Genomic DNA, 115343 nt, shown 5'->3' on the forward strand with positions numbered 1-115343 from the left:
GCGTAGTTCATAGCCTGTTCAAAAGGCGTAACCATCTGGCCTTGGCGCATTTCTGCATGATCAAGATTGACGCCGATGGATTTCTGTTCGATGAGTGTTTTCGCATCCGGAATGATGGCATCGATATAGCCACGCCGGGAGGTGCCTTCCTCGTAGCGCACGCCCGTGACGGTTTGAACTTCCGGCATGCCCATGACCGAACGCAGCAGATTACCCCAGAACTGTTGGGTATCGCCCTTTTCATAGCCGCGCCCGCGCCACGTTTCCGCGAAAGTCTGCGCGTTGTGGCGCCGCTGAGTTTCGGTAAGCGTTGAACCTGTAACCTGTGCCGTCATAGCCCCCATGTTAGCTGCAGGGTCCGACACAAAATTGTGGCGCAGGGTAACGCCGTCGCGAAATCTAACACTTATTCGTGGATTGGCCGAAGTGTAACGGTATATAAAAGAGGAATACAGAGGAATACGCAGCGTAGCCCAATTGCCATAGGAGAAGGGGTCAAACGGCTTTGCGCGAAGCAGATCAGATCAGTCAACGCTCCCCTTTTCGAAAACTGCACTTTCATCTCGGAACAGCAAGCGCCCGTAGCGGTAAGCGCCTGTAGCGGTAAAACGTCAAAAGCAGGAAGCTCCAATAGCGGCAAGTGCCAGTAGTACCTTCCACATCAGCAACACCCAAACCAGTACACCCAAACCAAAACACCCGAACACCCGAACACCTGAAATAGTCCCGGGTTTCTCCCGCGTGCAGGCGCGGCTAGATAAGAGCTAAAGCGTGGCAAACTTCGAGTCCGAAGGTTTTTCCCGCGCGCAGGCTTGGCTAGATATTATGGCTGCATGGCAACACGTGAGCGTGAGAGTGGGTGTGGATAAACCATGACCGAGCACGCCAATGTAACTATCTACGACGTCGCTAAGCTTGCGGGCGTCTCGGCCTCCACGGTTTCGCGAACTTTCTCCTCGCCGGCGCGCGTGAGCGAGAAAACGGTTGCCAAGGTACATGAAGCCGCCCGCACGCTCGGCTACAAACAAACGGGATCGGTCTACTGGGAAGAATCGGAAAGTCCGCGCTTACTTGGAATCGTGATGGTAGAGATTGCGAATCCGGTTTATCGCGATATTCTCAAGGGCTTCCAAGATGCCGCGGCGGCCAAGGGCTACAGCATGGTGGTGATCAATTCCCCGGGAACTCCCGAAACCGAGAAGCGGACTCTTAATGCGGTGCTTCCGTTCCTCGATGGCATCGCTTTTCCGATTTCTTACCTGAGCCTCGCGGAGATCCGTAAGTTCGGGCGCGCAAAGCCCGTAGTGCTAATCAATAGGCACGCCACTGGGCACACGTGCGTGGTTGCTGGTGTCAAACGTGGCGTCCACGAAATGTGCGAGCACCTGCAAGAACTCGGCCATACGCGGCTCACCTATTTAGCCGGGCCGGAACAATCATGGACGAACGCGTTCCGCTGGCGTGCTCTGCAACGCGAGTGCGAACAGCGGGGACTTTACGTGCGGCAGGTGCGTGGCCTCGTAGCGATGTTTGAAGGTGGGGAGAAAGCGGCTCGCAGGTGGCGGCCGGAACATGGCACCGCGGTGGTTGCGTTTAATGACGCGATGGCGGTGGGTTTCATCCGCGAAATTCGCCGCCGGGGCATGGCAGTGCCGCAGGACGTCTCGGTAGTCGGTTTCGATAATTCGTATTTGGCTACCCTTGCCGATCCACCTCTCACCTCACTTTCCTCCGGTGGTGAAAACATCGGTCGCAAGGCGGCCGAATCGCTGATCTGGCAGAACAACAACCGCCGAATCCGGGAGCGCAAAACGTTCCTGCTTCCGGTTGAGTTCGCGGTGCGGGGTAGCACGGGCCCCGCCCCAGTGGTCCAATAGGGGTAGCGCGGGCCCCGCTCCGGCTGTACAAAAGTGGGAGAAAGGGCCCCGCCCCAGTAGTCCAATAGCGTTAGCACGGCACGCAAAAGGAGCCTGGTATTGGTCCGGGCCGGTAAAGCCAGAAACATACCAGGCTCCCCATCTGCGGGATGCGTGCAAGAGGCAGGGCGGCTCTGCGAAAAACATAAACGCAGCGGGTGAGGCCCTGCCCGCTCTGCCTCGTAACTCGGAGCTAAGCGCCTCTAGACCAGGAGCTAGGCGCCTTGTTCCTCCTTCAGCCGGAGCCAGCGTTCACGCACTTTGTAGGCATTGAGCTTGGGCTGGCGGTCGCGGGTAAACATACCCTTCTTGTTCCCCGCCACGCGCATGGTGCCCGGAACGGTCTGGAAATCGGCGAAGTTCCACATCTGTTCACCCTGGATCTGCGGGTAGTCGTCAAACACGCGGTGGAACATGGCGAGGTTATCTGCCTGGAACTCTTCGGACCACGGGCGGGCGAAGAAGTCCTTGTTGCCGTTTAGCGTATCTGGGCCGTACTCGGTAAAGATGATTGGCTTGCCGGGGAAACGTTCGATCCAGCCGTCGATTTCGCGGCGTAGCGCCGCTTCGGCGTCGTTCAGTTTGCCCGTGTTCACATACCAGCCGTAATAGCGGTTGAGCATGATGACGTCGAACAGGTCGGTAATCTTCTCAACGTCCGGGGTCGAGAGCATGACGTTCACGTAACCAACCGGGCGGGTCGGGTCAGCTTCCCGTGCCAGTTCGACGAGTGGTTTGAAGTATTCGCGGGAAGGGTCCGTGTTCGTTTCCGGTTCGTTAGCAATCGACCAGATGACGACCGACGGGTGGTTTTTGTCGCGCGCAATGAGGTTGCGAATTTCGCGAGCGTGCGCCTCTTGGGTGGTCTTGTTTACCGTTTCTTCGGAGAAGGTGGTGAAGCCCTGCGAGCCGAAGATACCGCCGCCAATGCCCATGTTCAAACCAACAGCGGGGGTTTCGTCGATTACCACCCAACCCTGTTCGTCCGCGTAGTCCATGACTTCTTCGGCATACGGGTAGTGCGAGGTGCGGAAGGAATTCGCACCCTGCCAACGCATGATGTCAAAATCGTTGATCATCGAAACGTCGTCGTGCTGCTTCCCGCGAATGTAGTTGTCTTCGTGGCGGCCGTAACCGCGGAAGTAGAACGGCTTGCCGTTGATCTTGAACACGCCGTCCTCGATCGTCACGGTGCGGATGCCGAAGCGCTGCGGGTAGACGTCGCTATCGGCCGTCACCTCGAGCGTGTATAGCGCGCCGTGGCCGGGAGCCCAGAAATCAGCGTTTGCGACTCGCAGTTCACCCGTGGCACCTTCGCCAGCGGCAACTTCCGTGCCGGTAGCGTCCAGCACGCGCACCGAAACCTGCTGCGCACCGTTGGCGACGACGTCGTACTTCACCACACCGTCCGTGCCGTCAATGTCGGTAACAATCGTGACATCTTGTACGGCAACCGCGGGGCGGGTGTAAAGCGAGACACTGCGGTGAATACCGGCGTAGTTGTAGAAATCGTGGAAATAGTGCTGCACATCGTTGCCGTCCACGTCTTGATCCACATAGCCCGGCGGGATGGAATTCCAACCGAGGCGATTATCAACCGCCACCGTAATCGTGAATTCTTCGCCTGCCTGCACCTGATCTGTAATATCGGCTTCGAAGGGCAGGTACCCGCCCACATGGCTCACTACTTCGGTGCCATTAACAAACACCGTGGCTTCGTGCGTTGCCGAGCCGAAATGCAGGATTAGACGATCTTCGCCAAACTTGGGAGCGAAGGTAGTGGTCTGGTACCACACGTAACCAACGTGGTCATGCGTGGCATTATCGATGAAGACGTCGTTGTACGACCCAGGTACTGCCATCTTGCGGTTGGTGTCGAGCGGGCCGGCGAACCATTTTTCCGCAAAGCCGGAATTGTTTGTATCGACCTTGAAATCCCAGGTGCCGTTCAGCGACTTAACCTGGCGCGAACGGGATTCTCTCACACGTAACATATTGGCTCCTTTACCAAAGATGTAGCTTGTTCCACTCCAGTATCTCGGAATATGGCACCGTAGCGGTCAAGTTGCCAAAAGTTGCAGGCGGCCGTGGCCGCCCCAGCTACTAGCCGGTGGCCGGTAGCTAGCAGTCGGTTAGCCGGGAATTAGTTGCAGGCAGCTAAAACCTGGTCACGTGTGAAAGCTAATCAACACCCCAGAGGCGGTTCAGCATCTTTTGCGAACGGCCGCCTTCGCGCAAGCCAGTCACGCGCATGGTCTTGCCCTGTTTGCGATATTTTTCGTGGATCGAATGCAAGGTGGAAACCGCGGAAGCGTCCCAAAGAACGGTTCCGGTTAGGTCCACGGTTACCGGCGAAGTGTCTTCATTGAAGGCGAAGGAGTAGAAGAGATCATTCGAGGAGGCGAAGAACAGCAACCCTCTGATCCGATACGTGGTGCCTTCCGGAGTGCTTTCCCGCTCTAGCTCCGTGAACTGGGAAACGTTATGTGTGAACACAATAATTGCCACTACCACGCCGGCAATCACGCCGATCGCCAAGTTTCCGGTAGATACCGTGAGTATCACCGTCACCAGCATGATGAAAGTTTCGGAAAATGGCATCACGCGCAACGTGGAAGGTTTGAGCGAATTCCAATCCATGGTGCTCACCACCACGGTTAGCATTACGGCCACCAGGGCTGCCATCGGAATCAGCCCGGTAATATCGCCGAGTGCCACCACCAATACGAGGAGAAATATCCCGGAAACCAGGGTGGAAAGGCGGGTACGAGCACCGGCCTGGATGCCTACTACGGTCTGCCCCACCATTCCGCAACCGCCAATGCCGCCAAATAGGCCGGCCACCAGGTTAGCAATGCCTTGCCCCCAAGTTTCTCGGGACTTAACCGAATAGGTTTGCGTCGCATCATCCACAATATTCGCGGTGAGCAGGGATTCCATCGTGGCCACCAAAGCCATCGCAAAGGCGTACGGGAAAATGATCTGCAAAGTTTCCCAGGCCAGTGGCACCTGCGGGATCAGCAAGGTAGGCCAAGAGGAAGGCAATTCGCCCATATCTCCAACCGTGGGTACGCCAATACCCGTCACGACGACGAAGATGGTGAGGACCACGATGGCCACCAAAGAGGAAGGGATCGCCTTCGTCAATTTGGGGAGCAACCAGACGATGAGCACGCCCGCAACAACTAGTGGGTAAACCTGCCACGGCACATTAATTAGATGCGGCAACTGGGCCGAGAAAATCAAAATGGCCAGCGCATTTAGGAAGCCAATATTTACGGATCGGGGAATGAAACGCATCAACCGTGCCACCCCGGCCACACCCATAATGATTTGCAGCAGGCCGCCAAGCAATACCGTGGCAATCAAATAGTCCATGCCGTAATCGCGCATTACCGGCGCAATTACAAGTGCCACCGAACCGGCAGCCCCGCTCATCATGGCCGGCCGCCCTCCGGTAAACGCGATCGTGATCGCAATCGCCGCGGAAGCAAAAAGGCCGACCTTCGGGTCTACGCCCGCCACAATCGAAAATGAGAGCGCTTCCGGAATCATTGCGAATGCCACCACCAGGCCGGCAAGTACTTCCGTAATAAACGTCCGTCCGGAAGAAAATGCGGTCTTAAACGACCCAATGGTGTCTAATGCAGTTGGCCGCGTCTTGTGAGGCATGGGCTTCTAACTCTCTTTCTTGCGGTGCGTGCAAAACAGCAGAATTGTTAGGCTATCGCATACCTGTAGCACTTGTAGTGCCGCCCTGGTCACAAAAGTTGCAATGCTAGGGCAGAATGCCAGCGGCCCGCATAGATCACGTATGGCGTTTTAGTTCCAAAGTCCTTACAGTTCAGAAAGTACGGGTCGTGGCCTAAAACTTGCCGGTTAAAAAACCGCGGGCAGGGCCCAAGCCAAGGTATAAACCCGGTTTGTGCCCCGCCCGCGGCCCTAATAATTGTATTTAGGCCTGCGCGGAAAGCAGTTTAGGCTTGCGCGGAAGCGGAGTCGCTAACGTCGTCGGGCCGGGGAATCAGGGAGGAGAAGGCCAGCGCGCACAGCACCAGCGCCGCCCCGCCAATAATCGCCCACCGGTAGCCGGCAAGCACGTCGGCACTTTGCCCCACGAAGGTGTTGATCGCGTAAAGGATCGCGAAGCTCAAACCGGCACCCAGGTTGAAGGCACCGGAATTCATGCCGGGCAGGTAACCCTGGTTATCGGCCGGGCTGAGTACCACACCCAAACCGTTGAGCATAATGTTGACGATACCCGCGTAGGTAATACCCACCGCGATGCTAATGAGCAAGAGCAGCAGGCGCGTGGGCCGATCGGCTACGAAAGCGGTGAAGAAAAGCAAGCAACTGGTGAGCAACAGACCCACCTGCAATACGCGCTTGTAACCGAAACGGGAGGCCAACTGGCCACTGATCGGACCCATGAGCAGGCCGGCAATCGCGTACGGGGAAAGCGTCCAGAAGGAAACTTCAGCGGCGCTAATTCCCGGGCCTACCGTCGCGTCTTGTGCCAAGCCTGGCACCAGCCCGTTCATCACCGCGAAAACGCCGGTCATGGTCAGCAAAGTGGTACCTAGCAGAGCCCAAGTGCGGCGTTGCTTCAAATACGTGGTGGTAACTAGCGGGTGTTCCACCCGGTTTTCCACCTGCCAGAAAATCCAGAAGGCAATAATTGCTACCACGATGAGTGCGCCGAAGAGCGCCCAGTTCGCTTCGGCCAGTTTGCCGGCCTCGTTGAAGGCAAAGTAGAGAGCGGCAAGCACGATCACCAGCGGGAACGTGCCCTTCCAGTCCATGGGTACCTGTTCTTCCGCGCGCGATTCTACGGTGCCGTGCCAGATCGCGAAGACGGCGATCAAGCACACCACGGCCATCACAAAGAACACGGACTGGAAACCCCATTTATCGGCGAGCCAGCCGCCTGCCAAGGCATCCACACCCGCAATACCGCCGTTGATTGCGGTGAGCACAGACATAAGTTTGGCGTATTGGCGATTATCGGGCACCTGTACGTGCAACATAATCAGTGCCATGGGAACCACCGGCCCGGCCACGCCCTGAATAACGCGGCCCACGGCCAATAGGGGCACTCCGCCCACATATGCGGAAAGTCCGGAGATCACGCACCCGATTCCGGTAATGGCGAGCATCCACAGCATGATGCGGCGCCGGCCAATCAGGTCGCCCCAGCGGGGGAGGAAGAGGGAGAACAGCGCGGCCGCGGCGAAGAATGCTGTTTGGGTAAGGCCAATTTGGCTGGCATCAACACCGAGCTGGTGTTCCATAGTCACCAGGGCGGGGGAGAGCATGGAAGCGTTGAGTTGGAAGGCGAAGATCGCGGCAATGAGCGCGATCATAAGCACCGGAACACTTGGTGTTTTATCCACGACTCTGCGGGAGGTAGTGGTTTTCATAGGTGGCTCCTCTTTGAGCTAGTAGGGGTTCAGACGGGCGGGCGGGCCTAGTCGAAAACTATGGTCCCGCCCGCCCGCGCAAGTTTATTACTATAGGTTGATTACTATAGGTCTGCGAGCTCATCCTCGCGTGGTTCGGTGGCACCTGGTGAGTACAACACGCGGCGGGCCAGCGCATGACCATCTTCGGTAGCGCGGATCACATCGCGATGACGCAAATATGAGGCGAGGAAACCGGCGTTGAAAGCATCGCCAGCTCCCGTCATATCGCGCGGATTCTTGGCAGGTTTCACCGGCACGGTAGCGTGCAGTTTTCCTTCGATAAATATCTTGGTGGCATTTTTACCCGCCCGGGCCAGGAGGGTAGTTTCCGGCAGTTCGGCTAGGAATTCTCCCGGCTGGTCGCCGTGCGCGAGGTCCATGTATTTTGTTTCGTCTTCATTGGCAGAAACAAAATCTGGGCGCAGTTCGCGCATTAGCTCTTTGAATTTATCGATACCGAAAAAGTCGATCATTCCCGTGGAAGAAACATCGAAGGAAAGCATTTTGCCCTGTGCTTTCACTTGCTTCGCGGCCGCAATCACGGAATCGGCGGTGGGGTTGCCTTGGAGCGAATAACCGGTGATGTGCAGCAATTCGATGCCGTCCAGCCACTCCGGGGCAATGGTTTGTAATTGCCCGGAAGCCCCGCGCGAAGGAAACATATTCCGTTCGCCATGGTCGTTGATCATAACCACGATCATTCCGGTAGCGTCCGCCACCTGGCATTTCACCTCCACTCCGTGGCTTTCCAGTTCCCGGGTGAGGGTGATCCCCGCTAGGTCATCGCCTACGCAACCGATAAAACGCGTGGGGTAGCGGCTACCCGCGAAGGCCGCCACATTTGCGGCAGAACCTCCGCGGGTCATGGTGATCTCAGACCTGGTATCAGTTGCCGGGCGCACCGGTTCCTGTAACCAGATCACGATGTCTTGAACAATATCTCCTATAACACCTAGCATGACGCATCAGTTTTTCTTAGGAGGCAAGTGCCGCGGCGATATCTGCGGCCACGCGCGCATTGTTGAAGTACAGGGCTACATTGGCGTCCAGGCTGGCATTGTTGGTTTCCTGGCGAATGAACTCGAGCAGGAAGGGCGTTACTGCTTGGCCTTCCACGTTCTGATCTTCCAGGGCCTGCCAAGCCTTTTCGATGATTACGTCCAAGCCTTCCGGATCGAGCTGTTCGGCTTCCGGAACCGGGTTGCCCACGCAGATCGCTTCCGAAAGGCCCATATCCCGCATGGTGTTGAAAATAGTGGCCACTTCTTCCGGCGATTCCACGCGGTTGGCCAGCTTGTAACCGGAATCGGCCACGTAGAAGCCCGGGTAGTTGTTCGTCTGGTAGCCCACTACCGGCACCGAAAGGGTTTCGAATCGTTCCAGGGTGGCGTGAATGTCCAGCACGGCCTTCGCACCCGAGCTCACCAGTACGATCGGATACTTGGCCAAAGCCAACAGATCGGCAGATTCGTCAAAGTTTTCGGAAGCGCCATGATGTACGCCGCCCAGACCGCCGGTGGCGAAGACCTTGATACCGGCCTTGTATGCCAAGAAAGTGGTGGCCGCGATCGTGGTGCCGCCATTCTTCTTGGTTACAGCACCGTAAGCCAGGTCCCGGATGGAGGCCTTGAAGACGTCGTCGTCCTCACTAAGTTCCTTGATCTGTTCCGGGGTGAGGCCTACCGTGGGCACGCCGTGGTATACGCCGATGGTAGCCGGAACGGCACCTTGGGCGCGGATAGCTTCTTCGCCTTCGAGCGCCACTTCGTAGTTGCGGGGGCGCGGCAACCCGTGCGTGAAAATGGTGGATTCGAGGGCAACAACCGGCTTGCCCGCCGCTACCGCGGCCACGATGGAATCAGCAATTTTAATGGAAGCCATTTTCTTTCCTTTGCATGCTAGATGGTTCTCTTAGGCCTTATCTAATGCGAAAATAGGAGCTGGAACCAGACCTATTTACCTATTCTTTGATAGGAAAGCCTTATGAAGTACACGCTACATCAGCTTCGCACCTTTGCGGTATTGGCGCAAACTGAACACTTCGGTAAGGCCGCCGAGCTTTTGGGGGTTTCCCAACCCACGGTCAGTAACGATATTCGTAATTTGGAGCGGGCGCTCGGGGTGGTCCTTTTCAAACGTTCCCGGGCCGGATCGAGGTTGACGCCGGCCGGCGCGGCGCTCGTAGAACAAGTGGACCTGGTGTTGCGGGAAGCGGAAAAGCTGGGTGAGTTAGCCCGGGCCGCGCAGGCCACACAAACCGTCCGTTTCGGGCTTTCTCCCAGTTTGGTGAACCGGTTAGCGCCGGCGGTGCTCGCGGCGCTCGACCAGGAAACAAATACCCGGAGCCCGCGCACGAGCGTGAAGCTTTTGGAAGTGGGAACCGGGGAACTAGAAGGATTGCTTATCCGGGAGCAGGCCGATTTGGTAGCCGGGCATTTTGTACAAGCCCCGCCTGGCGCGCGCGGGGCCACGATCGGCCAGGACGCCATTTGGGTGGTTTCTGGACCCGGCAAATTCCATCCCGATAAGCCCGTAGAAGTAGCGAGTTTACGTAATAAGAAGCTGTTGATCTGGCCGCGGGAAAACAGCCCGCGCTATTACGACTATTTGGTGGGGCTATTGCACGGGGCCGGGATCGAACCGGAAATATCCCATGCGGGCTTGCGCGTTTCGGGCGCGTACTCCTATATGCTCACCACCGGCCGGGCCTATTCGCTGGTCCCCGAAGATTTCGCTTTGGAAATCCCGCAAAGCCTTTCTGCCGCACCGATCAGCCCACCGGCCAGTATTCCCCTCGATGTGGCCTGGCGCCAGCCGGCCCTACCCGGCGTCGAATACCTAATCCAGCTGATCATCAAAGTACGCGAAAACTGGGCGCACGCGGGCTAGGCCCGGGCGCCGACGCCGTGGGTGGTTGTTTCAAGCCCGGTAGCGGGAAGGCGCGGGTGCGGTACGGATAGCGGAAGGCGCGGGCGCGGCGCCGGCTATTTTCCGTTTTTCTTGGCGCCGCGCCAGGCTTGGAAGAAAGCAAGGCCAATGAGCGCCAAGGTGAACCAGAGCAGGTATTTGTTGATGAGCTGCACTACCGCGAGCACTTCAGTTCCAAAGGTCCAGCCGAGTGCAATAAAGACGCCGTTCACCGCCAAAAGGGAACAAATATTGAGGAGCGCCGTTAGCCAGGCACGTTGCCGTAAGAAACCAAGCAAGCCGTTCACGATCGACGTCGGGATCGGGCCCGGGCAGTAACCCACCGGTACCAGGCAGGAGGTAAATACCTGAGCGCGCCGCGAGGCCAGCGCCCGCCGCGCCAACCGTTGCACGCGGGGCGTGTACTGGGTAGACAGGTCAATAAAGTCCATGCCCCAACGCCGGCCCATCCAATAGTAGAAAGGCATGAACTTCAGCGCGCCCACCAGCGTACACAGCCAATAACCCCACCACGGGCCATCGCCCACCGAAGCATTCGCCCCGCCCAGCACCGAAGAAGTATAGCCACCCACCAGCAAGGTGTAAGCCCACGGGTGGTTCAAAAGCCAGGTGCGCAAGGGAATAAGCACAATCCCAAACACGAATATTACGAAGAGCATGCCGATCAGAAAAATATCGGTGCGTTGCGGGTTCGCAAGAAAATCCGGAACCTGCACTTCCTCGGCTTCGGCTGCTTTCGAAAGCGCTTCCTGCGGTATTTCCGGGGATACGCCGTTTTCGTGTTCCGCCACTCGTTTCCCGCCCTTCCTTTGTCTGTTTGCCCGTTGCAGTTGCTGGTGGCTTACCGCCCCGCACTGTTATCTCCCGCAAGCCTGTGACCGCGTACCGTTTGGCCGCGCGGCGACCACGAGGCGGCAACGTTTTACCACTGCGGGGCCAGCACCTAGATAGTTAGCCGGGTGCTTACCGTTTGGAGTATATGCGGGGTGCGCGGTTGCGCGTATTTTGTTTTACCTTCGCGTGCGCATTGCCACGCGTTACTATTAACCGCATGTGTACCGATTCCGTAGCATTACACCCCGGCCTAGACGAGGTGCGCGAATACGCCGCCGCGGGCCAATACACGCGTTGCCCAGTGGCGATGCGCCTCCTTTCCGATTTTCTTACCCCGGTAGGTGCGCTCGCGATCCTCAAAAATGCTTCCGACCACGTATTCCTCCTCGAATCCGCGGGCCAAAATAACACTTGGGGTCGCTACACATTTTTGGGTCTAAATCCGAGCCTGGAAGTTACCGCCCGGGACGGCCAAGTCACCATCACTCCCGGGGAAACATTTACGGCACACCCCTCGCAAATAATCCGGGATATTCTGGCCCGCTACCGCAGCCCGAAAGTTCCGGGCATGCCTACTTTTACCGGCGGGCTGGTGGGATATTTCGCTTACGACTACGTGAAATACGCCGAACCTTCGCTGCAGCTAGCGGCCGCGAACCCGCATGGTTTCAATGATGTAGACCTCATGCTGTTTGAAACCGTGATCGCCTTCGATAATTACGCCCAAACCATCCAGCTCATAACCAATATTGATGTGCAGGCCCCAGATTTGGAAGCCGCCTACGCCCGCGCCGCCGCACATCTGCAAGAGCTCGCTCAGTTGTTGGTATCTGGCACGCCGAGCCCGCATACGCACGGCCGCCTTACCGGGCCGATTACCGCGGCGCTCAGCGAAGCCGAGTTCACGCAGTTGGTGCGCCGCGCCCAGCACTTTATTCACGAGGGCGATATTTTCCAGATCGTCCCTTCTAATGCACTTTCCGCGCCTTTCGAAGGTTCGCTTTTCGATACCTACCGGGTGTTGCGTACGATCAACCCTTCCCCATACATGTTCTATTTTTCGGGGGACGCGATCGAAATAGCGGGGGCTTCCCCCGAAACTTTGGTCAAACTTGCCGACGGCGTACTCCACACTTTCCCCTTAGCGGGTACGCGGCCGCGGGGGAAAACACCCGCGGAAGACGAAGCCTTGGCCACCGAACTTTTGGCGGACCCAAAGGAACGGGCCGAACACAATATGCTGGTAGATCTGGGCCGTAACGATATTGGCAAGATTTCCGAGTTTGGCACGGTAGAAGTGGAAAAGTACATGGAGATTTTGCGCTTCTCCCACGTAATGCATATCGGTTCGGTAGTGCGCGGGAAGATCCGCGCGGATAAGGACGCGCTAGACGCCGTCGAAGCACTACTTCCCGCCGGAACGCTTTCCGGGGCACCGAAAATCCGGGCCATGGAAATCATTAGCGAACTGGAAGGGGACCGGCGCGGCCTGTATGGCGGGGCGCTCGGCTACCTCGATTTTTCTGGCAACCTGGACGTGTGCATCGCTATCCGTTGTGCTTATAAAGCGGGCGGGCGCGTGTGGGCGCGCAGCGGGGCCGGAATCGTGCAAGATTCGGTACCGGAAACCGAATACCGCGAAACCGTCAATAAGGCTGCCGCGATGCTAGACGCCCTGCGCGTAGCTGAAGAACTCATCGGCCCTGGAAATGTGGTGTTCCCATGATCCTGCTTCTCGATAACTACGATTCTTTCACTTATAACCTCTACCAGGTGATTGGTGCTCTCAATCCGCAGGTGCGGGCCGTGCGCAATGACGCCCTGCAGGTAGCAGAAATCGCGGCCCTGCATCCGGAAGCGATCGTGATTTCGCCCGGCCCGGGTTTCCCGAAAGACGCCGGTATCAGCGAAGAGCTTATAGCTAAGCTGGGCCCGCAAGTGCCGATTCTTGGCGTGTGCCTGGGCCATCAAGCTATTTGCGAGGTGTACGGCGCAGAAATTACCTACGCCCACAAAGTGGTGCACGGGAAAAGCGACCCGGCCGCCGTCGACACTAAATCCGTACTCTTTTCCGGGCTGGAAGCCACGCAAGAAGTAGCGCGCTACCATTCTTTGGCGGTGCGGGAGGATACTTTGCCGCCGGAGTTACGGATTACCGCGCGTAGTTGCGACGACGCCGAAGTTATGGCCGTAGAGCATACGCGCTACCCGGTGTACGGGGTCCAATTCCACCCCGAATCGATTATGACTCCGCAGGGGCCGGCGATGCTGGAGCGCTTTTTAGCGGCAGCACATGCGCTATAGCGGCCACTGCCTGCCGGCGGTAAGCACGGTGGTTAAAACTATCGAAAAGTATGCTTTGAATCGCATAGCCTTCGATAAGGCCAATAAAGATCGGGGCGATACCGCACATATCGGCTTCCGGATTGCCTTGCTCGCGGGCCCAAGTTTGCATGAGGTTGAGCAACTTGGTGGAAAACTCGTTGTAGATATCTTTGAGTAGCCGGCCTAATTCGCCATCGCCTAAAGCGGCGGCGCCCAGTTGTACCAGAACTCGGGCGCGTTCGGGATCGGCGTCGAGCGCGTCAAAAGCCATGGTCAAAATATCGTGCGGGGCCAGAGCCTGTTCGGAAGCAAAATTGATAGCCCAGCGCGGGGCAGAAATAGCTTCCGCAATAATTTCTTTGAAGATCGCCGGCTTGTTTTCAAAATGGTGATAGATCGCCCCGGCAGACGTCCCCGATTCGCGCACAATATCCGAAATAGAAACTTGGGAAACGCCTTTGGTGAGAATCAGGCGGCGCGTGGCCGCCAAGATCTCCTGGCGGCAAGATTTGTGAGACGTCATACCCTCAGTCTAAGCGGCGTTGCAGGGTTTTCCGGTAAGGAAATGCCGCGCACCTGCCGTTAAGTCAAGAATGTGCCTGCCGCTAAGGCAGGAATTTAGGGTAAAACGCGGGCGAGGATTGGGAAAAATGCGTGTGTTTAGGAAAAAACATGGGCATATTTACCGAAAGTTGTGGGCAAATCTACCGCGCTGTGAATTACGCAAGATTAGCATCACGGAAATAGGCGGAAATAACATACTGACCAGAACGATCGTTATGGTTGAACAAGTACTAATTACAGAACGATCATTTTGGTAGCTTCGCGGGTTCGCGTCACCCGAGCTTGCGGGCAGTCATACATCTCATACGCTGATTCGCCTCGGAGGGGTACAGAACTATGACGGGTGCTCCCGTTCCCAATGCTCAGACTGGACCGGCAAGCGCACCGCGCGCGGAAAAGACGGCGCCGGCGGCGGCGCCAAACGCGGAAACCGCGCCGCAAACTGCCCCGCAAACTGCCCCGGAAACTGCGCCGGAAACCACGCCGCAAACCGCCCCGGAAACCTCGCTGCAAACTGCTCCGGAAACCGCGCCGGCAACCGATACCACTTTGCGGCTGGGGCTAGACGTAGGTTCCACCACGGTCAAGGCGGTGGTCACGCGCGGCACGGAAATCATTTTCTCGGCCTACCGGCGCCATAATGCGGACGTACGGCGGGAAATGTTGCGTCTGCTCACCGATGTGGCAGAGGCTTTCCCAGAAGAATCCATGTATGCGGCGATTACAGGTTCGGGCGGGCTTTCGGTTTCGCAAGGCATGGGCGTGGGCTTCGTGCAGGAGGTGGTGGCCTCCACGGAAGCAATTGAGCGGCTCAACCCGGATGTAGACGTAATGATTGAACTGGGCGGGGAGGACGCCAAGCTCACCTATCTGAAACCCACCCCGGAACAGCGAATGAACGGTACGTGCGCGGGCGGTACCGGGGCGTTTATTGACCAGATGGCGAGCCTGCTGAATACGGATGCGGCCGGGCTAAACACGCTTGCCGAAAAGTACGAGACGATTTATCCGATCGCTTCCCGCTGTGGGGTGTTCGCAAAAACTGATGTACAACCGCTTATCAACCAGGGGGCGCGGCATGAAGATATCGCCGCTTCCGTTTTCGAAGCGGTGGCCATTCAAACCGTGGGCGGGCTGGCCGCGGGCCGCCCGATTCGCGGAAACGTTATTTTCTTGGGCGGGCCTTTGCATTTCTTGCCGCAAATGCGAGAAGCGTTCCGGCGGGTACTGGGCGAGCAGGTGGAAAACTTTGTAACCCCGGAAAACGGCCAGCTCTACGTGGCTTTGGGCGCGGCCATGCTAGCTAGTGGGCCAACCCAACCGGTAAGCGCATATATTGATGCTTTGGAACATGCCCAGTCTTTGGGTTCGGCGGCGCCCACTTTGCGCCCGCTTTTTGAAAACGAGGCAGAAAAACGCGAATTTGATGAACGCCACGCCCGGGCCACCGTGCCGCAAGTAGATATTAAACAGGCGCGCGGCCCGCTCTGGCTCGGTATCGACGCCGGTTCCACCACGATTAAGACGGCCCTCATCGACGCTGATGGGCAGATCGTGCATTCCACGTACGGTTCCAATGAGGGCGAACCGGTGCAGGCCGCCGTGGAATTGGCCCGCACAATTATGGGAGCCATCCCGGAAGGGGCGTATTTGGCCCGCGCGGCCGTTACCGGCTATGGGGAAGATTTGGTCAAGGCGGCCTTGCACGTGGATGAAGGCGTGATTGAAACCATGGCCCACTACCGGGCTGCCGCCCACCTTTCCCCGAATGTCACCTCCGTGATTGATATCGGCGGGCAAGACATGAAGTACATCAAGATCCGTAATGGCGCGGTGGATTCCATTTCCGTGAACGAAGCCTGCTCGGCCGGTTGCGGTTCTTTCCTACAAACTTTCGCCGCCACTATGGGCACCGATATTATCGAGTTCGCAAAGTCCGGTTTGCAGGCTAAGGCTCCCGTTGACCTTGGTTCGCGGTGCACGGTGTTTATGAACTCGGCCGTGAAAGCCGCGCAGAAAGAAGGCGCTAACGCGGCCGATATTTGCGCCGGCCTGTCCTATTCAGTGGTGCGCAACGCCCTGTACAAGGTAATCAAGATGCGTTCGCCGGAAGAACTCGGGGAACACGTGGTGGCCCAGGGCGGTACTTTCTTGAACGACGCCGTTTTGCGTGCCTTCGAATTGCTCACCGGTAGGGAAGTAATCCGGCCCAATATTGCCGGGCTCATGGGAGCATACGGGGCGGCTTTGACGGCCCAACGCAACTGGGAAGAAGGTAGCACTTCGAGCATGTTGCGCCGGGATCTAGACGGTTTTGCTTTCGATACCGAACAGCGCGAATGCAAGATTTGCCAAAACCGGTGCAAACTCACGATCACTACTTTTGATGATGGTACCCGCCAGGTTTCCGGGAACCGGTGCGATCGGGGAGCTTCCCTGGAAAAGCGGCCGAAAAAGTCGGAAATTCCGAACTTGTACGACTACAAATACGAGCGGATTTTCGGGTACCGCCGCCCGCGCGGCCTACCCGCCCCGCGCGGGCCGATTGGAATTCCGCGCGCCTTGGGGATTTACGAAAACTATCCGCTGTGGTGGACGATTCTTACCGAGCTGGGTTTCCGGGTGCGTATTTCCGGGCGGTCTTCGCACGGGCTGTTCCAAACCGGTATGGAATCCATCGCTTCCGAAAACGTGTGCTACCCGGCCAAGCTTGCCCACGGGCATATTGAATGGTTACTTTCCAAGAAGGTCAAAACCATTTTCATGCCGTGCGTGAATTACGAATACCAACAATTCGAAGACGCCGATAACACCTTCAACTGCCCAATTGTGGCTTTCTATCCGCAAGTACTGGACCAAAACATTGAGGGCTTGGACGATCCGGAAGTCCGCTTCCTCTATCCCTTTGTGACCCTCAATGATCCGCAAAAACTGGCCGAACAATTGGCGAACTGTTTCGCCTATGCGGGCGTGACCGTGGAAGAAGCCCGCCGGGCAGTGGATGCCGGGTTTGCGGAAATGGAGAATGTGCGCCGCGATATTAAGGCGGAAGGGGATCGGGCACTCCAGTACATGCGCGAACACGATATGCGCGGAATCGTGCTGGCCGGCCGGCCTTACCATATTGATCCGGAGATCAACCATGGTATTCCCGAACTCATTCAGCGCCTGGGCATGGTAGTGCTTTCCGAAGATGCCCTTACCGGGGATATGACGGAATCGACCATTACGGACGAACTGTATGTGCGCGACCAGTGGACCTACCACAAACGGCTATACGAGGCGGCAGCCATCGTGCGGCGCACCCCGGATCTGTCTTTGGTGCAGCTCAATTCCTTCGGGTGCGGGATCGATGCGGTAACCACGGACCAGGTGCAAGAAATCCTGGAAAAGACGGGCGATATCTACACTTCCCTGAAGATTGACGAAAACTCAAATCTGGGCGCCGCTCGGATTCGTTTGCGCTCCCTGCAATCGGCGACAATCGAACGTGCCGAACAGGCTACTGCCGAACAGGCCGCTGCCGAAGAGGCCGCTGCCGAACAGGCTGCTGCCGAACAAGCTGCCGCCGAACAATCTGCTGCCGAAGAGACCGCGGCGGCGGCGTCGTTTGGGAAACTTACCGCGCCGAACGGTGAAGCCATGCGCTCGGTGGATATCGATACCACGCAAAGCGAGGAAGAAGCAGGCTACTCGATCACGCCGGCCGGAGCGCCGGTATTCGGGGAGGAAGAGGCCCGCACGCACCGGATTTATGTACCGCAAATGTCGCCGGTACATTTCCGTATGATTGAGCCGATTCTCTCCCGGGCCGGGTACGACGTCGAGGTGCTCGAACATGCTTCGCGCGAAGATGTAGAACTCGGTTTGCGTTACGTTAACAACGACGCTTGCTACCCGGCGATTATGGTGATTGGCCAGCTCGTCAATAAGTTTGTGACGGGCGGGGCCGATCCGGATCGTTCGAGTGTGGCGATTACGCAAACCGGTGGGATGTGCCGGGCCACTAACTATGTGGGCATGTTGCGGAAAGCTTTGCGGGACGCCGGTTATCCACAGGTGCCCGTGATTGCACTTTCCGCGCAGGGCATTGAAACTAACCCCGGGTTCAAACTCACGCCGCAGCTGCTACATAGGGCGGTACAAGCGGTAGTGATTGGCGATCTGCTCCAAACCGTGCTGTTGCGCGTACGCCCGTACGAAGTAGAAGAAGGCGCGGCGATGCGGCTGTACGAACGGTGGGATGCCATTACTCGCGAATTCTTCCGTTCCGGCTATTCGGAAACCGCGGGCCGGCGCGTGGGCTACACGTGGATTATCAAAAATATTGTGCGCGAATTTGATGAGCTCCCGCTACGCGATGAACCGCGCCGCCCGCGCGTAGGGTTGGTGGGCGAAATCTTGGTGAAGTTCCACCCGGATGCTAATAACGACGCCGTACGGGTCATCGAATCTGAAGGTTGCGAAGCCGTGCTCCCGGGCTTGGCCGCATTCTTCTTGCAGGGCATGTACGTGGCCGATTACAAGTGGGAACACTTCGGGCTGGGCACGAAGGCCGGGCGGAGCGCTCAAAAACTGGGGATTAAGGCTGTGGAGGTATACGAAAAGCCGATGCGGGATGCTTTGGCAGCCACCGACGGAAAATTCGACGTCCCAGCCAAGATCGACCATATTGCAGCTCAGGCCCAGAAGATTATTTCTTTGGGCACGCAAGCTGGGGAAGGCTGGCTGCTGGTCGGGGAAATGATCGAGCTGATCGAAAGTGGAGCGCCGAATATTATTTGCGCCCAGCCTTTCGCTTGTTTGCCGAACCACGTGGTGGGCCGGGGCATGTTCCGCGCCTTGCGGCATGCCTACCCGCAATCCAATGTGGTTTCGATCGATTACGACCCGGGGGCTTCGGAAACAAACCAGCTCAACCGGATCAAACTCATGGTTTCCACGGCCCATAAGGCCTGGGCCCAAGCCATGGAAAGTGGGGAACCGATCCAGCGGGCAGATGGCAAACTGATCGACCCGCACACCGGTGTGCTCGCAGACTGGTCTGGCGAAGACGAGTTTGCAGCCCAGCGCGGCTTCGGCGCATTCTCCCGGGCTCGGGCCCGAGCAGGTAGCCGGGCTGGCACCCAAACCGGCTGGCGCGCGAGCGGGGCCTCTTCCCGGCCGGGCAAGCGCCGCTCCGCCAGAGTGGAAATGCAGCGCGGGGCTGATGGCCGCATGCGAGCCGTACTCGTTCCGGCCGAAAAACAATAAACGTGCGGCATTAACGCCAGCAGCCGGGCGCCGCTTTGAAAGCGGCGCCCGGCTGCGTGCCGCACGGCTTACTCGCCTGGCGGCCGTGGCTCAGCAGCTTTGCGGCCTAGCGGTTTTTGTGCACTGGCCGCTCGGCTAAGCGATTAGCGCCGAGCGGCCGGTGGGCCTAGTTTTTCTTTTCGATCGGGCCGAGCACCATGCTCGCCCAGGCCGAATGCAAGGATTCTTGATCCGAAGGCTGGAAGAGGCCGGCCAGCACATCCCGGTACAAACGGGAAAGTTCGTGCGTTTCGTAGTAAGAGCTGCCCCCGCAGGCGCGGATGCATTCATTGACGGCCCGCAAAGAAGCTTCCGCCGCCAAATTCTTGGCCGCGGAAAAACGCGGATATTCGCCCGGGTCACTCAACTCCCCGCCATTATCCACGCTATGCGCCAATTCGCGTAGCGCCGGCCCCACGGGATACATGGTGAGTGCTGCTTCCGCGATACGCCACCGAATATCCGGATCATTGGCATACACGTCTTGATGCAATACAGACTTACGCTGCTTTACGTGCGCGGCCGCTACTTCAATCGCCCGTTCGCCAATACCCTGATAGGTAGCACCCAGCAAAATCTCAAAATTCGAGAAAATGCCATACACTACCGGTTCCTTAGAAGGCCCGGGGTTCACCAAGCCGAGCACATTTTCCGGCGCAATCCGCGCCTCCTGGAGCACCGTAGTGTTCGACTGCGTGGCCCGCATCCCCGTCACATGCCAATCGTCTTTGATCTCAAAGCCGCCGTCGTTCCGGTTTACGAGGCCAAACACATTCTGCGTGCCCGTTTCCGAAGTAACCGCCCCGAAAGTCATGAGCCAATCCCAAGCGGGTGCGAGCGAAGTGAAAACCTTGGTACCGGAAAGCAGATAGCCGCCCTGGCCATCTTCCCGGGCCTGCGTGAGGGAACCGAAAAGCACCAGGTCATTGCCCGGTTCGGAAATCCCGAAAGCGAAAAGTTTGCCCGCGGCAGCTTCCCGCAAAATCTTTTCTCCGTTGGCTACCCCTTGCCGTACCAGCCAGCGGCCCAAACCCACAATAATCTGGTGCATATTAATGCCCAGTGCCGTGGCCGGCGCGGCTTTCGCCAAACGCGTCTGCTCGGCGGCAATCTCCGCCAAACTCAAACCGGCCCCGCCGTATTCTTCCGGAACAAAGGCGGCGTAGTAGCCGGCATTGCACAAATCTTCGTAGTCATTGAAAGGGAATTCGTTAGCGGCATCGTGTGCGGCCGCCCGTGCATGGAGAGTGCTCAGTAGCTCATCCGATAGGAATGCCATGGTGCTCCTTTGTTCAACATCCAGTACGCGCTTCGCGCACTCGTTAACTTTACGCGCCCGTGGCGGGGCATGGCACACCTAAAGCACGCGAACCTTCGCCTACCGGTGCTGCGCACGCCTGGGCCTCGCGCGGGCCAATACCTACTCCCGCGCCGGTCCGTTCCCACGCTGGCCAGATCTCGGGCTCGCTAGCGTCACCCGGCACCTCACGCTGCTATTTCCGTTGCTTTCGCCTCTTCGGGCCGTATTACCGCGCCCGCGTGCCTTTCTGCTGAGAGGCGAGATAACCCACACAGGTTTTGGTTAGACGGGCCGGGCCTGTAGAATCACCGGTGACTCCCCACGCGGCGTTATCTCGCAAAACTCCCCCAGGGTCGGAAGGCAGCAAGGGTATGCGGGCTCTGACGGGTGCGTGGGGCGTCTTTTTTTTGCGCGGGCGGGCCGCGCGGCCCAGCTAGTTCGTACCGGCCCCCGCGATCTTTGGCCTATAAGCCCGATATTTGTAGCGTATAAGCTCCAGCTGGCTTGTCTCAGCTTGTGTCTGCCTGTACCGGCCCTGCGATATTTGCCCTGTTTTGCTGCGAATGTGGGTTACCCCTTGGGGAGTGGATGCAACACGAGCGCCGCGGCAACGTAGACTGGCGAGCGTGAGCATGGCACTTTATCGGAAGTATCGACCGGAGCGATTCCAAGACGTGATCGGGCAAGATCATGTGACGCGGCCCCTGATGGCCGCCTTACGGGCTAATCGCACCGTGCACGCCTACCTGTTTTCGGGTCCGCGCGGGTGCGGCAAAACTACTTCGGCGCGGATTTTGGCCCGCTGCCTGAATTGCGCGCAGGGCCCCACCGATACCCCGTGCGGGCAATGTGATTCTTGCCGCGACTTGGCCTTAGATGGCGCGGGTTCCCTCGACGTCGTCGAAATGGACGCCGCCTCCCACGGTGGGGTAGACGACGCACGTGACCTCGTGGAACGTGCCGCTTTTGCCCCGGTACGCGACCGCTACAAGATTTTCATTATTGACGAGGCGCACATGGTGACCACGCAGGGTTTCAACGCCCTGCTGAAGCTTGTGGAAGAACCGCCAGCCCACATCAAATTTGTTTTTGCTACCACGGAACCGGAAAAGGTGATTGGCACGATTCGTTCGCGCACCCACCACTATCCTTTCCGCCTGGTTGCTCCAGACACCATGGAAAAATATTTGGCGGGGATTTGCGCTCAGGAAGGTTTCACGCCCGGGCCGGGCGTGTTGGGGCTCGTTGTGCGCGCCGGGGGTGGTTCGGTACGCGATTCGATGTCTGTGCTCGACCAGCTCATGGGCGGTTCGGAATCTTCTACCCTGGAATACGAACGGGCGATCGCACTGCTCGGGTACACCGATTCGGCGATGCTGGACCGTACCGTAGCGGCGGTGGCGGCTGAAGATGGCGGCAAATTATTTGCCACCGTGGAAGAGCTGATTGGCGCCGGGCACGAACCGCGCCGCTTCGTGGCTGATTTGCTGCAGCGTTTCCGCGATCTGGTAGTGATTTCTTTGGCGGGGGAGGCCGCGCCAGACGCCCTCGGTTCCCTTCCCCAAGACCGTTACGAACAGATGGTGGCGCAAGCGCAAGCTCTGGGCGCCGCGCGTGCCACTTATAGTGCGGAACAAACCAATGAAGCACTTTCGCATATGACGGGCGCCACCTCGCCGCGCTTGCAGCTCGAGTTGCTTTGCGCGCGCCTCTTGCTTCCTGCGTATCAAAAACACGGGGGTGCGGTAAACGGTGCCGGTTTTGGTGGTGGTGGTTTTACCGACGACGCCGGAGCTCGCGCCGCGCTTTCGCAGGCCGGGGATCAACCGGGCACGGCTCCGGTCCGGCCAGCTGCGGCCGGCGGAAAATCGGCACGCGATGTCGCCCGGGAACGCGTTATGGCTGCGGCCCGCCAAGCTTCCGTGCAACAAGGCACGGCGCAACGCGGCCCTGCCGCACCTGCACCGGCTGAGTCAACAGCTGCGCCTGTCGCACCTGTACCGGCTGCTCCGGCGGCTTCACAATCCGCGGGCGTTGCCACCCCGGCTCGGGCGGGCGCGGCTCCCGCAGAGGCAGCGAACGAGCCGCACGAAGAGGTGGAGAGCAAGCCGCGCGAAGAACCGGATTTCGTGCGGGTTTTGCAGGATCAGTGGCAAGCGGTCACTACGTCGGGGGCCTTCGCGCAGGGCATTTTTGCAGAACCGGCGCGCCCGGTGAGTCAGGACGGAAATACGGTGACTATCGCTTTTGCGGGCGAGCGCGGTTTGCAATTATTGGAAAATCCGCGCAACTTGGAGCGGCTTAATAAACACCTCTCGATATTTACGAACAAGGTGGTGGGGCAAAACATTACGGCACGTCCGGTGCCGGAGGCACAGCTTGCGGAAGGTGATGATGCTCGCCCAAAAGCTGAGCCCGCGTTCGCGGGCGCGAAGAATATAGCGCAGTCACCGGCCGGTAGCGAAACGCCGCCTTTGCCGGAAGAAATTTCGGACGAGGAAGAGGAATACCCGGAAGAAGAAGTTCCCTTCTACATGCAGCGCATGCCCATGCCGCGTTTCCCGGCAGAAATGCAAGCTGCAGCCGGGCCTAGCCAAGCCGGCGCCAACGTAGCGGCAACGCCGGACGGTGCGGCAACACCGAGTCCGGCTCCAGAAGTTCCGGGAGTGCCGGAAACTCCGGAATCGCCTGCGCCCGCGCCAGCGCCGGCGCCGGGGCCGACCTTCCGGATTCCGACCATGCCCAAGACCCACCAAAACCCGCAAGGCCCGGGCTTTTCGGCAGTTCAGGCCGTGCGGGAAATGCAAAGCGGGCAGCGTGCCCCCGGGGTCGCCCCGGGCATACCTTCCGCCGCGAGCAACGCGCCGGCGCCGATGTCACCGGCCACCCCGGCACGGACCCCGGGTGCAGATCAGACCGGTGCGGGAGCCCCAAGAGCGGAAGGATCCGCAGCAGCAGGAATCTCAGCAGCGGGCACCCCGGTAGCGGGTGTCGCGGCGGCTGGCAGTCCGGTAGCGGGTGTCGCGGCGGCCGGCAGTCCGGTAACGGGTAGTTCCGCGACGGCGAAGAGTGAGCTTTCGCCCGGTAGCATGGGCAGGCCAGGTAGCCTGGGAGCGGGGCAAACGGCGTCGTCACCAAGTGGAGCCACCGGCACTTTCGCTAGCGCTGCCGCGTATGCGGGCGCTGCGGCAAACCGGGCGGGCAATAGCCTGGATCCGGCTTCGGCCACGCCGGCGCCGGGCTCGCCAAGCTGGTTGGATGAGGAATCGGTTTCGGCAGATGATCCGAAGATTTCGGAATCTTCCGTGGTCGGTGTGGACGTGGTGCTCGAAACTTTCGAGGCGCAGATTATTGAGGAAATTACGGAGAGCGAGGAGAGCGGTTACTAATGGCTGGAATTTTTGATGGTGCGGTACAAAACCTCATCGACGCCTTTAGTCGCCTGCCCAGTATCGGCCCCAAAAGTGCGCAAAGAATAGTTTTCTACCTGCTCGAACAAGACGAAGCAGAAGTAAAAGAACTGGCCGATGCGCTGCTTGCCGTAAAAGAAAAAGTGCATTTTTGCGAAATCTGCGGAAATGTTACCGAACAAAAAGTGTGCACGATATGCTCCGATCCGCGCCGCTCAGAAGAAACCATTTGCGTGGTGGAAGAAGCTAAAGACATCGTGGCCATCGAACGCACTCGCGAATATCGCGGAAAATACCACGTGCTCGGCGGGTCCATTAATCCCATCCGCGGGATCGGCCCCGAAGACCTGCGTATTCGTGAACTTCTGCAACGTCTCCAAAACGGAGCGGTCCAAGAAGTTATCCTCGCCACCGACCCAAATATCGAAGGCGAAGCTACCGCGGCCTACATTATCCGCCTCCTCAGCCCGATCGGCATCAAAATTTCCCGGCTCGCCTCCGGCCTTCCCGTGGGTGGCGATCTCGAATATGCCGATGAGATCACCCTCTCGCGTGCCTTCGAGGGCCGCACCAAGGTAGCAGGGTTCGACGCCGCCCCCGCGCAGCCAGCCACACCGGAAGCCGCAACCGACCCGGCTACGCCCCCGAACCCGCCGGCCGCGCCGGCCGCTGAAACTGGGCCTACCGCGAATACAAATCCGCCTGCCACGCCGGACGGTGAAACCAGCCGCGCCGCGCATCCAAACCCGCCGGCCGCGCCGAAAAACTGAGCAAGACTCATCACACATTGGGGTATGGCGTGAGATAACCGCGCATCCCGCGTGAAAGTCTCGTTAGAATTACGCCAGCAAAGCCGCAAAAGGAGTGGGCTGTTTTGGCGCTAATAGTTCAAAAATTCGGAGGATCATCCGTCGCGGAAGCGGCGGGGATAAAACGTGTTGCCGCGCGGATCGCGGAAACAGCACGGCAAGGCAACCAGGTGATCGCGGTGGTCTCAGCAATGGGCGATACTACTGACGATCTGCTTGACCTGGCGCACTCAGTGACGGATAACCCGCCGGCGCGGGAACTCGATATTTTGCTCACCGCGGGGGAACGCATTTCGATGGCCCTCCTATCTATGGCCGTCAACGGACTGGGCGTGAAAGCGCGTGCCTTTACCGGGCAGCAGGCCGGAGTGCGTACCGATCAAGAATACGGGTCAGCCTCGATTATTGGGATCGTCCCGGAAAGAATCGTGCGCACCTTGCAAGATAATTGCGTGGCGATTATCGCCGGCTTCCAGGGTGTGAACGAAGATAATGATGTGACCACTTTGGGGCGGGGCGGTTCGGATACGACGGCGGTGGCATTTGCCGCTGCCCTGGGTGCGGACGCCTGTGAAATCTATACGGACGTGGACGGCGTATTTACTGCCGATCCGCGGATTGTTCCGGCTGCTTCGCCGCTGCCCTTTATGACCTATGAAGAAACTTTGGAACTGGCCGCACACGGTGCGAAAGTTTTGCATTTGCGGGCGGTGGAATTTGCGCGCAAGTTCGGCGTGCCTTTGCATGTGCGCTCGTCGTTCTCTAACAAAGAAGGAACGTGGATAGTGGAAGATACCAGCCAACAACTCACATCGGGTGGAATTGAAGAACCAACGGTTACCGGAGTTGCAGCAGATCGCAACCAGGGGAAGATTTCCGTGGTGGGAGTGCCGGATAAACCCGGAGTGGCGGCCCGGATCTTCGCCGCCGTTGCCGAAAAAGACGGCAATATTGACATGATCGTGCAAAACACGTCGCTTTCGCGGAAAGGGTTCTCTAATATTTCCTTCACCGTGCCACGCGCAGACGTAGATAGCGTGGTGGGGGCGCTCAACGCCCGCAAACGCGAACTTGGATTTGAAGACATTAAGGTAGAACCTTCGATCGGGATTCTTTCTATCGTGGGTGCCGGAATGCGTTCCCACAGCGGGGTTTCCGCGAAATTCTTTGGCGCTCTGGGAGACCTGGGCATAAACGTAGATATGATTACCACTTCGGAGATTCGTATTTCCGTAGTGGTAGATGAAGAAGTATTAGGAGAGGCTGCCCGCGCGGTACACACCGTGTTCGGTTTGGATGCGGCGCACGCGGCCGTGGTGTACGGAGGAACAGGACGATGAGTTTGACTCTTGCGGTGGTTGGCGCAACCGGCCAGGTAGGGCGGGTAATGCGCGAGCTGTTGGAAGCACGTGGCTTCCCCGCGGATCGCGTACGCTTTTTTGCTTCGGCACGCAGTGCGGGTACGAAGCTGAGCTACGCCGGCCACGAAGTGACCGTAGAGGACGTAGACGGTGCCGACTATTCGGGTATCGATATTGCAATTTTCTCTGCCGGTGGGTCTACCTCCAAAAAGTATGCACCCCTCTTTGCGCAAGCCGGGGCTACCGTGGTCGATAATTCTTCGGCCTGGCGCAATGATCCGGAAGTGCCGCTCGTAGTGGCGGAAGTAAATCCGGAAGCCCTCGCGCATCGCCCCAAGGGGATTATTGCGAACCCGAATTGCACCACTATGGCGGCCATGCCGATTTTGAAACCGCTCCATGATGCGTATGGTTTGGAGCGGCTCACGGTAGCCAGCTACCAGGCCGTATCGGGTTCCGGGGTGGCTGGCGTAAAAGAACTATCCGAGCAGATTGAAGCGGCCGTAACGCAAGATTATCGCCATCTAGCTTTGGATGGCACGGCCGTGGATTTCCCGGAATCGCATGTTTATAAGGCGCCGATTGCTTTCAACGCGGTAGCTTTTGCCGGCAATTTGGCAGACGACGGTTCGCTAGAAACCGACGAAGAACAAAAGCTGCGCTATGAATCGCGCAAGATCTTGGGTATCCCAGATTTGCGGGTGGCGGGCACGTGCGTGCGTATCCCGGTCTTCACCGCGCACGGCTTGGCCGTGAATGCCGAGTTCAGCGCAGAAGTAGACGTAGCGCAGGCTACCGAGCTAGTGCGTGCAGCCCCCGGCGTGCACGTAGTGGACCTGCCGAATCCGTTGCAGGCAGCCGGCAAGGATGGTTGCTTCGTGGGCCGGATTCGCCGCGATCAGGCCGCCCCGGAAGGCCGCGGCCTCGCCTTCTTCTGCGTGGCCGATAACCTGCGTAAGGGCGCGGCGCTCAACGCCATCCAAATCGCCGAGCTACTCGCCGCGGCCTAAAGTAAGCCGCGGCCTGAGGTACGCAGTTTAAACAAGCCGCGGCCTGAGGTAAGCGCCTAAGGCAAGTGCGCACTACCGCGAGGCTACTCACGTGCTTCTTCCCCGGCTGGGGTGGGCGAAGTATCGTCCGCACCGGCCGGGGTTTCGTTTGCTTCCGGCAGGATTTCCGGTTCGGTAGCGTCCAGGAAAGCCTTTTCGTCCCGGCGGTGCTGGAGCACTTCGGTAATGAAAGACTGCACGGCTTCCGCCTGCGGTACGTCCCGGCCCTGCCGTTCGGAAATGAACCAGCGGTGTTCCAAAATTTCGTGGAAAATCTCTGCCGGTTCAAGCTTTCCGGAAAGCTCAGGTGGGATCGCGGCGATGGTGGGCTCGTACACATCCCGAAGCCAGGCGTGTGCCACAGTGCTTTCCGGCTGGCCTTCTAAATCGTTAGTAGCCGCGTATTCGCCAATATCGTTGAGGATGCGCCGCGCCTGATTTTCTTCCACGTTCAGCCCGGCAAGCCGTTCCACCTTGCGCGCATAATGCCCAGCTTCCACCACCTTCGGCTGAATATTTAGCTGGCTGGCCCCCGGATGGGTAGTAATAGAAAGCTCATCGACGTCGAACCCGAGCCGGTTGAGCCGTTGCACGCGGTCCGTCACTTTCCACTTTTCACCGTGGCCAATCGTGGTTACGGCAGTAACTTCGTCCCACAGTTCGTGGTAGCGCTTCTCAAAATAGTCACCTACGGAAATCGCGTCGAAATCTTCGGGCAAAATACCGCCGGCAATCAGATCCATGAGCTCGCCAATAATATTCGTGCGGGCCACATCCGTATCGTAGTGGCGTTTGCCGTCCGTGATCGGATCGAAAAGCTCCCCGGTTTCGGCGTCTACCAAATACGCGGCGAAAGAGCCGGCGTCGCGCCGAAACAGCGTATTGGAAAGAGAAACGTCACCCCAAAAGAACCCGGCTAAATGCAAACGGACCATGAGCACGGCCAAAGCATCAATGAGGCGATTAATCGCTTCGCGCCGGTGGTCGTGCCCGATCACCGCGCGGTACGGCAAAGAGTAGGGGAGGTGGTCGGTAATGAGGCACGCGTTGAGCGGTTCCCCGTTTTGTTGTACCCGGCCCGTGACGACGGCGGTTGGCGTGACCGTGGGCAAATTGAGTTTGACCAGGCTCCGCAGCAGTTCGTATTCCCGGAAGGCGACCGGTTCAGAAATCTCCTTTACGGCGATCGTCTTCTTTCCGCCCAGCCGCACGAAGCGCACCACATGGCGGGAAATGCCCCGCGGTAAGGCGGCAATAAGTCTTTTCGGCCAGGTTTCGAGTGGGTAAGACCAAGGCAGGTCAATCAGATCGGGTTCGACCTGGGCTGCAGTAATGCTGAGCTCGGCTTTCACACCCCTAGGGTAAAACACTTACGGGGCTTATGCGATCGCTAAAAATAGATAGTGAGGCAGAGCAAATTCGGCGCCGCGTGGGGATGGATTGCCAAGTTTTCGAAGGTTGCCGGGGTGCTAAGTTGCTGGACGGTCGGGGTGTTAGGTTGCCGGATGGTCGGCTTTGCCGGATGGCGAGTTGCCTGGTTGCCGGGGTGTTAGGTTACCGGGTGGCGAGTTGCCTGGTTGCCGGGCGGCCGGTGAGATAAACCACGACGCCGGAGCTACTGGCCCTGTTCTAGGAAGCGCTGCACGAAATTATTTTCGGGATGTTCTGCCAGTTCTGCGGGCGTGCCGATCTGCACCATCCGCCCCTCGTTCATTATCCCAATCCGGGTTCCCAAGGCTAGGGCTTCCTGCGGGTCGGCAGTGAGATAAACGGTGGTCACCTGATTGTGCTGCTGGAGCAAAAGAATCAGTTCGCGAGTGTGAGCGCGCAGGTCCATATCCAAATTGATGAGCGGTTCGTCCATCAAGAAAACCTTCGGGGTACGCACCAGCGCGCGCCCAATAGCCACTTTTTGCCGCTCGGCGCGGGTGAGATCGCCCGGTTTGAGTTCCAGCTTCCCGGAAAGTTCCAAGGCCTCGGCGGCGTCTTCCACGCGTTCCGCAATAATTTCGAGAGGCGTTCCGGCAATTTTTAGTGCGAAACCCATATTTTCGCGGACGGTCATATGCGGATAGAGCGCATAGTTTTGGAAAGCGATAGCTACGTCGCGTAGTTTTGGCGGCAAGTCAGTTACGTCTTCCGAACCGACGTAGATGCGCCCAGAATCCACGCTTTCCAGCCCCGCCAACATGCGCATGGCCGTGGATTTGCCGCAACGCGGCGGGCCCGCGAGTACAAAGAATTCGCCGTCGTTAATAAAAAGATCAAGGTTATCAACGGCGGGTGCAACCGCGTTGGGATAACGGCGGGTTGCGCCGTCGAAGGTAACGGATGCCATGGCCGTCCTTCCTCGGAATAGCCAGATGCGTTAAAAATAAAAACAGAATAGTGGTGGCTCCGCTGGCGAGCAGGCCCATCCCTGAATGCCTGGCGGTGCGAACACTTACATTATTACAGTGCCAAGAGCGGTACGCGCAATTAGCAAGAACACATCACGCGGCGGGTCGCCGCATGCGTAAAATTTACCTGCTGACCTGCTGGGACTTATCTCCCGAAGAGATGTTTATGGAAGGCCCCGAGACCGGTAAGGGGCTGGTTTGGCGCTGGCGTTTTGCGGCGGCGTTACATAGCTCTACCGGAGAGCGAAAACTAAGGTGGCGGGATAGCCAATTATCCTCGGGTACCTTTGGGGTATGCATAGCGACATCGGAGGGTACCGCCTGGTGCGGTCGATCGGCCAGGGCGGAATGTCTACGGTTTACGAGGCGATTGATGGTGGCGGTACGCGTGTTGCCTTGAAGCTGCTACACCCGGCGGCGGTGGCAGACCCGGCCGGGCGGACGCGTTTGCGCCGTGAAGTGGACATGTTGCAACGGGTGAAGGGTCCGTATGTGGCAGAGGTGTTAGATGCCGAGATCGAGGACGAAACTGCCTTTATCGTTACCGAACTGGTTGATGGCCCTACCTTGGCGGAAGACGTGCGCACCGACGGCCCCTATGACCGGCATGACCTCGTAGAACTTGCCACACGGCTGGGGCACGCCGTACATTCCGTGCACGAGATAGGGGTGCTACATCGCGATCTGAAACCTTCTAATGTGATGATTTCTTCGGCCGGCCCGATTCTGATCGACTTCGGTATCGCCCAAACGGGTAGCGATACGCGGCTCACCCAACGCGGTTCGATCACCCACACGCCCGGTTACCTAGACCCGCGCGTGCTCATGGGCGCCCAACCTGATGAAGCTGCCGATTTTTGGGCGCTCGCCGCCGTGATCGCTTTTGCCGCCACCGGCCACGATCCTTACGGAGGAGATAGCGCGCCCGTAATCATGCGTAAAGTGCTCGACGGCGAGGCCGATCTTTCTGGTGTCCCGCCCGCAATCGCCCAGGCTTTCGCGCAAGCCCTGGCCGGCCGGCTGGAAGAACGCTTGCCGTATGCGCAACTCATCGAGTGTTTGCGCGATCCGCAAGCTTGGCAGGGTGCTCCGGTTCCGCCGCCTGCTCCCAACCAGGCCACCCGTGCCTATATGCCGCCGATAGCGGGAGACGGAGAAGGATCTACAGGGGCAGCTGGGCAAAAACCCGGCCTGGGCCGTGCCGCTGGAATGGGCGCTGCCGCCGGCCTGGGTGCTGCGGCCGGCGCGGCCCTCGGCGCTAGCATTGCTTCCGGCGCGGAAATTGGAGCTCGAGCTGGAGATGGCGCCGGCGGCGGCCTTGGAGCGGGCGCTGGCGGCGTTGCTGGAGCGGGCACTGGCGACGTTGCCGGAGCAGGCGTTGGAACTAACGATCCGGATGCTACGCGGCCCTATTCCGGCATTCCACACGATTCAGGCCTAGCCCTAGCTTCTTCGGAATTGTCGGAGGCGGGATCTGGTTACCACGGCGCTGCGCAAGCAGGTTTACAGCCGGGCAGTACCGCACCGGATAGTGACCGCACGCAGGTGCTTAGCGCGGGGCTGGATACTGACCGCACGCAAGTGCTTAGTGCCGGGCCGGTTTTTAACGCGGGGGCGGATAGTGACCGCACGCAGGTGCTCAGCGCTGGGCCGAATAGTGATCGCACGCAGATGCTGCCGGGCGGGCAGGAATCGGCCATGCATGCGGGAACGCCAACTTTGGCCTATCCGGTAGCCCCCAAATATCAGTTAGCGCCCGAGTATTTTGAGGCCGATAACGAATACGAGCCCGCGGCTGGTTATGCGTCGCCGGCGGCAACACCGGCCCCGGCGGTAGCGCCGCAAGCAGCTTCGTATCCGCAAGCGGCGCCGCCGGTCGATATCGCGGTACCAGTGGCGAATAATAATGGCGCCCCGGGCTGGCCGGGTGGCGAACCGCCCGCCGGAGCCGGCCCGAACGTGGGCGTACCGGGCGGGCAAGCCCAGCCCGGCGGCGCCTGGCAAGGCGAACAGGTTGGTGCCTGGCAAGGTGAGCAGGGCGCGGGCTGGCCGGGCGCTCCGGCAGGAATGGCCGCACCTGCACCCACACCCCGCTGGGCGCGGCCTGCTGCCAACGCACCGTTTCTGACTTTGCTGGCCGGATGCATCCTGGTGCAACTATTGTGGCGCTGGCCGATACCCACCGGCCTGGCCTACGTGCTGGGATGTTTCGTTTTGGCCGCGCTCGCGATCACCCGCGGGGCTTTGCAAAAACGGCGTTTTGCGGCGGGCGGAACACATAGTGGCGATTTGCTGTGGGCCGTGGGCAGATTTCCACTGGCTTGCGCGCAAGCCCTGGTAAACGGGATAGGCATGGTGATTACCGGGGCCGCTGGCGGGCTCGCCCTGGCCTGGGTGCTTTATCTTTTTGAGCTGGTAACGGTTGATTTTGCGTTCCTGGCGGGAGCTACCGGTGCAGTGCTAATGTCGTGGTTTGGCCCGGGCGGTGCGTGGACGCGGGAAGGTTCCCGGATCGTGTTTTCCGTGCTCGCCCCTTCGCCCGGTTACCGGCGTTTTTGGGGAGTGCTACTCGCTTTGGGCGCGGTGGCTTTACTGGCCGTCACGCTAAGCACGCCAACCAAATGGGCGCCGCTACCGGACGCACCTTTCTTTATTCCCGGCGCACCCGACGTCGATTTGGAATCCATTTTTGGCTAAATCAAAGGGAATACTGTGGCCGGGTCCGCCTTTGCGGGCTGAGAAAGGCGATACGCTATAAATGATGCTAATGCGCGACGGCGTAGCAAGCGTTCGGCGTCGTCGAAACACTGAAGGAAGAGAATGGCGAAAAACGAAACGAAGGCACAACGCCGTGAGCGCGCCCGCGAGGCGGCCGCGAAACTTCGTGAGGAAGAAAAGAAACGCACCCAACGCAACCGCCTAATCGCGATAATCGTGGGGATCGTGGTGGTGGCTCTGGTGGGAGCAGCGATCTGGTACATCGTTTCCGGCAATAAGAAGTCGGCGATCTCGGATGCGGGTGAACAGTCGAGCACGGAGATCACCACCAAACTGCCGCAGGAAATTAACGAATTCGGCGGAATCAGTATCGGTAAGGAACTGGCTGCCGGTACCTCTAATAGTGGAGTGCCGCGGGTTTCGATTTACTTCGATTACCTGTGCTCACACTGCACGGTTTTGGACGATGAATACGCCGAAACTCTACGGCAGATGGCTCAGGACGGGAAGATTACTCTCGAGTACTATCCCACCTCGATTTACCCGAATATTCCCTTCTCTGCAGACGGGCAGCGCATCGAATTCTGGATCGCGGAGCACGCTCCCGATAAGTATCTGGACTTCCACAATAAGGTGTTCGCGGATATCACCATTCCGCTCTTTGCCCAGCCCACCGAAGGGGGCGTGCAACCGCCAGATGTTTCCGCCCTGTATGACGAAGCTAAACTCGTGGGGCTCAGTGACGAGCAAGTGGCGCAGATGAAGCAAGATATCGACGGCGGTGCTTATAAGGAACTGTCTGAGCAGGCCCTCAAGCAGTTCACCAAGAACGGTTTCACCGGCACGCCGACGATCCTGATCAACGGCAAACAGTACAATGAAAACTGGGCGAATGGCGCCCTGCTCAAGGCCATTGAAAACGCTAAGTAGCAAGGTTTGCTAGCCGTGCTTTGCTAGCCGAGCTTTGCTAGCCACGTTTGGCTCCGCTAGGCGCGCTTGGTTCCGCTAGGCGCACTTAGTGGCAAGCTCGGGCGTAGAACAACCCGGTAGCAGAGCAACCCGGCGGCAAGGCAACCGAGCAACAAAGCAACCGAGCAACAAAACAGCCTGGCGGCAGAGCAACCCGGCGGTGGGGAACCCCGGCGGCAAAACAGCCCGGCGGCGCCGTAATGCGAAGCAAATTACATAACAAAAAGGTCCCAGTGCTGGTCCGTGGCTTATATCTCGGCCTGGCACTGGGACTTTTCCTTAGAAACCGGTACACTTCTTCAGTGCCCGCCTAGCGGGCCACGCCCTTGTAGCTCAGTTGGTAGAGCACCTGTCTTGTAAACAGGGGGTCGCAGGTTCGAGTCCTGTCGGGGGCTCCAGTTTTATTTGCTGATTACCGCCAGCTTCTTACTGTCTGCTCGGCGCTTCTTACTGTCTGTTCGGTCTCCGGTAGTGCTCGCTATTTGTTTGATCGCGCCCGCTGACATTTGCGCGCAAACGCCAGTTTACTGATGTGCAACCATCCGTTAACCTCCTATTCATATTACTTTCTCGGCGTAATCAATTTGGGCTTCCGGGTGTTTTTATCTCTTTCGCGCCGTGTTAGCTTTTTTCTAAGCCACAACCGATGGCCAAAATAGACAGTTGGCGGAATGCAGGATGTACACCCGCGGGCAAGGAGGCCCTGGCATGGAAAACGCACAGCAAAAAACGCACAGAAAAAAAGCAGTCGGCGTCGTTATCGCAGTAATCTGCGTGGCCCTTTGTGCGGCTGTAGTTTATGGTCTCATGCGCTCTGCACGCAGCACCGCGGAGCCGCCCGCATCGGTATCGCGCGAGGCCGCCGTCGCCAAGATGCGGGAATGTACGGACGCGTATGCGAACACGAAAACCTACACCCTCGAATCTGGCCGTACGCTGGTAGCGCCGGTCACTTTTCTCGATCCGGAGGATGTGGCTACGTGTTGGCGGGAAAATAACCCGGAAGAAGTGGCCTTTTTGGAAAAGCAGGATTGTTTCCCGGCGCAGGTTACTGAACAAAACTGGGATAACGCGTGGGCGTGCGCCATGGAATGGGACGCAAACCTTCCGGGTACAACGTGGTACCTGAGCAAAGTGAAAAACAGCTTTGGGGTGATGCCAGATAGCGTGGCGGAAGCGATAAAAGCTTACAAAAAGACGCCGAACGCAAAAACTCTGCAAGAAATAGCAGAACTGGTACCAAGCACCAGCTCCAACCAAGAAACCCTTGCTGCCGAAGCTGCCGCGCACGGGGTTACGCTGGAAGTTGCACCCTAGCCATTCGCTACCGGTAAAGACCAGTCAATAGGCGCCCCTCCCTGCGCAACCAGGAGTTCGTTTGTGCGGGAGAAGGGTCGGGATCCGAAGAATCCGCGCGAAGCGGAGAGCGGGGAGGGGTGCGGGCTTTCAATCGCCGGGATCGAACCGAGTAGCGGACGTAATTCTTGTGCCTGCCGGCCCCATAGAATGGCCACCAGTGGGCCGCCGCGCCGGGCAAGGGCGCGAATCGCGTGGTCGGTGATTTTTTCCCAGCCGTGCCCGCGATGCGAGGCAGGTTTCCCGGGTTGCACGGTAAGCACACGGTTTAGGAGCATTACACCGCGTTGGCACCACGGTGTAAGGTCTCCGGTGGCTGGGGTGCCAACTCCGACGTCGGCCTGCAATTCTTGAAAAATGTTACGCAGGGAACGCGGAATTGGTTTTACTTCCGGAGCTACCGAGAAACTCAGTCCAACTGGGTGGCCGGGGGTAGGATACGGATCTTGGCCAACGATAAGCACGCGCACATCCGCCAGCGGATAAGTGAAAGCGCGCAATACGTTCTGGCCGGCCGGGAGATAACCACGCTGTGCGGCGTTTTCGGCGCGCAGGAAATCTCCCATGCGGTGAATATCTGGTTCTACGCTGGAAAGTGCGGCAGCCCAATCGGGGGCAATGATCTCGGAAAGCGGTTGCATAAACCCCAGGGTAGTAGCCACACCGCCAAAACGGGCAAAGCTTTCCGAAAGGTATGGGGTTTCCCGAAGGTGTGGGGCTTCCCGAAGGGCGTCCGCCGGGGTGGGGTTACCCGAAAGAGCGCCGGGGAAAAGCGCCGGGGGAACACTAGGGAACAAGAACAAAGAAGGAAGGCGAATCGGGTACGTGAGTGCTGCAGAAGAACGCAAGGCGAAGGCGGCTGCGCGCGAGGCGCCTACCCAGGAACAGCCGGCCGCTACCCAAGGACAGCCCGCTACTCAAGAACAGCCTGCGCGCGAGGTGCCTAACACACTTGCCACCGAGCCCCTTACTGCCGCGGAGCAGAAAGTCTTGCATAATGAGAAAACCTGGCGTTCGCGGTTTCGGCGCAAAGCGGCATCGATCACCGCTTTGGGGATGACAGAAACCGAGTACTACCTGCTGGTGGCGAGTGCCGTGGAAAAGCCCGCGGCGGAGTTAGCGGATCCGGAACTAGTACGCCGGATCCGGAATTTACGCGCAGAGCGGGCTAGGGAGCGCGGCACATTCGGGCGTGGGGAATCGTTCCCGCAGAGGTGAAAGGTTAGGCTAGAGCTGTGGCTAAGAAGTATCCGGAGGACGAATTCGATATCGCGGCACGCCAGCGAGTAACCCAAGGCGCGCACCGCAAACAGAAATCGAATGCGAAATGGTGGATCGCCCTGGTGGCGGTCTTGATTTTGGCGCCCCTCGTGGGAATTGGGCTGATAAAGCTCAATAATGTAAACGTAGATTCCTTGGTGAAGGAATCTCCTACCCCGGCCGTGGTAGAAACGGCCACGCCAGAACCGGATCCCTCGGCTTCTTTGCCGGTGTATGGCGAAGGCGAACAGCCCGGTGAAAGCCCGATACCGGAACCCGGCCAACCGGTGGAACCGGGTGCGAACGGGGCAGAAGATGGAACCGAGGCAAATGCGGACGCGGCGGAAGCAGAACCAACCGAAAATCCCACGCCCCAGGCCGATACTTCGAAGTCTATTTCCTTGCTCAACGCTTCCGGAATTAATGGCTACGCGGCAAAGAACCAGAACCTTCTCCTAGAAGCCGGATATACGAATGTGGCGATTGGTAATTACCGCCACGCCGCCCCGGCCCATAGCCAGATCTTCTACCCGGCCGCAGCCGATCTACCTACCGTGCAAGCAATTGGTGCGGCATTAGGGATCACCGATTTCGTGGAAAACGCACAAGCCACGGGTGGCAACCAGATCGTCGTCGTACTCGTGGACTAGGCGAAACCCACCGCGCGCGAACGCGCCGAATATGAGGACCCGGCGGGCGTGCTTGCCGCGAAAGCCCACCGCGCGCGGACGCGCCAGCCACCGGATCAGTGAGAGCACTGCCTGGGCGGTACTTGTGATGGGCGAGGCTCCCGGTGAGGTGTGCTAACCCGTGGCCGCAGCGCGTGACACCCGTGCGGCAAACCCTGTTTGGTATTGAAAAACCGCCGGTATTTCTTCCCACTCTCGCCAGGCGCGAAAAGTTGAGTTCCAAAGACTCAAGTTTGCGGCGCGCAGTTTTCCGTAAAAGGGCGGAAAATCGCGGGTTTGTGCCGTATTTGCGGCGAGCGTGAAGCGTGGCTCAATATTTTCTAAAACTTGCACTCTCCGGGTTCGAGTGCCAAAATTCTAACTGGCACTCGAAGTGACAGAGTGATAATTCGTTCGGCCGATGAGGAGCTTCCAGCCGCTATGGAAAACGGTTGGCGCTTCGTCCGTCGCGGGCATCAGCCGGAAACATCCCTAGGGGAGGAAAATCCGTTATGGCAAAGACCATTCTTTTCGATGAGGATGCTCGCCGCTCTATGGAACGCGGCTTGAATCTTCTCGCCGATACCGTCAAGGTGACTCTTGGGCCCAAGGGCCGCAATGTTGTTCTGGACAAGAAGTGGGGCGCCCCCACGATCACGAACGACGGCGTTTCCATTGCTAAGGAAATCGAGCTGGAAGATCCGTACGAACGCATCGGTGCGGAACTGGTCAAGGAAGTAGCGAAGAAGACCGACGACGTGGCCGGTGACGGTACCACGACCGCTACGGTTCTGGCGCAGGCGCTGGTTGAGGAAGGCTTGCGCAATGTGGCAGCAGGCGCGAACCCGATCGCGTTGAAGAAGGGTATCGATAAGGCAGTCAAGGCGGTTTGCGCCAAGCTGCTCGAAGACGCCACCGAAGTTGATACGCCGGATCAGATTGCTTCTACCGCCGCCATTTCCGCGGGCGATCCGGAAATCGGCAAGGTCATTGCCGAAGCTATGGATAAGGCCGGCAAAGAAGGCGTTATTACGGTGGAAGAATCCACCGGGCTGGAGCTCGAACTGGAGCTCACCGAAGGTATGAACTTCGACCGCGGCTACCTTTCGCCGTACTTCGTAACCGATTCCGAACGTCAGGAAGCGGTACTCGAAGATCCGTACATCCTGCTCGTAGACAGCAAGATTTCCAATATGAAGGATCTGCTCCCGGTGCTGGAGAAGGTCATGCAGGCGGGCAAGCCGCTCTTCATCGTGGCAGAAGATGTAGAAGGCGAAGCGCTGGCCACCCTCGTGGTCAACAAGATTCGTGGCGTCTTCAAGTCGGTAGCCGTGAAGGCTCCGGGCTTCGGCGATCGCCGCAAGGAAATGCTGCAGGATATGGCAGTGCTGACCGGCGGCCAGGTAATTTCCGAATCCGTGGGTCTGAAGCTGGAGAACACGGACCTCTCCATGCTCGGCAAGGCCCGCAAGGTTGTTGTTACCAAGGATTCGACCACTATCGTGGACGGCGCGGGCACGGCTGAAGATATTGAAGGCCGCACCTCGCAGATCCGCAAGCAGATCGAAAACTCCACCTCCGAATATGACACGGAGAAGCTGCAGGAGCGTTTGGCGAAGCTTGCCGGTGGCGTGGCCGTAATCAAGGCCGGCGCGGCTACCGAAGTGGAACTGAAGGAACGCAAGCACCGCATCGAAGATGCCGTGCGGAACGCGAAGGCCGCGGTTGAGGAAGGCATCGTCGCCGGTGGTGGCGTGGCCCTCATCCAGGCCGGTGCGGAAGCATTCGATTCGCTCACCTTCGATGATAAGGACGAAGAAACCGGTGCGGAGATCGTACGCGTAGCCATCCAGGCGCCGCTCAAGCAGATCGCGATCAACGCCGGTATGGAAGGCGGAGTCGTAGCCGAAAAGGTCAAGGGCCTGGGCAAGGGCGAAGGCCTGAACGCGGCTACCGGCGAATACGAAGACCTGCTCAAGGCTGGGGTTATGGACCCCGTCAAGGTGACCCGTTCTGCACTCCAGAACGCGGGCTCCATCGCGGGTCTGTTCCTCACCACGGAAGCGGTTGTGGCCGATAAGCCGGAACCGGAAACCAATAACCAGGGTGGCGAACAGGGCGGCGGCATGTACTAAAGCGCCCCGCGCGTGAGCGCGGCCGTGAATACACATACGCGCTCTAAATAACGACGCCGAACGGGCGGGCAACTTTACGTTGCCCGCCCGTTTTGTGCTAGCTACGTGCCGCTTCCGCAATCCGACTTTTTGGCCGCGCTCGATATTTTTCTTGGGGTTGGCGGTGCTAGGGGTTTGCGGCGCTGTGAGAAGGCGGTGCTAGGGGTTGGCGGCGCTATTCTTCCGGTTCGCGCTCCACTCCGTGCGTGGGCGCGGGCGGCAAATCCGGATTAGCTTGGGCCCTAATATCAGACAAGAGTTCAGGATCGAGGCGCGGAAGCTTCCCGGTTTCAGAGGCCAGAGTTTTATCACGCAAAGGCGAATCGGCCTTGGCCTCCAAAGCTTCCCGCACTTCCCGTTCCAAAGCTGCAGCATGTTGGGATTCCTCAATCCGCCGCAAGATTTTCTCCGAAACTTCTTCCCGGCGCCGCTTACCCTCCCGAGCTGCGCCCGCGGCTGCCGGTACAGCTGGAACCGGAGCGGCAGGAACTTTAACGGAAGCCGCCGTAGCGGATGCCGGTTTAACCGGGGGAGCTGTAGCGGAAGCAGCCGTAGCGGAAGTAGCTGTAGCGGAAGCAGCCGTAGCGGGTGCCTCGGCGTGTGGGGCAGCGGCCGGCTCCGCCTCTGCCTCCGCGAGCGGTTCGGCCGCCGGTTCCGGGGTGGGGAAGCCGGGTGTGGGCAAATATTCTTTACCGCGCGGGGCCGGACTGTCCGTGCTCCGCAATTCCGGATAAGCCGCCAAGATGCGGTCAAGTTCGGCGGTGAGGTTCTGCCGTGCCGAGTTTTCCCATTGCCGGGCGGTAGGCGTGAAATACAAGTATTTGCGGGAAAGTAATTTCTGGATCACGCTACTGCGGCCGCGGTAGTAGGAAGAATCGTCATAGAACGAGTATTCGCGGCGCAAGCAGTCCAAATAGGAACGGTAGTGTTGCGGTGGTTCTGCCAAAACTGCCAAATGTGCATCACGCAAAACCATGAGGTCAATATCGCGCGGATCTACCGGTCCGCTCGTCGAACCGCCAATCACTGCCCACTTTTCGGGATGTTTACTGGCCATTCCACGAATCAATTCCGCTACGCGTTGGGAAGCTTCTTCGGGCACGTCTAATTCTCGCAAAGCCGATTGCGCGGCCAAAGCCGAAGCGAACTCGTTTTCGCCCGGGTTGCGCCGGGTGCCGGCGTCTTTCGGCGTCGTAAATTCGACGCCGTGGTACCACGCGGCTAAACGCACTACATCGGGTGAGTGGGTTTCGGTGATCAGTGCCTCTAAATCTTTGAGCATCGCTACCACGTGCGAAAGGCCGTGGAAAGTGCGGGCGGGGTCGCTCCAGCGAGCAATCAACTCCGCACTGGCGGCTTCGATTTGTTCACGCGGGGCCGGGGAACCGAGCCCTCGCACCGAACGGTAGTAGCTTGCAGGCAACCACGCAGGTATTTCACCCATGAGACCTCCCCGCGGGCTGTTCCCGCGCATCGCTGCCGCCCCCGTGGTGGGCGCTAACGTAGTGGCAGTCTAGTCGGCAAAAACATGGGCGGAGCAATAACAAGGCCTAGGCGGTGTGAAACCGCAAACGTCCGCTCACAAAACCTTCCCTTATGCCCCGCCCTGGTTTGGACAGGAAGCGGAAGCGGGCGCGCCGCCACGCGGCAGGCCACCCGATCAACTAACGTAGAAACGTGACCACTATAAACCCGAGTTTTACCGCTCCCGCCGGTAAACCTATCGCTTTAATAACGGGCGGCACTTCCGGTATTGGCCGGGCTTTCGCGCGGCTGCTCGCCCAACGCGGCTACAACCTGGTGATCGTAGCCCGGGGAACTACCGGGCTGGCTGAAACCGCTGCCGAATTGCAAGCTAGCGGCGTTGCGTGCGAACAAATCCGGGCTGATTTGGCCGATCCGGAAACGGTCACTGCCCTATGCGAATGGGTTGCGAGTCGGAATTTTGCTTTCGACGTTTTTGTCAATAATGCGGGGACGGGCCTTTACCAACCATTAGCCACCACAGACTTCGCGGAGGCGGAAACGGCCCTCACGGTAATGGGCCGGGCCCCGGTAAAACTTGGGGGAGCGGTAGCCCAAAAAATGCGGGAAGCCGGTTCGGGGCAGATTATCAATATTTCTTCGGTGCAAGGTTTTGTGCCGATGGGCATGTATGCGGCCATCAAAGCTTTTATTCGGGTGTGGTCTGAATCCTTAGCCTTGGAACTGGCCGGAACGGGCGTGACGGTGACGGCCGTGTTACCCGGGTGGGTGCGCTCCGGTTTTCACCGTGCCTCTGGCGGGCGGCGTAGCGGCGTCCCCGATTTCCTGTGGCTCGACCCCCAGCAAGTGGCGGCGGCAGGGTTACGCGCAGCTGAGCGCGGCAAGATCCGGTGTACGCCGAGCCGGCGCTACCAGGTGATTACTTTCTTAGCGGAGAAAGGGCCACGCCGCGTCGTGAACCGGGTAGCCCGTGCCCTGCGTTCCGCCAAATCTAGCGCTTCTAGCAAACCGAGCGCTTCTGCCAAACTTAGCGCATCCACCAAACCAAGCGCTTCTACCAAACCGAGTGCTGCTGTACCTGCGAGCACGCCGGCTGAGAGCCCCGCAGCAAGTTCCGGTTCTTCCACAGGTACCGTTGCAGGTACGTTTAACGACGGCGTCGGCACGAACCACGATATAATTCAGGCCACGAATGCAGAACTTGGCGAGCACGGGGTGAGGTGATCGGTAGTGGAGGAACTCGAACCGATTGATCCCTATCTCGACGACGGCAAAGCCAAGCGCCGGCATCGGGTGCGCAAATTCCTCACCAAACCGGTACTAAACACGGTTCTGAAAAGTACCGTGCTGGGGGAAGAAAACATTGAGGATTTAGACGGGGCTTTCGTGTTGGTGCCGAACCATTCTTCGCACCTGGATGCACCCATGATTTTCTCCCTCCTGCCCGATAAGCTCACGGAACGGCTGGCCACCGGGGCAGCCGCCGATTATTTTTATCGCAACCCGGGGATTTCTGGCCTCACCTCGCTGTTTTTCAACACTTATCCGATTGAAAGAAAGAAGAACACGCCTTCGAAACACGGACGGGGTTTGAAACCGGGCCGCGCGAAGGGAATGACGGGCCGCCTCTTGCGGGCCGGAGTGCCGATCCTGATTTTCCCGGAAGGTACACGTTCCCGCACCGGCGAACTTGGCACCCCCAAAGCCGGGGCCGCCGCGCTCGCCCAAAGATTCGAAGTACCGATCGTGCCAATCGCAATGGCGGGCGGGCACGAAGCCATGCCGGTAGGCGCGGTACTGCCCAAACCGCGCAGCGAAGTATTCCTCTTTATTGGCAAACCCATGTACGGCCAAGAAGGGGAAGACGCCGATTCCTATATGAAACGCGTATTCCGCGCCATCGAGCTCATGCTCGAACAAAAAACCGCCCACCCGGTGGAAACCGACGGTACTAGCGCCTTCGACCCCAAATAGGGCAGTTTTTCTTTTCCCGTGCTGTCGGGCGCTCGCGGCGCGTTTATTTTAGTGTCAGTGCTCTGCGGATTGTGCGGGTGCCGGTGATTCTTCGGGAGAGAGTAGGCCGGCCGCGCGCATGGCAATCTCATCGCTGGAAGCACCCGGGAAAGCAAGTTGGACGGTGAGGCCGCCGCCCGGAGTTTCGAAAGCGTGCGCGCTGCCGCCATGGGCGCCCATAATCGCGGCCACGATCGCCAGGCCTAGGCCCGAGCCGCCAGAGGCACGGGAGCGGGAAGTATCTGTACGGTAGAACCGCTGGAAGATCTTTTCGGAATCTTCCGGGGAAATACCCGGCCCGTGGTCGCGTACTTCAATAATGCCCCAACCGTTATCAATGCCTACCGCGAGCTCTACCGGGGTTTCTTCCGGAGTATGTGCCAAAACATTACTGAGCAGATTGGCGATCACCTGGGTGACCTTATTGTGGTCGGCCGTGATTATGACATTGGGTGGTTCGGGGCTTTGCAAACCAATTAGCTGCGAATGCCGCTGGGGTGCCCGGGCTTCCAGATCGTAGAGGGAATCTTCCGCGACATCTGTGAGGGAGAGAGATTCCAATTCGAGGGGCCGGCCCTCATCCATCCGAGTTAGTTGCAAAAGGTCTTCTACCAGTTCGGACATGCGAGATGCTTCCGATTCGATGCGACCCATACAGTCGGCCACTTTATCTTCGGGTACCCCGTTCATCCGGTACAGCTCGGTGTAGCCCTTCACGGTAGCGAGGGGAGTGCGTAGCTCATGCGAAGCATCGGAAGCAAATTGCCGCATTTGGGCTTCGCTGCGTTCCTTATCCGCAAAGGCATCTTCAATTTGGGTGAGCATCGTATTAATGGAAGTGGCCAGAGAACCCACTTCATCGGCGTCGTCATCGTGGGGAACGCGTTTCGTAAGATCGCCGGCCGCAATTGCTTGCGTGGCCCGTTCAATATCGCGCAAGGAACGCAAAGTGCGGGAAATTGTGGCGCTCACGGCAAGTGTGCCAGCCAGCATCGTGGCTACCCCGAGCAGCCCGAAGATCAAAGCGAGCCTGGTTACGGTGAACATAATCGGGGCGAGGGGCTGAGCAATAATCGCGTAGCCGAGCACTTGCCCGCCTTCATCTTTAACGTCCAGCACGAGGGCACGCCATTTTTGCCGCCCATTTTCGCCAGCCACCGTGAAAGGATCACGGTTGACCTTGGCGTCTTCGCCGCCCCGCAAAGCCTGCTTGATAATTCCTTCCGGGTTACCCGGGATGCCATAACGCAAAGAAGTGGAGGGGCGGATTTCGATCGGCTCTACAGCAACGTCCGGGGAAGCCCCGAAAGACAGGTAAATGTAGTAGTTGGAAAAACTGTAAGGAGTTTGGCCTTCGATCTGCCGTTGGTTTTCGATGTCATTGAGCAGGCGGTCAGCCACGCTATAGCCAGAATTGCGCAGGTCGGCATCGGTAGAACTGAGCATGTATTGCCGCATTAGCGTGGTGGTGGCTATCCCTAAGAAGAGAATTGCGGCACCGATAATTACCACGAAAACCGCCACTAGCTGTTTCGTGAGTGAACGGTGAGGAATGGTAGACGCCGCCTTTTGCCGCCGGTTTTCCCGCCCGCGGCGTTGCTTCGTGCCGGCTTGTGGGGAAGTGCGGAAAGTGTGTGCCTGTTGCTGGGGCGTTTCTTGGGTTGCAGATTGCCGCATCGCCGGGCTTCACCTACTTCGAGGTTTTGTTACCGCGGAGGACGTAGCCGATACCACGCCGCGTGTGAATTAGCGGGACGATTTTTTTCGCTTCTTCCGGATCAGTGATCCCCAGGTTTTCCGGAGAATCGATCTTGCGCCGCAAATAGGAAATATAGGATTCGACGATGGAGATTTCACCCTGCCAGTTGTAATCCCAAACGTGATCCAGAATCTGGCTCTTGGAGACCACACGTTCGGCGTTGATCATGAGGTAGCGCAAAAGTTTGAACTCGGTGGGGGAAAGTTCCACTTCCCGCCCGGCACGCCGCACCTCGTAAGAATCTTCGTTCAGTTCCAGATCTAGATAGCGTAACACCGGCGAATCCGCTTCTTCCGGGTTGGAGCGGCGCAATACCGCCCGGATCCGCGCTACCACTTCTTCCAAAGAGAAAGGCTTGGTGATGTAATCATCGCCGCCGATTGTGAGGCCCTGTACTTTATCCTTCACGTCATCACGCGCGGTCAGGAAAAGTACGGGCAGGTCCGAATCGCGTTCCCGCATGCGGCGCAGTACTTCAAAGCCGTCCATGCCGGGCATCATAATGTCAAGAACTACCAGGTCAATTGACTGGTTTTGCTGGTGGGCCAGGGCTTCTTGCCCGTCTGCCGCCGTGAGTACCTCAAATCCGGCGAAATGCAGGGAGGCGGAAAGCAGTTCGCGCAAGGATGGTTCATCGTCGACGACGAGGATCGTGGCTTCCGGTTCTTTTTCTTCGTTTCTAATATTGCTCTGAGCACTCATACTTAGACATTGAACGCGTGAATTCTGGGAGTTTTCTGGACGTTTACTGGGAAAGGGATTGCCCCGGTGCGGGCCGGAAAATCGGCGCGAACCGGGGCGAATCTGTAAGTTAGCAGTTCCTTAGTAGTGCTTTAGCGCGCTTTAGTAAGAGGTGAAATCTTTGCCTTCGATTTGTTCGGGTGCACTGCCGCTTTTGAGGGCGGCCAAACGCGCTTCGATTTCGGCGTCGTTGGAATGATCTTCCAACTCGGCAAACTGATCGGCCAGGGAAAGGCTAGCCACTTCCGCCTTACCCGCGGCCAGGGCTTCGTCTCGGCGCACGCGTTCTTCGAAGCGGGAGAGTTCCGAGGTTGGATCGAGCACGTTGATCGAGCTGATCGCGTCTTGTACACGTGCCTGGGCAGCAGCGCTCTTTTGGCGCGCCACCAGGGAATCACGCTTGTTCTTCAGCTCGTTGAGCTTCTCCTTCATCTGGATGAGCCCGCTCTTGAGCTGTTCTACTACTTGTTGCTGGCTGGTAATAAGCGGTTCGGCCTCTTTGGCTTCTTTTTCAAACTCGATCTGCTTGCCCAAAGCAACCTTGGCGAGGTTATCCCAATGGGCCGCGCCTTCCGCATCCCCGCGCCCGCGCATCTCATTGGCCTTGGCTACCGAAGCGGCTGCCTTGTTACCCCAGTCTTGGGCAGTGCGTAGGTCTTCCTTATAGTCAGCTTCGGATAGCCGCAGATTGCCAATGGTTACGGCCACGGCGTCTTCGGCTTCCGCAATCGAGTTGGTGTAGTCCCGCACCATTTGATCCAACATCTTTTGGGGATCTTCCGCCCGGTCGAGCAAAGCGTTGATATTCGCTTTGGCGAGCTGGCTAATCCGCCCCAAAATCGTTTGCTTCTCCGCCATTATTGTCCTTCCTTCCGCGCCCACGCGCCGAAAAACTATTTTGCGCCGGAGCGCCGGAAATATACTTGCGCCGGAGCGCCGCGTTTCTATGTTCTTACGTTACTGAAAACCGGGGTGGTCTTGCATCCTTATGCAGGGCTTTTAGTTGTTTTTTGCCTGCCGGCGAGAGCTGTAGCGCAGCCGGGTGTAACCCAGCTTGGCACCGGCCGTCGCCCAAAACTTTAGAAGGAGAAACCTCCTCCCTTTGCGCCGCTGGAACTACCGCCAGAACTCCCACCGGAACTTCCGCCGGAACCGCCGCTCCAGCCGCCCCAGCTACCGCCCCAGCCGCCGCGGTTGCCTGAAGTTAGGCCGCCAATAATCACGCCGGCCAAGAAATTGCCCCAGTCTCCGCCGCCGCTGTGCCCGCCGCGCCGGTCTTGATAGTCATCCCAACCGGAATTGACGTCGGTTTGGGCGCGATGCAAAGCCTGTTGCGCTAAAGAATCAGCTTTCCGGTATCGGGAAACCGCCGTTTCGGGGTCACTGCCTTCGCAGGCCTGCCCGTGCGCTAATTCCCGCTGGGCAGAGTTGAGAGCAGTGCGGGCAGGGCTACTAACCAGCCGCCGGTACTGGTTTATATAGTCTTCCGCTGCGGCCACCGCAGCCCCCGCCTTTTCCCGCAAACGGCCGGCCGTGGCCACCATACGATGCCGGTTTTCTTCTTCGGTGCGCACTTGCACTAGCGCCTCATCCAAAGCGGCTTCCGCCTCGGTGAGCGCCGCAATTCCCGCGAAAGGATCGGCCCCGTGCCGGTTATAAGTGCCGACGACTTGCTGGGCGGCCTCTTTTTCGGCCTGGATATGGGCGTCGTCGCTACCCAAACGATCCGCATCCGCAATATCGGCATAAATCGATTTCAGCCGTTCCACCAGTTCGTTTTCGGCTTGCGTGAAGGAATCTTGGGCGTGCGAAATCTTCTGATACTTTTCCTGCGCCGGCGTCAAAGCTTCTTCCGCGATCCGCGCAAACGGCACCGCCTGGTTACGTTTCCCGGCCTGCACGTGCTCTTGCCCTTCCCGGATCGCTTTTTCGCAAGCTTCGAGTAGCCCGGGAATTTCGGTTTGCAAGGTTCGCAAAGTCTGCATCGCTTCCGGACCGTAACGCTGCGTGAGGGTATCTAATTGTTGCCCCGCAGCCGGCAAACCTGCGCGCAAGTCCTGGCAGGAAGCAGCCAATTTGCTAAGCCGCCGCTCCACGTTTTGTGCCAGATCGCGCAGCTCGCGCAGTCGCGCGTTTTGTTGGTCTACCAACTGTTGGGCTTGCCCGCTCAAAGCGAGGATCTGGTTGTGCATGTCCCGAGCTTGCGCGGGAGTTTCCGGTTCGTCATCATCTAATTGCCGGCGAATCTCAAAAGCTTGCGCCAGCAAAGCCCGTGCCTGTTGGAATGCCTCCGCAAACTGGGCGGCCTGCGCCTCCCCAAATTCGGCCTTCGCAAACTCTGCTTCCGCGCTGGCATCGCGTACGGCGTCGTCGGCCGCTAAAAGTTGCCCGGAAGCCCGCTTGGCAAGCGCATCCAGCTGCTCACTTTCCTGGTGTTTACGTTTCCGGTAAATAACGACGCCGACCACCGCGCCAGCGCCCACCAGCAAGAACACAATAATCCACGGGGCCGGGTTGAAATCGTGTTGATTGGCGTATTCGGCTTCCAGATTTTGGATGGCCCGCTCGGCCGCTTCCGCCCAGTTACCTTCCCGCAAAGCGTTCATGGCCGAGGAGTCAAAAGCATCCCGCACTTCCTCGGCAGTGAAAGACTGAGGCCCGTAGCCCACCGAAACCTGGCCGGCCTGGGTAGCAACCGCAATCACCGTGGCATCTTTTGCTTGGCCGGAAAGATCATGGGTTTTGCGGGCCCAATCCTCCGCACCGGCACCATCAAAAACATCCACAAAAACAAAGCGCACGGTTTGGCCGGTATTTGCCGCCAGCTCATTGAGCTGGGTGCGCAGATCCGCCGCTTCGTTCTTGGTAAGTACCTGCGCGGTATCGGTGACCGCAGAAATTTGTTTTAGCGGTTCTTCAGCCCGGGCAGGGCCGGCCGGAAATAAGGTAGCTACGCCCGCACACAGCGTGGCCAGAGCTAACCCGATGGCCCGCCTACCGCGCGGATGCCACACTCTGGTGTTCTTTTGCCGCGCGACTTTTTCGGGGTGGCGCGCTGCCTTCTGCGTTTCTTTCCGGCGTCGGAATCTCATGCCTCAAAACTACCGGAAGTGGCAAGCCCAGGGTAGCCGCAAACCAGGTAGCGGTAAGCCCAAGGCAGCGGTAATCTCCAGGCGGCAGCAACCCAAGGCAGCGGCAACAAGTGCGCCGCGCGCGTAGCGAAAGGTATGTCAGCGGGGCAACTGTAGCCTACGCAGGGCTCGCGCTATACTAGGGCGGTGCTTCCGCGCGGCCGCCGGCCGGGCGGTTTTTCCTAGAAAGCGAGTGTAAATTGCCAACCGGTAAGGTCAAGTTCTTCGACGAGAAGAAGGGGTTCGGGTTCATCGACGGTGATGACGGTGTGTCAGTGTATCTGCCTGCCGATGCTCTCCCCGCGGGGGTGAAGCGCATCAAGCGCGGCACACGAGTTGACTATTCGGTGGCTGATACGCGGCGCGGCCCGGAGGCCCTCACGGTAGAAATAGTGGAACCGGTGGAATCCCTCGCGCATATTAATAGGCGTCCCCCAGAAGACATGGTGCCGGTAGTAGAAGATCTGATTCGTCTGCTCGATTCGGTATCTGGGCAGCTGCGGCGCGGACGCTACCCGGAAGGAGGCCGGCGGCTGGCCCGCGCACTGCGTGCCCTCGCCGATGAATTTGATGGCTGATCTCAAACTAGAAGCCGTGGCACAAGCGGCAGTTATAACTCCGGAACAACCAGACCGCGTTTACCCGCAAGCAGACTGCGAGGGGGAGCGGTTGCTCGTACGCGCGAGTGAAACTGCGCAAGAATTCCTCAAAAATGAGATCCCGGAACGGTATGTGGGCGCCCACGCCGGCCTGATTCTGGAAGAAGAACGCGTACTCACGCACTATTTCAAATGCGAACACCCCGGCTACCAGGGCTGGTATTGGGCAGTCACCCTAGCCCGGGCCCCGCGCTCGCGGCGCGTGACCATTAGTGAATACGAAATGGTGCCGGGCGAAAAGGCCATGCTGGCCCCGCGCTGGGTTCCCTGGGCAGACCGTATGGAAGCCATCGAAGCTGAAAAGCGCAACCAGGAAGAAGCCGCAGCAGAATACGAACGCCGCGAACGTGAAGCGCGGCGGGAGCGGCGCGCCCAGCAAGCCCGCGCTGCCGAAGCCGCGCCGGCGGACAGCACCGAGCCGGCAAAAGAAAAGACGCGCAGGCGGGAGCGCATCTCGCGCCGGGACTCGGCGCGCACGGACTCGGTGCGCACGGAATCAGGGCGTACAGAATCAGCACGCGCGGAATCGGGGCGCACAGACTCGGCACGGCAGGGTTCTTCTCGGAAGGATATTGCGCGGAAAGTTTCTGCACGCGAGGAATCTACGCGGAAGGGTTCTGCGCGCGAGGAATCGCGCGGCAGGAAAACGCGCGGCACGAAAACTCGCGAAGCAGGGGCCGCGGGCACGGATTCGCCGCGGGCAACGCGCGCTGCACATCCCGAACTGTTCCCAAGTTTGGCAAGTTCGCGGCGGCGAGTGGTGCGGCGCGGTTCACGCGGGCGCCGCTATCTGGCCGGGCAAGAATCGGAGGACTGACGCGTGTTACGGCTGCAGGGCCGTGCGCGTGCCTATGACTGGGGTGGCACGCAGGCAATTCCGGCTTTATTTGGCTATGCGCCCGCGCAAATCCCAGTTGCGGAACTCTGGTTTGGGGCCCACCCAGACGATTCGGCCACGGTAGGTGGCAGCGCGGATACCCCGCTATTTGATCCAGCCCAGCTCTACCCAAAATCTCCGCAGGCCGATCACCGTTTGGAAGCTAACACACAGCGCCGCCGCCGGCGGCTAACCCACTGGAGAAACCGCGGCCGCGATGCGCGCAACGAACGCGAAGCGAGTAACAATAGCGCCACCGCGCCTACAGATTTATCCTTGCGGGAATACATTGCCCGCGATCCAGTAGCCGCGCTGGGCCCGGAAGTAGCCCGGCACAGCAACGAATTGCCGTACCTGCTCAAAATTATTGCGCCCGAACAGCCTCTTTCTTTGCAAGTGCATCCTTCTTTAGAACAGGCACGCTTCGGTTTTGCCCGAGAAGATGCCGCCGGTATTCCGCGCAATGCCCCGGAAAGAAACTATCGGGATGCAAACCATAAACCGGAACTGGCCTACGCCCTCACGCCTTTTGAAGCGCTCGCCGGATTTCGCACTAGCCGGCGCATTGCCGGCGTACTTTCCGGCCTGAATACCGAACTTTCTGCGCGCATGTTAGAGCTCATGGAAGAAGGTATAGGCACGGTTTTCTCGTGGCTACTTTCAGCCGAAACTCGGCCCAATAGTGAGCAAATCCAAGCGGTAGTTGAGGCTTGCGCGGCCCGGCTTGCCCGGGGAGAAAGCCCCAGCCCCCGTGCCGACCGCATCGTGGGCATGCTCGCCGAGCGTTACCCAGAAGACCCCGGCGTAATCGCCTCCCTCCTGCTCAACCCGCTCAGCTTGCGGCCCGGCGAATCCGTGTTCGTACCCGCCGGAACCGTGCACGCATATCTATCTGGCACAGCGATAGAAATTATGGCCTCCTCCGATAACGTGTTGCGCGCCGGGCTCACCCACAAACACGTGGACGTGCCCGAGCTACTGCGCATTATGGACACCGTTGCTGCCCCGCCCATCCGGATCGCCCCGGAACGAATGTCTGCTGCGGTATCAACCTTCTATGCCCCGGTAGACGATTTCGAACTTTCTGTTGTCCGTTTACGTGACGCCACCGCCACCGAAGCGTTACGTGCCCGCGGCCCACGTACCGTCCTTTGCCTCGAAGGCGCGGCGCAACTAACTACCGACGCCGGAAGCGAAATGCTCAACACCGGTCAAGCAATTTTTGTGCCCGACGCCGAAGGCCAACTCCGCGTGCGCGGGTTTGGCGAACTCGTGGTAGCCAGCGTGCCCTAAGCGCGAGCATTGGCAGCTGCCGCACCGACCGCCGCATCCGACCCTCGCATCCGTTCTCCGCAGGCGGGGCGACCAGCAGGGCGGGACCCTAAAAATGGGCGGCCGGGCAACCAGCAGGGCGGAACCCTAAAAATGGGTGGCCGGGCGACCAGCAGGGCGGAACCCTAAAAATGGGTGGCCGGGCGACCAGCAGGGCGGAACCCTAAAACTGGCAGGCCGGGAGGAAACTCACAGTGGAGGCAAAACCGCGAAATGTCGCGGAAAACCGCAGGCGCGTCTCGAATGGCGAGACGGATCTCGCTCCAAATGCCCAAATGGCGAGATTTGCGTTGCTTCTGCGCGGGCAGACGGAGAGAATTAGTCCAGTCAGAGGCAATTTCTCGTACCGGCGTTGGCTTTCGCCGTCGTTCGTGAGGCGCAAGCAGCACCTCAGCCGGTACGGGGCCGGGCCCGCGGCGCGCAACCACGCCACGTACGGCCGGGCCAGGCGCCTAGGCGCTCCGCGTTAGAAACGCGTATAAGGAGAATACATTGACTGCTAAAACGCAGGTTGAAAACACGTCCGCGCCCGATGCATCATCCGCACCTACCAAATCGAGCGGGATTCTCGGCTATTTCAAAGTGAAGGAGCGCGGCTCAACCGTAGCGCGTGAACTTCGTGGCGGCCTCGTAACTTTCGTCGCCATGGTTTATATCCTCGTCCTCAACCCGATTATTCTTTCCGGGCCGGATTCCACCGGCATGTACCTGGGTGGAGGCACAGAACCGAATATGCCGGCAATTGCGGCCGGCACCGCCCTCGTTGCCGGAGTAATGACAATCCTCATGGGGGCGGTGGCGAACTTCCCCATGGCCATGGCTGCCGGGCTGGGATTGAATACTTTGGTGGGCGCCGTAATCGTGCAGATTCCGGGTATGACCTGGGCAGACGGCATGGGCATTATCGTCCTCGAAGGTATTGTGATCACTCTGCTCGTGCTCACCGGCCTGCGGGAAGCTATTTTCCGGGCGGTTCCCAAGTTCTTGCGCACCGCCATTTCGGTGGGCCTGGGCCTGTTCATTACGCTCGTTGGCCTCACCAATGCCGGCATCGTTTCCGGAAACGCAGAAGGCGGCACCATCCTCAACTTCGGAATTAACGGTTCCGTATCTTCCTGGCCCTTCCTCGTATTCGTAATCGGCCTGCTCGTAACCTTCGTGTGCATTGCGCGGAAAATTTCCGGGGCCTTGCTGATCGGCATCGTAACTTCTACCGTGCTCGCCGTTATCGTGGAACAGGTGTCCCGCCCGGGATTGCGTGCCGACGGCGTAGTGACCGGCTGGTCGGGTAGCGCTCCGGTACTTTCTGGAAGCCCGATACAAATCCCCGACTTTGCGACCCTTGGCGAATTCTCCATCGTGGGCCCGTTCCAAAAGATCGGGGTTATCGCCGTCGTCGTCCTCACCTTCTCCGTAATGCTCGCCGACTTCTTCGACACCATGGGAACCATGGTGGCAGTGGGCCGGGAAGGTAACCTCTTGGACGAAGAAGGGCAACCCGAAGGTACCTCGCGCGTGCTCCTCATTGACTCGCTTTCCGCCCTGGCCGGCGGTATGGGCGGCGTCTCCTCGAACACATCCTTCGTGGAATCCACCACCGGCGTGGCTGATGGTGCGCGTACCGGCCTCGCCTCGATCACTACGGGCGTGCTCTTCCTTCTCTCCATGTTCTTCGCCCCGTTGGTCACCTTGGTGCCCTCCGAAGCGGCGGCACCTTCCCTGGTCGCGGTGGGTCTGCTCATGCTCGACGGCGTAATCGAAATCAACTGGGAAGATCGCCTAGAAGCCGTACCGGCCTTCATGACCATCGTGTTCATGCCCTTTGCCTACTCGGTTACTGTGGGCATTGGCGTGGGCTTCATCTTCTACGTGCTCATGGCAGTATTCATGGGTAAAGCACGGCAGATTAAGCCGCTCATGTGGGTTTCCGCGGTACTCTTCGTGATCTACTTCCTGCTAGATCCGCTGCAAAGATTGCTCGGAATCTAAATGCTTGTTTGGAAGCTGTAGAACAAGCTAAATCCGGGCGCGTGCCGGCTGGCGGCGCACACATAATTCCATAGGTAACTCCCGCGGGGAGGTACGGTTACGTGCCCTTGCTGTTAGCAAATAACAAGTAGCTAATAAGCAAGGAAAGGCGGCGGCCGTGCCTTCCCGCAATCTATTTTGCCCGGCGCGGCAGACTGCGGCAGGGCAAAGCAGCCAGCTGCGAACCGGCGTCGCTGCGAACCGGCGTCACTGCGAACCGGCGCCGCTGCAAACAGGCGTCGCTACTGCACCCCGCCGGTATTGCCGCTGCTGATTCGGCACGTTCGCAGCGAAGGGTAGCGATCAATAAGACAGAGACAGGTGTCCCAGAACTGTCGTACAATATAAAACCGTTCTGTCGCAAGACGGCGCCAGAAGGCAATATTTATTACTGATAATCGCGGGGAGCTGAGCACTCTTGGGGCGTACATTCGCCAGCCTGAAATTCTACAATTATCGAGTTTGGTTCTTTGCGGCTTTGATTGCAAACACGGGTACGTGGATGCAAAGAATTGCGCAAAACTGGCTTGTTATCAACGATCTCACCGATAATAGCGCCTCCGCAGTAGGTCTTATTACCGCCCTGCAGTTCGTGCCCGTTATTTTTGTGATGCCGGTGGCCGGTTCTTTGGCAGACCGGTTCGATAAACGCAAAATAGTGTTCGTTACCCAGCTGGGCCAAATGCTTTCCGCTTTCGGTTTGGCGGCCCTGATACTTACCGGCACGGCCAATCTGGGAAATGTGTGCCTTTTCGCCTTCATTTTGGGGATCGTGGCAGCTTTTGATTCACCGCCGCGCCTCACCTTTATTTCGGAGTTGGTACCGCCGCGTTCGCTCCCGAACGCTATCGGGCTGAATTCGATGTCCTTCAATATTGCCCGCCTGATTGGCCCGGCCCTGGCCGGCGCGCTCATTGCCGCGGTTGGCACCGGGTGGGTTTTCGTTATCAATGGCGCCATGTTCTTGGCCACGCTAGTAGCTCTTTTGCTCATGCGGCCCAAGGAATTCCATCCGGCTCCGCAGTCCGAACAGAAGGAAGGGACCGTGGAAGGGATCGTGCACGGGCTCAAATATTTGCGGCGCCGTTCCGATCTCATGCTGATTTTCGTGGTGGTGGGTATCGCTTCCTGCACTGCCATGAACAACAATTTGACGACGGCGGCTATGTCTACCTCCGTTTTCGATAAGGGCGCCGGCGAATTTGGGGTAGTGGGATCCGTCCTCGCCATCGGTTCGCTCAGCGGTGCACTACACGGAGCTCGGCGCACCGCCCAGCCACGCGTGCGCTCGGTCGTTGGCGCGGGGTGCGGCCTGGCCATAGCCATGGCGATTAATGCCATAGCGCCTAGCTTCTGGCTCTACACGGTCACACTGATTCCCGTTGGGTACTTCATGATCGTGATGCTCACGGCGGCTAATACCGCCGTGCAGATGTCTACCGCTCCGGATATGCGCGGCCGCGTGGTTTCCCTGTACCAGACCGTCGTGCAAGGCGTAGTCCCGGTAGGGGCTCTGCTCACCGGGTGGATTTCGGATGGCTTTGGCGCCCGCTGGGGCGTGGGCATGGGTGCTATTGGGTGCGCCGTTGCTGTTGTGGGCGCACTCATCTGGGGCCGCCACAAGTGGGACGTGGAAATCCACTACCGCATCCGCGAACCCCTGCACCTTGAAATCCTTGGCCCGCTAGAACACGAACAAGAGCAAGCAGAAGAAGAGGCAGCCACCACGGCGTCGGCCCCGGCTGAAGAAGCAGCCCCGGTAGAAAAGGCCGGGCCAGAACTGGGGCGCGAAAGGGCTGCGAGCCAGCAAGCAGAACACGCGGCAGAAAAAGCATCGAAAAAGAAAACTGTAGAAATTCCAGAAAACATGGATAATGTGAACGGGATGGGCATCACGGAGGAAAGTGCCGCGGCAGGTACCTGCGATGCCGGAAGCGCAAGCGAAGAAGCAGCGCCAAAATCCCGGAAAACGGAGGGTGAAATAGATGAGTAGTCGGCCAGAAGGGGAAGGTCTCGTCGATACCCGCGAGATGTACCTCAAGTGCATCTACGAGTTAGAAGAAGAGGGGATCGTCCCCATACGGGCACGGCTTGTGGAAAGGCTCAACCAGTCCAAACCTACGGTTTCGGAAACCACTGCCCGCCTGGAGCGGGATGGTTTCCTGGTTGTAGATAAACAGCGGGTTATACGGCTCACCGCGCGGGGGCGTGCCCGGGCTACTTCCGTGATGCGCAAGCACCGCTTAGCAGAACGGCTATTGGTAGACGTGATCGGCCTGCCCTGGGAGCATGTGCATCTGGAAGCATGCCGCTGGGAGCACGTAATGAGTGAAGAACTGGAAGCCCGGATCGCGCAGATTGTGAAAGACGCCAGTCGAGATCCCTTCGGCAACCCCATCCCGGCAGCAGATGTACTGGGCCCAGGCGAAAATGCGGCCCGCCCGGCCGGCCTGGTCTCGGTAGAAAAATATCTCGCCGACCGCCGCGCCGCGCAGGCAGCAAACCAAAGCAGTGGTGCGTCAGAAGGTGGAAAGACGCCGGCGCACGGTCCCGCAGACCGCAGCGAAACCTCGGTTGGCGCCGGCCAGGCCGCTAAGGCACCGCACCCGGATAGCACCGCGAGTACGGAGTGTGCGCAAAGCGATACGGTAACGCTGGCCCGGATTGGCGAAACCCTGCAAACTGAGCCGGAGGTTTTGTTGGCTTTGCGCGAAGCCGGAGTAATGCCCGGGCAGCAAATCCGCATTATTGACGCCGCCACCGCAGCCGAATGCGCCCACTGCGGGGAACTGAGCACAGCACCCCAAGCAAGTGCGGGAGTAACAGAAGCTGCCGGCGCAGATGGCCACGTTATTGCGCAGAGTGCCAAAGGGTCGTTAGAGCTTACAGAGTGGATGCAAAAGCACCTGCAGTTACAGGTCTAGGCTCGCGGGGCATGCGGCTGCGCGGTGAGCAGACTAACAGGCCGCGCCAGAAATTGGGGCGCGCAGCGGCGGACTTTCGGGTAATGTATACGCGGCGCTTAAAGAGGCATAGCGGCCGGAAAGCTCACTGTTTCTGGCAGCTGCCGCAAACTGCGAACTGTATGCCCCCAGTCACAAAAAAACGTAACCAGATCGTAACTTCTCGTGAACTTTGTGATTTGCGGACCAGTGCGATAACGGCGGTGTTGCGCCTCGGAAACTGGCGGAATCTCGCCAGTTCTAGGGATTGATTTAATAGTTTGCGAAGAAAGTGGCGTAGCGCTCTGTTATCGAAACGTGACATTTCGGAGAAAGCTAGGTACTCTCTTCTTATATCCGGAGAGCGCGCTCTCTCTGGTTTCGAGTTTTGAAGGTTCACCAAGGAGTTCTTTTATGTCGGGAAGCCATGCGTATCGCGAGGCTAAGACTGGGATTCTCAATTCTTCTGCAGGGCGCGGTGTTATTGCCGCTCTCGCTTTCGGCACTGTCACCGGTTCCTTGATTCCGGCTGCCACTGCGGATACCCAGGATGCAAAGGCAACCCCTCTAAAGGCGGTATCTAACCCGCACGCGAATAACGAGGCAGTTGCTACGGAAGCAGTAACGGCCCCGGCAGATGCACAGTGGAAGATCGAACAGATCGAAGTAGGCGATACGCAAGCGATTGCGGACGCCTTCAGCGTGGAAGCGGCCCCCGAGGTTGAAGTAGCGGCGCCAGCTGCAGAAGCACAAACCACCACGGCAACGGCAACGCGTGGTACTTCCACGCAGGCAGCTACCGCCGCTGACGAAGAAGATGTAACGCCGCGCGCGGCGGTCAGCGGCTCGGGCTCTTCCGTTACCGGAACGGCTCTGGCCTACGCTGGCTCTCCCTACCGTTGGGGTGGCACCACTCCTTCGGGTTGGGACTGCATTGGCTTCGTGCGTTGGGTATATGCCCAGCACGGAGTTTCCATCGGAAGCACTCCGGCCTCCGTACTGTCGGCGGGTCGGCAGGTTGCCTACTCGGATGTACAGCCGGGAGACATTCTCTACTGGCCGGGCCACGTAGCGATTTCGCTCGGCAATGGCAAGAACGTAGCCGCCTGGAACCCGTCCATGGGAACCACGGTCGGTCCGGATTCTTGGGTAGGTACGCCCACCGTTATCCGCGTGTTCTAAACAACACGAAATAAAAACTTTTTCTCCACTCCGGGAATTTCAATACTCCTCGCGCTAGCGCGAAAAATATTTCGGTGCCGGGCATCCGCCTAGCACTCAAACAGCAGGTGAGCTTGCGGGCTCACCTGCTGTTTTTCTATGCCCGGGCGCGGTTCGGCAATGCTTTGTCACCAGGTAATTCTCGGGACGGTAAAATATTGGCGCGTTAATATTTGGGGCTAGCTTTGCAAAGTGGAAGAATAGCGGCATGTACGTGCACGAAAATCTCGTAGTCGTGGGAGTCGATGGATCGGAATCGGCGCTGGCCGCATTGCGGTGGGCAGCAGCGGTAGCGCGCAATCGCGGTGCCGAACTGCGCGCAGTGACCTGCTACCAGCCCGGCCCGGATCCAGAAGCTTCCCGCGTGGGTGCCGAATCAATCGCCCACGAAGCCCTGGCAAAAACTGATACTACTGGCCTGAAAATAAGTGTTCATGTGGAAGCCGGCTCCGCGGGAGAGGTGCTCGTTGAACAGTCGAAAATTGCTTCCCGCGTCGTCGTCGGATATTTGGGTGCAGACACCACGGGAGGTGCTGAACCCGGACCGGTAGCCACCTACGTGACCACCCGTGCCTACTGCGCCACCGTAGTAGTACCGCGCACCGAAAGCACCCGCCTGCCCATCCGCCACATCGTAGTAGGCGTAGACGGCTCCACCGCCTCCCGCTACGCAGTAGAACTAGCCGTGCGCATGGCCGGCCGCTGGGGCGCCAAACTTTCCGCCATCAACAGCGTGCACGTGGAATCCCAGGCGGGGATGCTCGTGAGCCCCGAACTAGCTAAGGAAGTTCTGGAAGATACCCGGGTGGGGCTGGAAGAAACTGTGCAGGAAATCATGACCGGCAAGGAAGAAATCGAGGTCAAATGCTACGCCGTGGAAGGTTCGGCGGCGCGCTTACTCGGCGAACTCTCCTCCTCGGTAGACCTCGTGGTGGTCGGTACGCGCGGCCGTAGCGGCGTGGCGCAGTTTATTTTCGGGTCGACGGCGCAAGGCGTGCTCCGCAATGCGAAATCTCCCGTGGTGGTAGTACCAGCCCGCGCGGCCGAAAACGTGCACGCCCCGAATACGAACGTGCCCTGGGAAGCCGGGTTCTAAACCCAGCGACGGCGAAAACCCGGCGGCAGCGTAACTTTGGTGCGGCGGCAGCATAACTTTGGCGCCGCGGGAGGCTGTGCCGGGCATGGCGTGGGCCATGGCGCGCGGATACGGCGCCGGCCGCCTGCCAGGCCCGCAAATTCCGCGCCGCAAAACATCTAATCTCGCCCTACCGCAAACCCGCACCTTAAGACAACCGAGAAGCGGCTAACAAGCACTCGGAATTAGATGCGGGGCGCGGTAGACTAAGCGGGTTGCCCTCGTAGCTCAGGGGAAGAGCGACCGCCTCCTAAGCGGTAGGTCGAAGGTTCGAATCCTTTCGGGGGCACGAAAAGGTCGGGGCGCCTGATTGGCCCGGTGAGCAGGTGAATTGGCACCGCCGCGGGTATGTAATGCGCGCGCGTGCCGCTACGCTCGCGCCGTGTTTTATTGCCGAAGGAAAATGCCCGGAGAGGAAGCGATGGGTAAGCAAACCGAGGAAGAAAAGCCAGCCCTGCGCATTGTAATGCCCGTAGTGCATACCTCTCCGCTGGCAACCCCCGGTTCGGCAGATGCGGGCGGGCTAAATGTTACCGTCACCAAAGTGGCCGGCGCGCTCGCTGCTCGCGGCCACCGCGTAGATATTGTGACCAGGCATTTTGCTCCGAATATGCCCTACGTGGAAGAAGTCAGCCCGGGAATTCGGGTTTTCTACCTGCCGGCCGGCCCGGCCTGTATGGTCGCTAAATCGGCGGCGGAATGCCTGATTGCGCCTTTCACACGCGAGTTCCAAAACTGGTGGGAAAACTATGGGGAAGGCGTGAATATTGTCCACGCCCACCACTGGTTTGCGGGCGTGGCCGCCGCGCCAGTAGCTCGGCGGGCCGGGGTGCCGTTAGTTGCTTCCTACCATTCGGTAGCCGCGCCGGAAGGAGCGGGCCTGGAACTGGGGGAACCGGCCGAATCTCCGGGGCGGGCGGCTGGGGAAGCTGAAATTGCCCGCACTGCTGATCTGATCGTGGCGGTTTCGCAGGCCGAAGCACAGATGATTACCGACCATTACGGGCAGCCGCGCGGCCCGGTAAAAGTGGTGCATCCCGGGGTCGATACAAAGCTGTTCCATCCGGCTACCGGCACGGAAATCCCGGCGCAAGTAATGCAGGTTACGGAGGGGCGGCCCTATATTTTCTTCGCGGCGCGCCTGCAACCTTTGAAAGCACCAGAATTGGCGATTCGCGCTCTGGCAGAAATTCCGGTTGCCGCCCGGCCGTTGCTCGTGCTTGCGGGAGAAGCGTCCAGTGATTTTGCGGGCTATGAACAAGACCTGCAAGACTTAGCAGCCGCGGTGGGCGTGGCCGGGGATACGCGCATGATTAGCCCGCTTTCCCGGCAAAACCTGGCGGTCATGCTCGCTCATGCCAAGTTGCTTATTAGCCCTTCCTATTCAGAAACGTTTGGGATCATCAATCTGGAGGCCTCCGCTTCCGGGATACCCGTGGTAGCTTGGCGCAGTTCCGGGATTCCCGAATCCGTGCGCGACGGCGTCACGGGAACCTTGTGCCGCACGCGCGAACCTGCTGAATGGGCGCAAGCGGTAGTGCGTTATTTGGAAGATCCAGAACTATGGGCCCAGCATGCGGCCGGAGGCCGCCAGTTCGCCCTCGCCCACACTTGGGATAAGGTCGCGCGTGAATATATTGCTGCCTACGAATCGGTGGTTTCATAAAACATGCCCGTACACGCAAAGAATAATCCGGCAAATAACCCGGCCCGGCCGGTCCCGGAAAATAGCTCGCAGCAACCGGCCCCGGCAAGTTTCCAAACCCCGGGAAGTAGCCCCGCCCACCCGCTCGACCTTGCAAGTTTTTTGGATTCTCCGGCTCGGCAAGTAGTTATGGGGCACGTGCTTTTCATTCATGCCCACCCGGACGACGAAGCCGTGCAAACCGGTGCCCTTGTGGCCGCGTTGGCCGCCCGCACCCAAGTTTCGATTCTTACCTGCACGCGCGGCGAAATGGGGGAGGCAATTCCCGGGGTGCTCCCGGAAAATGCCACCGCGCAGGATTTTATTGCGCAACGTTTGCGGGAAACTGCGCGCGGCCGGGAAATCCTGGGTGCCCAGGCAGGATATTTCTTGGGCATTCCGCCGGCTTTGGCCCCCGGTGCTCACGCGCGCCACTATTCGGATTCGGGGATGCGGTGGATTCGGGAAGGCCTGGCTGGTCCGGCGCCGCAGGCTCCCGCAAATGCGCTGGCTTTGCTTCCCCTGGCCCAAGAGGTTGACGACGCCGTTACCCTGGCTACGGCCATCGGTGCCACGGTGCTAATTGGCTACGACGCGGAAGGTTCCTACGGGCACCCGGATCATTTACGGGCCCATGAAATCGCACTTGGCGTGGCCCGGCGCACCGGCCTGCCGCTTTTCGAAATTGCCTCCAGCGGCGTTGCCTCCGGCAGCAGCGTTGCCTCCGCCGATACCTCCGGCGATACCTTCGGCAGCGCACCCGGTATTACGCCCGGCGGTGCGGCTGTTGCCCCGCCTGCCGAGGGCGCTTTTACGTGGGTAGATGTGAGCGGCTATGTGGATACGGCGGCCCGCGCGTTGGCGGAGTATCGAACTCAATTGTCACTGGTTGAAAAACAGGGACGCCTAATGATCCGGCATGTGGGTGGGCAATACCAGGAGATTTACGCGCAGGCCGGGTTGCGTGCCCGATCTTTGCCCTGAGAAATACGGGTAACGTGCGAAAAATATCGCGGCGAGGATCAAGATTTTTTATGCGCGCGCGGCTACGGTATTGGTGTGAGTCCTTTCTTCAAGCGCAATCGCAATAAAAATAATGCCTCCCGCGAGGGCGTGGAGGAAGTACAAGCCGGGGAATTCTCCACACCGAGCGCAGAAAGCCCCGCACCGAGTGCTGCCAGTTCCGAGGTCGCCAACTCGGAGGCTGCCAGCTTCACGGAACCCGGTTCCGTGCCGAGCGCGGATAGTACCGCGGGCTTCTCACTAACGCCCGGCGAAACCACAAGCGCAGCGGAGGGCACCACCGGTGCCAGCGTCGCCTCTGCCAACAGTGCCGCAGATAACGCGGCAGAATCTCCCGCTGATTTAGAACTACCACTTCACCGGGATGTAACCGCGCGCAGCGAAACCCAACTTACGAGTAGAACATTGGCCCCGAGTGTGGAATCACGGCCCTCCGCTGGGCCGGGCCGGGCGGCGGGAACTCCACCGGCACGGCACGCAGCCTTGGGTGGCGGTTGGTCGCGCCGTAGCGCCTTACGTTCGGGCCGTCGGTACCGGGCTGCCGGCACTTCTTCCCGTACTGATTCGCGTGACGCAGAAGCGCGGAACACCGGCCTTAGCGGTGAAAGCTTTTGGGGCGGGGGCGGTGCCACCGCGATGACCAGCGCGGAAGAAGCTGCCGAACCTGCGGTGCAACTACCGGAACCTAGCCGGGAAGAGCTTTTGGCCACAGCGCTAGATGAATGGCGCCAAGAACTTACCGCCGCGGTCGCTGAAAACGAATCTAAGGGCACCAATCCGGTAATTGATCTCACCCATCCGCATCCAACCGGTGCCGCGCAAATCGCTTCCGGCTCTCCCGCCCTGCTTACGTCTTTGATCCGGGAACCGTACGCGCAAAACGAAGCGCTCAGCACGCTGGTCCAACTGCGCCAAAAAATCGCGGAAAACCGGGAAAAGTACGGATATGCGGTAGTCCATTTCGCGATCGGGGAGATCACCTGGACGGAACTACCTCCTCGCAAAGATGGCGACCAGCTCGAAAACTTTTATGAACAAACCGGGGAACTCAAACTTGATCCGCTAGAGATTCGCCGGCGCGAAGCCGCTGCCGAAGCGGGCCTGGGCCTGGCCTCCGCTAACCTTTCCGGAACCGGTACCTCTAGCACTTCCAGCACTGCCGGCACGGCCAGCACCTCCGGCGCCGCCACCCACGCATTCGCAGCAGGCAACTCTACCGCGAACTCTGCCGCGAGCAGTTCTGCTTACAGCGGCGGCCCGGTAGATGACAATGCGCAAGCCGAAGCCCTCGCCCGCCCTAATTCTTCGTATTTGGAAACAAGCACAGCAGTCCGGGAAGTCCAAGAAGTCACCCACGCGGTGCTTTTACGCACGGTCCGTTTGGAAGACGAAGGCAAAGATTGCCGCATCGTCCCCACGCGGGATATTTCCGTGAACCCGAAGATTATTGCGGCGCTGCGCGCCCACGGCACTCCCACCCGGGAGATTCGCAAGCTTTCTTCCCTGGGATCCATGAGCGAAGACGAAGCGCTCAACCAGGTGCGCCAACTCGCGCAAATATATTTGCCGGGCGCGAGCTATACACCGGCCCGCAAACTCGGAATTTTCATCGATCCGAACCGGGAAATCCTCGAAGACGTCAACCAAGCCCGGCCCTATATTCGCCGCTCGGGAGTGTTGGCCGCAGTTGCGGGCCATACCGAAACCCGTAAACTCACCACGGTTCCCTTAGCCCCGGCCGATAGAGAAGACCGCAGTCCGGAAGGTGAACGCGGGGTAGGCGATCAGGACGTAGCCGAACTGGCGGCGGTGGAAGCCGTAGCCACGGGCCGCGACGTCGTTATTGACACCCCGCCCGGATCTAACGACTTCGGGGCGAAAGTATCCGTGGCAGCCGACGCTGCCGGTTCGGGCCGTTCGGTTTTGTACGTGCCCGGAAGCGCGAACGAAGCGCGCGCTTTCGTGGAAGAAATGAACCGGCTCGGCGTGGGCAACCTCGTCGTCGACTTTACGGATTTGGACGGGGCACCTTTGCGGTTGCGTACCGGCCTGCGCCAACGGATACCGGAGGTGGACGACGCCGCTACCCTAGAATTGCGGGCGCGGCTCAAGGAAACCCGGCGGGCCCTCAAAAACTATGTGGCGGCTCTGCACGAAACCGATCCGGCGTGGGGAATGTCTGTACACGACGTCTTACAAAAACTCACCCAACTCACGCACGGGCAGCACGCTCCGGCTACGGAAGTCCGCCTAGCTGCGGATGTGGCACGCGACGTTTACGAACACTGGGATGAAGTGCTCGAACAGCTGGTGGAAGCGGCCCGGGCCGGCGCTTTTGAAGGGACGGACGGTTCGCCGTGGGCAACCTCCACGGTCCGTACCGAAGCGGAAGCGGAACGTGCCTATTCGGTAGCATCGCGAATGGCGAGCGAAACCGTGCCCTTGGCGATGGAACAGTCGCAACGGATCGCTTCCGAAACTGGTTTGGACCGGCCGGCCACGGTGGCCGCGTGGATCGAACAAACCAAGATGCTCGACGGCGTTTCCGCCACGCTCGACGTTTTCAAGCCGGATATTTATGCCCGCTCGGTGGAAGATATGGTGATTGCGACCGCGACCGATGAATGGCGCGCCCAGCACGGGGAAAGCATGAAGCGGAGTCAACGCCGGGCACTGCGCAAACAAGCCAAGGACTATGTGCGGCCCGGAGTTTCGGTGCACGACATGCATCATGCTTTGCTGGAGGTCAAAAAACAGCGGGAAGTGTGGCGGCGGTATTCTTCGGATTCTTCCTGGCCCACTTTGCCGGAAGGTATGCCGATGATTCGCGCTACCGCGCGGGAAGTGGAAGAACGCGTAGCCGAACTGGAAAGCTTCCTGCCCGGCATTGGCAAACTTGACCAGATGCCGATCGAAGAACTTGTGGCTTTGACCCGCAAGCTCGCGGCCGGCCAATCGGTGATTGCCAGCCAGCCGCGGCGCAATGAGTTGCTCTCCGGTTTGCACCGGCGCGGGCTGGGCGCACTGGTGGAAGACTGCGCGCAACGCGAAGTTCCGGTACAAAAAATTGCGAGCGAACTCGAATTGGCCCTCACCAATTCGATTTTCGAACAGCTCATTGCTCGCAATACGGTGCTTGCCGATTTGGGGCCGGCCGAACTTACCGAACTGCTCACCCAGTTCCGCACGCTCGATAAACAGCACACGGAAACTTTGCCGGGGCCGATTATGCGGGCCGCGGTAACAAATATGCGCAATATTGCGCGTAAATACCGGGAAGATACCCTCACGTTGGATGCGCGTTTGGGCACGGGCGGGGTAGCGGCTCTCCCGGAAGTTACCCGCGATTATTCGGCGCTGGTCCAAGCTTCCCGCCCGGTGTGGGTAATGCCGGCCGCCGTGGTAGCACATATTTTGCCGCCCGCCCCCTGGGCAGACGTAGTGCTCCTAGATGGCATTGGTAGCACCCCGCTTTCGCGTGTTTTGGGGGTGATGGTGCGCGGCGGGCAGATCGCCGCTTTTGGGGATGTGCGCGGGGCAGAACCCGGCAGCGCCCTGGCGGATTTGGCCGAAGTGTTACCGCACGTAGAACTACCTGCCTTCCGCACCCAACATGACGGCCTGGCCACCGAGTTCCTATCCGAACTCGGATATGGAGACGTACTCGTCCCCATGCCAAGCACGCGCGAAAATGACCCCCACCTGCTTACCGTGGTAGATGGGCGCGGCGTGCCTGCCCCTTCCACCGGCATGGTGGAAGCTACCCCAGCCGAGGTCGACGCCGTAGTAGATGCGGTAGTCAACCACGCGCTGAGCCGGCCGCAAGAATCCTTGGCAGTGGTATCAATATCGGAAAGCCACACCGAACAGGTACGGCAAGCAATCGACCGGGCCGTGGCCGAAAACCCGGCCCTCGCCAATGGCTTGCGCGAATCCGGGCCCGAACCTTTCGCCGTGCTCAACGTGGTAGAAGCGGAAGGTTTGCGCCGCGATTCTATTATTCTCACGGTCGGCTTCGGAAAAACCGTACACGGCCGGGTACTCCACTCCTTTGGCCCCCTGCTCCGGCCGGAAGGCGTTTCCGGTTTGGTGGCAGCAGTTTGTGCGGCGCGGCGCGATACGCGAATCATTTCCGCGATCGGCCCGGGAGAAATCGACATCGACGATCTGAGCGGGAAAGGCCCGCGCCTGCTCGCATACCTGCTCGATATAGCGGGTGGGCGGGGCGCTAACCACGCCGAACCGAGCATGGTGGGCTTCACCGCTCTGGAATCAGACCTGGTAAGCCGCCTCCAAGCCGCCGGCCTTTCCGTGGCCACCCACTACGGATATGACTCGGGGATGCGGATCCCCATCGTCGTCACCGAAAGTGACGAAGACGAAACTAAACCCGCGGAAAGCCCCGCCGGTACGTCAGCTGCTATTGCTCCGCTTTCCGGAGCGTCTACCGAAACTTCCGCTCCGACTGTAAACCCCACCGCCCCGAGTGCGGGCGCGCCCAGTGCGGTCTCCGGCGGCGGTGCCGCCTTGCCGGCTAGTACGGAACTGTCTAGTACCGGTACGAGCGAAGCGGCGGTGGCGCCTAGTATGAGCGGCGCCCACAACGCTAGTTGCAGTGCCGACGCCGCCGTACGCACCGCGGTGGAAGCGGGCGTGAAACCGGGGCACAAGGTTGCGGTGCTGCTCGACGTCGATGACTACGTGGCCGAGCCTTCGCTACGCCGCCGGGACCGCTATACGGCCGAGGTTTTGGAAGAGCTGGGGTGGCGCGTGTATCAGACTTTCACGGCTTCCTTGTTCTTGGATCCAGCTGGGGAAACAGAGCGGATTATTGAGCTTTTGCGCCGGCCGGGTGCAGATGCAGAACCAGCCCCGAGCGGGCCGGAACCGGTGGAAGTGCCGAGCACGGTGGAAAGTGCAGCCTGGGCGGCTTTCGGTACCGAAGATGACCATGCGGAAGTAGAACGGGAACTCGCGCAGGCCGCCGCCCAAACGGAACGGGAAGAGGCACGCAAACAGCGCGGCCCGCGCCCGGAGATAACCCCGGGTTTGCCGCTCGCCGCATATTCGGACGATCAGCTCGATGCCATGGTGGCCTGGATCGGTTCGGACGGCGTGGAACGAAGCGAACTGGACTTCATGAAGGCATTGCGCGCAGAACTGGATATTAAGCGCCGCGGCGCCCAAATCGACGCGATTTTGCGCAACGTGGTACGCCGTTCCGGTCTGCTTTCTCCCCAGAACTCGAAACCGGGTTCTTCCCAAAACTCCCAGCCGGGCCGCTAAATCATGCAGGCAAAGAAACCCTCCGAAGGCAGTACTGGCCGGCGGCGGCACCGGCCCGCGATCCAGCTTTCCACGGTGGACCAAGCACGGCTCGCGCGCGGAGAAATTGCTAGCGCAGAAGAAGCACTGGTACAAGCCCTGCAAAACCCGGTGACCGCCGTGCCCCCAGCGGGCGCGGCACGTCCGGCACGCAGCCATGCCCCCGCGCCGCAGCCGCAGAGCGCGGCTACGGGCGCGGCTACGGGCGCGGCTACGGGCGCGGCGAAGCAAGCGGCCAAGCGCACGGCAGCAGGAGCGGCAAAGAAACACACAACAGGCGCGGCAACGAGCGCGGCTACGCCTCGCGCCAAGTCCGGTGCTAAACAGCGCCCTGGCAGGCTTACGGGCAAAAATACGATTATCGCGCGGAATGCGGAAGAACAGCGCTTGCTAGATGAAAGGCCGCCGCATTTCGGTAAAATCTAGAAACCGAAATGCGGCGGCCGGCAAGCGCCAAAAGTCGCGCGGTAGCGGGCTAGGCTCGAAGTGGCGCGGTAGCGGGCTAGGCCCGGAGTAGCGCGGTAGCGGGCTAGGCTCGAAGTGGCGCGGTGGCGGGCTAGGCCCGGCGGGCGGCCAGCATGAGGCCGGCCAATTCCCACGGCTCAATGATTTCGGGCCAGTTCGGGATATTGCCGGAAGGAGCCCATGCCACTACCCAAGATTCGCGTTCACGCGGGGAATCTCCGCCATGGCCGCCTTCATCACGGTGGCCATGATCGGTAGTGAGCACCACCAGCCAGTCTTCATCCCGTGCCGAAATCACCTCGATGAGGTGCCCCACATGGGCGTCAACTCGGCGGATTGCCGCGCGGTATTCTTCGCCTTGCAGTCCGTATACATGGCCGGCGTCGTCCACGTCGCAAAAGTACACGAAACCCACGTCAAAAGCCTCCGGGGAACGTAACTTCGCTGCGGCAATATCTGCGATTTCGGCGTCGATGCGCTGGTAGCCATAAGTTTCGCCGTCGCGCACGATCACGTTATGCAAACCGGCATATTGCTGTTCCATACGCGGATGAATGATCGGGCCTAAACCGCTTGGATCTACCAAAACCGGCCAACCGGCAGCGGCGAAAGTGGTAGTGCGCTGATCTTCGTAAAATGCCTGGCTAAGGAAATCTGGGCAGTTCCACGTGCGGCCACCCACGCAGGAATTGTCACGCAAACCGTGTTCCGCATGGGTAGTACCCGTGAGAATAGAACCCCATCCGGGCGCAGAAATCGTGGGCACTTCCATCGTCATCTGATGCCAGGAACCCTCCCGGGCCAGGCGTTGCAGATTCGTACCCACTCCCGGTTCGGCCGCAATCGACCAGCGAGTACCATCCAGGCCCAAAAGTAACAGCGGGCGCGGCCGGACCGCGGGCGAAGTAGAAGAAACCTGCATAGCCTGCGCCGGGGTGGCTTGCGGCCCTGGTGCAGCTACGGTTTGCGAAGCTTGCGAGGCCTGCGAGGGCTGCGAAGCTTGCGAGAGCTGCGAGGGTTGCGAAGCTTGCGAGAGCTGCGAGAGCTGCGAGGGCTGCGAAGCTTGCGAGGGCTGTGAACCTCGCGAAGCTTGCGAGGGAGTGACATGCGCGGCGGAAGCCGCATTACGGGCAAATGAGTTCACAGGGCGCTCCAGGCTTTTTCGAGGCGGCGGTAGATAGCAATCTCATCCTCGGAGGGGGTATCCACCACGGTGTCGGTGCGGGCTACGCGTAGGGAAACACGGTCGCCCAAAGCAAACTTGCTAGCTTCGCGGGCGAGCATATCGACCCGCAAAAGGCCTTGCCCCAAATCTCCTTGCACCGTGAGCGAGGAAGACATTCCGCGCAACTGGGCGTCGATAACCTTATAGCGCGCCTCCGGATCCTTTTCCATAATGAGCTGTTCAGGCCGAATCAAAGCGGTTGCCAGTTCACCTTGCGCGGCCGGCGCATCCCGGTTCACGATCCGCAAGTCAGTATCCAAAACGCGCAAATCATCTCCCATAACCTTGCCGATCACCCGGTTGGCTACACCCACAAACTGGGAAATAAAAGGCGATTGCGGATGCAGATACAGATCTTCTGGGGTACCAATCTGTTCAATACGGCCATTACTCATTACGCCTACGCGGTCGGCCATGGTGATCGCTTCTTCCTGATCGTGCGTCACCATGAGAGTGGCAATCCCCGCGTTTTGCTGAATACGGCGAATCTCATCGCGCAACTGTACGCGTACCTGCGCATCCAAAGCCGAAAGCGGTTCGTCCAAAAGCAAAACGCTCGGTTCGATTGCCAAAGCCCGCGCCAAAGCCACGCGTTGCTGCTGCCCGCCAGACATTTGCGCCGGGAATTTCTCCATTTGGTCGGCCAAGCCCACCATCTCCAAGAGTTCCTGGGCGCGCCCGCGCCGCTTAGCCTTCGCTTGCCCGCGAATTTTCAGACCGTATTCCACGTTTTCTTGGGCGGTCAGATGCGGGAACAAAGAATAGGCCTGGAAAACGATACCCATATTGCGCTCGCGGGTAGGCGTATTAGCAATATCCTTCCCGTCAATGAGTACCTCGCCCGCATCCGCGGTTTCCAACCCGGCTAATACGCGCAGGCAGGTTGATTTGCCCGAACCGGAAGGGCCGAGCAAAGCTACGAGCTCACCCTGCTTTATTTCTAGTTCGAGATCTTTAAGTACGGTGACGTCCCCGAAGGACTTCACAATATTTCGCATATGTACAAAAGAATGAGACACGTTTAAATCCTTTACTTGCGGCGGGTGCGGCGCTGGTCATGATTGGCGAGGGAAGAAATCGCCTGGAGTAAGAACCAGCTAATGATCGTGACAATAAATGACAGTGCCGCAACACCCTTGGGGGAGGAGGAAGAAACTTCCACCATGTACACCGGGAAGGTGTAGTGGCCGAGCAAGGAAGCCATTGCGTATTCGCCCAACACTCCGGAAATACAAAGCAGCGAAGCAGAAAGCATTGCCACGCGTAGATTGGGAATGATTACCCGAGCCAGGGTTTGCGCCGTCGAAGCACCTAAAGAAGCGGAGGCAGCAAACATGGTTTGCAAATCGAGAGATTTCACGCCCGCATCGATCGCCCGATAACACAGCGGCATTACGATCACCACGTAGAGCGGCACCAGAGACCAAATCGAGGTAACGAAAGCCGGGATAATGGCCCGATACAGCTCCGAAACCCCTGAAACGAGGGCTACGGCCGGCACCACCATAGGCAAAATAGAAAGTGTTTCCGCGGCTTTCGCCAGTTGCGGGGCCCGCAAATTGAGAAACACGATGGTGGGTACCAAAAGCACCAGCATGAGTAGCGTGGTGGCAATAGTAAGCAAAACTGTGTTCACCAGCGCTTCGCCGGCCCGCCCCAAACCGAATACTTCGAGGAGTGGGTCGAACGTAAAGGGCTTGCCCGGGCGCGAAAAACCGTAAACGGCAGCCGCCAGCCAAGGGAGTAACAACCCTGCCAAAGCCACGCCAAGAATCGCGACCGTACCCCAGTTGTAATCGGCCGAAGCACGCAAGCCCCGGGCTTGCGGCGAAGCTGATTTTGCGGGCCGCACCCGCTCGGAAGCGGGCCGCACCCGCTGGGAGGCGGGCCGCACCCGCTCGGAAGCGGGCCGCACCCGCTGGGAGGCGGGCCGGGCCTGCCGGGTTGCGATTAGTTCTTCAGCCATTGGTCACTCTTTCGGGTTAGGTAGAAACGGATACCCATGGCAGCCAAAATAATGACCATCATCCAGGTCACCAGGCCGGCCGCGAGTCCAGGGTTGAGCAGCACATTGCCGGAAATGTAGAAACCAATGAGGATCGGCACGAGGTTGAGCGAACCTCCGGCAAGCGCGAATGCTGTGGCATAGGCAGCGAAAGAATTCGCGAACAACAGGAGGAAAGAACCCAGCAAGGTCGGCCACAAAACGGGGATAACGACGTCGCGCAGGTACTGTGCTCGCGTGGCACCCAGTGAGGCGGCCGCCTCGTACCATTGTTTCTTGATGCCGCCGAGGGCGGGAAGCATGAGCACCGCCATGAGGGGAATCTGGAAATACAGGTAAACGAGGGTTACCCCGGTGAAACTCGTAATCGAAAAACCGTCTAGCATCCCGGGGAACAGCTTGTTCAAAATCCCGGTGAGTAAGCCTTGTACGCCGAGCAGAGCAATAAAAGCGTAAGCCAAGTTCACGCCTCCGGATTGGGAGGCGAGAGCCGAAAAGCTGCGTACCAAAGAGTTTAGCCAGGCGGGTTTGCGGGCGCTTTGTAGCGCCCAAGCCAGGACCGTGCCGAGGATCGCGCCAATAAAAGCGGTGAGCACGGAAAGCTTGGTCGTGAGCACAAAAGCTTCCCGGTGCGTGCTGTCCATCGCTTCCGCCATCGTTTCGAAGGAGAAACTGCCATCGGGGGCGCGGAAGGCCGTAACCAGATTGGCCAGCAACGGGAAAATAAGGAAGAAGGCCATGAAGGCGAAGAAAGGCAGGGCGCCTGCCCAGGTGCCGGCACGAACCGAACTCCAGGGCAGGCGCCGGCGCTTCTCACCTGCGGCCTTTTCCTGTTCAACAGGATGGGCTACAGAAGTCATGGGTCTACATCTTCACTTTCTTAGCCCATTCGGAAGCAATAACCTTATTAGCCTTATCGCCTTGTTCTGCGGAGGGTAGTTTCACCTGGGCCACGATCTCGGGATCAGGCAAAGAAGCCAGGGCTTCATCGGAAAGCTTTCCGGCTTCGGCAAGTTCCGTGAAACGCGCCGGGATGGCCCCACCTAGCGCATACTGTTCCGCACCTTCATCGGAGGTCAACCAGTCCACCCAAAGGCGGGCCGCATTCGGTTGCGGAGAATTCACGGTTACTGGCTGGGCGTAATAGTTCCCGAAAACGCCGTCTTCCAGCACGAAGTACTGGAAGTTCACGCCGTCTGCCCGGAGCTGTTCTTCCCGGCCCAACCAGTTGTAATTCCAGTCGAAGATAATATCTGCTTCACCTTGGGTCAATCCGGCCGCGGCGGAAGAAACCGTTACGAGGTTGCCAGAATCAGCCAGTTCCGCAAAGAAATCAATTCCCGGCTGAATGTCATCGAGCGAACCACCATTGGCTAGGGAAGCCGCAAATACGGTAGCGATAGAGGAAGCTCCCTGGCGCGGATCACCCGGGATCGCGATCTGGCCCTTATACTGCGGGTCTTTCAGATCGGCGAAAGTCTTCGGTACTTCTTTCACCTTGTCCATATTTACCCCGATGGCGATGACGCCGTAGTAGGCGCCAACCCAGTTCCCATCCGGGTCTTTCAAATGGTCCGGGATCGAATCCCAATTTGAAGGCTTATAGGGGTCAATCAGGCCGCGGTCAATGGCCGCATTGGTAAAGGAATAGCCGATATCCAGCACATCTGGCTGAGTTGCCTGCCCCTTGAGGTTCTCCACCGCTTGCAACTCTTCTGCCGAAGAAGCATCCGGAGAATCGACCTTCACCTTCACGCCGTACTTTTCTTCAAAACCGGCGAAATGGCCCTTGTAGTTAGCCCAGGTTTCCGGGTAGGCAATGAGGCGAACTTCGCCTTCTTCTTTCGCCTTCGCGGCGATCTCTTCCAAATTGCTGCCAACAGATTCCGATTTGGCAGCTGAATTTCCATTCCCGCCACCGCAAGCTACTAGAGCTAGCGTGGAAACAACAGCGGTAAGGGCGCGCAGGGCGCGAGTGAAGCCACGACGATTAGCTGTGGACGACATGTTTTTCCTTTCGTAGTCGTAGCAGTTAAACTGCGCTACCGGGGAAGCATGTCACCGTAAATTTACGTGGCGGCATCGCCCGGGTGAACACTTGCGCAACAAATGGCGAAGAGTTCGTGCCCGAGCACGCGGAGATTTTCGTATGCCAACGTGCTTAGCTGTGTAGGAACCGGCGTGCTAGCTGTGTAGGAGCTGGGTACTTACCAGTGCAAGATCTGGAGTAATTAGCCGTGGCAGAAGCCGGCTTGATTAGACGTGCAGGAGAGGTGCGAGTCGCGTGAGCGGGGTGGCGACGACGTCGACCACATGGCTTCCGCTCGCCCGGGCTGCCGCTAGCCCTTGGAAGGAATCTTCGAAGATAAGGCACTCGGAAATATTCACGCCTAGCCGGCGGGCTGCTTCCAGGTAGGGGGCCGGATCTGGTTTGGCAGCCACAGGGTCACTGCCGGTTACTACGGTATCGAAATATTTTTCGCTAAGTGATTCTAAAGCTAAGGTGACCAGATGGCCCGAAGTGGCGGTAACCAACGCTTGGGGGATAGCGGCCGTGCGGAAAGCGCGCAATAATTCGGCGGCGCCGGTAACCAGCTGGCACCGCGAATAAGCCCGTTCGCCCAGTAGTTCTTCTACTTCATCCAGGAGGGCACTGCCGTCTGCAGTTTTTTGTGGCCCGCGGGCCACGGCTTCCTGCAGGCGGGCAGCGTGATCGGCCACGGAAGCCCCCAGCACATAAGCTCCATCTGCCGCAGTCCAAGTACCGCCATGGGCGATCACAATTTCACGGGAGCATTCAGAAAGGGCATCTTCGGTATCAATAATCGTGCCGTCCATATCCCAGAGTACGGCTGCGGGAATATCGGCAAGGCCAAGACCGGTAAGCACGGCATGCAAGCTCATGGGAAAACCGTATCAAAATCCAGCCTCGGGCTAGCACTGCCGGTGCCGTGGCGAGAAAACTGACGTTAGAGGTCGCGGCGGGAAAAACTGGCTCCACGGCTGCCGCGGCGGGAAAACCCCCGAAGGTTGGCACTGCCCGCTGCGGCAAGCCGGGCACTGCCGGCCGCGGCAAAAACAAAAACTGGCCGCTTGCCACACGTGGGTGCGGCAAGCGGCCAGCGGCCAGATAGTAATTCCTTAGCGGGAAACTGCTACCCCGATGCCATTGCCAAAGTTGGCAATCGATGCGGCATCACTGGGCGCCCCGTAAACGAAAGCAGAGTCTGCGGTGCCGGAGGTGAGGCTGTTCTTCACGTAGAAGGTGTTGCCTCGCTTGACTGCCACAGTGTCCTTGCCGTCGCCGTCGAAGTCGCCGGTGAGGGCGGCGTCGTTCGGGTTGCCGTAGGCGAAGTCGAGGTCTGCGGTGCCGGAGGTGAGGCTGTTCTTCACGTAGAAGGTGTTGCCTCGCTTCACTGCCACAGTGTCCTTGCCGTCGCCGTCGAAGTCGCCGGTGAGGGCGGCGTCGTTCGGGTTGCCGTAGGCGAAGTCGAGGTCTGCGGTGCCGGAGGTGAGGCTGTTCTTCACGTAGAAGGTGTTGCCCCGTTTCACTGCCACAGTGTCCTTACCATCGCCGTCGAAATCACCAATCAGGAACTCGTCATTCGGGTTCCCGTAAGCGAAGACCACATCGGCAACCCCGCTAGTGTTCGAGTTACGCAGGTAGAAGGTATTACCGCGGCGCACACCCGGGGTGGCAACGCCGTCGCCATCCCAATCGCCGAAGAACACGACTTCTCCATTATTGCCGTACTGGAACTGCTGATCGGCCACCCCGGAGCTCAAAGAGTCCCGCAGGTACACATTGCCGGTGGCCGGTTTGGCCGGTGCGGGCTCGCTGGGTGCGGGCTCGCTCGGCGCGGGCTCGCTCGGCGCAGGTTGCGCAGGTTCGCCGGTGCCTGGCTGTTCGCCCGTGCCCGGTTGTTCGCCCGTGCCCGGTTGTTCGCCGGTGCCCGGTTGTTCGCCGGTGCCCGGTTGTTCGCCGGTGCCCGGTTGTTCGCCCGTGCCCGGCTGCGGTTCTACAACTTCCGGCTTGGTGACGTTGAGCGTCACCTTTACCGTGCGGATTACGGAAATCCCGGCCGCATCGGTGGCCACGAGGTTTACCGTGTTCTCACCGGGAACGAGCACCGTGCCCGGCACCACCGCGAGGCTGGTATCGCCTTCCACGCCAGCAGCGCCGTCGTCTTCCACCTGGTAGTTCGCCAGCACCTGGGCCGCCAAAGCAGCCTGGTCACCAGCTTGTTCCTGGGCCACGGTGAGCTCCACCGTATCCGGACCGGAAATAACCGGTGCCAGATCCTTGGTGAAGGTCACGGACTGCGCGGTTACGTTACCTGCCAAATCGGTGGACTCCACGCGAATCGTGTGGGTACCGGCCGGCAGGGTGGAAGCGTCGAAGGCATAACCCAAATCGGTTTGCTCCGGGCGGGTAGCCGTCACCTGCGTGGAGACCGTCTGGGTTTCAGAAACATTCTGGAAGCTTTCTTCCACCGACTGCACTTCACCCACGAGGCTCGTTTCCTGCATATCCACTTGCTCGCCATCAACGAGCACCCGCAAAGACGCCAAGTTCGGATCCTGGACCGAAATCTGTGCCTGTGCGGCTTCGCGCAGCAGCTGATTCTCGCTTACTCCCGCGATCGTGACCTGCGGAGCGTCCTTATCAACCACCACCGGAATCACCGATCCCAGCACCTGGGTGTGCGAATCGCTTGCGAACATGAGGATTCGATCCCCGTCCGCAACCGGCACATCGTAGCTGAACTCTTGCCGGTTCTTACCCCCGGCCCAGTTATCGTCACCGAAGAAGTCCGCAACCTTATTACGGTTGATGGTGAGGCTGTAGCCCCAGCCGTCATCTTCGATCGAACCGGCGAAACGCACCTGATCCTGGTTAGTGAACAGGGTGCCGTTCAGCAGATGCGGTTCGGTGAATTCCACCGTGGGCGGCGTGGCATCGAAGAAGATATTCATGGCTTGGTCGGCGCGGGTAACGCCGTCTGCGTCCACGATCTTCACATGCACGTTATTGATGCCCGTGGTGAGCGGCAAGGCCACAGTGAAGGTCTTATCCGCAGCGATCTGGGCCGCTACCGGTTCCGGATTGGCCATGGTGCCATCATCTTGGGCCCGGTTTTGCGGGGTGATCTCGAAAACAGAAACGTCCGAGCCGAGTTTACCGGTGAGGGTGACGACGCCGTCTACCGGCTTTGCGCTCGCCCCCACGAAGCACATATTCAGGCCCCGGCAGTCCATGTTTGTGAACGAGGGGTTCACAAACTTTGCCGGCGCCGGCTTATCGCGGCCCGCAATCAGCACCGATTCGGTGGCCGTGTTCACGCCATCAGAGGCGGAAATCGAGACCGCATAATCGGCGGGCTTAACCTTAATAGTTGCCGTGAAGGTGCCATCGGAAGCCACTTGTGCCGGGGTGGAATTCACCCGCACGCTCAACTGTGCGCCTTCCCGTTCATCAGTAACCTTGCCGGTAACAGTTGCCGAGCCGTCTTCCGCCACAGCCAAGCGGCCAGCGGCGTCGAGCCCCGAAACTTGCAAGACCGGCGGGGTGGCATCATACGTAAAGTTCAGCTCCGTGGAGGAAACTTGCGTACCGGTGCTATCGAAGCCAGCCACCGTTACCTTATTCGCGCCCTCCGTGATGGGGACGAGGGAAGCAAAGGTACCATTTTCGAAGATCTTGGCATCTTCGCCGTTGAGCGTCACCTTGGTGATGTCACCGGAGACCACGCCCTGCACGAACACGGAAGGATCCTTCGGGGAAACCACCTTCGAGCTGGCGCCCAAAAGCTGGCCATCTACCGCAGCCGCATTGGTAACCACCAGGTTTTGCGGAGCAAATACCTTCGCCGCAGTGCCGGTATTCAAACCGTGATCGACCGCGGTTACCGTTACGTAGGCCAAACCGTTTTCTACCGGGAACTCCCACGTATCGTTATCCAGCTTGGTGAGCGGCAGTGGCTTGCCTTGCGGATCGTTGACGGTGGGATCCCCGGTAACCCCGGAGGTAGCGTCCGTTACCGTCACCTTGGCCTTGCCGGCCACCGGATTCGAAATCTCGATTACCGGCGCCGTGTTATCGACCCCAAACTGCATATCGGTTTGCTGCCATTCGAAGCCTTCACCCAAGCGGGCCTGGATCCGGTAGGTGTAAACCCCATCCGGTACCGGATCTTCCTTAGCCGTTTGCGGGTTGTAAACCGTTCCATCGAAAGCCGCGAAGCTGGGTGAAACGCTAGCGTTCTTCCCCTTCTTCTCATACGTGCGCGCAATATAGCGGCGCAGACCTTGCTGCTGGGAAAGGTCGCGCACTACCTGGCCATTGGCGTCGAGCACTTCGTAGCGGAAATCTCCCGCGTTACGCAAAAGCAGGTAGGAGGGGATCACAGAATCCAGGTAGCCGTCTCCGTTCGGGGAGATCCAGTACTTCAGGCCATCGGCCGGCAGGTACACCTGGTATACGCCCCACAGCATGGCAGGGGCTACCAGCCCCGTCTTTGCGCCGATCCCGAGCGTATCTTCACCCGGCTTAGCCACGATCGGTTCCGCATTCCAGTTCCCCACAAAACCGAGGTACGGGACGGAAAGATCCGGAACACCCGCGGTGGCAGAAGCGAAGCGCGCCCAACCTTCAATGAAATGATCGCCACTCTTCGTATCCGGCTTCAAAGTGAAGGTGACCTGGGCGGTGCCATTAGCCGGCACTTCCACCGTGGAAACATTCGGCGTCAAAGATTCCTTGGAAAGGAAGGTAGTGGTTGCTTCCCCGGCCGCATTGGTCTCATTGACCACTTGCTGGGCCGGCAAAGTGTAGCCCACGGAAACATCCGAATGGTTTTCCAAAGTAACGGTGAAGCTCACCGGTCCTTTGACTTCCCGCAAAGCCACCCACGGGTTGCCATCTACCGTTGCGGTGATGGGCGTTTGGGCCGCCTGATCCACGCGGATCAAACCCGCACCAATCTGGCGCGGGGCGAAAGGCACCCCGGCGGTAGAGGTCGGAATCTGGGCGGTATTTGCCAAAGCTTGCTGGATACGCGTATTCGTTTCGACCGCGTTCAGCTGCGGGTAACGCTGAACGTAGAGTTCCCGCATCACGGCCACGGCGCCCGCCACATTCGGGGAAGCCATGGACGTACCGTTTTCGGTAGCGTAACGATTGTTGTTTTGCAGGGAGTACACCTGCCCACCAACGCCCGCAATCTGCGGTTTGAAATCGAGGGTGGGCGTGGGGCCCCACGAAGTGAAGCTAGAAGGTTCGCCGGGTGCCGAATTCGGCAAGACGATCGTATCCTTCGTGGCGCGCAAGGTTACTTCCTTGCCGGCCGTGAGATCGTCAATGATCGCCAGGCCGTCGGAACGCTTGAGGGAACCGCCGAGCACATTGAAAGAATCAAGGCCGGCCATGCCCACAAATTCGTCCCCGCCTTCCGCGTGGTTGTAAACGAAGACGCCCGCCGCGCCGTGGTTCACGGCATTGCGGAACTTATCTTCGAAGGTGTTTCCACCGCGTTCAATTAGCGCAATCTTGCCGGAAAGGTCTGCGGCCTCGCCCTTAAAATCTTCGGGTTTGCCGGTACCGGCGTTGACTACCGGGTAGTCCTTATTATCAGCTTCCCCGCGTTGGATCGAAATCGCTACGTCCCGTTCGGTGCCGTTCGCGGTGACTACGCCCTTGGGTTGCGTGGAATGCGTGTTATTGATCGAAGCTACAGAGAAAGCTTCATCGACCGTGGAGGGGCTACCTACCGTGCCATCATCGAGGAAACCGAAAGCATCGGTATTCTCCCCGGCTGGGGAGAAGTTCTGGCCGTCATTACCAGCGGCGACGACGGTCATAACCCCGGCTTCCTTCGCCTTTTGGATCGCCACGGCGGTACCGGAAGATTCTTCGTAGTTACCGTTTGGCGAACCGAGAGACATATTAATGACGTCGGCACCGAGCTTCACCGAGTCTTCAATCGCGGCGATAATATCGCCATCGGCAGCGCCTCCGCCGCCGCCGTTGGAGAAGACTTTCATCGCCAACAGCTGGGCATTGGGTGCAATGCCTTCTACCCGGCCGGTCTGCTCAAAGGTTTCCCCGGGTTGCAGGCCGTTCGCGCCCACGATGCCGGCCACGTGCTGACCGTGTTCGGAACCGGTGGTGTCAATAATTTCGTAGGTCTGATCGGCGTAGTTGAAGCCATTGGGCACCTTCTCCGTGAAGGTACCGGAAGTGCTCACGGCTTTGATCTTGGCCTTGCTCGGATCGTCGAGGCGCAGATCCCGGTGGCTGGTATCGATACCGGTATCCACAATAGCGACGACGGTACCGGTGCCATCAGATCCAGCAACCCGGTAGGCCTCCGAAGCTCCCTGCTGATCCCGGGCCGAATGTTCGGTGGGATAAGACTTATCGCCTTCCGGCAGTGCGTCTTCCGTTGGGTAGTAGCGCCGTTCGATCTTCACCGATTCGACTTCCGGCTCCAAGCCGAGGGCCGTCATCTGGCCGGCCGGCATGGAAGCAGAAAAACCGTTGAAGAGGAAGCCGAACTGGCGATCCACTTGCAGGCCGTATTTATCCGTCCAGCGGGCGAGCAGATCATTTTGTGCCGCTACGTTCGCGTTTTCAGTAGCGCTAGAAGGCGTGGCCGGCTGATTTTTCAGCGTCACGATTACATTTACTAGTGTTGCATCATCCAGGCGGATAATATCTGCCGGGTTAATGCCGAGCTTTTGCAAGCTTTCCGGATCGAGATCATCGGTGGCTGCCGCGGTAGCGGCTGCCGCCTCACGCTGAGCCTGGGCTTGCGCTTCGAGATCTGCGGCTACCGCGGGCACTTGCGCGAGCGGATCATTTGCCTTGGCGGTGGCTTCATCGCCAGCGGGCGGAGTGGTGGCAGCGGCTTCCTCCTTGGCCGCTATCTCCGCTTCAGCCTTGGCTTGCACCTGGGCTTTCGCCTCCGGATCGCCACGGCGGATACCACCAATTTCGGCCGGAGATGCCGTAGCCGCACTTTGCGAGTTTTCGGCTCCACCTCCCGGCTCTGCTACAGCCGCCGGCAAGGAAGCCGGCGTGAGGAGCGCGGCCAACGCAAAAATTGCACCGACCCGCAACCATGGTTGTTTTCGCATATAAATTCCATTCCATCAGGTGAGAAATGAATGCAGTCGCCACGCGCGTGGATGAGGTGGCGAGCAGCCCGTATCTGTTGATATGGGTGTACTAAACCCTAGGTGGAATCTGTTGAAACTCGGACTGGCGGTTCAACAGGTGGACCCCCTTAGTAGAATTCCTGAAAGCGTGCCAGGTGCGCGAAAAGTGTCTGAAAGAAGGCTGGATGAATTCTTAAGCTGAGAGGAAAGTCACCAAAAGTGCGTCAGTTGCGGTAATCTTAAACGAAGATGCGTGGGAATCACCTGTTATTCCGCGCATCGACAACAGTGAAAGTCTTGAAAACCGCAGGTTGTAGCACAAGGGAGTGGGAACAATGGCCTATAAGACCACGAATCCTTATACAGAAGAAGTGGAAAAAGAATTTGACACCTTCACGGACGATCAGGTGCGTGAAGCTATTGGGAAGGCCGATGCTGCTTTCCAGGAGTGGAAGGAAACTTCTTACGCGCAGCGGCGTGAAGTACTCCAACGGGCGGCCGATATCCTCAAGGCCGAAAAAGAAGATTATGCCAAGGTAATAACCACCGAAATGGGGAAGACCCTGGCCGAGGCCAAGGCAGAAGTGGATATCTGCATCGGCATGTTTGAGGACTATGTGAAGAACGGGGAGAAATATCTGGCTCCCCGCGTACTGGAATCCACGAAGTACGGGGAAGGTAGCGCCACCCTGTACTACGAACCGCAGGGCGTAATTTACATGGTCGAACCCTGGAACTTCCCGTACTACCAGCTGGCCCGGGTGGCGGCCCCGCAGCTCATGGCCGGCAATACGCTGCTCTACAAGCACGCTTCGAACGTGCCGCAGTGCGCTCTCAAGTTCGAAGGTTTGATGCGGGAAGCTGGCCTGCCCGAAGGTGGCTTCATCAACGTCTTCGCTTCACACGGCCAATCGGATCTAATCTTGGCTGATCCGCGGGTGCGCGGAGTGGCCCTCACCGGTTCCGAAGTGGCGGGCTCCGCGGTTGCGGCCACGGCAGGCAAGTATCTGAAGAAGTCCACGATGGAACTGGGCGGCACTGATGCCTTCATCGTGCTCGAAGATGCCGATATTGATAAGACGGTTGCCTGGGCGGTGACCGGCCGGCACTGGAATGCTGGGCAGGTGTGCTGCTCTTCTAAGCGCATGATCGTGGTAGACGCCGTTTATGACGAGTTCCTGGAAAAGTACCGGGCCGGGGTGAAGCAGCTCGTGGCCGGTGATCCGATGGACCCGAACACGCAGCTGGCTCCGCTTTCTTCCGCGCAGGCCGTAAAGGACCTGCAAGAACAGCTTGATAAGGCGGTGGCCGAAGGAGCTAAGGCCGAAGAAGCTGGGATTGAACTGCCCGAGAATGGCTTCTTCTTCCAGCCCACTATTTTGACGGATATCCCGGAGGATGCCGAAGCTCGCTACGTTGAGTTCTTCGGCCCGGTATCGCAAATCTACCGGGTAAAGGATGAAGAAGAAGCGATCCGCTTGGCCAATGACTCCCCCTATGGCCTGGGAGGTTCGGTATTCACCGAAGATATCGAACGGGGCAAGCGAGTAGCTCGCAAGCTCGATACCGGCATGGTTTACCTGAACCATCCGACGGCGGTAGCCGCCGATATTCCCTTCGGCGGGGTAAAGCGTTCCGGCTATGGCCACGAACTGATTGACCTAGGCATTCACGAATTCGTGAATATCAAGGTGGTTGTAGATTCGCCGATCGATAGCGATTTCTAAGCCCAATCGCCCCGCGCGCGGCGCCGGGCGCGGGAAATAGAAAAACATAGTAGTACCGGGCCGGTACCAGAAATGGTGCCGGCCCAGTGCTTTGCCTGGTTCCGGCTCGTTGCAGCCGTTCGTTGCGGCCGTTCGTTGCAGCGCGCTGGTAAACCGGGCAAGTACGGTAGTGGTTTTTACGCGAGGGCGCAGATTTTAGGCGATGGCGCAGGTTTTAGGCGACGGCGCAGGTAATGGCCCCGCTTTGCGCCGTCGAAACATTGACGCGTTTGGCAAGCTCTAGCAGTGCTTCCGAACTTGTGGCTTCGGCCAGGAAATGGCGGAGTAGGGAAGCGGTGGCGCGGGCATTTTTGAGTGTGGAGTGGGCGCTGGGAAAACCGATGCTGAGCGCTTTGCAGCAATCGGAAAGATTATTTGTGCGCTGCCCGAAAGGATACCGGTGGGCTAGGGCGAGCGTATCGATTACCTGGATATCTTGGTTGATACCCAGGCCGGCCCGGCCGAACTCAGCGGCGAGGAAGGAAAGATCGAATTGTGCGTTATGCGCAACGATAATGCGCGAGCAAATAGTTTCTAGCAACCAGGGGGCCAGGGCCGAAAAAGAAGGCGCCCCGGCCACATCTTCCGGTGCAATACCATGCGTGACGGCCTGGCCAAGCGGACGGTGGGGATCGAACATCGAGTGAAAACAGCTCACTTCGGTAGCGTGCTCATCGAGGAGCACTAATCCCACTTCGACTATCCGGTCCGCACGTTGGGGAGCAAACCCGGTTGTCTCAACATCTATTACCGCAAAACCACGCATAGTGGAATTATCTACGGAGAGATCGTTCAAAAAGTGGGATTGTGACTAGGAAGCGCTGTGAATCCCCGCTCATGTCAGACAACTGACAAATTTAAAGGTGCACAAAGTTAAATTGCTGTTCACGATAGTTCGAAAATATGCATCTTTAATGCAGCACCTCAGTGCAACCGGTGATCTGCGCCCGCGGATCGGGGTAAACGGATTTTAATTTCATAGGCGATAAATAGTATTAGTAGCCATAAAGGTCCGATAAATGCAGCGATGCGATATTGCGGTAGGTAAACCATTAGCCCTGCACAAAGGGCGAGCATAATGAGCACAAAAACGCTGCTCACGCGGCCTCCCGGCAAGGGGAAGCGCAATTTAGCAACGCCCTCCGGGCCAATTTTCGAGCGGAATTTCCATTCGGTAATAATCACCATGGCCCAATTAATTAGTGCCGCAATGAGGGCAATGGAAAGTAAATAGGTGAAGGCAAAGTCTGGGAAAAGGAAGACTACGAATACCGCGATCACGGTAATGGCCGAGCTTACGAGCACTCCCACATACGGGGTGCCGCGGGAGGACAATTTGAGTAGCACGCGTGGCGCATTGCCTTGTTCGGCGAGGGCATAGAGCATCCGGCCGTTGGAGTACAGCCCGGAATTGTAGACGGAAAGCGCGGCGGTGAGTACCACGAAATTAAGGATATGGGCCGCGAATTTCACGCCGACGGAATCGAAAATCTGCACGAAGGGGCTCGTTTCGCCGTCGATCTGGTCCCACGGCACCACGGCCATAATGATTGTCAAAGACCCTACGTAGAACAGTAAGATCCGCCAAATCACCGCGTTGATTGCCCGCGGAATTGAGCGCTGTGGATTATGTGCTTCCCCGGCCGTAATTCCAATTAGTTCGATCCCGCCAAAGCTGAACATAACCACCGCGAAAGCAGCGGCTGCGCCACCGAGCCCGTTCGGGAAGAAACCGCCGTGGTCTACCAGGTGGGCGAAGGAAGGAGCCTCCCCGGTCGGGCCGGTAACACCCAGGAAAATAACGACGAGACCGAGCCCGATCATGCCAATAATTGCCACCACTTTGATTAGGGCGAACCAGAATTCGAACTCCCCGAAAATTCGCACGCCCGCCAGGTTTATTACGGTGATCACCAGCAGGCAGAAAACGGCGGTAAGCCAGCGTGGCACCTGCGGGAACCAATATTCGACGTACAAGCCCACCACGGAAAGTTCCGCCATGGCCACAAAAATATAGTTGAACCAGTAGTTCCACCCGGAAATGAAACCGGCCCGCGGGCTCCAATGCTGGTAGGCATAGTGGCTGAAAGCCCCGCTCACCGGTTCTTCCACGCTCATTTCTCCCAGCGCGCGCATAACCAGATATATAACGAATCCGCCCACCAAATAGGTAAGAAGAATGGCTGGCCCGGCCAGGGAAATCGATTCATGAGAGCCGTAGAACAGGCCGGTGCCGATAGCCCCTCCCAGGGCGATCATCTGAATATGCCGGTTTTGTAGGTCACGGCGCAGATGCGCGGAAGTTTCATTGCGAGCAGTCACCGGGCCATTCTAGGGCTTAGTTGGATTGCATGTGGGGTTTGTACCATTTGGTGCAACGCGGAGGGAGACTGCACGGTGCAGAAACTGCGCCGTGAAGAAAATGCCCAGCGAAGAAAATGCCCAGCGAAGAAAATGCCCAGCGAAGAAACTGCACGGCAAAGAAACTGCACGGCGAAGAAACTGCACGGCAAAGAAACTGCACGGCAAAGAACCACGCGGGGAAGTAACATGCCGGGCGAGTTTCCGGGCGCCGCGCCCGTTTCTTGAGATGGCGCGCCCAATCTGGTTACTTCCACTAATGTGTACTTACGCCGTACGGGTACAAATATCCCGGTAGCGGCACGAAAGTAGCTTCGTGGCAAACAATAAAACCGCACCGCGGAGGGTGGCACGCGAAGTGAAAATCGGCAGTAACCGAAGTGAAACTCGGTAGTACATAAACCGATTGTTTCGAGTTTAGAAAGTAAAAACAGCGAAAGGAAAGCGAATGAGTCGGATCCTGACTACGCACGTGGGTTCCCTACCCCGCCCGGATTCCCTCCGGGAGGCCAACGCGAAGATGGCTGCCGGCGAGATGTCGCGCGAAGATTTCCAGGCCCAACTGGACGCCGCGGTGGCCGACGTCGTAAAGAAGCAGCATGATATTGGCATCGATATCCTCAACGACGGCGAATACGGGCACATGATGAAGGACTTCCAGGACTACGGTTCTTGGTGGACGTATTCTTTCACCCGGATGAGCGGGTTGGAGTACACCGATGAAGGTTTACATGAGGGGCAGACCACGGGCGGGGGAGCAGTAGAGCTCACTACCTTTAATAACCGGCGGGATTGGGTGCGTTTCAAGGACGCCTACACGAATCCAGAATCCGGTATTTACCAGGCGCAGGGCAAGGAAGCGCAGATGCCTACGATTACCGGGCCGGTGAAATATACCGGGCATGATGATGTGAAGCGCGATGTGGAATTTACTTTGCAGGCGCTCCGGGCAAATGGGCTTTCCGCTGCTGACGGTTTTATTGCGGCACTTTCTCCCGGTTCGGCCGCGCGGATTTCCAACACCTACTACAAGACGGAAAATGACATTCTCTTCGCCATGGCGGATGCCCTGCACGAAGAGTACAAGATCATTACCGACGCCGGCCTTACCGTACAGATTGATGATCCTTCCCTCGCGGAAGGTTGGGATCAAATCAATCCGGAACCGCCGGTGGAGGACTACCGCAAATGGGTAGAAGTGCGGATTGAAGCTATTAATGCGGCCCTGGAAGGAATTAATCCGGAACAGGTGCGTTTGCACGTGTGCTGGGGATCTTGGCACGGCCCGCACACCACCGATATTCCGTTTATTGACATTGTGGATAAGGTGCTCAAGGTGAATGCACGCGGCATTTCCTTCGAAGCAGCGAATGTGCGCCACGCCCACGAATGGAAGATCTGGCGGGAAGTGGAATTGCCGGAAGATAAGGTACTTATTCCCGGCATGGTTTCGCACTCCACCAACGTGGTGGAACATCCGGAACTGGTAGCCGACCGCATCCAAAACTTCACGGATATTGTGGGCCCGGACCGGGTTATCGCCTCCACCGACTGCGGTCTTGGCGGGCGTATCTTCCCCTCGATCGCGTGGGCAAAGCTCGAAGCGTTGACGGAAGGTGCCCAGATCGCTTCCAAACGTCTGCGCTAAGCACCGCTAAAAGCGCTAAGCCGCTAAAGATCTAAGCCGCGCTAAAAGCACTAAGCACCGCGAAAGGCGCTTAACACCGCGAAAGCGCTAGCTCTTACCAAAAAAACGAGCATAGCGTGCGGCGCGGCCGGGAAGTATAAATATGCGGCGCGGCTGGGAATAATTCCAGCCGCGCCGCACATTTTTATCTTATTTCCCGCGTTTTTTGTTTTGGTTTCCCGCTGGTTTTAGTTTTCCTCTGCGGTTTAGTTCCCCGCGGGCCCCTGGCGCACCGGGTTTTAGCTCCCGCGGGTCCTAGTGCCCCGCGGTTTTAGTTCACCGGGGATTCGGTGAGCGTGACCTGTACGGTTTCTTGCTTATTCGTATTGCCCCGGATGAGGGAAACCTCGATCGTATCTCCCACCTTCTTGCCGCGAATATACTTGGCAACATCCGAAGCATTGGTGAGCTGCTTGCCGTCAACCGCGGTAATCACATCGCCGCGTTCAATACCGGCAGCTTCGGCGCCCGAACCGGCCGTTACCGACTGTACTGCCGCCCCGTTTTGCGTTCCCACAATGGTCACGCCTAGGGCCGCATTCCGGCCGATCTGCACGGTGCCAGATTCATCGCCCGCGCGGATCTGCTCCACCACCTTCGTAACGTCCCCGATTGGAATCGCCCAACCGAAAGCCGTTTCGGAAGTCTTCCCCAGATTGCCGGCAGTATTCATGCCGACGATTTCGCCGTCGGAATTGAAAAGCGGCCCACCCGAGTAGCCGGGCACAATATCAGCAGAAGTACGAATCATGCCGGTGAGCTGTTCGTTCGTACCGCCACCTTCATCTTGTACTTCCACGTTTTCGTCGATGCCGGTTACCTTGCCGGCCAGCGCCGTTAAGTAGCCTTGCCCGTTTCCGTTCCCCACGGCAACGACGTCGTCTCCCAAACGCACCTGCGAATCGGAAATTTTCACGGTGGGCAGGTCGTGTGCGTCCTGGAGTTGCAGTAGCGCAATATCGCGCTTTTCGTCGTGCCCGATCACTTCCGCTTCATAGGTTTTCTGGGTGGTGGGTACCGTTACGCGCACCGAATTTGAACCCATCACCACGTGGTAGTTCGTGAGCACCTGGCCGTCCGCCGTCAAAATCGAACCGGTACCGGCACCTAGCCCCGCGCTCAAAGTGGTGTTAATGAGTACGACGCCGGGCGTTTCCACCCGCGTGCCCTGATCGATCGGCGTGCCCCCATTGCGAGTTTCGGGCTCATAGTTAGGCACCGGCATGTACGGATCTACCGGGTTGCCATTGGAAGGGCCCCACTGGTGCCCGTCGATGCCGGAATCAGGTAGCTGGTGGCCAGAACCGTCCGAAGGGTTGAGCCAGCCTTGGGAAGAATCTTGGCGTGAGTTACCCAACCCGAAATAGCCGAGCCCGGTGCCGGCCAGCAAAGCTAACACCATGCCAATCACAATGAGCAGCGCCGTAACGCCCTTCGAAGGTCGTTTCTTTTGCGCCGCCGGTGCACCCATACCCGCATAATCTGGATAGCCATAACCGTACGGAGTGCCCTGCTGTCCCCAGGTGGAATTCGGGTTTTGCCACTGCGGGCCGCCGCTCCACGGATAAGAACCGCGGTAATCAGCTCCGGAATTGGTGCTGTGGTAATAGGCACCGGGCTGGCCGTAACCGGAACCTTGGCCATAACCAGAGCCTTGGCCATAACTGGAACCTTGGCCGTAACCGGAACCTTGGCCGTAACCTGAACCTTGGCCATAACCGGAACCCTGGCCGTAACCGGAACCGTAGCCTTGCCCATAGCCGCTGCCGTAACCGTAAGTAGAGCTGTGGCCGTAGCTAGTTCCCGGCTGGGTGCTGCTGGCGTTGGCAGGAGATGAAGCAGAACCGCCAGTGTTGCCGCTACCACCTTCCTGTGGGCGCTGGTTACCTGAGTTGTTCCAGCCGGCATCGGATGGGTTCGATGTGCTCATTCCTTCCTCCTTGCCTTCGGGCAAATTATGCTAATCAACCTGCTAAAACTGCGCGCGGCGGTATTACGAGCGTAATCGCCGGCGCCAACGAGATACAGTGTTTTCCTCCTAACTGAAAGTTATCTGGAAGGAAACCAGAAATATACAAAGTGAGATAATAATATTTAAATCCAGCTGGAAAGCCACATATGTGCCTGCCAGAACCAGCGCGGCACCGTCATTCCCGTCCAAATTGGATACCAGAAAGCCGCGAAAAGCACAATAACTACTGAGGTCGCGGCGAAGATACGGCGCCCGCGCGGAGTAATGGTAACGGGCGCGGTCACTTCCCGTGCGGGAAGAGAACCAGTGAGGAACGCTATTCCGTAGGTGAGGGCGAGTACCGTAAAGGGGAGAAGCGCGACGGCGTAGAACTGGAAAATTGTGCGATTGGCGTACAAGAACCAGGGCAACCAGGTAGCCGCATAGCCGGCGAGGATCGTCCACGCCCGCCAGTCGCGCCGCCAGAAAGCGCCGAAAAGCACGACGCCGAGTGCCAGGACGGCTGGCCACCACACCGCAATATTTCCGATAGAAGTAATTGCTTCCACGCATTCATGGCCTTGCTGGCACACTTGCCGCATACGTTCGTCGTCGCTCCCTACCCAATAGAAAGAAACTGGGCGCAACTGGAGTGGCCACTCCCAGGCTTGCGACATATACGTATGCTCTGAAGAAAGATGGGTGTGGAACTCCATCATCTTCGCGTGGTAGGCGAGCCAGTTATTGAAAGCTTGGGGCAGGAAGGAAAACTGCGGGGCGTGATAAGCCTGCATATCGGCCGCTACCTGCGCGGGCGTCCAGGAACGCATAAATCCGTGGGGGTTGGTAAACCAGGGCAACCAGGCCGCCAAGTAGGTGAGCAGGGTGGTGGGGACGAGCCACAAAAAAGCGGGGAGACCTTCCCGGAAAATGCCGGCACTGAACCAGCGGCGCACGCCAACGCTACGCCGGGCCTCGCAACCCCACGCGAAAACGAGGATGCCGCCTACCGCTACCGCATAAAAACCGGACCATTTCACGCCGCAAGCCATCCCGAACAGCAGGCCGGCAACCAGCAACCAAGGGCGGCAGAAAACCGCCGGGCCCCAGGCACTAGCCGGAGAAAACTGTTCCGAATCGGGCCCTAATTCCGCGGTTTTAGCGGCAGGCACTAATTCCGCGGTTTCGGTGGAAACAGAACTATTATGCGCGGGCGCGGCGGCGCGCGGTGCCGGGCAGCTGGTTCGTTCTTGTTTCCCCGCATCAGAAGCCGGGGCAAGCGGTACCGAAAGCGGTTTGCGGCGCAGGGGTGAGCGGGCCACACGCTGGGCCAGGGTGGCGCGCGTGGCCTCACGATCGCGCAGAATCGCCCAGAAACCGGCGAGAATAAAGAAGGCCAAGATGTTATCTAGTAGCCCGGTGCGGGAAAGCACAATCCCCATACCATCTAGGGCCATCGCTAGGCCCGCAAAACCGGCGAGGGTAGGGGAGCGGAAGAGCCGCAAAGCTACCCGCACCAGCAACATCACGGCAAAAACCCCGATGAGCGCGGTAGCAAACCGCCACCCGAAAGCACTCTGCTGTCCAAACAGGGCTTGCCCGGCTGCCATTATCCATTTCCCGAGCGGAGGATGTACTACATAGTCGCCGCCGGTTTGCTGCATGGAATAATCACCGGCGGCAAAGAGCGCATCATTTTCGGTGCCGCCCTCCCAATCGGCTTCGTAGCCGAGCCGCAACAAAGAATTCGCGCCCTTCACATAGTAGGTTTCGTCGAAAATAAGTTGGTGCGGGTGGGCCAGGCCCACAAATCTGACTAACGCGGCCACCAGGCCGGTGGCGAGCGTCACCAACCAGCCGGCCCGCGCTTGCGCCCGGGGTAACAGGCGCTGCCCCGCCCCCGCGATTCCCAAGCGACCGCGCAGACTGTTCTCAAAGTGACCGGCGGTAATGTGTGGCAACTGCACAGTTTGCGGTTGGGGTACGGATGAATCCGGTGTACTTGCGGTGGGTGTACTTGCGGGCATGTTCGCGCTAGGAGCAGTACTTGCGGCGGGCGCGTTTGCACTGGACGCGTTTGCACTGGGCGCGTTCGCGTTGGATGCGTTCGCGTTGGAGGCGTTCGCGTTGGAGGCGTTTGCGTTGGGCGTGCCGGCGCCGGTGTTAGATACGCCCGTGCGCGGCATGCCTGCACCGGGCACGGAAGCAGGGTTTTGCTCTTGGTGGCTCACGTCAGGATTCTATCGAGCTACGCCAGGTTAGGGGTGAACCGCACCCGGCGCTTGCCCAACCACAGTGTGCGCATGGCGCCAGTTCTGGCCCGCTTAAAGCGTGTGGTTAGTACCGGTTCTGCTGTGCTTCGTATTGTGCATGGCAAGCAGGCAATCCCTTTGACCCAGTGTCAACAAAGCAAGGGTAGTCCCGTACCCGTTTACACTGGGGGGCATGGATATGCGCGAAACCGGAAAACTTGTGGTGGCGGGAACTCCTATAGGTAACGACGCCGATGCCAGCCCGCGGCTTTTGGCAGCTATGGCCGAGGCGGATGTGATCGCGGCGGAAGATACGCGGCGGTTCATGAATCTCGCGGGTCGCTTGGGGGTGCAACCATCCGGCCGTGTGCTTTCCTATTTTGAGCACAATGAATCCGAGCGCGGGCCGCAACTCATTGCGGATATTGAGCAAGGTGCTACCGTCCTGCAAGTTTCTGATGCGGGAATGCCCGCGGTTTCCGATCCGGGCTACCGTTTGGTAGCGCGCGCTCGGCAAGCAGACCTTCCCGTGGAAGTAATACCGGGCCCTTCCGCGGTACTCACCGCACTGGTAGCGAGCGGGCTTATGAGTGACAGGTTTACTTTCGAAGGTTTCTTGCCGCGCAAAGATGGCGAACGCCAAGCCGTATTACAAAGGCTACAGGGCGAGGAACGCACCATGATCTTCTTTGAATCACCGCGCCGCCTGCCCGCCACTTTGCAAACCCTGGCAACAGTTTTCGGAGAAAGCCGGCAGGCCGCGGTATGCCGCGAACTAACGAAAACCCATGAAGAAGTAGTGCCGGGAGAGCTGGGCTTTTTGGCCGAAAAGTTCGCGGGGGAAGTGCGGGGAGAAATTGCGCTGGTAGTAGCTGGTGCAGACCCGGCCGAAAAAGCCGCACAATTACAGCCGGCCGCAGTGGCCGAAGTGCAAGAACTAGCCGCGCTCGGGGTGCGGCTAAAAGACGCTGCCGCCTTTATTGCCCGGCACACAGGCCTGCGGAAAAACGAACTTTACCGGGCCGCGCTCGCGGAGAAATAACGCGAAATAACGCCCGGCCACGGAGAGAAAACGCCCGTCCGCGAAAAAATAACGCCCGCATACATGAAAACCCGGGCCGGAAACGCGGGTGCGCGTTTCCGGCCCGGGATGCGGGTAAAACTAGGCCATGCTATTTCTTGCCGTCGCCATCCGGGTTGAGCGGATCTACCTCAATATCGGAGAAGTCGAAATCGGCTTCGGAGGCCTCGGCGGAAAAGTCGGCATCGAGGTCGATGCCTGCTAAGGCTTCGTCGAACTCATCGCCCAAGAGGGCTTCGAGTTCATCATCAAATTCCTCTACCGCGCCGCTATTAATAGAGATAGGGGCCTCGGCATCGTCACCAGTTTCTGCGGCGGTTGCGGCCGCGCCGGCGGCCACAGAATCTGCAGCTGGCTTAGCCCTAGCCGCAGTATCCGTAGCTGCCGCGCTCTTAGCCTCAGGATCCGTAGCCTCCGTGCTATTAGCCCGGGAATCTCCCGCCGGGTGGGCGGTTTCTACCGGATCATCAATGCTGGGCAGATTGCGGGCGGATTTTTCAAGCTCGGCAAGGATTTCGTCATCCTTATTCCGCTCTGTTTTCTGGTAGTCCAGCTGGAAGTCCTCGTTGAAATCGTCGAAATCATCGTCGTCGTACACTTCGTATTCATCACCAGCGTGAATCGGCATCCGTAACCCGCCAGCGCTGGAACGAATTGGGAAACGCGAGGAAAACTCGAAGTCTTCATCCTCATCCTCGGGAAGAAGGCGATCTTCCGGTTCTACATAGAAATCAAAGGCGTGGGAAGAATCAATTTGTTCCACCCCTCCTTCATCCATTTCGAAGCGGGCCAGCACGCCGAGCTCTTCGGAGGTAGGAACCGTCAGGTCGGAAAAGACCCGAGTTTCAAAGCCGCGCCGCCGCGCATCCAAAGCCGTGGCCTTCACGCAATGAGATTCCGCAATGCCCACGATGTCTACATACTTGGTATCCAGATCGCGCAGGATTTCTTCCAGGGAATCACCCACGGAATCTTTCCCATCGAAACCGGAATATCCGGCCGAATACTGGCCTTTCTTCACGTACACGTCGATGGGCAAAGAAGCAATGGCATCATGCAACTCCGCCTCTTCCGTGCCGGCCACGCCATGCGGCGGCCAGGAATCTACATAGTCCGGATTATCGGAAAAATGTTTTCCGGGGTTAATATGCCAATCCTGCGTGGTGAGGATGAGATCATATTTATAGGCATTGTTCGTTACGAAGTCAGCAATTCTTTCCGCTACCGCGTTTCCACCTTCGACGCCGAGGGCGCCGCCTTCGCAAAAGGTTTTCTGCACGTCCACGATGACGAGTACTCGAGAATCCTCAATCATTATTCTCTCTCCCTGAATAGCGGGGTGCGGCCCTCTCACCAATAACTTACCTAATACGAATCAGGGCCGGCGCCGTGATTCTATCGTGAAGCTCCGCCCGGGGCCAAGGGGCGATAAAGCCAAACATACGCAAAACCATGCCAGTATGCACGCGCCGAGGCAAATTCGTAGCGGTAGCCGCTGGCTGTTAGCGGTAGCCCCTAGTTGCGCGGGCAGCTGCTTAGCGGTGGCCGCTAGTTGTTGGCGGTAGCCGCTAGATGCGGCGGGGGCGCCGCGGGAAAGGTGGGCGCCGTTCGTCGGAGGGGCGCAAACCAAGGAGGCCTTCTCCGGCGGCTTTGAGTTGCGCGGAAGTTTCTTCCGGATCGCCATGTACCACGACGACGTCCCGCGGGTACGCCTGCCCTCCTGCCTGCACGTGGCGAAGCCGGCGTTGTTGCGCTGCCGCTTCCGCCGCGCGTTCTGCGGCCGCCAATTGGGCCGGATCAGGCCCCGGGGAAACCCAATGCGGCCGCGCGCGGCGCGGCAAATGTAAAGAGGAATTAGCAGGCATGGCCTCATTCTAAAGAACCGCCATCAAAAGACCCTGGGACGCCCAAACTCCGAATGTGATTTAGCTTGCGCGTTTGGTGGAGCTTTACTCTGCTGGGAATACTAGTGCCCCGAGCCGAGTAGGCTTAGGGGTATGACGCATATTCTTTCCGCGGTTGCATGGCCGTACGCGAACGGCCCCCGCCATATCGGCCACGTAGCAGGTTTCGGTGTTCCCTCCGATGTTTTCTCCCGCTATATGCGAATGCGAGGGGAAAACGTGCTCATGGTTTCCGGTACCGATGAACACGGCACGCCCATCATGGTGGCGGCGGATAAAGAAGGCGTAACCGCGGAAGAAATTGCGGACCGTAATAACCGCATCATTGTGGAAGACCTCGTAGCCCTCGGCCTTTCCTACGATCTGTTTACACGTACCACCACCGTTAATCACGAGCGTGTGGTGCAGCAAATGTTCGAAACTTGCCGGGATAACGGCTACATGGTGATCCAAAAAACGCCGGTGGCGATCGACCCGGATACCGGCAACACCCTGCCCGATCGCTATATTGAAGGCACCTGCCCGCTGTGCGGCAACGCGGGAGCCCGCGGGGATCAATGCGATAACTGTGGCAACCAGCTTGACCCGCAAGATCTCATCGATCCGGTATCGAAGATTTCCGGGAAAACCCCACTTTTCCAAGAAACTGACCACTACTTCCTGGATCTTCCCGCACTGGCGGAGAGCCTGAGTACGTGGTTAGACGGCGTCGAAAAAACTGGAGAATGGCGGCCTAACGTTATTTCCTTCTCCCAGCATTTACTGGAAGACGTTCGCCCGCGCGCAATGACTCGCGATATTACCTGGGGGATTCCGGTACCCGGGTGGGAAGATCAGCCCAATAAGCGGCTATATGTATGGTTCGACGCCGTTATCGGATACCTTTCCGCCTCGGTCGAATGGGCGCGGCGGCGGGAAAAGGCCGGCCAGGGGAGCGCTGCGGATTGGCGCCAGTGGTGGAATGATCCGCAGGCCCGCTCTTATTACTTTATGGGTAAGGATAATATTGTGTTCCATTCCCAGATTTGGCCGGCGGAAATCCTGGCCTATAACGGGGAAGGGAAACGCGGCGGCGAACCGGGCGAACTGGGCCGTTTGAACCTGCCCACCCAAGTGGTGGCATCCGAGTTCTTGACGATGGAAGGGAAGAAGTTTTCGTCGTCGAAAAATGTGGTGATTTATGTGCGTGACGTGCTGGAACGCTACCAGCCGGACGCCTTGCGCTACTTTATTTCGATTGCCGGCCCGGAAACTTCGGATGCTGATTTTACGTGGGCCGAATTTGTGCGGCGCAATAATTCGGAACTGGTGGCCGGTTGGGGAAACCTCGTCAATCGGACGGCGGCGATGATCGCGAAGAATTTCGGGGAAATCCCGGAACCGAGCGAACTTGCCGATATTGATCGGGAACTGCTCGATAAGATCGAAGCCGGTTTCGAAGCCGTGGGGCAAAATATTGCGGCACACCACCAGCGTGCCGCCCTCACGCAGATTATGCGGCTGGTGGGAGAAGCCAATGCGTATGTTTCCGCTACGGAGCCTTTCAAGATGAAAGATCCGGCGCAGCGCCCGCGCCTGGCCACGGTACTGCATACTCTTGCCCAAGCGGTTTCGGATCTGAACACCATGATGAGCGTATTCCTACCGCATTCTTCGAATACGATTGACGCAGTAATGGGCGGGGCAGGCGATATCGCGCCCATGCCGCAACTGGTAGAAACCACGGATTTGGATTCGGGGAAGGCGTATCCGATCATTACTGGCGATTACACCAATCCGCGGCCGTGGAAGCGGCAACCGGTACAGGTAGGCACCCCAATTTCCAAACCGAAACCGGTGTTCCAAAAGCTGGATCCGGCCGTGGTAGAAGAAGAACTGGAAAGGCTGGGCCTGGGCGAAGAGGATGAGTAAAAAGAAATCCAAGCGGCATATTTTTCCGGATATTCCGGAACCACTTCCATACCCGGTGGTAGATAACCACACGCATATTACGGTGACCGGTGATCCCAACCGGGAAGACGGCACCGGGGAAGACGGCACCGGGGAAGACGGCCGGCCCCTAAGCGGGGCAGAACAAGTGCGGCGCATGGAAGCTGCCGGGGTGCGGCACGCGATTAGTTCCGGGTGCGAGATCGGCACGCTTCGCGGCACCGTGGAATTGGCCCGTGCTTTCCCGCAGTACATTAGCGCCGCGCTGGCAATCCATCCGAATGATGCGGCCTTGCATGCGGGAGTAACCGAACCGGGCCCGGATGGAATCGTCCACGGCCAGAATGCGGATCACTTAGCCTACAGTTTGGAAGAATCTGTGGCCGCGGTTGCCGAACTTGCCCGCACGGAAGAATGCGTGGTGAGCATTGGCGAAACCGGGTTGGACTATTACCGTACCGCGGAGGCCGGGAAGGCCGCCCAGCAGGAATCCTTCCGCATGCATATTGCCTTGGCAAAGGAACTGGATTTGCCGATGCAGATCCATGACCGGGAAGCCCACGCGGATGTGATCGATATTCTGCGCCGGGATGGTGCTCCTGCTCGCACGGTTTTCCACTGCTATTCGGGAGATGTAGAAATGGCTCGCATCCTGGCCGAACAAGGCTGGTATGCGAGTTTTGCCGGCAATGTTACCTACCCGGCAAACACGGATTTTCGGGCGGCTTTGCAGGAACTACCTGCTCACCTCGTGCTTGTAGAAACCGACGCCCCATATCTGACGCCGCTTCCTTGGCGCGGGCACCCGAACGCCCCCTACGCGGTGGCCTACACCGTGCGTGCCACCGCAGAATATCGCGGCTTGGCACTAGATGTGTGGTGCCGCCAGCTCGATGCTAATACCCGCGAGGTATACGGCATCTAAAGCTCGCGCGGTACTAACGCGCGGTACTAACGCGCCGCGGATTGCAGCTTTGCGGCGCGGGCCAGGGCCACGATTTGCGCGAACCCGGTAACTATGAGTACGCCGGCACCTACCACGTAGACCCAAAAGCCCCACCCGTAAGCCGCACCGAAATCAATGGTGAGGCGTACGGCGTCGGCTCGGCAGAAAGCAAGGAGCGCCCCTGCCAGCACCGCGCCACCCAGCGGTACCAGTACCGCCGCAAGCGTGCTAAGCCTGCCGCGATAGAAAGCGAAAACGGCACCGATTATGGCCGCCACTATGCCGGCGAGCGCGAGGAGGAAGGGGAGATCGGCGTCCGTATATATAAGGGTGGAGAGAAGGGTTTCTTCCGCGGTGCTACCCGCGTCTACTTGCCCGGTGAGTACCGGGAAGGTAAACAGCCCTATCGCTAACAACACGCCAAAGCACAGGTTGAAGACGCCGATACCGCGGGCCACGCGCGCGGTTTTGTTTTGCACCGGTGGGGTGGGTATGGAACCGTAAGGTGGGTAGGCTGGATAGCCTTGCGCGGGGAAAGCTTGGTTTGTACCGGGATAGGCCGGGCTCGGATAGGCCTGCGGGCCCGGGTAGGCCTGTGTGCCCGGGTAAGACTGTGGACCTTGATAGGACTGTGGGCCTGGATAGGTGGTCTGGCGCGGATGCGCCGGGTTAGCGTAAGCCTGAGCCTGAGGGGCTGAGGTCGGGCTGGTTGGCGTGGCACTTTGCCCGGATTCGTGCGGCTGGGACTCCGAATTGCTCATAGGAATAAATCTAGAACACTCCGCTTCCAAAATGCCGGAAGTTCGCTTGTTGATCAGCTCGCTTGTTGGACTCACCACGGGCAGTAGCCAGAAGGTCACGATTTGATTACAATCGATCTCGATTCGTTATAAATCCGAGATATTTCGGGTGGATCCGGCCGGGACCTAGTGGCAAAAACCGCTCCTAGAAACGGCGATTCATAGCTCGCAGAGCCCTAATATCTAGCATCTACGCAGTTAGATAGCCCAGAATGAACGGATTTGTAGAAGGTTCGAGAAGGGGAAAGCTTTGGGACGTCACGGCGGGGAAAACTCCAGTATTTCCGAACGGGTGGCTCGGTCGATGGCCGATGCTCCGAAGCCTGGCACGCGGCGTGCGCTGATTCTGGCCGAACGGGAAGCGCAGGAAGCGGCAGCTATCGCGGCTACGCAGATTGCGAAAAACACCTCCACTTTCGCGCGGGTAGGAACCACGGCTACCAATGTTCCCAGCTCGCTCCTGGCGCGCTCTACCGCAGCATTGGCTTCCGTCTTGATTGCGGCCCCTACCGTGGCTTTCGCCGCCGGTACCATGGGTAATACCGCGCAGGCGGCTACCGATAATCAGCCTGATCCGGCCCAAAAAGCCCATCTTTTGGCCGCAAATAACGCTGCCAAAACTGTTACTTTCGTGTTTGATGGCACCTCTAAGACCATCACCACTACGGCCCCTACTTTGCATGATGCCTTGCAGGAAGCGGGTATCCAGGTAGATGGGGACGACGTCGTCTCGCAGGAACTGGCGGCGCCCGTTACCGATGGTTCCACCGTGAATATCACCCGCGTGGAATACAAGATGGTGACAGAAGAAGTAGTGGACGCCCACGAAACCAGCGAGGTAGAAGACGCAGCCTTGCCGCAAGGCGAACGGGATGTGGAAACCGCCGGGCAGGATGGCGTTTCTGCTAACACCTACCAAATTCGGGTGGAAAACGGGAAGGAAGTTTCCCGTACCTTGCATTTCACCGCGCAAAAGCAACAGCGCGTGGACGAAGTGGTGAAGGTAGGCACGGCCGCGCCGAGTGCCCGCGAGAATACGGGTGGCAACGGTGGGGGTGCACCGAGCGGGGCAGTAGCCGTACCGGCCGGTTCGGCCCAAGAAATTGCTGCCGGCATGCTTTCTTCCTACGGCTGGGGTGGAGACCAGTTCTCCTGCCTCGTTACTTTATGGAACCGGGAATCTGGGTGGAACCACCTGGCGCAAAATCCTTCTTCGAGCGCGTATGGGATTCCGCAGGCACTACCAGGATCGAAGATGGCTTCTGCGGGAGCGGATTGGCGTACCAACCCGGCCACGCAAATCAAGTGGGGCCTGGGCTATATTCAGGGCCGTTACGGCACCCCGTGCGGCGCCCTAGCGCACTCCAATTCCGTGGGTTGGTACTAGAAACTAGCCGTTCAAAACCGGTTATAAAACTCGCTCTGAAAACTCGACGCGGAAAACTTAGTGCTGGATTGCAGTGGCAGGCCAGTGAGTGTTCTAGACTCGAGGGCGATGACTGATATCCAAGCTAAGAACGGGCAGTTGCCCGAACTCGATCTGTTAACGGCACGGGACGTGCGCGGCCTGGCACAAGTGCTCGGCTTGCGGCCCACGAAAAGCCGCGGCCAAAACTTTGTGATCGATCCGGGAACCGTCCGGAAAATCGCGCGGGAAGCCGAAGTACAAGCGGGCGAGTTTATTCTTGAAGTAGGCCCGGGCCTCGGCTCCCTTACCTTGGCGTTACTGGAACGCGGCGCCCAGGTAGCCGCCGTCGAAATTGACGAAAAACTGGCCGGCGCACTGCCGCAAACCCTCACGGTACACGGGGCCGCTCCCGATAATTTCGCGGTCACCAAAGGCGATGCACTACATTTGGCCGGCCCGCAGTCTCTCACGCTTCCCGCGGCCTGCGCGCGGGCCGGGCGGCACGAACCGGAAAAGCTCGTGGCAAATCTGCCCTATAACGTGGCAGTGCCAGTACTATTGCAGATTTTGGAACGGTTCCCCACGATTCACACCGCCGTGGTGATGGTGCAATTAGAAGTGGCAGAACGGTTGGCAGCTACGCCCGGTTCGAAAGTTTATGGTGCTCCTTCGGCGAAAGCGGCTTGGTATGCGCGGGTGCGGCGCGGGTCGAAAATCTCGCGGAGCGTGTTTTGGCCGGTACCGCGCGTAGATTCTGCCCTCGTAATCGCGGAGCGGCGCCAGCCCGGAGAACTGCAGCACCAGCTTGGTGCGGCGGAGCGTCCCGGTGCGGCGGAACATTCCGGTGCGGCGGAGTCTCCCGGTGTGGCAGAGCAACCCGGTGCGGCGGAGCGTCCTGGTGCGGCAGAGCGCCAGCTTGGAGAAACTTTGGCTGGGGAGGAAAACCTGGAGAACGCAAAACTGCGGGAAGCAACTTTTGCGGTAATCGATGCGGCCTTCGCACAGCGGCGGAAAACCTTGCGCGCGGCACTCGCAACCTGGGCGGGTAGCCGCGAAAAGGCAGAAGAAATTTTAGTGGCGGCCGGTATTGATCCGGGTGCGCGGGGCGAAACTCTTAGCATCACCGATTTCTTGCGCATCGCCCGCACCGCCGGTATCGCCCGTACCGCCGGCAAATAAAGGAGTTTTATAGATGGCAACGCCACTGATTACCGCGCATGAACTACGCCTTGAATACGCTACGAAAACTGTCTTTGATTCTTTGACGATCGGCGTGGCCGAGGGGGACCGCATCGGAATTGTGGGCCGTAATGGGGACGGCAAATCCAGTTTGTTAGGAATGCTCGCCGGCACCGTGAAATATCAGGCGGGCCGGGTTACCCGGCGCACCGGCCTAAAAATTGGCCTGCTCGCACAAGGCGATAACCTAGACCCAGAGAACAGTGCCGGGCAGGCGGTGGTAGGAGGCCGTGCGGAACATGAGTGGGCCGGCAACCCGAAAATTCGCGATATTATAACCGGGCTCATGGCTGATATTCCGTGGGATGCGAAGGTTGGTGAGCTTTCCGGTGGGCAACGCCGCCGGGTAGCTTTAGCCGCCGTGCTTATCGGAGATTGGGATGTTATCGCCCTAGACGAACCTACGAACCATTTGGATTTGGAAGGTATCACCTGGTTGGCCGGGCATTTGCGCCGCCGCTGGCCGCAAAACCAAGGCGCTTTACTCGTGGTCACGCACGACCGTTGGTTCCTGGACGAAGTATGTACCCAAACCTGGGAGGTCCACGATTCTATCGTTGAACCCTTCGAAGGCGGGTATGCCGCCTACGTATTACAAAGGGTGGAACGGGACCGCATGCGTGCAGTGGCAGAACAAAAACGGCAAAACCTCATGCGGAAAGAACTTGCCTGGTTGCGGCGCGGTGCTCCGGCACGCACCTCGAAACCAAAGTTCCGGATCGAAGCTGCCAATGAGCTGATTGCGGACGTGCCGCCGCTACGCGATTCGGTGCAGTTGCAGCATGTGGCCATGGCCCGCTTGGGCAAACAAGTAGTGGATCTGGAAAATGTGTCCGTGAGTTTCGGGGCACAGGAAGTGCTTCGCAATATTACCTGGAAAATCGGGCCGGGTGATCGCCTGGGTATTCTCGGTGCTAACGGGGCCGGCAAGTCCACCCTCTTAGCGCTTATTGCCGGGGAGCTGGAACCTACCAGTGGGCAGGTAAAACGCGGAAAAACGGTGAAACTGGGTGTGCTTGACCAGCGCTTTTCGCAGCTGCAAGAAATTGGTGGGTACCGCGTGCGGGAGGTACTTGCCCGCCATAAAACGAGTTTCCAAATTGATGGGAAAGAGTATTCGCCTGCCCAGCTTTTGGAGCGGCTCGGTTTTCGGCGCGAAGCGCTTTCCCAGCGGGTAGCTGAGCTTTCCGGCGGGCAAAAACGGCGGTTGCAGATTCTTATGCTACTGCTGGCGGAGCCCAACGTGATCGCGCTTGACGAGCCCACCAATGACGTAGATTCCGATACGTTGGCCGCTTTGGAGGAGATGCTCGATTCCTGGCCGGGCACCCTTATCGTCGTCTCCCATGATCGCTACCTGCTAGAACGCGTTACCGACCAGCAATATGCGATACTCGCGGGCACGTTGCGGCACCTACCCGGCGGGGTGGAAGAGTACGTGCGTTTGCAGGCGCAAAGCGAGAAACGTTTGCCGGCGGTTTTCGCCGCGAAAACCGGAACGACGCCGGACGGTACTGCCCCGAGCGTGCCCGGCTCGGAAACCGGGCCTGCTACCGAACCGCAACTAACCGGGGCACAAAGGCACGCCCTGGCAAAAGAAGTAGCAGCGATTGAACGTAAGCTAAATAAAACCAACCAGCAGATTGGCCGCATCGAAGAAAAGATGCTCGCCCATGACCAAAGCGACTACCAAGGCCTAGCCGAACTCACCCAGAACATGAAGGAACTCGAAGCCGAAGCCACACAATTGGAAGAACAATGGTTGGAGGCTGCCGGGAAACTAGAGTAGCGAGCGAGGAACTGTAGCCCTGAACTTCGGCAGTTCTAGAAGCACGGGGACATATTTCCGGCGCGGAGAACCCGCAGGCGGAGAACCCGGCGGCGAGGAACCCGGATACCCCAGGCGCGAGGAAGTTAATTGAAGAGGTATCTATCTGGTGAAAATTGCCTACACGTGCGGGATAAGGATTCTCCTTCTTCTGTTTCGGTGCTTACCAAATTTTGGTTCTTCTGGTTTTCCGGCCATTCGAAAATCGGGTGCCAAAGCGCTCCCTCGCTGAGGGCGTTTTCCACATAGCTTTTTTCGCTGGGTATGGCGCTGTGGTCTACTACTACGCCGAAGGATTCCACGCAGGGGATGTAAAAACCGGTGAGGTATTCGTACTGGATGCGCCACTGCTCTTCACCCCATTTTTGCGTGTATTTCGCTGCAATCGGGTATTGTGCAACACAGTTAGCTTCAGCTTTGGCCTCGGCCGATCGTTGCTCTTCCGGCGCTTCCGTGGTGAGCAACCCGCCTTCATTTTTGGCGGGAAATCCGGCTTCAGTGAGGCACGTGACCATAACGTCAGTCCACTCTTCTGAGCTGACTTCACGGATGACCGGTGGAAGCTCGCTTTCAGTCATTGCCGGTAGCGGTGGGTTTGCTGTGGATAGCGCCTGATTGACTTGGTCGAGGCGTGATTGTTTGGCGAATTCTGCGCTTACCGGGCGCGGTGCGGGAGTGAAGCTCGGTTTCCAGGTGTTGATATCACGCGGTGAAAAACTCGATGTGGTGCTGGGGCTCGAATCCGGTGGAGAGCTTTGAGCATCGCAGGCGGAGAGCGCCAAGGTGCACCCCACCATAGCGAGTATTGCGGCGCGAAGTACCCGTTGCTGCGTCATCTTGACCTCCGTATAAGGCGATGGAACCCTCTTTCGAACCGCGTTGATCGAAATAGTGAGATTAATGTAACCTGATAGTGTGCGTTCGTCAAGGTCTTCTTTTGACTAAGTATTGGTTTCGCAACGCATTAATGATGACGCTCAGAGTGGAGGTCGGATATGAAGCGAAAAATCGCTGGGATTCTTATTATCCTGGTGCTCGTTGCGGGTGGAGCTTACTGGGCCGGAGCTACTCTGAGTCGCAAAACGTTCACACCAGAACCATCTTCTACTCCCGCTTTGGTAAAGGTTTCCGAACAAACCGTGGGGCGGACGCTAGATTTGGCTGCGAGTATAGAAAGCCAGCTGGCGCCGGTGGCAGCAAACCAACTGGCGGGAGTAATTACTTGGGTCTCAGATGCCCGAGAATTTGGGCAAGGCGATCCGGTGTACGCGGTAGCCGGGGTGCCCGTCCGGGTAGTCAGCGGAGATACTCCTTTTTACCGCGAGCTAGCTCCCGGAACCCGCGGCTCTGACGTTCATCAGCTCACCCAGTTGCTGACCGATCTGGGATATCTGCGCCGGGCTGATAGCGAATTTGGTCCCGTCACCGAAAAAGCAGTGAAGGCCTGGCAAAAATCACAGGGGAGAGAAGAAACTGGCACGATACAACTGGGTGAACTCGTAGCCATTCCAAGTATTCCTACCACCCTGGTTCTTGATCGCAAGATCGCTAAACCCGGCCTAGATCTCCAGGGTGGAGAGAATATTATCTCCGCTACTACCGGTGATCCGAATGTATATCTCATGGTCAGCGAACAGCAAAGAAATCTAATCCCCGCCGGAGCTGCTGTTACTTTGCAAAATGGAGAGCAAAAGTGGCGTGTAGCAATATCAGATATGAACCAGCGGACGGAGGATGGCTTCTATAAAATCTCCCTAAAAGGCGAAGACGGCGGGCCTGCTTGCGGAGCCGAATGCGAAGGCCTTGGCGGTGGTGAAGGAGTATCTTTGCCAGCTGCGGTAGAAGTAATCCCGGCCGTAACCGGCCCCGCCGTGCCGCGCGCCGCAATTATGACCAACGCTAAAGGTGAATCTTATGTGGTGGATGAAGCTGGAAATCACATAGCGATCACGATGAAAGGGGCGGCGGAAGGCATCGCCGTCGTAGAAGGGGTGGAACCTGGTACCACTATCCGCGTGTTCGGGGAGGCTGGCGCATGAGTGAGCCCCTGAGCATGGCCTGCCAAGGCTTAAGATTTCGCTACGAAAAACACTCTCCGGAATTATTTGGTGGACTCAACCAACGTTTTGCGACCGGTACGATGACGGCGCTAACCGGTGCTTCCGGGGCTGGTAAATCTACCTTGCTGTATTTGCTAGGTCTTATGCTTACACCGATAGCCGGTGCTATTACATATCGCGGCCGAGAACTTAGTTCCTTACCGGATTCAAGCCGTTCAGAATTTCGGGCGAAACATATCGGTTTCGTTTTTCAAGATTCGGAGCTAGACGCCTTTCGCACCATCCTCGATTCAGTGCTCGAACCTGGCCTTTATGCGGGCCAAACCCGCAAAAACTTAGAAGGAAAAGCGCTCGAGCTGCTCGAAAAAGTCGGTTTGGCGCAGATCGCCGGGCAGCGGCCCACCCAGATTTCTGGAGGCCAAGGGCAAAGAGTTGCGGTATGCCGGGCCTTGGTGAACAATCCGGAGATTATTTTGGCAGATGAACCCACCGGGAACCTTGATCGGGATAATTCCAGTACCGTGCTCGACCTTTTGCGGGCAGCCAGCGAAGAGGGACGGATAGTTATTATTGCTACCCACGATCCGTTTGTAATGGCAAATTGCTCAGCAGTTCTCAATATTACGGAGGCGGTGGAAAATGCGGTGGCGTGAACTAATCCGGGAAGCGTGGAAAGACGCGCAAACCCAAAAAAATCCCCTCCCTCTTGCTTTTATTGGTTACCCTCGGTGCTTGCCTGGCAGCATTGTTGACGGCCGGGCAACAGGAAGCACAAAAAACCGTACTGGCGCAAAAACTGCAGGATCCCGCCTCACGGATGCTCGTAATCCGCGAAAAGAAAGGCCTGATCACGCCGGAGGTTTTAGCATTAGCCCAAGCAACGCGCGGCGTAGAAATAGCCGTCGGGGTAGTAAAAGTAGACGATGTTGAGCCAACGGTTCCCGGTCTGCGAGTTCCTGCTTGGACGGTCTCAAATGTGGAAGCAATCTATGCGTCAAGTCTCGGCCGCGCCCCGGAAACAGGGGAGGCCTTAATCCAAACCGGGGAAGCTGCAGAATACGGTTGGGAGGTTCCCGCCGGCGTCTTTACCGATCGCGACGGCCAAGAATTTCCCGTGGTAGGTGAGGGTGCTCCTCGCCCGGGATTTGCTTCCTTCGCGAACGGGGTGCTTATTCAGGCAGATCCGCACCCGGCGGCGTATCAAAGCTTGCATGTGCTCGCGAGTTCTTTGGAGGTGCTGCCAGATGTGCAGACAGCCTTGCTTTCCTATATTTCGGCGCAGGGCGGAGCCGAAATTTCGGTGGAGAATGCGGGCATGCAAATAGTAAGTGAGTTGACCGGTGGGGAATATGCCCGGTACGGGCAGTCGATTCTATTGACGGTTCTGGTGGCGGGCGGATTCCTCACCGCCGTCGTTACTCTCACCTACGTATTACTGTATCGGCGGATTTTGGGCCGGCGCCGCGCCCTCGGAATTACTCGTTTTGATCTCGCTTTACTCACCCTGCTACGAGTTGCGATCCCAATCAGTATCGGGGCCGCGATAGGCGCGCTGGTGGCATACACCTACGCGGCTACCCGATTGGCCACGATTCCGCTCGATTACACCGTGGCGAGCGCGCTCATCTTGGTGATTATCTCGGTGCTGGCCGCGATCGCACCAATTGCATGGGCCGTAAACCGCGACCCGGCACGAATCATGCGAACGCCCTAGAAACGCCTCCCTTAGGAGCTTTCTTCCGAGCTCCCCTCCCCGGAACGCTGCGGCTACGCCGCGTTTCCTTTCGGCTACGCCGCTTCCGTCCGGCTTACGCCGCCTGGTTTCCCTCCGGCTTACGCCCCTGGTTTCTCCGGCTTACGCCGCCTTGCGGAAGATCTGGGAGAGCTTCACGCGTTCTCCGATGCGCAAGATAGAGCGTTCGTAGATAACGGCGCCCAAGCGGCTGAGCAGAATCACGGCCAGCCCCGCCAGCGTATAGGCAATAAGCTGTTCCGACCAGCCGGATTGATTAGCACCGAACCGGATTGGCATGAAGTACTGCGAAAAGCCGGGCACGAAGGAAAGCACTTTATACCAGGTGGCATCAATGGATGATTGCAGGCCGAAAACAGCCGCGTAGAAGGGAATTAAAGCGGCGAAAATCAGGGCGGAAAGCGGGCCGGAAAGGTCTTCTTGCCGTGAAACCATGGACGCAATCCCGCCGGCAAATGCCGCCATGATGAAGTATCCGAAAACTACCCAAATGAGAATATTGAGCAGAATCGGCCAGATCCCAACTTCAGTGATTAGGCCTAAACTTGGCATAATTCCGGAAATATAAACCGCGGCCAGCGCGCCCACAATATAGGTCAGGTTAGTCACCAAAACGGCTCCGCCCACGCCGAGGACTTTTCCTAGCAACAAGGTAGAGGGTTTGACGGTAGTTAAAATAATTTCCACCACGCGGCTCGATTTTTCTTCTACCACACGTACCGGAATGCCATTCACTCCGCTCATGGTTACGAAGAGAATAATTGATGCGCCTATAACTCCTGCCGCCACGCCGAAAAAGTTTGTGTCCGCAAAAGCGGCTTTTTCGGTCAAATCGGTACTGCTCAGGCTTTCCGCGGCGAGCAGTTTGCTTTGTATGTCCGGAGAAATATTGCTTTGCCGGAGCAAGCTGCCCACGGTTGCCGCTTTCGTTATTTCAACATACTGACTGCTCGGCGCACCGCGGCTGTTGGTATACACATGAGGCACTTCCGCAGTGCCGCCGATCACCGCATCGGGAGCGTCCTCCCGCGCGAACACTTCTTCCGGGGTGGCCTCTCCCACGTTTTCCACTTCCACGCCTTGTTCGCGCAGGAGAGGTTCTAGCGGCGCGGTTTGCGTGGTTACGGCGAATTTCGTGACTTCCGGTGTATCGGCGTCGTTGAGGAGGAAGCGCCCTACCACCCCTGCGCCGAGGAAAATCGCCACCACTACGGCGATGCTAATTATGTTCGCCCGCGAAAATAAGAGGGTTCGAAATTCGCGATCGATAATAACGCGGAGCATTAGGCGGCCTCACTTTCCGGGGCGGGAGTTTCCTGTTCGATAGCGTCTTTGAAAAGTTCGGTGAGGTGGGGGCGGCGCGGCCCAAACTCGTGCAGGGTTCCTATCTGGGTAAGTGCTCGCAAAACCGCCTGGTCACTCACATTGGCGGGGAGGTTGAAAATAACGCGCGTGAGGCCCGGGCGTGCAGGTGCATCTCCGGTGCCTTCCAAAGGGTCAGGTTGGGCGGTAATTCCGAGGGTAGCCAGGGTGCTTTGTACCGTTTCTGGTGGGGCGGCGACGGCGACGGCGAGGGGCGCCGGCGCATTTCCGCGCAATTCGCTAATCGAGCCGTGTGCGAGCAACCGCCCTTGGGCCATGATTCCGACCGAATCGCACAGTCTTTCCACCAGGTCTAATTGGTGAGAAGAAAACATAACCGGTGCGCCAGCATCCGCCATGAGCCGCAACACTTCACTCATTGCGGTTACGGCTACGGGATCTAACCCGGAAAACGGTTCATCCAAAATCAAAAGTTTCGGTTCATGCACCAGGGCGGCCGCCAATTGCACGCGCTGCTGGTTCCCTAAAGAAAGTTTTTGCACCGGATCGTCTAGCCGTTCATAAACACCAAGAGTACGAGCCCATTTTTCGGCATTCTTAGCGGCCTGCGTGGTAGAAAAACCGTGTAAACGCGCAAAGTAAATGAGCTGTTCCCGAGCCTTCATTTTCGGATATAAACCGCGTTCTTCAGGCATATAGCCGATCTTTTGGCGGCGGGTAAAAGTAATTTCTTCCCCATCCCAGAGCACTTCACCGCTATCCTTCGATAGCAGGTTTAAAATAATGCGCATGGCCGTGGTTTTGCCGGCGCCATTAGCTCCTACAAAGCCAAAAATCTCGCCGGGCCGAACGTCAAAACTCAGCTCGTTGAGAACCTGATGTGAGCCGAAGCTTTTATTGATCTTGCGGAGACTTAGCACCCTTGCTCCTTGCTGTCTGGCGCCCGGTAAGGCCCTCATAGATACCGGCTAATTATAACTGAGATAAGTGCGCCATGCCACTATCTTTCATTCGTGTAGGGGTTCGATCGCATCGCTCTCTGGAGTTTTCGGAAACCGGGATTGCTTATCACGGTGCGGGGTGATGGGGTGTGGGGGTGGAGCCGCGCAGTTTTGGTTCGGTTTCCAGGCCGCGCAATCCGTCCCACACGAAATTGACTACGTGGGCAGCCAGATTTTCCTTATCTGGCACCTTCTCATCTACCCACCACTGGCCTACCTGGCCGATTCCGCCGGCGAGCATTTGCCCATAAATCGGCGCGGTACGCGGATCGATCCCGGAAGCTTCCAACATGGGAGCAATGAGTTCCGACACGATATCGGCAATGTCGGCGAGCACCGTGGAGAAAGAATCTCCCTCCAAAGTGGAAGGGGAGCGTTGCACGAGGAGCCGGAAGCCCGCCTCATTAGTTTCGATGTATTCGAAAACAGCGACGACGATCGCCTCCAGGGTTTCCCGCGCGCGTGCGTCCTTGTACATCTTCGAAAAAATGAGCTCCGAAAGAGTGGTAAGTTCCCGATCTACCACCACGTTGTAAATACCCTCTTTCCCGCCAAAATGTTCATAAACGACGGGTTTGGAAACTCCGGCCTGGGCCGCAATTTCTTCGATTGAAACGGCGTCGTACCCCTTGCGGGCAAATAGATCGCGCGCCACTTGCGCCAGTTGGACGCGCCGTTCGTTGCGCGTCATGCGGACGCGTTTATAGGGGCGGTTCGGCGCACTTTTGCCCTGATTATCCGACGTCGATTCAATTCGTGACATAGCTCTATTATGCCTAACGGGGGATTATTCGCTAGACTATGGCGGTGCGCTTCGGAACGGAAACGTAACGGAAGCGATCCGCCCTGGTGTAACGGCAGCACAGCGGTCTTTGGAACCGTATGTCTAGGTTCGAATCCTAGGGGCGGAACAAAATTTGGGTTTTGCGGAAAATCAACCCTGTCATCAATCTTGCCATCAAATCTGCACTGCCATCCGCGCCCGCGGCAGATAACATGGTGCCGGAAGAAGCGAATGCTACTAGTAGATCTCGAAAGGGAAATGAGCGATGGCAGCTCCCGCAGCAGTTATTATCCTGGCCGCCGGCCAAGGCACCCGCATGAAATCAGCGCTACCGAAAGTGCTCCACGAAATGTGTGGGCGCACCTTGCTCGGGCACGCGATCGTGGCGGCGCGCGGCCTGGAACCGCAAAACGTGGTGGTAGTGGTACGCCATGAACGTGCCCAGGTAGCTAGCCATGCGCTCGCGGTTGACCCGGAGGTCATTATTGCCGACCAAGACGAAGTGAAAGGTACCGGGCGCGCGGTATGGTGCGGTTTAGCCGGGCTGCCGGAAAACATTTCGGGGCCGGTACTCGTAATGGCCGGAGATACCCCGCTACTCACTTCCGATATTTTGGCGGAGCTGTTCGCGCGCCACGGGGAAAACGCGGTTACCGTCCTCACCGCGCAAGTACCGGAAGCTACCGGATATGGGCGGATTGTGCGGGATGCGCAGGGCAAAATATCCGGAATCGTGGAAGAAGTAGATGCAACGCCGCAGCAGCGCACTATCCGCGAGATCAATACCTCTACTTATGTTTTCGACGCCGCTTTCCTGCGCCGCAGTCTCGCCCGCCTCGGCACCGACAACGCCCAGGGGGAGATGTACCTCACGGATGTGGTGGCGCAGGCTTACCGGGAAGGCGCGGGCATTGGTTCGTATATGGCGCCCGATTATCGCACCGTAGAAGGGGCGAACGACCTGGTGCAATTAGCGGCTCTGCGGGCAGATATGCGGCGGCGCATCTTGGAAAAGTGGATGCGGGCCGGGGTGAGCATTATTGACCCGGCAACCACCTGGATTGATGTGCAAGCAGAGCTGGAACCTGATGCGGTGGTGGAGCCCTTCACGATTTTGCGCGGAAATGTACATATCGAGCGGGGGCAACGCGTAGGGCCGGGCGAATACGGGACGCGCGCCAACTAACTGCTAACTGCGGATGCGGTGCGCATTGTGGTGGGGCGGCCAGGCGGATGAATAGTGGCGATGGGCCACGCGGATGAGTAGTAGGCGATGGCACGCGGATGAGCAGGATGAGAAGTAGGCACGCTCCGATTGGCCTGGTATGCGCGGGGCCTGAGCCTAGGTATTATGTTTCGGGTAAGTCCAGGTACGCTCCGGTAAGCTTTAGCGGCGCCCATATAGGTTCGCGGCAAAACTGCTTATTGTAGGGCAAGGTGGGCGCCGCCTGGGTGAAAGTCTTGAAAACTCATAGCTTGAGATTTTCATAGCTTGAAATGCATAAAGCGGGTACCGTTAGAGGGCGCTGGTTTTCGCGTGCCGCGTGAAGAGTTAACCCTACGTTTCGGCTGGTGAGGCCCGGGGTTAACGCAGCTGACATAAAAGTATGCGGGGAAAGGTAAACGGATTCATGGCCACTGGGATACGGATATCGAACGACAAAAGGCTCGTTTTAGTTTCGGGCAGAGCGTTTCCGGAACTAGCGGAGGAGGTAGCTAAAGGTTTAGGGATCAGTCTCCTTCCCACTATCGCGTACGATTTTGCGAACTCGGAAATTTACGTGCGATATGAAGAATCGCTACGCGGCTCTGATGTATTTATTTTGCAGTCCTTCACCGACCCGATTAACAAGTGGTTGATGGAGGCTCTTCTTTTAGTGGACGCGGCGAAGCGCGCCTCGGCCAAACGTATTACCGCGGTCATGCCTTACTATCCGTATGCCCGGCAAGATAAGAAACATAAGGGGCGCGAACCGATTTCGGCGCGCCTCGTGGCCGATATGTTCAAGACGGCCGGTGCGGATCGGATTATGAGCGTGGATCTGCACGCCGCCCAGTCGCAAGGCTTCTTTGATGGTCCGGTAGACCACCTGTGGGCAATGCCGACCTTGGTAAAGTACGTGCGCACGCGGATTGATCCAGAAAACTCGGTTATGGTTTCCCCGGACGCGGGCCGCATCAAGGTGGCAGAACAGTGGGCTGCCCGCCTGGGTGGAGTGCCGCTGGCCTTCGTGCACAAAACCCGGGATATTAGCCGGGCTAATGTGGCGGTGGCTAACCGCGTGGTGGGTGATGTGGCGGGGAAGACGGCGATCATCGTGGACGATATGATCGACACCGCGGGTACCTTGGTCGGCGCAATTAATGTGGTCAAAGAAGCCGGGGCAAAAGAAGTTATTGTGGCTGCTACGCACGGTCTGCTTTCCGGCCCGGCAGTGGAAAGGCTGCAAGCAGCCGGATGCCGTGAAATCATCATTACCAACACGCTTCCGGTTCCGGAAGAAAAACGTTTCGAGGGTTTGACAGTACTTTCAATCGCACCGGTACTAGCCCGGGCGATCGACGAAGTATTCGAGGATGGTTCGGTAACCTCGCTATTCGACGGTGCTTATTAGTAGGTGCTTATTAATAGGTGCTTATTAATAGGTGCTTAATAAGGCGCTTATTAAGCAGCGCCTATTAGGCGGCGCTTATTAAACTGTGCCCGCTGGCAGAGCGGGCCAAGGTAACACGTGCGGTAGGCGCGGCACGGCAGGCTCTTAGATATGATGAGGCAGTGCTACTCGTAAGCGTTTTCGGTATTGGACTTATTGGTGCAATCATTGGTTATCTTTCGGGCGCAGCCTCGGTATTTACCTACCCGGCCCTGCTTATGCTCGGATTTCCGCCGGTGATCGCTAACACTACAAATGTTATTTCAAACATTGGTGGCAGTACCGGAACCACAATTGCGGCTTTTCGGCAAATCCGGCAAGTACGTAGCTACCCGCGGTGGCCCCAATACCTGATTGGGGCAGCGGGAGGCGCGCTCGGAGGCTACCTGCTACTGGTTGCAGACCCGGGCGTTTTTGAAGCTGTTGTACCTTGGCTCGTCCTTTTCTCCGTACTGTCAGTTGTCATCGCCCCGATCTTGCACCGCCTCGGCCGCCGGGTAAATATTGGCACCGGCGCCTTTATGGTGCTCGTCTTTATTGTTGGTATCTACTCGGGATATTTTGGCGCCGCCTCCGCCATCTTGTACATGGCGATGGCCCGGCTCCTTACCAATATGACCACGCGGGAAGCCCTCGTTATGAAAGCACCCGTTACCCTCGGCGCCAACCTGGTTGCTGGGATCTACTACGCCGCGATGGGTGCGGTGGACTACCCGGCCGCCCTAAGCATGATGGCCGGCGGTATCGTGGGCGGATGGATAGGCCCGAAACTCGGCCGGTTCTTCTCCGACCGCGTGATCAATATCCTCATCCTCATTTTCGGCCTAGCCCTCTTCTTCTGGCTACTTTTGCGCTAGGCCGCTCTTACGCTGAGCCGCTCTTACGCTAAGCTGCTCTTGCGCTAAGCCGCTCTTGCACTAAGCCGTTCTTGCACTGAGCCGCTTTTGTGCTGAGCCACCTTTGTACTAAGCCGCTTTTGCGCAGAATTCTGTGCCGCATTCCGTGCGTTTTCTGGTTATGGGTTTTGCCGGGGCATTTCCCGCGAGCCTCGGCCCTGGCGTGGCAGGGCGAAGCCGTCTATAATAGCGGGGTTGCTTCGGCGAGGGAGCGGGAAATCCCGATACTCCGTTATCGACGTAGCAGGCACATTCCTTCGGGCTGGCCTGCGTATGTAAAACGAGGTCAACACGGTAAAAGTATTTCGGTGCCAGCGGGCGGCAAACGCTTTATCGCAGCTTTTTGCCCGGGCACCTGAAACCGAAAGAAGGAATATTTATGGCAATGGAACAGAAGAGCCTCACGGCTCAAGAACGCCAGGAATTTGGTAAGGGCGCTTCCCGCCGGTTGCGCCGCGATGGCCAAACCCCCGCGGTACTTTACGGACACGGTGCCGCTCCGGCCCACCTGACCGTTGATGCACACGATCTCTTCCTCATTGTTAAGGACAACCCGAACGCCCTGCTGAGCGTAACGGTAGAAGGATCCGAATCCGGCAATCTCCTGGCACTGGTCAAGGACATTCAGCGCAACCCGGTTACCCGCCGCATTATTCACGTTGACCTGCAGCGCGTGACGCGCGACGAAAAGGTGGAAGTGGAAGTTCCGGTGGAAGTTGTGGGCGAATCGGCTCCGGGCACGATCCACACCATCGAATTCCTCAACGTGCAGGTTTCAGCTCCGGCTATCGACATTCCGGATTCCGTGATTGCCAACGTGGAAGGCATGGAAGACGGCTCGCAGATCACCGCTGCCGACCTGCAGCACGCAGACGACGTCGAAGTACTGCTCGATCCGGAAGAAGTTGTGGTTTCCGTTATGCGTCCGGAAGTTGATCTGGCGCTTGAAGAAGCCGACGCCGCCGTGGCCGAAGCCCAGGCGGAAGAAGCTCGTGAAGAATCCGAAGAACACGGAGCAACGAACGGCGAGTAAACACTTCGCCACCTGCCCAAGCTTTGCTTCGGCAGGCATAAGGTTATTGTTCGCAGGCCCGCAGAGTTCCCGAATCCGCGTGATCTTGGGGCTCTGCGGGCTTGCCCGCACTGGAAGGTAGGCCAGTATGTACGTCGTCGTTGGGCTCGGAAACCCTGGGCCACGGTACGTAGGCACCCGCCACAATATTGGGCACGACGTCGTGGAATGCTTGGCGCAACGCGCTAGCGGCACGCTTAGCGCGCACCGGCAGACGCGTACCCACCAACTTTCCGTACGTGCCGGGTATGGGCCGGAAGCGCAGCGGGTTATTCTCGCTACTTTAGACACGTATATGAATACTTCGGGCGGGCCCACGGCCGCGCTTTTGCGCTACTATGACTGCTCGCCGGAAAACCTCATCGTTATCCACGATGAACTTGATTTACCGCACGGTACCCTCAAACTGAAGCGCGGCGGGGGCGAAGGCGGGCATAACGGCCTGAAGTCGATTTCTCAAGCTCTGGGCACCAAAAACTATATTCGGTTGCGGTTCGGAATCGGCCGGCCGCCGGGCCGGCAAGACCCTGCCGATTATGTACTCGGCCGCTTTTCGGGCGCGGAGAAAAAGGACCTGGGCACGCTTATTGAGGAAGCGGCGGATGCCGCGGAGGAAGTGGTGCGAAACGGCCTGGAAACGGCCACACTCCACTTGCATACTAAACACCGGTAGCACTAACCCGCCGCCGCTAGGCACCGGCGTTAGCAAGACGCCGATAGCACCCGGAACTCGCAAACCCGGTAACCCTTTAGAAACTCAGTAATCACTGAGGAACCTGGTAAACCTCAGAAAATCTGCAAGCCCCAAAGAACCTGGCAAGGCTCAAGAAACTTAGTAATTCCTAAGGAACCTGGCAAGGCTCAAGAAACTCGGTAAGCACTAGCAAGAAAAACTTAGCAAGCACCTGCTCAGCGAAGGAGAAAAATGGATCTGCGCCCACTGCTCGCGATCCTGGCACAGGATCCGGTGGTCAGCGAGGCAATCAGCTCGCGCGCCAAACAGAAAAATGTGCCCATGCCCCGCGGGGTGATTGCACCGCTGGTGGCTTTGCTTACCGAAACGCCAGATACTACCAAGCTGGGCGCGCGCAAACGGCGCGACGAGCAAAACCAGCACGGCGCGCAAAGCCAGCACGGCGAGCAAAGCCAGCACGGCGAGCGAACTCAAAGTGGCGGCCCGCAAAGCCAAGGTGGCAGCCCGCAAGGCCAAAGTGGCGGCTCGCAAAGCCAAGGTGGCGGCGCGCAAGGGCCAGAAAACTCGCAGCTACAGGTCGTAGTCACGCCCACCGGGCGGGGAGCGGAAGAATTGGCGGGCGCGTTACGGGCTTATTTGCCCGAAGATGCGGTCGAAGTTTTCCCTTCTTGGGAAACCCTCCCGCATGAACGGCTCTCTCCGCGCGCAGATACGGTAGCGCGCCGGATCCTCGTGCAACGCCGCCTCGCCCACCCGGAAGAATTTGCACCTTTGCGGGTATTGCTTATGCCGGTGCGGGCGCTGTTGCAACCGCTTACGGCGGGCCTTGGCGAGCTCGCTCCCGTGCGGGTGCGCCTGGGCGAACAGGTTCGCATGGAAGACATTGAGGCCGGGTTGGCTGCCGCGGCCTACACGCGGGTGGACATGGTGGAGCGGCGCGGCGAGTTCGCGGTGCGGGGCGGCATCCTGGATGTTTTCCCGCCTACCGAAGCCCACCCGTTACGGGTGGAGTTTTTTGGGGACGACGTCGAAGAAATCCGCAGCTTTTCGGTTGCCGATCAGCGATCCATCGCGGAAAAAGGGAGCCTGTATGCCCCGCCCTGCCGGGAAATTTTGCTCACGGACGCAGTGCGCGAACGCGCTAAGCAGCTCCAGGCGGAGCTACCGGGAGCCGTGGATATGCTCGAGAAGATTAGCGAGGGTATCCCGGTAGAAGGCATGGAATCTTTGGCGCCGGCACTGGTAGAAAAAATGGTGCCGGTGGTAGAAACTTTGCCGCCCGATGCCCGCATAATCGTGGCCGAACCGGAAACGGCGGCGCAACGGGCCGAATCGCTACTGCAAACTACCGAAGAATTTATGGAGGCGGCATGGTCGGCCGCAGCGTCCGGCGGCCCGGTACCGGTAGCCGCCCAAGCCGCTAATTTTGCAACCCTGGAAGAAACTGAAGCACAAGCCCGAAAACGCGGCCAGGCCTGGTGGACGGTAGCTGGTTTTACGGCGCCCGAAAATGGGGGAGTGCAGGCCCGCCAGCCACGCAAATTCCTTGGCAAAGTAGATGAGGCCATCGCCGAAATTCGCCGGCTGAGCAAAGCCGGGTGGCGTACCGTGCTGGTGACGCAAGGGGCGGGCCTGGGCCGGCGACTCACCGAACAGCTCGGAGAGGCCGGCGCCCCGGCAAGCTTTAGTGAAGATTTGCCAGCGCGCCTGGAAACCGGGGTGACGCATGTGGCCACGGCGCCCATTGGCGAAGGCTTCATACTTACCGAGCAGCATTTCGCGCTCTTGGCGGCCGCCGATATTACTTCCCGCGGGGGTTCTTCCACGCGGGCCGTGCGCAAGCTGCCCAAACGCCGCAAAACTACCGTGGACCCGCTTTCCTTGCGGCCCGGCGATTTTGTGGTCCATGAACGCCACGGCGTCGGCAAATTTGTGCGCATGGAAAAACGCGCTATCGGAGCCGGGCGTGGCAACCAACGCGAATATTTAGTACTCGAATACGCGCCTTCAAAACGCGGCCAACCCGGCGACCAACTGTGGGTACCCACCGACCAGCTGGACCAGATTAGCCGCTACGCGGGCGGAGAATCGCCAAAACTCAACAAAATGGGAGGTGCGGACTGGGCAAAAACCAAGCAAAAAGCGCGGGCCGCCACCCGGCAGATTGCTTCGGAACTTACCCGTTTGTACGCCCAACGTTTAGCCACCCCCGGGCATGCTTTTTCGCCGGATACGCCGTGGCAACGCGAACTGGAAGACGCATTCGAATACGTAGAAACGCCCGACCAGTTGCACACCATCGAAGAAGTGAAACGGGATATGGAACGGCCCGCGCCGATGGACCGGCTAATTTCCGGGGATGTGGGATACGGAAAAACCGAAATTGCGGTGCGCGCGGCCTTCAAAGCCGTTATGGATAATAAACAGGTCGCGGTTTTGGTGCCAACCACTTTGCTGGTCGATCAGCATCGGGAAACATTCGAAGAACGCTATTCGGGTTTCCCGGTGAAAGTGGCCGCGCTTTCGCGTTTCCAATCGGAGAAAGAATCCGCGCAGGTAATTGCGGGGTTGCGGGACGGCACGATCGACGTCGTAATTGGTACCCACCGCCTGCTTACCGGGAACGTGCGTTTCAAAGATTTGGGTTTGGTGGTTATTGATGAAGAACAACGTTTCGGGGTGGAGCATAAGGAAACCCTGAAACAAATGTATCCGAATGTGGATGTGCTTTCGATGTCTGCCACCCCAATTCCGCGCACGCTGGAAATGGCAGTAACCGGCGTGCGGGAAATGTCTACTTTGGCTACTCCGCCCGAAGAACGCCACCCGATTTTGACGTACGTGGGCGTTTTTGAAAACAAACAGGTGAGCGCCGCGATTCGCCGCGAGTTGCTACGCGATGGCCAGGTTTTCTTTGTGCATAACCGGGTGCAGGATTTGCCGCGGGTGGC

The 115343-nt window shown here is 58.6% G+C and carries 80 protein-coding genes, 3 tRNA genes, 1 other RNA gene and 1 pseudogene (1 of these 85 running past the window's edge); 50 read left to right on the top strand and 35 right to left on the bottom strand.

Going from position 1 to position 115343, the window contains the following annotated elements; translation table 11 throughout:
• Positions 1-335 (bottom strand): type IIL restriction-modification enzyme MmeI (locus BLT47_RS03040; protein ID WP_338070725.1); only part of this gene is annotated, 335 nt, incomplete at its 3' end.
• 537 nt (positions 336-872) lie between these two features.
• Here BLT47_RS03040 and BLT47_RS03045 point away from each other — a divergent pair.
• Complete coding sequence (locus tag BLT47_RS03045; protein ID WP_074661485.1) at positions 873-1877, top strand: LacI family DNA-binding transcriptional regulator; 1005 nt, start codon at positions 873-875, stop codon at positions 1875-1877.
• Between the two features lie 254 nt (positions 1878-2131).
• Here BLT47_RS03045 and uidA read toward each other — a convergent pair whose 3' ends face one another.
• From uidA to BLT47_RS03070, 5 genes are all read right to left on the bottom strand, one after another.
• The gene (gene uidA / locus BLT47_RS03050) at positions 2132-3910 is read right to left on the bottom strand and encodes a beta-glucuronidase (protein WP_074661489.1); all 1779 of its coding nucleotides are present in this window, start codon (positions 3908-3910) and stop codon (positions 2132-2134) included.
• Between the two features lie 187 nt (positions 3911-4097).
• Complete coding sequence (locus BLT47_RS03055; RefSeq protein ID WP_049619116.1) at positions 4098-5588, bottom strand: SulP family inorganic anion transporter; 1491 nt, start codon at positions 5586-5588, stop codon at positions 4098-4100.
• A gap of 305 nt (positions 5589-5893) precedes the next feature.
• On the bottom strand, positions 5894-7336 hold the full coding sequence (gene uriT / locus BLT47_RS03060; RefSeq protein ID WP_074661493.1) for a uridine transporter UriT: 1443 nt from the start codon (positions 7334-7336) through the stop codon (positions 5894-5896).
• A gap of 104 nt (positions 7337-7440) precedes the next feature.
• Positions 7441-8337 (bottom strand): carbohydrate kinase family protein, encoded by an 897-nt coding sequence (locus BLT47_RS03065; RefSeq protein WP_049619118.1) that lies wholly within the window; start codon positions 8335-8337, stop codon positions 7441-7443.
• Between the two features lie 16 nt (positions 8338-8353).
• Positions 8354-9259: a pseudouridine-5'-phosphate glycosidase gene (locus BLT47_RS03070; RefSeq protein ID WP_049619119.1), complete on the bottom strand. Its 906-nt coding sequence runs from the start codon at positions 9257-9259 to the stop codon at positions 8354-8356.
• Positions 9260-9361: 102 nt separating this feature from the next.
• On the opposite strand from BLT47_RS03070, the gene BLT47_RS03075 reads away from it, so the two are divergent.
• Positions 9362-10267, top strand: a complete 906-nt coding sequence (locus BLT47_RS03075) for a LysR family transcriptional regulator (protein WP_074661496.1) — start codon at positions 9362-9364, stop codon at positions 10265-10267.
• A 95-nt stretch (positions 10268-10362) separates the two neighbouring features.
• Here the strand turns inward: BLT47_RS03075 and BLT47_RS03080 are convergent, their stop codons facing one another.
• On the bottom strand, positions 10363-11097 hold the full coding sequence (locus BLT47_RS03080; RefSeq protein ID WP_218122534.1) for a hypothetical protein: 735 nt from the start codon (positions 11095-11097) through the stop codon (positions 10363-10365).
• Positions 11098-11357: 260 nt separating this feature from the next.
• Here BLT47_RS03080 and BLT47_RS03085 point away from each other — a divergent pair, with 260 nt between their 5' ends.
• Both BLT47_RS03085 and BLT47_RS03090 read left to right on the top strand, forming a co-directional pair.
• Positions 11358-12866: an anthranilate synthase component I family protein gene (locus BLT47_RS03085; RefSeq protein ID WP_074661708.1), complete on the top strand. Its 1509-nt coding sequence runs from the start codon at positions 11358-11360 to the stop codon at positions 12864-12866.
• Complete coding sequence (locus BLT47_RS03090) at positions 12863-13444, top strand: anthranilate synthase component II (RefSeq protein ID WP_065415614.1); 582 nt, start codon at positions 12863-12865, stop codon at positions 13442-13444. The genes BLT47_RS03085 and BLT47_RS03090 overlap by 4 nt, the downstream gene beginning before the upstream one ends.
• Here the strand turns inward: BLT47_RS03090 and BLT47_RS03095 are convergent.
• Positions 13383-13988, bottom strand: a complete 606-nt coding sequence (locus BLT47_RS03095; protein ID WP_074661500.1) for a TetR/AcrR family transcriptional regulator — start codon at positions 13986-13988, stop codon at positions 13383-13385. The genes BLT47_RS03090 and BLT47_RS03095 overlap by 62 nt on opposite strands.
• Before the next feature lie 377 nt (positions 13989-14365).
• Between BLT47_RS03095 and BLT47_RS08900 the strand changes: the two genes are divergently transcribed.
• On the top strand, positions 14366-19282 hold the full coding sequence (locus tag BLT47_RS08900) for an acyl-CoA dehydratase activase-related protein (protein WP_083330026.1): 4917 nt from the start codon (positions 14366-14368) through the stop codon (positions 19280-19282).
• Between the two features lie 166 nt (positions 19283-19448).
• Here BLT47_RS08900 and BLT47_RS03110 read toward each other — a convergent pair whose 3' ends face one another.
• A complete protein-coding gene (locus BLT47_RS03110; protein ID WP_074661503.1) occupies positions 19449-20600 on the bottom strand; it encodes an acyl-CoA dehydrogenase family protein in 1152 nt (383 codons plus the stop codon).
• A 331-nt stretch (positions 20601-20931) separates the two neighbouring features.
• On the opposite strand from BLT47_RS03110, the gene ffs reads away from it, so the two are divergent.
• The 5 genes and pseudogenes from ffs to BLT47_RS03135 all read left to right on the top strand — a co-directional run bounded on the left by ffs (position 20932) and on the right by BLT47_RS03135 (position 27211).
• Positions 20932-21028: signal recognition particle sRNA small type (ffs, locus tag BLT47_RS03115), an RNA gene on the top strand.
• Between the two features lie 225 nt (positions 21029-21253).
• Positions 21254-24010, top strand: coding sequence for a DNA polymerase III subunit gamma and tau (locus tag BLT47_RS03120; RefSeq protein WP_256332512.1), 2757 nt, complete (start codon positions 21254-21256; stop codon positions 24008-24010).
• A pseudogene (gene recR, locus BLT47_RS03125) lies at positions 24010-24609 on the top strand (recombination mediator RecR); the annotation flags it as partial. The gene BLT47_RS03120 and the pseudogene recR, both read left to right, overlap by 1 nt.
• A 296-nt stretch (positions 24610-24905) precedes the next feature.
• Positions 24906-26180, top strand: coding sequence for an aspartate kinase (locus BLT47_RS03130; RefSeq protein WP_049619126.1), 1275 nt, complete (start codon positions 24906-24908; stop codon positions 26178-26180).
• Positions 26177-27211 carry an aspartate-semialdehyde dehydrogenase gene (locus BLT47_RS03135; protein WP_074661510.1) on the top strand — a complete coding sequence of 345 codons (1035 nt, stop codon included), beginning with the start codon at positions 26177-26179 and terminating at the stop codon, positions 27209-27211. The genes BLT47_RS03130 and BLT47_RS03135 overlap by 4 nt, the downstream gene beginning before the upstream one ends.
• 83 nt (positions 27212-27294) lie before the next feature.
• Here BLT47_RS03135 and BLT47_RS03140 read toward each other — a convergent pair whose 3' ends face one another.
• Entirely contained in the window at positions 27295-28602 is a 1308-nt protein-coding gene (locus BLT47_RS03140) for a DUF4032 domain-containing protein (protein ID WP_065415619.1), read from the bottom strand.
• 263 nt (positions 28603-28865) lie between these two features.
• A complete protein-coding gene (locus BLT47_RS03145) occupies positions 28866-29588 on the bottom strand; it encodes an ABC transporter ATP-binding protein (protein ID WP_053093590.1) in 723 nt (240 codons plus the stop codon).
• A gap of 355 nt (positions 29589-29943) precedes the next feature.
• On the opposite strand from BLT47_RS03145, the gene BLT47_RS03150 reads away from it, so the two are divergent.
• From BLT47_RS03150 to BLT47_RS03165, 4 genes are all read left to right on the top strand, one after another.
• Positions 29944-32346, top strand: coding sequence for a serine/threonine protein kinase (locus tag BLT47_RS03150; RefSeq protein ID WP_074661514.1), 2403 nt, complete (start codon positions 29944-29946; stop codon positions 32344-32346).
• Positions 32347-32469: 123 nt separating this feature from the next.
• Positions 32470-33297: a DsbA family protein gene (locus tag BLT47_RS03155; RefSeq protein ID WP_049619129.1), complete on the top strand. Its 828-nt coding sequence runs from the start codon at positions 32470-32472 to the stop codon at positions 33295-33297.
• Positions 33298-33658: 361 nt separating this feature from the next.
• Positions 33659-33734, top strand: a tRNA-Thr gene (locus BLT47_RS03160).
• A gap of 409 nt (positions 33735-34143) precedes the next feature.
• Positions 34144-34653, top strand: coding sequence for a hypothetical protein (locus BLT47_RS03165; RefSeq protein ID WP_143021755.1), 510 nt, complete (start codon positions 34144-34146; stop codon positions 34651-34653).
• Here the strand turns inward: BLT47_RS03165 and BLT47_RS03170 are convergent.
• The gene (locus tag BLT47_RS03170) at positions 34650-35333 is read right to left on the bottom strand and encodes a uracil-DNA glycosylase (protein ID WP_074661716.1); all 684 of its coding nucleotides are present in this window, start codon (positions 35331-35333) and stop codon (positions 34650-34652) included. The genes BLT47_RS03165 and BLT47_RS03170 overlap by 4 nt on opposite strands.
• A gap of 184 nt (positions 35334-35517) precedes the next feature.
• Here BLT47_RS03170 and BLT47_RS03175 point away from each other — a divergent pair, with 184 nt between their 5' ends.
• From BLT47_RS03175 to groL, 3 genes are all read left to right on the top strand, one after another.
• Complete coding sequence (locus tag BLT47_RS03175) at positions 35518-35910, top strand: DUF3263 domain-containing protein (protein ID WP_065415621.1); 393 nt, start codon at positions 35518-35520, stop codon at positions 35908-35910.
• A gap of 17 nt (positions 35911-35927) precedes the next feature.
• The gene (locus tag BLT47_RS03180) at positions 35928-36602 is read left to right on the top strand and encodes a LytR C-terminal domain-containing protein (protein ID WP_074661521.1); all 675 of its coding nucleotides are present in this window, start codon (positions 35928-35930) and stop codon (positions 36600-36602) included.
• A gap of 530 nt (positions 36603-37132) precedes the next feature.
• Positions 37133-38755 carry a chaperonin GroEL gene (gene groL / locus BLT47_RS03190; RefSeq protein WP_049619134.1) on the top strand — a complete coding sequence of 541 codons (1623 nt, stop codon included), beginning with the start codon at positions 37133-37135 and terminating at the stop codon, positions 38753-38755.
• A 214-nt stretch (positions 38756-38969) separates the two neighbouring features.
• On the opposite strand, the gene BLT47_RS03195 is transcribed toward groL, so the two are convergent.
• Complete coding sequence (locus tag BLT47_RS03195; protein WP_074661525.1) at positions 38970-40238, bottom strand: HD domain-containing protein; 1269 nt, start codon at positions 40236-40238, stop codon at positions 38970-38972.
• Between the two features lie 233 nt (positions 40239-40471).
• Between BLT47_RS03195 and BLT47_RS03200 the strand changes: the two genes are divergently transcribed.
• Together BLT47_RS03200 and BLT47_RS03205 are read left to right on the top strand one after the other, a co-directional pair.
• A complete protein-coding gene (locus BLT47_RS03200) occupies positions 40472-41503 on the top strand; it encodes an SDR family NAD(P)-dependent oxidoreductase (RefSeq protein WP_256332509.1) in 1032 nt (343 codons plus the stop codon).
• A gap of 6 nt (positions 41504-41509) precedes the next feature.
• Positions 41510-42253, top strand: coding sequence for a lysophospholipid acyltransferase family protein (locus BLT47_RS03205; RefSeq protein ID WP_065415625.1), 744 nt, complete (start codon positions 41510-41512; stop codon positions 42251-42253).
• Between the two features lie 54 nt (positions 42254-42307).
• Here BLT47_RS03205 and BLT47_RS03210 read toward each other — a convergent pair whose 3' ends face one another.
• From BLT47_RS03210 to BLT47_RS03225, 4 genes are all read right to left on the bottom strand, one after another.
• The gene (locus tag BLT47_RS03210) at positions 42308-43969 is read right to left on the bottom strand and encodes a sensor histidine kinase (RefSeq protein WP_083330027.1); all 1662 of its coding nucleotides are present in this window, start codon (positions 43967-43969) and stop codon (positions 42308-42310) included.
• Positions 43970-43982: 13 nt separating this feature from the next.
• On the bottom strand, positions 43983-44753 hold the full coding sequence (locus tag BLT47_RS03215) for a response regulator transcription factor (RefSeq protein ID WP_049619137.1): 771 nt from the start codon (positions 44751-44753) through the stop codon (positions 43983-43985).
• Between the two features lie 141 nt (positions 44754-44894).
• Positions 44895-45650, bottom strand: a complete 756-nt coding sequence (locus tag BLT47_RS03220; RefSeq protein ID WP_074661529.1) for a PspA/IM30 family protein — start codon at positions 45648-45650, stop codon at positions 44895-44897.
• 221 nt (positions 45651-45871) lie between these two features.
• A complete protein-coding gene (locus BLT47_RS03225; RefSeq protein WP_074661534.1) occupies positions 45872-47884 on the bottom strand; it encodes a TPM domain-containing protein in 2013 nt (670 codons plus the stop codon).
• A gap of 239 nt (positions 47885-48123) precedes the next feature.
• On the opposite strand from BLT47_RS03225, the gene BLT47_RS03230 reads away from it, so the two are divergent.
• The 13 genes from BLT47_RS03230 to BLT47_RS03295 all read left to right on the top strand — a co-directional run bounded on the left by BLT47_RS03230 (position 48124) and on the right by BLT47_RS03295 (position 66575).
• Positions 48124-48501, top strand: a complete 378-nt coding sequence (locus BLT47_RS03230; RefSeq protein ID WP_049619140.1) for a cold-shock protein — start codon at positions 48124-48126, stop codon at positions 48499-48501.
• The gene (locus BLT47_RS03235) at positions 48494-49399 is read left to right on the top strand and encodes a DUF3027 domain-containing protein (protein WP_074661538.1); all 906 of its coding nucleotides are present in this window, start codon (positions 48494-48496) and stop codon (positions 49397-49399) included. Before BLT47_RS03230 ends, BLT47_RS03235 begins: the two co-directional genes overlap by 8 nt.
• 3 nt (positions 49400-49402) lie before the next feature.
• On the top strand, positions 49403-50752 hold the full coding sequence (gene manA / locus BLT47_RS03240; RefSeq protein WP_074661542.1) for a mannose-6-phosphate isomerase, class I: 1350 nt from the start codon (positions 49403-49405) through the stop codon (positions 50750-50752).
• Positions 50753-51283: 531 nt separating this feature from the next.
• On the top strand, positions 51284-52780 hold the full coding sequence (locus BLT47_RS03250) for an NCS2 family permease (RefSeq protein ID WP_053093593.1): 1497 nt from the start codon (positions 51284-51286) through the stop codon (positions 52778-52780).
• A 457-nt stretch (positions 52781-53237) separates the two neighbouring features.
• Positions 53238-54812 (top strand): MFS transporter, encoded by a 1575-nt coding sequence (locus BLT47_RS03255; protein WP_083330029.1) that lies wholly within the window; start codon positions 53238-53240, stop codon positions 54810-54812.
• Positions 54805-55743 carry a metal-dependent transcriptional regulator gene (locus BLT47_RS09765; protein ID WP_083330030.1) on the top strand — a complete coding sequence of 313 codons (939 nt, stop codon included), beginning with the start codon at positions 54805-54807 and terminating at the stop codon, positions 55741-55743. The genes BLT47_RS03255 and BLT47_RS09765 overlap by 8 nt, the downstream gene beginning before the upstream one ends.
• 432 nt (positions 55744-56175) lie before the next feature.
• The gene (locus BLT47_RS03265) at positions 56176-56943 is read left to right on the top strand and encodes a C40 family peptidase (RefSeq protein WP_065415631.1); all 768 of its coding nucleotides are present in this window, start codon (positions 56176-56178) and stop codon (positions 56941-56943) included.
• Between the two features lie 247 nt (positions 56944-57190).
• Complete coding sequence (locus BLT47_RS03270) at positions 57191-58078, top strand: universal stress protein (protein WP_049619143.1); 888 nt, start codon at positions 57191-57193, stop codon at positions 58076-58078.
• Between the two features lie 256 nt (positions 58079-58334).
• A tRNA-Arg gene (locus BLT47_RS03275) sits at positions 58335-58406 on the top strand.
• A 132-nt stretch (positions 58407-58538) separates the two neighbouring features.
• Positions 58539-59783: a glycosyltransferase gene (locus BLT47_RS03280; protein WP_074661722.1), complete on the top strand. Its 1245-nt coding sequence runs from the start codon at positions 58539-58541 to the stop codon at positions 59781-59783.
• 3 nt (positions 59784-59786) lie between these two features.
• Entirely contained in the window at positions 59787-60785 is a 999-nt protein-coding gene (locus tag BLT47_RS03285; RefSeq protein ID WP_218122536.1) for a PIG-L deacetylase family protein, read from the top strand.
• A 75-nt stretch (positions 60786-60860) separates the two neighbouring features.
• A complete protein-coding gene (locus BLT47_RS03290) occupies positions 60861-66110 on the top strand; it encodes a hypothetical protein (RefSeq protein ID WP_074661551.1) in 5250 nt (1749 codons plus the stop codon).
• A 3-nt stretch (positions 66111-66113) separates the two neighbouring features.
• The gene (locus BLT47_RS03295) at positions 66114-66575 is read left to right on the top strand and encodes a hypothetical protein (protein WP_074661554.1); all 462 of its coding nucleotides are present in this window, start codon (positions 66114-66116) and stop codon (positions 66573-66575) included.
• Positions 66576-66705: 130 nt separating this feature from the next.
• On the opposite strand, the gene BLT47_RS03300 is transcribed toward BLT47_RS03295, so the two are convergent.
• The 7 genes from BLT47_RS03300 to BLT47_RS03330 form a co-directional block, all read right to left on the bottom strand.
• Complete coding sequence (locus BLT47_RS03300; protein WP_218122537.1) at positions 66706-67758, bottom strand: alkaline phosphatase family protein; 1053 nt, start codon at positions 67756-67758, stop codon at positions 66706-66708.
• Entirely contained in the window at positions 67755-68858 is a 1104-nt protein-coding gene (locus BLT47_RS03305; protein WP_049620186.1) for an ABC transporter ATP-binding protein, read from the bottom strand. The genes BLT47_RS03300 and BLT47_RS03305 overlap by 4 nt, the downstream gene beginning before the upstream one ends.
• 11 nt (positions 68859-68869) lie before the next feature.
• Positions 68870-69805 (bottom strand): ABC transporter permease, encoded by a 936-nt coding sequence (locus BLT47_RS03310; RefSeq protein WP_083330031.1) that lies wholly within the window; start codon positions 69803-69805, stop codon positions 68870-68872.
• Positions 69790-70704 (bottom strand): ABC transporter permease, encoded by a 915-nt coding sequence (locus BLT47_RS03315; RefSeq protein WP_049620188.1) that lies wholly within the window; start codon positions 70702-70704, stop codon positions 69790-69792. The genes BLT47_RS03310 and BLT47_RS03315 overlap by 16 nt, the downstream gene beginning before the upstream one ends.
• 4 nt (positions 70705-70708) lie before the next feature.
• Positions 70709-71851, bottom strand: coding sequence for an ABC transporter substrate-binding protein (locus BLT47_RS03320; RefSeq protein ID WP_074661557.1), 1143 nt, complete (start codon positions 71849-71851; stop codon positions 70709-70711).
• A gap of 249 nt (positions 71852-72100) precedes the next feature.
• Positions 72101-72748 (bottom strand): HAD family hydrolase, encoded by a 648-nt coding sequence (locus BLT47_RS03325; protein WP_074661561.1) that lies wholly within the window; start codon positions 72746-72748, stop codon positions 72101-72103.
• 237 nt (positions 72749-72985) lie between these two features.
• Entirely contained in the window at positions 72986-78982 is a 5997-nt protein-coding gene (locus tag BLT47_RS03330) for a S8 family serine peptidase (RefSeq protein WP_074661566.1), read from the bottom strand.
• 356 nt (positions 78983-79338) lie between these two features.
• Here BLT47_RS03330 and BLT47_RS03335 point away from each other — a divergent pair, with 356 nt between their 5' ends.
• Entirely contained in the window at positions 79339-80730 is a 1392-nt protein-coding gene (locus BLT47_RS03335) for an NAD-dependent succinate-semialdehyde dehydrogenase (RefSeq protein ID WP_074661571.1), read from the top strand.
• Between the two features lie 214 nt (positions 80731-80944).
• Here the strand turns inward: BLT47_RS03335 and BLT47_RS03340 are convergent, their stop codons facing one another.
• Both BLT47_RS03340 and BLT47_RS03345 read right to left on the bottom strand, forming a co-directional pair.
• A complete protein-coding gene (locus BLT47_RS03340; protein ID WP_141670197.1) occupies positions 80945-81565 on the bottom strand; it encodes a 3'-5' exonuclease in 621 nt (206 codons plus the stop codon).
• A gap of 128 nt (positions 81566-81693) precedes the next feature.
• Complete coding sequence (locus tag BLT47_RS03345; protein ID WP_244924500.1) at positions 81694-83091, bottom strand: amino acid permease; 1398 nt, start codon at positions 83089-83091, stop codon at positions 81694-81696.
• Positions 83092-83578: 487 nt separating this feature from the next.
• On the opposite strand from BLT47_RS03345, the gene BLT47_RS03355 reads away from it, so the two are divergent.
• Complete coding sequence (locus BLT47_RS03355; protein WP_074661579.1) at positions 83579-84778, top strand: cobalamin-independent methionine synthase II family protein; 1200 nt, start codon at positions 83579-83581, stop codon at positions 84776-84778.
• Positions 84779-85088: 310 nt separating this feature from the next.
• Here the strand turns inward: BLT47_RS03355 and BLT47_RS03360 are convergent, their stop codons facing one another.
• Positions 85089-86747 carry a S1C family serine protease gene (locus BLT47_RS03360; RefSeq protein ID WP_074661583.1) on the bottom strand — a complete coding sequence of 553 codons (1659 nt, stop codon included), beginning with the start codon at positions 86745-86747 and terminating at the stop codon, positions 85089-85091.
• Between the two features lie 164 nt (positions 86748-86911).
• On the bottom strand, positions 86912-88999 hold the full coding sequence (locus tag BLT47_RS09530) for a dolichyl-phosphate-mannose--protein mannosyltransferase (RefSeq protein WP_256332510.1): 2088 nt from the start codon (positions 88997-88999) through the stop codon (positions 86912-86914).
• Between the two features lie 214 nt (positions 89000-89213).
• Here BLT47_RS09530 and rsmI point away from each other — a divergent pair, with 214 nt between their 5' ends.
• The gene (gene rsmI, locus BLT47_RS03375; protein ID WP_049620197.1) at positions 89214-90062 is read left to right on the top strand and encodes a 16S rRNA (cytidine(1402)-2'-O)-methyltransferase; all 849 of its coding nucleotides are present in this window, start codon (positions 89214-89216) and stop codon (positions 90060-90062) included.
• Positions 90063-90192: 130 nt separating this feature from the next.
• Here the strand turns inward: rsmI and BLT47_RS09535 are convergent, their stop codons facing one another.
• Positions 90193-91416 (bottom strand): isochorismatase family protein, encoded by a 1224-nt coding sequence (locus tag BLT47_RS09535; protein WP_074661586.1) that lies wholly within the window; start codon positions 91414-91416, stop codon positions 90193-90195.
• A 253-nt stretch (positions 91417-91669) separates the two neighbouring features.
• The gene (locus tag BLT47_RS03385; RefSeq protein WP_049620198.1) at positions 91670-91966 is read right to left on the bottom strand and encodes a hypothetical protein; all 297 of its coding nucleotides are present in this window, start codon (positions 91964-91966) and stop codon (positions 91670-91672) included.
• A 132-nt stretch (positions 91967-92098) separates the two neighbouring features.
• Between BLT47_RS03385 and metG the strand changes: the two genes are divergently transcribed.
• Both metG and BLT47_RS03395 read left to right on the top strand, forming a co-directional pair.
• Complete coding sequence (metG, locus tag BLT47_RS03390; protein ID WP_074661590.1) at positions 92099-93916, top strand: methionine--tRNA ligase; 1818 nt, start codon at positions 92099-92101, stop codon at positions 93914-93916.
• Complete coding sequence (locus tag BLT47_RS03395) at positions 93909-94859, top strand: TatD family hydrolase (RefSeq protein ID WP_074661593.1); 951 nt, start codon at positions 93909-93911, stop codon at positions 94857-94859. The genes metG and BLT47_RS03395 overlap by 8 nt, the downstream gene beginning before the upstream one ends.
• Positions 94860-94885: 26 nt before the next feature.
• Here BLT47_RS03395 and BLT47_RS03400 read toward each other — a convergent pair whose 3' ends face one another.
• Positions 94886-95641, bottom strand: coding sequence for a hypothetical protein (locus BLT47_RS03400; RefSeq protein ID WP_074661597.1), 756 nt, complete (start codon positions 95639-95641; stop codon positions 94886-94888).
• A gap of 289 nt (positions 95642-95930) precedes the next feature.
• Between BLT47_RS03400 and BLT47_RS03405 the strand changes: the two genes are divergently transcribed.
• From BLT47_RS03405 to BLT47_RS03415, 3 genes are all read left to right on the top strand, one after another.
• The gene (locus BLT47_RS03405) at positions 95931-97067 is read left to right on the top strand and encodes an aggregation-promoting factor C-terminal-like domain-containing protein (protein WP_049620202.1); all 1137 of its coding nucleotides are present in this window, start codon (positions 95931-95933) and stop codon (positions 97065-97067) included.
• Between the two features lie 108 nt (positions 97068-97175).
• Positions 97176-98267, top strand: coding sequence for a 16S rRNA (adenine(1518)-N(6)/adenine(1519)-N(6))-dimethyltransferase RsmA (gene rsmA, locus BLT47_RS03410; RefSeq protein WP_074661601.1), 1092 nt, complete (start codon positions 97176-97178; stop codon positions 98265-98267).
• A 13-nt stretch (positions 98268-98280) separates the two neighbouring features.
• Positions 98281-100116 carry an ABC-F family ATP-binding cassette domain-containing protein gene (locus tag BLT47_RS03415; RefSeq protein WP_074661604.1) on the top strand — a complete coding sequence of 612 codons (1836 nt, stop codon included), beginning with the start codon at positions 98281-98283 and terminating at the stop codon, positions 100114-100116.
• A 125-nt stretch (positions 100117-100241) separates the two neighbouring features.
• Here the strand turns inward: BLT47_RS03415 and BLT47_RS03420 are convergent, their stop codons facing one another.
• Positions 100242-100991: a hypothetical protein gene (locus BLT47_RS03420; protein WP_074661608.1), complete on the bottom strand. Its 750-nt coding sequence runs from the start codon at positions 100989-100991 to the stop codon at positions 100242-100244.
• Positions 100992-101150: 159 nt separating this feature from the next.
• Here BLT47_RS03420 and BLT47_RS03425 point away from each other — a divergent pair, with 159 nt between their 5' ends.
• The 3 genes from BLT47_RS03425 to BLT47_RS03435 are packed head-to-tail and all read left to right on the top strand — an operon-like array spanning position 101151 to position 103929.
• Positions 101151-102194 carry a peptidoglycan-binding domain-containing protein gene (locus tag BLT47_RS03425; RefSeq protein ID WP_074661611.1) on the top strand — a complete coding sequence of 348 codons (1044 nt, stop codon included), beginning with the start codon at positions 101151-101153 and terminating at the stop codon, positions 102192-102194.
• Entirely contained in the window at positions 102191-102868 is a 678-nt protein-coding gene (locus BLT47_RS03430) for an ABC transporter ATP-binding protein (RefSeq protein WP_074661615.1), read from the top strand. Before BLT47_RS03425 ends, BLT47_RS03430 begins: the two co-directional genes overlap by 4 nt.
• Positions 102869-102921: 53 nt before the next feature.
• A complete protein-coding gene (locus tag BLT47_RS03435; RefSeq protein WP_074661618.1) occupies positions 102922-103929 on the top strand; it encodes an ABC transporter permease in 1008 nt (335 codons plus the stop codon).
• Between the two features lie 141 nt (positions 103930-104070).
• On the opposite strand, the gene BLT47_RS03440 is transcribed toward BLT47_RS03435, so the two are convergent.
• The 3 genes from BLT47_RS03440 to BLT47_RS03450 form a co-directional block, all read right to left on the bottom strand.
• On the bottom strand, positions 104071-105252 hold the full coding sequence (locus BLT47_RS03440) for an ABC transporter permease (protein ID WP_074661622.1): 1182 nt from the start codon (positions 105250-105252) through the stop codon (positions 104071-104073).
• Positions 105252-106211 carry an ABC transporter ATP-binding protein gene (locus BLT47_RS03445; RefSeq protein ID WP_218122538.1) on the bottom strand — a complete coding sequence of 320 codons (960 nt, stop codon included), beginning with the start codon at positions 106209-106211 and terminating at the stop codon, positions 105252-105254. The genes BLT47_RS03440 and BLT47_RS03445 overlap by 1 nt, the downstream gene beginning before the upstream one ends.
• 148 nt (positions 106212-106359) lie before the next feature.
• Positions 106360-107055 (bottom strand): TetR/AcrR family transcriptional regulator, encoded by a 696-nt coding sequence (locus tag BLT47_RS03450; RefSeq protein ID WP_074661629.1) that lies wholly within the window; start codon positions 107053-107055, stop codon positions 106360-106362.
• Positions 107056-107132: 77 nt separating this feature from the next.
• Between BLT47_RS03450 and BLT47_RS03455 the strand changes: the two genes are divergently transcribed.
• The 7 genes from BLT47_RS03455 to mfd all read left to right on the top strand — a co-directional run.
• A tRNA-Gln gene (locus BLT47_RS03455) sits at positions 107133-107203 on the top strand.
• A gap of 138 nt (positions 107204-107341) precedes the next feature.
• Positions 107342-108262, top strand: a complete 921-nt coding sequence (locus BLT47_RS03460) for a bifunctional UDP-N-acetylglucosamine diphosphorylase/glucosamine-1-phosphate N-acetyltransferase GlmU (RefSeq protein WP_074661634.1) — start codon at positions 107342-107344, stop codon at positions 108260-108262.
• A 445-nt stretch (positions 108263-108707) separates the two neighbouring features.
• On the top strand, positions 108708-109691 hold the full coding sequence (locus tag BLT47_RS03465; RefSeq protein ID WP_074661637.1) for a ribose-phosphate diphosphokinase: 984 nt from the start codon (positions 108708-108710) through the stop codon (positions 109689-109691).
• Between the two features lie 161 nt (positions 109692-109852).
• Positions 109853-110587 carry a sulfite exporter TauE/SafE family protein gene (locus tag BLT47_RS03470; protein ID WP_049618988.1) on the top strand — a complete coding sequence of 245 codons (735 nt, stop codon included), beginning with the start codon at positions 109853-109855 and terminating at the stop codon, positions 110585-110587.
• A gap of 418 nt (positions 110588-111005) precedes the next feature.
• Positions 111006-111659 carry a 50S ribosomal protein L25/general stress protein Ctc gene (locus BLT47_RS03475; protein ID WP_049618987.1) on the top strand — a complete coding sequence of 218 codons (654 nt, stop codon included), beginning with the start codon at positions 111006-111008 and terminating at the stop codon, positions 111657-111659.
• Positions 111660-111786: 127 nt separating this feature from the next.
• Complete coding sequence (pth, locus tag BLT47_RS03480; protein ID WP_074661640.1) at positions 111787-112371, top strand: aminoacyl-tRNA hydrolase; 585 nt, start codon at positions 111787-111789, stop codon at positions 112369-112371.
• Between the two features lie 252 nt (positions 112372-112623).
• Positions 112624-115343, top strand: the 5' portion of a protein-coding gene (mfd, locus tag BLT47_RS03485) for a transcription-repair coupling factor (RefSeq protein ID WP_074661643.1). It continues 1009 nt past the right edge of the window; 2720 of the gene's 3729 nt are visible here — the first part of the coding sequence; it begins with the start codon at positions 112624-112626; its stop codon lies off the right edge, out of view.

Origin of the sequence: Actinobaculum suis (genome assembly GCF_900102025.1) — a bacterium.
Lineage (GTDB): Bacteria > Actinomycetota > Actinomycetes > Actinomycetales > Actinomycetaceae > Actinobaculum > Actinobaculum suis.

What these genes read in the sequence shown, in the direction of transcription:
- BLT47_RS03045 (WP_074661485.1), top strand. Translation starts at nt 873, where the DNA reads ATGACCGAGCACGCCAATGTAACTATCTACGACGTCGCTAAGCTTGCG.
- uidA (WP_074661489.1), bottom strand. Translation starts at nt 3,910, where the DNA reads ATGTTACGTGTGAGAGAATCCCGTTCGCGCCAGGTTAAGTCGCTGAAC.
- BLT47_RS03055 (WP_049619116.1), bottom strand. Translation starts at nt 5,588, where the DNA reads ATGCCTCACAAGACGCGGCCAACTGCATTAGACACCATTGGGTCGTTT.
- uriT (WP_074661493.1), bottom strand. Translation starts at nt 7,336, where the DNA reads ATGAAAACCACTACCTCCCGCAGAGTCGTGGATAAAACACCAAGTGTT.
- BLT47_RS03065 (WP_049619118.1), bottom strand. Translation starts at nt 8,337, where the DNA reads ATGCTAGGTGTTATAGGAGATATTGTTCAAGACATCGTGATCTGGTTA.
- BLT47_RS03070 (WP_049619119.1), bottom strand. Translation starts at nt 9,259, where the DNA reads ATGGCTTCCATTAAAATTGCTGATTCCATCGTGGCCGCGGTAGCGGCG.
- BLT47_RS03075 (WP_074661496.1), top strand. Translation starts at nt 9,362, where the DNA reads ATGAAGTACACGCTACATCAGCTTCGCACCTTTGCGGTATTGGCGCAA.
- BLT47_RS03085 (WP_074661708.1), top strand. Translation starts at nt 11,358, where the DNA reads ATGTGTACCGATTCCGTAGCATTACACCCCGGCCTAGACGAGGTGCGC.
- BLT47_RS03090 (WP_065415614.1), top strand. Translation starts at nt 12,863, where the DNA reads ATGATCCTGCTTCTCGATAACTACGATTCTTTCACTTATAACCTCTAC.
- BLT47_RS03095 (WP_074661500.1), bottom strand. Translation starts at nt 13,988, where the DNA reads ATGACGTCTCACAAATCTTGCCGCCAGGAGATCTTGGCGGCCACGCGC.
- BLT47_RS08900 (WP_083330026.1), top strand. Translation starts at nt 14,366, where the DNA reads ATGACGGGTGCTCCCGTTCCCAATGCTCAGACTGGACCGGCAAGCGCA.
- BLT47_RS03110 (WP_074661503.1), bottom strand. Translation starts at nt 20,600, where the DNA reads ATGGCATTCCTATCGGATGAGCTACTGAGCACTCTCCATGCACGGGCG.
- BLT47_RS03120 (WP_256332512.1), top strand. Translation starts at nt 21,254, where the DNA reads ATGGCACTTTATCGGAAGTATCGACCGGAGCGATTCCAAGACGTGATC.
- BLT47_RS03135 (WP_074661510.1), top strand. Translation starts at nt 26,177, where the DNA reads ATGAGTTTGACTCTTGCGGTGGTTGGCGCAACCGGCCAGGTAGGGCGG.
- BLT47_RS03145 (WP_053093590.1), bottom strand. Translation starts at nt 29,588, where the DNA reads ATGGCATCCGTTACCTTCGACGGCGCAACCCGCCGTTATCCCAACGCG.
- BLT47_RS03150 (WP_074661514.1), top strand. Translation starts at nt 29,944, where the DNA reads ATGCATAGCGACATCGGAGGGTACCGCCTGGTGCGGTCGATCGGCCAG.
- BLT47_RS03155 (WP_049619129.1), top strand. Translation starts at nt 32,470, where the DNA reads ATGGCGAAAAACGAAACGAAGGCACAACGCCGTGAGCGCGCCCGCGAG.
- BLT47_RS03165 (WP_143021755.1), top strand. Translation starts at nt 34,144, where the DNA reads ATGCGCTCTGCACGCAGCACCGCGGAGCCGCCCGCATCGGTATCGCGC.
- BLT47_RS03170 (WP_074661716.1), bottom strand. Translation starts at nt 35,333, where the DNA reads ATGCAACCGCTTTCCGAGATCATTGCCCCCGATTGGGCTGCCGCACTT.
- groL (WP_049619134.1), top strand. Translation starts at nt 37,133, where the DNA reads ATGGCAAAGACCATTCTTTTCGATGAGGATGCTCGCCGCTCTATGGAA.
- BLT47_RS03195 (WP_074661525.1), bottom strand. Translation starts at nt 40,238, where the DNA reads ATGGGTGAAATACCTGCGTGGTTGCCTGCAAGCTACTACCGTTCGGTG.
- BLT47_RS03210 (WP_083330027.1), bottom strand. Translation starts at nt 43,969, where the DNA reads ATGCGGCAATCTGCAACCCAAGAAACGCCCCAGCAACAGGCACACACT.
- BLT47_RS03215 (WP_049619137.1), bottom strand. Translation starts at nt 44,753, where the DNA reads ATGAGTGCTCAGAGCAATATTAGAAACGAAGAAAAAGAACCGGAAGCC.
- BLT47_RS03220 (WP_074661529.1), bottom strand. Translation starts at nt 45,650, where the DNA reads ATGGCGGAGAAGCAAACGATTTTGGGGCGGATTAGCCAGCTCGCCAAA.
- BLT47_RS03225 (WP_074661534.1), bottom strand. Translation starts at nt 47,884, where the DNA reads ATGAGATTCCGACGCCGGAAAGAAACGCAGAAGGCAGCGCGCCACCCC.
- BLT47_RS03235 (WP_074661538.1), top strand. Translation starts at nt 48,494, where the DNA reads ATGGCTGATCTCAAACTAGAAGCCGTGGCACAAGCGGCAGTTATAACT.
- BLT47_RS09765 (WP_083330030.1), top strand. Translation starts at nt 54,805, where the DNA reads ATGAGTAGTCGGCCAGAAGGGGAAGGTCTCGTCGATACCCGCGAGATG.
- BLT47_RS03265 (WP_065415631.1), top strand. Translation starts at nt 56,176, where the DNA reads ATGTCGGGAAGCCATGCGTATCGCGAGGCTAAGACTGGGATTCTCAAT.
- BLT47_RS03270 (WP_049619143.1), top strand. Translation starts at nt 57,191, where the DNA reads ATGTACGTGCACGAAAATCTCGTAGTCGTGGGAGTCGATGGATCGGAA.
- BLT47_RS03280 (WP_074661722.1), top strand. Translation starts at nt 58,539, where the DNA reads ATGGGTAAGCAAACCGAGGAAGAAAAGCCAGCCCTGCGCATTGTAATG.
- BLT47_RS03285 (WP_218122536.1), top strand. Translation starts at nt 59,787, where the DNA reads ATGCCCGTACACGCAAAGAATAATCCGGCAAATAACCCGGCCCGGCCG.
- BLT47_RS03295 (WP_074661554.1), top strand. Translation starts at nt 66,114, where the DNA reads ATGCAGGCAAAGAAACCCTCCGAAGGCAGTACTGGCCGGCGGCGGCAC.
- BLT47_RS03310 (WP_083330031.1), bottom strand. Translation starts at nt 69,805, where the DNA reads ATGGCTGAAGAACTAATCGCAACCCGGCAGGCCCGGCCCGCCTCCCAG.
- BLT47_RS03315 (WP_049620188.1), bottom strand. Translation starts at nt 70,704, where the DNA reads ATGACTTCTGTAGCCCATCCTGTTGAACAGGAAAAGGCCGCAGGTGAG.
- BLT47_RS03320 (WP_074661557.1), bottom strand. Translation starts at nt 71,851, where the DNA reads ATGTCGTCCACAGCTAATCGTCGTGGCTTCACTCGCGCCCTGCGCGCC.
- BLT47_RS03325 (WP_074661561.1), bottom strand. Translation starts at nt 72,748, where the DNA reads ATGAGCTTGCATGCCGTGCTTACCGGTCTTGGCCTTGCCGATATTCCC.
- BLT47_RS03330 (WP_074661566.1), bottom strand. Translation starts at nt 78,982, where the DNA reads ATGCGAAAACAACCATGGTTGCGGGTCGGTGCAATTTTTGCGTTGGCC.
- BLT47_RS03335 (WP_074661571.1), top strand. Translation starts at nt 79,339, where the DNA reads ATGGCCTATAAGACCACGAATCCTTATACAGAAGAAGTGGAAAAAGAA.
- BLT47_RS03355 (WP_074661579.1), top strand. Translation starts at nt 83,579, where the DNA reads ATGAGTCGGATCCTGACTACGCACGTGGGTTCCCTACCCCGCCCGGAT.
- BLT47_RS03360 (WP_074661583.1), bottom strand. Translation starts at nt 86,747, where the DNA reads ATGAGCACATCGAACCCATCCGATGCCGGCTGGAACAACTCAGGTAAC.
- rsmI (WP_049620197.1), top strand. Translation starts at nt 89,214, where the DNA reads ATGGATATGCGCGAAACCGGAAAACTTGTGGTGGCGGGAACTCCTATA.
- BLT47_RS09535 (WP_074661586.1), bottom strand. Translation starts at nt 91,416, where the DNA reads ATGATTGAGGATTCTCGAGTACTCGTCATCGTGGACGTGCAGAAAACC.
- BLT47_RS03385 (WP_049620198.1), bottom strand. Translation starts at nt 91,966, where the DNA reads ATGCCTGCTAATTCCTCTTTACATTTGCCGCGCCGCGCGCGGCCGCAT.
- metG (WP_074661590.1), top strand. Translation starts at nt 92,099, where the DNA reads ATGACGCATATTCTTTCCGCGGTTGCATGGCCGTACGCGAACGGCCCC.
- BLT47_RS03395 (WP_074661593.1), top strand. Translation starts at nt 93,909, where the DNA reads ATGAGTAAAAAGAAATCCAAGCGGCATATTTTTCCGGATATTCCGGAA.
- BLT47_RS03400 (WP_074661597.1), bottom strand. Translation starts at nt 95,641, where the DNA reads ATGAGCAATTCGGAGTCCCAGCCGCACGAATCCGGGCAAAGTGCCACG.
- rsmA (WP_074661601.1), top strand. Translation starts at nt 97,176, where the DNA reads ATGACTGATATCCAAGCTAAGAACGGGCAGTTGCCCGAACTCGATCTG.
- BLT47_RS03415 (WP_074661604.1), top strand. Translation starts at nt 98,281, where the DNA reads ATGGCAACGCCACTGATTACCGCGCATGAACTACGCCTTGAATACGCT.
- BLT47_RS03420 (WP_074661608.1), bottom strand. Translation starts at nt 100,991, where the DNA reads ATGACGCAGCAACGGGTACTTCGCGCCGCAATACTCGCTATGGTGGGG.
- BLT47_RS03425 (WP_074661611.1), top strand. Translation starts at nt 101,151, where the DNA reads ATGAAGCGAAAAATCGCTGGGATTCTTATTATCCTGGTGCTCGTTGCG.
- BLT47_RS03430 (WP_074661615.1), top strand. Translation starts at nt 102,191, where the DNA reads ATGAGTGAGCCCCTGAGCATGGCCTGCCAAGGCTTAAGATTTCGCTAC.
- BLT47_RS03440 (WP_074661622.1), bottom strand. Translation starts at nt 105,252, where the DNA reads ATGCTCCGCGTTATTATCGATCGCGAATTTCGAACCCTCTTATTTTCG.
- BLT47_RS03450 (WP_074661629.1), bottom strand. Translation starts at nt 107,055, where the DNA reads ATGTCACGAATTGAATCGACGTCGGATAATCAGGGCAAAAGTGCGCCG.
- BLT47_RS03460 (WP_074661634.1), top strand. Translation starts at nt 107,342, where the DNA reads ATGGCAGCTCCCGCAGCAGTTATTATCCTGGCCGCCGGCCAAGGCACC.
- BLT47_RS03465 (WP_074661637.1), top strand. Translation starts at nt 108,708, where the DNA reads ATGGCCACTGGGATACGGATATCGAACGACAAAAGGCTCGTTTTAGTT.
- BLT47_RS03475 (WP_049618987.1), top strand. Translation starts at nt 111,006, where the DNA reads ATGGCAATGGAACAGAAGAGCCTCACGGCTCAAGAACGCCAGGAATTT.
- pth (WP_074661640.1), top strand. Translation starts at nt 111,787, where the DNA reads ATGTACGTCGTCGTTGGGCTCGGAAACCCTGGGCCACGGTACGTAGGC.